The organism is Pedobacter caeni, assembly GCF_900129215.1.
Taxonomy (GTDB): Bacteria; Bacteroidota; Bacteroidia; order Sphingobacteriales; family Sphingobacteriaceae; genus Pedobacter; species Pedobacter caeni.
The window spans coordinates 57,672-171,486 of the sequence record NZ_FQUQ01000009.1; the positions used below are offsets into that span (position 1 = coordinate 57,672).

107 protein-coding genes (1 of these 107 running past the window's edge) are annotated in these 113,815 nt (G+C 41.0%); 76 read left to right on the forward strand and 31 right to left on the reverse strand.

The window, feature by feature from the left end:
• The 9 genes in view from BUC20_RS32200 to BUC20_RS32240 are tightly spaced (at most 35 nt apart) and all read left to right on the forward strand, a layout consistent with a single transcriptional unit that may run on beyond the window.
• Positions 1-815, forward strand: partial view of a DUF5007 domain-containing protein gene (locus BUC20_RS32200; RefSeq protein ID WP_073238588.1) — the 3' portion only. It extends 220 nt beyond the left edge of the window; only the last 815 of its 1,035 coding nucleotides appear in the window; its start codon lies beyond the left edge, outside the window; the stop codon is at positions 813-815.
• A 31-nt stretch (positions 816-846) separates the two neighbouring features.
• A complete protein-coding gene (locus BUC20_RS32205; RefSeq protein ID WP_073238591.1) occupies positions 847-3,993 on the forward strand; it encodes a SusC/RagA family TonB-linked outer membrane protein in 3,147 nt (1,048 codons plus the stop codon).
• 17 nt (positions 3,994-4,010) lie between these two features.
• Positions 4,011-5,522 (forward strand): RagB/SusD family nutrient uptake outer membrane protein, encoded by a 1,512-nt coding sequence (locus tag BUC20_RS32210; RefSeq protein WP_073238594.1) that lies wholly within the window; start codon positions 4,011-4,013, stop codon positions 5,520-5,522.
• A 35-nt stretch (positions 5,523-5,557) separates the two neighbouring features.
• On the forward strand, positions 5,558-6,343 hold the full coding sequence (locus tag BUC20_RS32215; RefSeq protein WP_073238879.1) for a hypothetical protein: 786 nt from the start codon (positions 5,558-5,560) through the stop codon (positions 6,341-6,343).
• Positions 6,344-6,378: 35 nt separating this feature from the next.
• Positions 6,379-7,992, forward strand: a complete 1,614-nt coding sequence (locus BUC20_RS32220) for a DUF5008 domain-containing protein (RefSeq protein ID WP_084529484.1) — start codon at positions 6,379-6,381, stop codon at positions 7,990-7,992.
• A gap of 28 nt (positions 7,993-8,020) precedes the next feature.
• A complete protein-coding gene (locus BUC20_RS32225) occupies positions 8,021-9,799 on the forward strand; it encodes a DUF4983 domain-containing protein (protein WP_073238597.1) in 1,779 nt (592 codons plus the stop codon).
• 7 nt (positions 9,800-9,806) lie between these two features.
• A complete protein-coding gene (locus tag BUC20_RS32230; RefSeq protein WP_159441184.1) occupies positions 9,807-11,708 on the forward strand; it encodes a M60 family metallopeptidase in 1,902 nt (633 codons plus the stop codon).
• Positions 11,709-11,732: 24 nt separating this feature from the next.
• A complete protein-coding gene (locus BUC20_RS32235) occupies positions 11,733-13,496 on the forward strand; it encodes an alkaline phosphatase family protein (RefSeq protein WP_159441185.1) in 1,764 nt (587 codons plus the stop codon).
• Between the two features lie 12 nt (positions 13,497-13,508).
• On the forward strand, positions 13,509-14,417 hold the full coding sequence (locus BUC20_RS32240; protein WP_073238605.1) for a discoidin domain-containing protein: 909 nt from the start codon (positions 13,509-13,511) through the stop codon (positions 14,415-14,417).
• Between the two features lie 197 nt (positions 14,418-14,614).
• Here the strand turns inward: BUC20_RS32240 and BUC20_RS32245 are convergent, their stop codons facing one another.
• Positions 14,615-14,962 (reverse strand): hypothetical protein, encoded by a 348-nt coding sequence (locus tag BUC20_RS32245; RefSeq protein ID WP_073238607.1) that lies wholly within the window; start codon positions 14,960-14,962, stop codon positions 14,615-14,617.
• Between the two features lie 101 nt (positions 14,963-15,063).
• Between BUC20_RS32245 and BUC20_RS32250 the strand changes: the two genes are divergently transcribed.
• Complete coding sequence (locus BUC20_RS32250) at positions 15,064-15,597, forward strand: ExbD/TolR family protein (protein WP_073238610.1); 534 nt, start codon at positions 15,064-15,066, stop codon at positions 15,595-15,597.
• Between the two features lie 92 nt (positions 15,598-15,689).
• On the opposite strand, the gene metK is transcribed toward BUC20_RS32250, so the two are convergent.
• Positions 15,690-16,940 carry a methionine adenosyltransferase gene (metK, locus tag BUC20_RS32255; RefSeq protein WP_073238613.1) on the reverse strand — a complete coding sequence of 417 codons (1,251 nt, stop codon included), beginning with the start codon at positions 16,938-16,940 and terminating at the stop codon, positions 15,690-15,692.
• 231 nt (positions 16,941-17,171) lie between these two features.
• On the opposite strand from metK, the gene BUC20_RS32260 reads away from it, so the two are divergent.
• The 30 genes from BUC20_RS32260 to BUC20_RS32405 all read left to right on the forward strand — a co-directional run bounded on the left by BUC20_RS32260 (position 17,172) and on the right by BUC20_RS32405 (position 43,737).
• On the forward strand, positions 17,172-18,062 hold the full coding sequence (locus tag BUC20_RS32260; protein ID WP_073238616.1) for a diacylglycerol/lipid kinase family protein: 891 nt from the start codon (positions 17,172-17,174) through the stop codon (positions 18,060-18,062).
• Positions 18,052-18,405: a translation initiation factor gene (locus tag BUC20_RS32265; protein WP_073238618.1), complete on the forward strand. Its 354-nt coding sequence runs from the start codon at positions 18,052-18,054 to the stop codon at positions 18,403-18,405. The genes BUC20_RS32260 and BUC20_RS32265 overlap by 11 nt, the downstream gene beginning before the upstream one ends.
• Positions 18,406-18,550: 145 nt before the next feature.
• Complete coding sequence (gene pckA / locus BUC20_RS32270) at positions 18,551-20,155, forward strand: phosphoenolpyruvate carboxykinase (ATP) (protein WP_073238885.1); 1,605 nt, start codon at positions 18,551-18,553, stop codon at positions 20,153-20,155.
• 281 nt (positions 20,156-20,436) lie between these two features.
• Positions 20,437-21,276, forward strand: a complete 840-nt coding sequence (locus BUC20_RS32275; protein WP_073238621.1) for a MotA/TolQ/ExbB proton channel family protein — start codon at positions 20,437-20,439, stop codon at positions 21,274-21,276.
• Positions 21,277-21,363: 87 nt separating this feature from the next.
• A complete protein-coding gene (locus tag BUC20_RS32280; protein WP_073238624.1) occupies positions 21,364-21,978 on the forward strand; it encodes an ExbD/TolR family protein in 615 nt (204 codons plus the stop codon).
• A gap of 9 nt (positions 21,979-21,987) precedes the next feature.
• Positions 21,988-22,524, forward strand: coding sequence for an ExbD/TolR family protein (locus BUC20_RS32285; RefSeq protein ID WP_073238627.1), 537 nt, complete (start codon positions 21,988-21,990; stop codon positions 22,522-22,524).
• 31 nt (positions 22,525-22,555) lie between these two features.
• Positions 22,556-23,377: an energy transducer TonB gene (locus BUC20_RS32290; protein WP_073238629.1), complete on the forward strand. Its 822-nt coding sequence runs from the start codon at positions 22,556-22,558 to the stop codon at positions 23,375-23,377.
• An 8-nt stretch (positions 23,378-23,385) separates the two neighbouring features.
• A complete protein-coding gene (locus BUC20_RS32295; RefSeq protein WP_073238632.1) occupies positions 23,386-23,610 on the forward strand; it encodes a hypothetical protein in 225 nt (74 codons plus the stop codon).
• Between the two features lie 41 nt (positions 23,611-23,651).
• The gene (locus BUC20_RS32300; RefSeq protein ID WP_073238635.1) at positions 23,652-24,560 is read left to right on the forward strand and encodes a PstS family phosphate ABC transporter substrate-binding protein; all 909 of its coding nucleotides are present in this window, start codon (positions 23,652-23,654) and stop codon (positions 24,558-24,560) included.
• A gap of 16 nt (positions 24,561-24,576) precedes the next feature.
• The gene (locus tag BUC20_RS32305) at positions 24,577-26,292 is read left to right on the forward strand and encodes a tetratricopeptide repeat protein (RefSeq protein WP_073238638.1); all 1,716 of its coding nucleotides are present in this window, start codon (positions 24,577-24,579) and stop codon (positions 26,290-26,292) included.
• 74 nt (positions 26,293-26,366) lie between these two features.
• Positions 26,367-26,738 (forward strand): NADH-quinone oxidoreductase subunit A, encoded by a 372-nt coding sequence (locus BUC20_RS32310; protein ID WP_073238641.1) that lies wholly within the window; start codon positions 26,367-26,369, stop codon positions 26,736-26,738.
• A 108-nt stretch (positions 26,739-26,846) separates the two neighbouring features.
• On the forward strand, positions 26,847-27,389 hold the full coding sequence (locus tag BUC20_RS32315) for an NADH-quinone oxidoreductase subunit B (protein ID WP_073238643.1): 543 nt from the start codon (positions 26,847-26,849) through the stop codon (positions 27,387-27,389).
• Positions 27,389-27,892: an NADH-quinone oxidoreductase subunit C gene (locus BUC20_RS32320; protein ID WP_073238645.1), complete on the forward strand. Its 504-nt coding sequence runs from the start codon at positions 27,389-27,391 to the stop codon at positions 27,890-27,892. The genes BUC20_RS32315 and BUC20_RS32320 overlap by 1 nt, the downstream gene beginning before the upstream one ends.
• Positions 27,893-27,896: 4 nt before the next feature.
• Positions 27,897-29,111, forward strand: coding sequence for an NADH-quinone oxidoreductase subunit D (locus BUC20_RS32325; protein ID WP_073238647.1), 1,215 nt, complete (start codon positions 27,897-27,899; stop codon positions 29,109-29,111).
• Positions 29,104-29,616 (forward strand): NADH-quinone oxidoreductase subunit NuoE family protein, encoded by a 513-nt coding sequence (locus tag BUC20_RS32330; protein ID WP_073238649.1) that lies wholly within the window; start codon positions 29,104-29,106, stop codon positions 29,614-29,616. The genes BUC20_RS32325 and BUC20_RS32330 overlap by 8 nt, the downstream gene beginning before the upstream one ends.
• The gene (gene nuoF / locus BUC20_RS32335) at positions 29,616-30,980 is read left to right on the forward strand and encodes an NADH-quinone oxidoreductase subunit NuoF (protein WP_073238651.1); all 1,365 of its coding nucleotides are present in this window, start codon (positions 29,616-29,618) and stop codon (positions 30,978-30,980) included. Before BUC20_RS32330 ends, nuoF begins: the two co-directional genes overlap by 1 nt.
• Positions 30,981-31,050: 70 nt before the next feature.
• Positions 31,051-32,055, forward strand: coding sequence for an NADH-quinone oxidoreductase subunit G (locus BUC20_RS32340; protein ID WP_073238887.1), 1,005 nt, complete (start codon positions 31,051-31,053; stop codon positions 32,053-32,055).
• Positions 32,055-33,092: an NADH-quinone oxidoreductase subunit NuoH gene (nuoH, locus tag BUC20_RS32345; RefSeq protein WP_073238654.1), complete on the forward strand. Its 1,038-nt coding sequence runs from the start codon at positions 32,055-32,057 to the stop codon at positions 33,090-33,092. Before BUC20_RS32340 ends, nuoH begins: the two co-directional genes overlap by 1 nt.
• A 34-nt stretch (positions 33,093-33,126) precedes the next feature.
• Positions 33,127-33,627, forward strand: coding sequence for a NuoI/complex I 23 kDa subunit family protein (locus BUC20_RS32350; RefSeq protein WP_073238657.1), 501 nt, complete (start codon positions 33,127-33,129; stop codon positions 33,625-33,627).
• 52 nt (positions 33,628-33,679) lie between these two features.
• On the forward strand, positions 33,680-34,177 hold the full coding sequence (locus tag BUC20_RS32355) for an NADH-quinone oxidoreductase subunit J family protein (RefSeq protein WP_069378518.1): 498 nt from the start codon (positions 33,680-33,682) through the stop codon (positions 34,175-34,177).
• Positions 34,177-34,506 (forward strand): NADH-quinone oxidoreductase subunit NuoK, encoded by a 330-nt coding sequence (gene nuoK, locus BUC20_RS32360; protein WP_073238660.1) that lies wholly within the window; start codon positions 34,177-34,179, stop codon positions 34,504-34,506. The genes BUC20_RS32355 and nuoK overlap by 1 nt, the downstream gene beginning before the upstream one ends.
• Positions 34,507-34,528: 22 nt before the next feature.
• Positions 34,529-36,421 (forward strand): NADH-quinone oxidoreductase subunit L, encoded by a 1,893-nt coding sequence (gene nuoL, locus BUC20_RS32365; RefSeq protein ID WP_073238663.1) that lies wholly within the window; start codon positions 34,529-34,531, stop codon positions 36,419-36,421.
• A 21-nt stretch (positions 36,422-36,442) separates the two neighbouring features.
• Positions 36,443-37,909, forward strand: coding sequence for a complex I subunit 4 family protein (locus tag BUC20_RS32370; RefSeq protein WP_073238666.1), 1,467 nt, complete (start codon positions 36,443-36,445; stop codon positions 37,907-37,909).
• A gap of 4 nt (positions 37,910-37,913) precedes the next feature.
• Positions 37,914-39,287, forward strand: coding sequence for an NADH-quinone oxidoreductase subunit N (locus BUC20_RS32375; protein ID WP_073238669.1), 1,374 nt, complete (start codon positions 37,914-37,916; stop codon positions 39,285-39,287).
• A 45-nt stretch (positions 39,288-39,332) separates the two neighbouring features.
• Positions 39,333-39,995 (forward strand): DedA family protein, encoded by a 663-nt coding sequence (locus BUC20_RS32380; RefSeq protein ID WP_073238672.1) that lies wholly within the window; start codon positions 39,333-39,335, stop codon positions 39,993-39,995.
• Positions 39,996-39,997: 2 nt separating this feature from the next.
• On the forward strand, positions 39,998-40,552 hold the full coding sequence (locus BUC20_RS32385; protein WP_069378524.1) for an inorganic diphosphatase: 555 nt from the start codon (positions 39,998-40,000) through the stop codon (positions 40,550-40,552).
• Positions 40,552-41,868, forward strand: coding sequence for a hemolysin family protein (locus BUC20_RS32390; RefSeq protein ID WP_073238675.1), 1,317 nt, complete (start codon positions 40,552-40,554; stop codon positions 41,866-41,868). Before BUC20_RS32385 ends, BUC20_RS32390 begins: the two co-directional genes overlap by 1 nt.
• A gap of 11 nt (positions 41,869-41,879) precedes the next feature.
• Complete coding sequence (locus BUC20_RS32395) at positions 41,880-42,584, forward strand: 16S rRNA (uracil(1498)-N(3))-methyltransferase (protein ID WP_073238678.1); 705 nt, start codon at positions 41,880-41,882, stop codon at positions 42,582-42,584.
• Positions 42,581-43,237 (forward strand): DUF4159 domain-containing protein, encoded by a 657-nt coding sequence (locus BUC20_RS32400; protein ID WP_073238680.1) that lies wholly within the window; start codon positions 42,581-42,583, stop codon positions 43,235-43,237. Before BUC20_RS32395 ends, BUC20_RS32400 begins: the two co-directional genes overlap by 4 nt.
• Before the next feature lie 2 nt (positions 43,238-43,239).
• Complete coding sequence (locus tag BUC20_RS32405) at positions 43,240-43,737, forward strand: biotin/lipoyl-containing protein (protein ID WP_073238683.1); 498 nt, start codon at positions 43,240-43,242, stop codon at positions 43,735-43,737.
• 46 nt (positions 43,738-43,783) lie between these two features.
• On the opposite strand, the gene BUC20_RS32410 is transcribed toward BUC20_RS32405, so the two are convergent.
• On the reverse strand, positions 43,784-45,373 hold the full coding sequence (locus tag BUC20_RS32410) for an SUMF1/EgtB/PvdO family nonheme iron enzyme (protein WP_073238686.1): 1,590 nt from the start codon (positions 45,371-45,373) through the stop codon (positions 43,784-43,786).
• 259 nt (positions 45,374-45,632) lie between these two features.
• Here BUC20_RS32410 and porV point away from each other — a divergent pair, with 259 nt between their 5' ends.
• Together porV and ispF are read left to right on the forward strand one after the other, a co-directional pair.
• Positions 45,633-46,808, forward strand: a complete 1,176-nt coding sequence (gene porV / locus BUC20_RS32415; RefSeq protein WP_073238689.1) for a type IX secretion system outer membrane channel protein PorV — start codon at positions 45,633-45,635, stop codon at positions 46,806-46,808.
• Positions 46,809-46,846: 38 nt separating this feature from the next.
• Positions 46,847-47,326, forward strand: coding sequence for a 2-C-methyl-D-erythritol 2,4-cyclodiphosphate synthase (gene ispF, locus BUC20_RS32420; RefSeq protein WP_073238692.1), 480 nt, complete (start codon positions 46,847-46,849; stop codon positions 47,324-47,326).
• Positions 47,327-47,396: 70 nt separating this feature from the next.
• On the opposite strand, the gene BUC20_RS32425 is transcribed toward ispF, so the two are convergent.
• The 9 genes from BUC20_RS32425 to BUC20_RS32465 form a co-directional block, all read right to left on the reverse strand.
• Positions 47,397-48,266: a pirin family protein gene (locus BUC20_RS32425; RefSeq protein ID WP_073238695.1), complete on the reverse strand. Its 870-nt coding sequence runs from the start codon at positions 48,264-48,266 to the stop codon at positions 47,397-47,399.
• A 42-nt stretch (positions 48,267-48,308) separates the two neighbouring features.
• Positions 48,309-48,839 (reverse strand): YceI family protein, encoded by a 531-nt coding sequence (locus BUC20_RS32430; protein WP_073238698.1) that lies wholly within the window; start codon positions 48,837-48,839, stop codon positions 48,309-48,311.
• Between the two features lie 88 nt (positions 48,840-48,927).
• Positions 48,928-49,515 (reverse strand): Crp/Fnr family transcriptional regulator, encoded by a 588-nt coding sequence (locus BUC20_RS32435; protein ID WP_073238701.1) that lies wholly within the window; start codon positions 49,513-49,515, stop codon positions 48,928-48,930.
• Positions 49,516-49,533: 18 nt separating this feature from the next.
• Positions 49,534-49,692, reverse strand: coding sequence for a FeoB-associated Cys-rich membrane protein (locus tag BUC20_RS32440; protein ID WP_073238704.1), 159 nt, complete (start codon positions 49,690-49,692; stop codon positions 49,534-49,536).
• 50 nt (positions 49,693-49,742) lie between these two features.
• Positions 49,743-50,930: a hypothetical protein gene (locus tag BUC20_RS32445; protein WP_073238708.1), complete on the reverse strand. Its 1,188-nt coding sequence runs from the start codon at positions 50,928-50,930 to the stop codon at positions 49,743-49,745.
• A gap of 2 nt (positions 50,931-50,932) precedes the next feature.
• On the reverse strand, positions 50,933-51,766 hold the full coding sequence (locus BUC20_RS32450) for a type 1 glutamine amidotransferase (RefSeq protein WP_073238710.1): 834 nt from the start codon (positions 51,764-51,766) through the stop codon (positions 50,933-50,935).
• Positions 51,767-51,768: 2 nt separating this feature from the next.
• Entirely contained in the window at positions 51,769-52,872 is a 1,104-nt protein-coding gene (locus tag BUC20_RS32455; protein ID WP_073238713.1) for a carboxylate-amine ligase, read from the reverse strand.
• A gap of 24 nt (positions 52,873-52,896) precedes the next feature.
• Positions 52,897-54,069, reverse strand: a complete 1,173-nt coding sequence (locus BUC20_RS32460) for an ATP-grasp domain-containing protein (protein ID WP_234994638.1) — start codon at positions 54,067-54,069, stop codon at positions 52,897-52,899.
• 101 nt (positions 54,070-54,170) lie between these two features.
• Entirely contained in the window at positions 54,171-54,875 is a 705-nt protein-coding gene (locus BUC20_RS32465) for an esterase family protein (RefSeq protein WP_073238893.1), read from the reverse strand.
• A gap of 175 nt (positions 54,876-55,050) precedes the next feature.
• On the opposite strand from BUC20_RS32465, the gene BUC20_RS32470 reads away from it, so the two are divergent.
• Complete coding sequence (locus BUC20_RS32470; RefSeq protein ID WP_073238716.1) at positions 55,051-55,872, forward strand: alpha/beta hydrolase; 822 nt, start codon at positions 55,051-55,053, stop codon at positions 55,870-55,872.
• Here the strand turns inward: BUC20_RS32470 and BUC20_RS32475 are convergent.
• Complete coding sequence (locus tag BUC20_RS32475) at positions 55,863-56,534, reverse strand: NAD(P)H-binding protein (RefSeq protein WP_073238718.1); 672 nt, start codon at positions 56,532-56,534, stop codon at positions 55,863-55,865. The genes BUC20_RS32470 and BUC20_RS32475 overlap by 10 nt on opposite strands.
• Positions 56,535-56,765: 231 nt before the next feature.
• On the opposite strand from BUC20_RS32475, the gene typA reads away from it, so the two are divergent.
• The 3 genes from typA (at position 56,766) to BUC20_RS32485 (ending at position 60,288) form a co-directional block, all read left to right on the forward strand.
• Positions 56,766-58,568: a translational GTPase TypA gene (gene typA / locus BUC20_RS32480; protein ID WP_073238721.1), complete on the forward strand. Its 1,803-nt coding sequence runs from the start codon at positions 56,766-56,768 to the stop codon at positions 58,566-58,568.
• Between the two features lie 618 nt (positions 58,569-59,186).
• Positions 59,187-59,399, forward strand: a complete 213-nt coding sequence (locus tag BUC20_RS33835; RefSeq protein WP_143166985.1) for a hypothetical protein — start codon at positions 59,187-59,189, stop codon at positions 59,397-59,399.
• Positions 59,400-59,571: 172 nt separating this feature from the next.
• The gene (locus tag BUC20_RS32485; RefSeq protein WP_073238723.1) at positions 59,572-60,288 is read left to right on the forward strand and encodes a 3-ketoacyl-ACP reductase; all 717 of its coding nucleotides are present in this window, start codon (positions 59,572-59,574) and stop codon (positions 60,286-60,288) included.
• A 66-nt stretch (positions 60,289-60,354) separates the two neighbouring features.
• Here the strand turns inward: BUC20_RS32485 and BUC20_RS32490 are convergent, their stop codons facing one another.
• The 5 genes from BUC20_RS32490 to BUC20_RS32510 form a co-directional block, all read right to left on the reverse strand.
• Positions 60,355-61,620: a M12 family metallopeptidase gene (locus BUC20_RS32490; RefSeq protein WP_073238726.1), complete on the reverse strand. Its 1,266-nt coding sequence runs from the start codon at positions 61,618-61,620 to the stop codon at positions 60,355-60,357.
• Between the two features lie 202 nt (positions 61,621-61,822).
• Positions 61,823-62,476: a phosphatase PAP2 family protein gene (locus BUC20_RS32495; protein WP_084529486.1), complete on the reverse strand. Its 654-nt coding sequence runs from the start codon at positions 62,474-62,476 to the stop codon at positions 61,823-61,825.
• A 91-nt stretch (positions 62,477-62,567) separates the two neighbouring features.
• Entirely contained in the window at positions 62,568-63,299 is a 732-nt protein-coding gene (locus tag BUC20_RS32500; RefSeq protein WP_073238733.1) for an AAA family ATPase, read from the reverse strand.
• Positions 63,300-63,301: 2 nt separating this feature from the next.
• A complete protein-coding gene (locus tag BUC20_RS32505; protein WP_073238735.1) occupies positions 63,302-64,051 on the reverse strand; it encodes a glycosyltransferase family 2 protein in 750 nt (249 codons plus the stop codon).
• Between the two features lie 19 nt (positions 64,052-64,070).
• Entirely contained in the window at positions 64,071-65,342 is a 1,272-nt protein-coding gene (locus BUC20_RS32510; protein ID WP_073238738.1) for a glycosyltransferase family 4 protein, read from the reverse strand.
• 228 nt (positions 65,343-65,570) lie between these two features.
• Here BUC20_RS32510 and BUC20_RS32515 point away from each other — a divergent pair, with 228 nt between their 5' ends.
• Genes BUC20_RS32515 through BUC20_RS32525 form a run of 3 tightly spaced genes read left to right on the forward strand, consistent with a single transcriptional unit; the run spans position 65,571 to position 71,029 of the window.
• Positions 65,571-68,747, forward strand: coding sequence for a S41 family peptidase (locus BUC20_RS32515; RefSeq protein WP_073238741.1), 3,177 nt, complete (start codon positions 65,571-65,573; stop codon positions 68,745-68,747).
• A 1-nt stretch (position 68,748) separates the two neighbouring features.
• The gene (locus BUC20_RS32520; protein WP_073238744.1) at positions 68,749-69,498 is read left to right on the forward strand and encodes a class I SAM-dependent methyltransferase; all 750 of its coding nucleotides are present in this window, start codon (positions 68,749-68,751) and stop codon (positions 69,496-69,498) included.
• A gap of 4 nt (positions 69,499-69,502) precedes the next feature.
• On the forward strand, positions 69,503-71,029 hold the full coding sequence (locus tag BUC20_RS32525) for a rhomboid family intramembrane serine protease (RefSeq protein WP_073238747.1): 1,527 nt from the start codon (positions 69,503-69,505) through the stop codon (positions 71,027-71,029).
• 14 nt (positions 71,030-71,043) lie between these two features.
• Here BUC20_RS32525 and BUC20_RS32530 read toward each other — a convergent pair whose 3' ends face one another.
• The 11 genes from BUC20_RS32530 to BUC20_RS32580 form a co-directional block, all read right to left on the reverse strand.
• Positions 71,044-71,943 carry a glycosyltransferase gene (locus BUC20_RS32530; RefSeq protein WP_073238750.1) on the reverse strand — a complete coding sequence of 300 codons (900 nt, stop codon included), beginning with the start codon at positions 71,941-71,943 and terminating at the stop codon, positions 71,044-71,046.
• Positions 71,944-71,945: 2 nt separating this feature from the next.
• Entirely contained in the window at positions 71,946-72,713 is a 768-nt protein-coding gene (locus BUC20_RS32535; protein ID WP_073238753.1) for a class I SAM-dependent methyltransferase, read from the reverse strand.
• 5 nt (positions 72,714-72,718) lie between these two features.
• Positions 72,719-73,294, reverse strand: coding sequence for a class I SAM-dependent methyltransferase (locus BUC20_RS32540; protein WP_073238756.1), 576 nt, complete (start codon positions 73,292-73,294; stop codon positions 72,719-72,721).
• A 194-nt stretch (positions 73,295-73,488) separates the two neighbouring features.
• The gene (locus BUC20_RS32545; protein WP_073238759.1) at positions 73,489-74,835 is read right to left on the reverse strand and encodes a flippase; all 1,347 of its coding nucleotides are present in this window, start codon (positions 74,833-74,835) and stop codon (positions 73,489-73,491) included.
• 22 nt (positions 74,836-74,857) lie between these two features.
• Positions 74,858-75,280 carry a hypothetical protein gene (locus BUC20_RS32550; RefSeq protein ID WP_073238762.1) on the reverse strand — a complete coding sequence of 141 codons (423 nt, stop codon included), beginning with the start codon at positions 75,278-75,280 and terminating at the stop codon, positions 74,858-74,860.
• Positions 75,281-75,344: 64 nt separating this feature from the next.
• Positions 75,345-75,860: a DinB family protein gene (locus tag BUC20_RS32555; RefSeq protein WP_073238765.1), complete on the reverse strand. Its 516-nt coding sequence runs from the start codon at positions 75,858-75,860 to the stop codon at positions 75,345-75,347.
• Between the two features lie 12 nt (positions 75,861-75,872).
• Complete coding sequence (locus BUC20_RS32560; RefSeq protein WP_159441186.1) at positions 75,873-76,556, reverse strand: proline and serine-rich protein 1 family protein; 684 nt, start codon at positions 76,554-76,556, stop codon at positions 75,873-75,875.
• A gap of 59 nt (positions 76,557-76,615) precedes the next feature.
• Positions 76,616-77,305 carry a YjjG family noncanonical pyrimidine nucleotidase gene (locus BUC20_RS32565; RefSeq protein ID WP_073238771.1) on the reverse strand — a complete coding sequence of 230 codons (690 nt, stop codon included), beginning with the start codon at positions 77,303-77,305 and terminating at the stop codon, positions 76,616-76,618.
• Positions 77,306-77,327: 22 nt separating this feature from the next.
• Positions 77,328-77,726 carry a DUF1648 domain-containing protein gene (locus tag BUC20_RS32570; protein ID WP_073238774.1) on the reverse strand — a complete coding sequence of 133 codons (399 nt, stop codon included), beginning with the start codon at positions 77,724-77,726 and terminating at the stop codon, positions 77,328-77,330.
• 9 nt (positions 77,727-77,735) lie between these two features.
• On the reverse strand, positions 77,736-78,380 hold the full coding sequence (gene upp / locus BUC20_RS32575) for a uracil phosphoribosyltransferase (RefSeq protein WP_073238777.1): 645 nt from the start codon (positions 78,378-78,380) through the stop codon (positions 77,736-77,738).
• A 35-nt stretch (positions 78,381-78,415) separates the two neighbouring features.
• Positions 78,416-79,456: a DUF7033 domain-containing protein gene (locus BUC20_RS32580; RefSeq protein ID WP_073238780.1), complete on the reverse strand. Its 1,041-nt coding sequence runs from the start codon at positions 79,454-79,456 to the stop codon at positions 78,416-78,418.
• Between the two features lie 139 nt (positions 79,457-79,595).
• Between BUC20_RS32580 and BUC20_RS32585 the strand changes: the two genes are divergently transcribed.
• From BUC20_RS32585 to BUC20_RS32620, 8 genes are all read left to right on the forward strand, one after another.
• Complete coding sequence (locus BUC20_RS32585) at positions 79,596-80,135, forward strand: RNA polymerase sigma factor (protein ID WP_262497456.1); 540 nt, start codon at positions 79,596-79,598, stop codon at positions 80,133-80,135.
• A gap of 131 nt (positions 80,136-80,266) precedes the next feature.
• Positions 80,267-81,436: a FecR family protein gene (locus BUC20_RS32590; RefSeq protein WP_073238786.1), complete on the forward strand. Its 1,170-nt coding sequence runs from the start codon at positions 80,267-80,269 to the stop codon at positions 81,434-81,436.
• 289 nt (positions 81,437-81,725) lie between these two features.
• Positions 81,726-85,172: a SusC/RagA family TonB-linked outer membrane protein gene (locus BUC20_RS32595; RefSeq protein WP_073238789.1), complete on the forward strand. Its 3,447-nt coding sequence runs from the start codon at positions 81,726-81,728 to the stop codon at positions 85,170-85,172.
• Positions 85,173-85,187: 15 nt separating this feature from the next.
• The gene (locus BUC20_RS32600) at positions 85,188-86,534 is read left to right on the forward strand and encodes a RagB/SusD family nutrient uptake outer membrane protein (RefSeq protein WP_084529494.1); all 1,347 of its coding nucleotides are present in this window, start codon (positions 85,188-85,190) and stop codon (positions 86,532-86,534) included.
• Positions 86,535-86,767: 233 nt separating this feature from the next.
• Complete coding sequence (gene uvrB, locus BUC20_RS32605) at positions 86,768-88,804, forward strand: excinuclease ABC subunit UvrB (protein ID WP_073238792.1); 2,037 nt, start codon at positions 86,768-86,770, stop codon at positions 88,802-88,804.
• A 1-nt stretch (position 88,805) separates the two neighbouring features.
• The gene (locus BUC20_RS32610; RefSeq protein ID WP_073238795.1) at positions 88,806-89,003 is read left to right on the forward strand and encodes a YwbE family protein; all 198 of its coding nucleotides are present in this window, start codon (positions 88,806-88,808) and stop codon (positions 89,001-89,003) included.
• A gap of 94 nt (positions 89,004-89,097) precedes the next feature.
• Positions 89,098-89,346: a DUF4834 family protein gene (locus BUC20_RS32615; RefSeq protein ID WP_073238798.1), complete on the forward strand. Its 249-nt coding sequence runs from the start codon at positions 89,098-89,100 to the stop codon at positions 89,344-89,346.
• Positions 89,347-89,433: 87 nt separating this feature from the next.
• Positions 89,434-91,917 carry a glycosyltransferase family protein gene (locus BUC20_RS32620; RefSeq protein ID WP_073238801.1) on the forward strand — a complete coding sequence of 828 codons (2,484 nt, stop codon included), beginning with the start codon at positions 89,434-89,436 and terminating at the stop codon, positions 91,915-91,917.
• Positions 91,918-92,155: 238 nt separating this feature from the next.
• On the opposite strand, the gene BUC20_RS32625 is transcribed toward BUC20_RS32620, so the two are convergent.
• The gene (locus BUC20_RS32625) at positions 92,156-92,842 is read right to left on the reverse strand and encodes a DUF2306 domain-containing protein (protein WP_073238804.1); all 687 of its coding nucleotides are present in this window, start codon (positions 92,840-92,842) and stop codon (positions 92,156-92,158) included.
• Positions 92,843-93,074: 232 nt separating this feature from the next.
• Between BUC20_RS32625 and BUC20_RS32630 the strand changes: the two genes are divergently transcribed.
• The 19 genes from BUC20_RS32630 to BUC20_RS32720 all read left to right on the forward strand — a co-directional run bounded on the left by BUC20_RS32630 (position 93,075) and on the right by BUC20_RS32720 (position 112,703).
• Positions 93,075-93,926, forward strand: coding sequence for a UDP-2,3-diacylglucosamine diphosphatase (locus BUC20_RS32630; protein WP_073238806.1), 852 nt, complete (start codon positions 93,075-93,077; stop codon positions 93,924-93,926).
• A 29-nt stretch (positions 93,927-93,955) separates the two neighbouring features.
• Positions 93,956-94,942: a glycosyltransferase family protein gene (locus tag BUC20_RS32635; protein ID WP_073238809.1), complete on the forward strand. Its 987-nt coding sequence runs from the start codon at positions 93,956-93,958 to the stop codon at positions 94,940-94,942.
• Between the two features lie 29 nt (positions 94,943-94,971).
• Positions 94,972-95,952: a DUF6427 family protein gene (locus BUC20_RS32640; RefSeq protein ID WP_073238811.1), complete on the forward strand. Its 981-nt coding sequence runs from the start codon at positions 94,972-94,974 to the stop codon at positions 95,950-95,952.
• Positions 95,953-96,041: 89 nt separating this feature from the next.
• Positions 96,042-96,797 (forward strand): type III pantothenate kinase, encoded by a 756-nt coding sequence (locus tag BUC20_RS32645; RefSeq protein WP_073238815.1) that lies wholly within the window; start codon positions 96,042-96,044, stop codon positions 96,795-96,797.
• Positions 96,781-98,070, forward strand: a complete 1,290-nt coding sequence (locus tag BUC20_RS32650; RefSeq protein ID WP_084529498.1) for a BamG family beta-barrel-assembly machinery protein — start codon at positions 96,781-96,783, stop codon at positions 98,068-98,070. The genes BUC20_RS32645 and BUC20_RS32650 overlap by 17 nt, the downstream gene beginning before the upstream one ends.
• 43 nt (positions 98,071-98,113) lie before the next feature.
• A complete protein-coding gene (gene lptC, locus BUC20_RS32655; RefSeq protein WP_073238899.1) occupies positions 98,114-98,689 on the forward strand; it encodes an LPS export ABC transporter periplasmic protein LptC in 576 nt (191 codons plus the stop codon).
• A gap of 128 nt (positions 98,690-98,817) precedes the next feature.
• Complete coding sequence (locus tag BUC20_RS32660) at positions 98,818-100,914, forward strand: peptidylprolyl isomerase (protein WP_073238823.1); 2,097 nt, start codon at positions 98,818-98,820, stop codon at positions 100,912-100,914.
• Between the two features lie 63 nt (positions 100,915-100,977).
• Entirely contained in the window at positions 100,978-101,493 is a 516-nt protein-coding gene (locus BUC20_RS32665) for a DUF2480 family protein (RefSeq protein WP_073238826.1), read from the forward strand.
• 30 nt (positions 101,494-101,523) lie between these two features.
• Positions 101,524-102,300 (forward strand): DUF3108 domain-containing protein, encoded by a 777-nt coding sequence (locus BUC20_RS32670; protein ID WP_073238828.1) that lies wholly within the window; start codon positions 101,524-101,526, stop codon positions 102,298-102,300.
• 4 nt (positions 102,301-102,304) lie between these two features.
• Positions 102,305-102,880 (forward strand): DUF3109 family protein, encoded by a 576-nt coding sequence (locus tag BUC20_RS32675; RefSeq protein WP_073238831.1) that lies wholly within the window; start codon positions 102,305-102,307, stop codon positions 102,878-102,880.
• A 26-nt stretch (positions 102,881-102,906) separates the two neighbouring features.
• Positions 102,907-103,767, forward strand: coding sequence for a glucose-1-phosphate thymidylyltransferase RfbA (gene rfbA / locus BUC20_RS32680; protein ID WP_073238834.1), 861 nt, complete (start codon positions 102,907-102,909; stop codon positions 103,765-103,767).
• Positions 103,768-103,969: 202 nt separating this feature from the next.
• Positions 103,970-106,114 (forward strand): alpha-L-fucosidase, encoded by a 2,145-nt coding sequence (locus BUC20_RS32685; RefSeq protein WP_073238836.1) that lies wholly within the window; start codon positions 103,970-103,972, stop codon positions 106,112-106,114.
• 84 nt (positions 106,115-106,198) lie between these two features.
• Positions 106,199-107,455: an L-fucose:H+ symporter permease gene (fucP, locus tag BUC20_RS32690; protein ID WP_073238839.1), complete on the forward strand. Its 1,257-nt coding sequence runs from the start codon at positions 106,199-106,201 to the stop codon at positions 107,453-107,455.
• Positions 107,448-107,780 carry an L-rhamnose mutarotase gene (locus tag BUC20_RS32695; protein ID WP_073238842.1) on the forward strand — a complete coding sequence of 111 codons (333 nt, stop codon included), beginning with the start codon at positions 107,448-107,450 and terminating at the stop codon, positions 107,778-107,780. The genes fucP and BUC20_RS32695 overlap by 8 nt, the downstream gene beginning before the upstream one ends.
• 6 nt (positions 107,781-107,786) lie before the next feature.
• Positions 107,787-109,445 carry a UxaA family hydrolase gene (locus BUC20_RS32700; RefSeq protein ID WP_073238846.1) on the forward strand — a complete coding sequence of 553 codons (1,659 nt, stop codon included), beginning with the start codon at positions 107,787-107,789 and terminating at the stop codon, positions 109,443-109,445.
• A 9-nt stretch (positions 109,446-109,454) separates the two neighbouring features.
• Positions 109,455-110,219 (forward strand): SDR family NAD(P)-dependent oxidoreductase, encoded by a 765-nt coding sequence (locus tag BUC20_RS32705; RefSeq protein ID WP_073238849.1) that lies wholly within the window; start codon positions 109,455-109,457, stop codon positions 110,217-110,219.
• Between the two features lie 10 nt (positions 110,220-110,229).
• Positions 110,230-111,087, forward strand: coding sequence for a fumarylacetoacetate hydrolase family protein (locus tag BUC20_RS32710; RefSeq protein WP_073238852.1), 858 nt, complete (start codon positions 110,230-110,232; stop codon positions 111,085-111,087).
• Positions 111,074-111,907, forward strand: coding sequence for an amidohydrolase family protein (locus BUC20_RS32715; RefSeq protein ID WP_073238855.1), 834 nt, complete (start codon positions 111,074-111,076; stop codon positions 111,905-111,907). Before BUC20_RS32710 ends, BUC20_RS32715 begins: the two co-directional genes overlap by 14 nt.
• 7 nt (positions 111,908-111,914) lie before the next feature.
• The gene (locus BUC20_RS32720) at positions 111,915-112,703 is read left to right on the forward strand and encodes an SDR family oxidoreductase (RefSeq protein ID WP_073238858.1); all 789 of its coding nucleotides are present in this window, start codon (positions 111,915-111,917) and stop codon (positions 112,701-112,703) included.
• 459 nt (positions 112,704-113,162) lie between these two features.
• On the opposite strand, the gene BUC20_RS32725 is transcribed toward BUC20_RS32720, so the two are convergent.
• Positions 113,163-113,815: PorP/SprF family type IX secretion system membrane protein (locus BUC20_RS32725; protein ID WP_073238861.1), on the reverse strand; the 653-nt coding region annotated here is incomplete at its 5' end.

Below are 113,815 nucleotides of genomic sequence, written 5' to 3' on the forward strand. Positions count from 1 at the left end.
AAATCATCAATTTGCGTAAAAGGGATGGTTCAGCCGCCCCTGAGCTGACAGAAAATTTCCCGGTTTCTGTATGGAGAAAACCTTATATGGGGGATGAAAAATCTCTGGAAGAGATTGAAGCAAAACGTGCCATTGAAAACCATCCATTGTTTGAGATCAGGGAACATTCAGGGCAATTTCTGATGTGGGCGAATTCCAGCTCTTCTTTTATCAAATCGAGACCTGATTCAGGTTATGTATTTGACGTGGAAGTCTCTAACTCCGGAGGAAGGAGATATTTCAGGGATTTTAAATTAATCCCATATAGGGAAAGGGCGTATGAACCCTCCAATCTTGATCCGATTACCGGCCAGGCTCAGTCTGTTGCAGTTCATCCTTCATTTACTCAGGGACTCAGTGGTGAGCGGACTTCCAGTTTTATCGGTCCTGGTGATATTGATGTTTATTTTAAAAAGATAAATACCAGCGGGAAGTCACTTTCCTTCAAATTCGTAGACTCACTATATAAACCTATCGATCCGAATAAATTCTCCAAAACGAAATGGGAGAGTCTGGTGCATGGCTTTAACATGGTCAAAACCAATGAGTCGGTGAAATATGATGTTCCCTATCCAATTCCGGCGATTGCTTTCCCTACCATCTATACCAACCCTGGTGGCACACAGGCAAGGGCTGTATTCAGATACGAAAGACAAGGTTTTGGAAATCAGTTGATCCAGGCTGCTATCGGGTTTGACTTCAACATTTATGAGAAGGGGGATTGGGAGGTCACCTTCAGGTTTACCCGCGAGTCTCCAAAATTCACCAATGACTAACAAAGTATATCGTTTTTAATTTATATCAGACATGAGGTATCTAATTATAGTATTTTCTTTACTCCTGCTATGCGGCTTTAATAAAGAGGTATTTGCGCAGCAGAAGAAAGTGGTCATTCAGGGAACTGTTCTTGACAAGGCCGATAAGGTGGGGATTCCAGGAGTTAATGTCCAGGCAGGAAGTCCTTTAACAAGTGTGGGAGTGACGAACGAAAAAGGCGAATTTTCTGTAAGTGTAGCAGAAAATTCGGAGTTGTTCTTTAAATATATCGGCTACACTACTGCGAGAAGGAAGGCAGATGGCAAATCAAAAATAACCGTTTATCTGGCAGAGGAACAAAATGCACTAAAGGAAACCGTTATTATTGGTTATCAGACCAAAACAAAGGAAACCAGTACCGGGTCAAGTGTAGTGATTACCGCTAAGATGATTCAGGATGTACCCGTAGCGAACCTTATGGAACTGATTCAGGGTAAAGTGCCGGGCTTGAATGTTCAGAATAACAATGGTTCACCCGGGATGCGTGGATCGATTAACCTGCGTGGATTATCCAGTATCAATATCTCAGAATCAGGAGGTAGTGCTTTTCTGACTCCGACCTCTCCTTTGTTTGTGGTGGATGGGGTGCCCATCGAAGATGCGAATAATTTTGATTATGGTTTTCAGCAGGGTGGGCCCGGAATAAGTCCATTGTCCCTTATCCCTGCAGAAGATGTAGAAAGGATCGAAATCCTGAAAGATGCCCAGGCTACTTCTCTTTATGGTTCCCGTGGTGCTTATGGAGTTATCCTCGTTACTACAAAAAGAGGAAATTCAAAAGTTCCGATCATTAAGTACACTTCGAATTACTTTATGAATGCCATTCCAAAATTGAGGGATGTGATCGGAGGTATGGATGAACGGAGGATGAGGATTAATCAAATCATGGGCAACGATACCAGTTATTACCATGGTATAGATATGATCAACAGAAACCCTTTTTTGTCAGACAGTTTAAATGCTTACTATAATAACTCGACCAACTGGCAATCCTATTTTTATCGCAGAACTTACAATCATTCTCAAAACGTAGATATCTCCGGGGGGGATAATACTTTCAACTATAAAGTGAATACAGGTTATTATGATGAGAAGGGAATTGTCGAAAACACCGGGCTCAGCCGGTTCAGTTTAAACATGAACATGCAGTATCAGCCAAGTCCCAAATTCAGGTTGTTTGCCAGTATTGCCAACGCATTGGCAAAAAACAGCAAGGGGAGTGGAAATAGTTTGCTACAGGGAGATGCAGCAAAAGGAGGGGCCCAAACCTCATTACTGCCGGCACCCTCCCAGTACACTGCAGTGAATTCTGTGCTCAGTGCGATGCAGACCCAAAATGATAATAAGACCGTCAAGATTGCGGCCAACGTAGATCTTCGTTATGAATTCTTAAAAGGCCTTGCTGCATCAACTAATTTTAGTTATACCTATAATTCCGGTACGGAAGATAATTTTATACCGGCAGCGATTAATAATAATGCGGGTGAACTTTACCTGTATAATGATAAGCAAATCGCTTTATATAGTAGAAGTACCCTTGCATATGTCCTCTCACTAGGGGAGAAACATAACTTTAGTGCCAACGTTTTCAACGAGCTAACCACTACCACCTTTAAAGCTGATGCCATGCTGAACAGGAATACCGTGAATGATTACATCCATGGCCCTACGATGGGATATGCTTATCCATTTTCACCGGGAGGGACTTTAGATAATTTTTCAGATCGGCGTTCACTTGCGTTTGCCGGTGCCTTCTCCTATAATTATATGCAGAAGTACGTCCTGGATTTAACTTACCGTCTGGATGGAACATCTACAAATGGTCCTGATGCAGGTTATTCAAAAAACCCCTCTGTAGGATTGAGGTGGAACTTTAACAAAGAAGATTTTCTATCTACCATCAGCTGGCTGGATTTCGGTTCCCTAAGAGGAAGTTATGGAAGAAACATTGTTCCTACAGGAACGATTTATGATGTGTATGGCCGTTATCTGTCCGGCGCCCGTTATAATAACAATCCAACTGTAAACCTGGATTTGAGGACCGTTCCCAATACAGCATTAAGTCCTAAAACAACAACGCAGTTAAACTTTGGATTTGACTTTGGAGTACTGCAAAATAAGGTTAACGTTACGTTTGATACCTATTGGAAGTATGTAGATAACGAGCTAAAAGCAAAAGATCTTCCAAACATCAACTCATTTGAGAAAATCTCTACGAATGAAATCAGCTTCATGACCAGGGGATACGAAATTGCCGTTTCATTCAAGCCTTTACCTGAAAAGAGCAAGTTGAACTGGACCCTGATGGTAAATGGAGATTACAGAAAGGAAGTCTTGACCCGTCTGCCGGATGGAGCAAGACAACTAATGTTTAAAGATGTCAATACCGGTCAGAATATCCTGTATCGCCTGGGCAGAAATACACTTTCTAATGTATTGCTGAATACCAATGGAATTTTTTCTACGAATGAAGACGTTCCTGTAGATCCTATGACTGGGTTAAGATATCGCACCGGAACAGGTGGTGATGTGACTTACTTTCAGGCAGGAGATCCAAGATGGACCGATCTGAATGGAGATTACATACTGGATGAAAGGGATTATGTCAGCGTGGGTAATGCTCAGCCGGCAATTACGGGAGGGATAAACTCTTCGATGATCTATAAACAGTTTAGCCTGAATTTCAATCTTTCCTTTACGATGAAAAGAGACATCCTTAACAATGCTGTTGCAGAACGCTTTCAGAATTTTGGAAGGCCAAATGTCCCTGGCTCATTAGTTCCTCTGGACCGCTATAAATTCTGGGAAACTTCCGGAGATGTTGCGCAGTATCCGAATCCGTATGATTTTACCCGCCAACGGGTGATCAAGCCTTTCCGCTTTGATCAGACACTCTTCCAGGAGGATGGTTCCTATTTGAAAATCAACGACGTTACCCTTGGTTATACCTTTGATCGTCAGCTCACAAAACGAATCGGAATCACCGGACTACGCATTTATCTGACAGGAAGAAACCTTTACACATTTACCAATTATACAGGACCAAACCCGGAAAGTGTAGATGCTTTAGGCAGAGATAAATCGGAAGGCTATCCAAATAGCCGCTCCTACACCTTTGGTTTAAATGTTCAGTTCTAAAATTAAATCGCATTAAGATGAAACGTTTAATATATATAATGACCATTCTTTGTTGCAGTTCAACCTTATTTTCGGGCTGTAAGAAATTTTTAAATGTTGTTCCGGTAGATAACCTTACCGGGAATAATTACTGGCAAAATAAAAAAGATGTAGAAGCTTATACATCGGGAATGTACAGACAGTTCCGGGAGAAAGTTGCCGGACCGGATGCCAGAGCATTTTACCTGACTTTCGACCTGCGTTCCAATGCCATTTCCAGCACAAAAACACACATTAGCCTGTTGGTCAATAATGACATCAAAGGTTTGCAGAAAACCACAGACTGGAACAATACCGGTTCTCAGGGTGAAGGTTACCGGTACTATAACCTCAGCGATTGGAAAGGTTTCTATGATATTATCCAGGCTGCAAATATTTTGTACGTACAGGTAGATAAGATCCCTGATCCCGCTTTTTCTCCTGAAGACAGAAAGCGTTACCGTGCGGAAGCTGTTTTTCTGAGAAACCTTGCTTACTTCTTTATGGTGAGGTTATATGGTGATGTGCCTTATTATACCAAAGCCTATAATACTGATCCATTGCCAAGAACGCCAATGCTGGAAGTGTTGAACAAGTGTATCGCAGATCTGAATGTTATTAAGGAAGATTTACCATGGAATTATGGTGATCCGTCTATTGTAGGCATCAGAGCTACGCGTGGAGGGACATTGGCGCTGTTGATGCACCTGAATATGTGGGTTGCAGGATTTGACCAGGGAAATTCTTCAAAATACTACACTACTGTGAAAACCCTGGGAGCCGAGTTGATGGATAATCAGGGCAATTATGGGTTGCTGCCTCTGGAAAGAACGAAAGAAATTTTTAAAGGGAGGACCAAAGAAGGGCTTTTTGAGGTTCTTCAAAATTCGAACTATGGGGAATTTTTTGATGTTCGCTCTAATCTTGCCAACCTTATGACCTATTATCCTTACCGTGGAAGAGCAACGACGACGACAAGTACTGCCTGGTATGAGACAAAATATATGCAAACATTATTCCCTCAGGGAGCCGCAGATAAAAGGTTAACCATCTGGTTTGATCAACCTTATGTTGGAGGGGCCAAGTTTCAGTTTTTGAAATTCATCAATGTATATGGGGGAGAAGGAGTAGACGTGAGAAATGATGACAACATCATCGTATTCCGTTATTCAGACGCCATCTTATTGGCAGCGGAAGCGTCAGCTGAGCTTGGAGAGGATGGAGAAGCCCAGCGTTTGGTAAATCTGATCAGGGAAAGAGCAGGTGCCTTACCTATTACTACAGTAGGCTCAGATTTGAAAGATGACATTTTTATGGAACGTTGTCGCGAGCTGATTGGGGAGGGCCATTTTTACAATGACCTGGTAAGGACTAAAAGAATCCTGAATGACAAATTCAATACTCACCCTATGTCTGTAGGAGACTTTAATCAACGTGCCTGGACATGGCCGATTTTTGCCGCCGCAATGACCAATAATCCTTATATGCAGTTAACTGACTTTTGGAAATAAGAAAATGGATGATTTCGCTAAATAACAGAAAAGACATGTTTAAAATATTAAAAACCCCCGTATTGCTTTTGTTGCCCATCTTGTTGATGCTGGCGGCCTGTAATAAAGACAAATATTTTTATGACACCGGTGTTCATAAAGCAGAATTCCGGGGATCAATCCTTGATTACCTGAAATCAAAACCCGGCCATTTCGATTCTTTGGTAAGAATCATCAACATTGCCGGAATGAATGAGGTCTATGCAAAAGAAAATCTGACTTTTTTTGCCCCACCAAGTTCTCTGGTTCATAAGTCTGTCCTGAAGTTGAATGACTATTTAAGAGATAATGGAAGGGATACCGTCTCTCAACTAGAGCAGGTTAAACCTGAAGTCTGGCGTGAAATGCTTGCGCTATATACTTTTAAAGGAACATATCGCTTAAAGGATTATCCGCAGATCGATACGACCTCGATCATTGCTTTTCCGGGACAGGGTTACAGAGGATATGGGAATCTGGAGGAGAGTCAGAACAGAACAATGAATATCGGTGTGGTCCATAATGACGCTGCCGGAGTAAAGTATGCCGGATACCGGCAATTGGTTTTGTCTTATATCCCGGATATGTCTAAGCCAAGTACGCGGTTGAATTACGCGCAGGTAGCCAGTTCAGACATTGCACCTACAAACGGTATCATCCATGCATTGAACATTAACTGTGTAGGACAAGTAAAACTAACAAGCGGGGATATTGCAAGTTTTTGGTATCCTCAATATTTTGGATTTGATGCTAATTCATTTGTGCTATTGGCAATTTCAAATGGAATTTCTCCAAAAAAATAAACGGGATTAATTAGAAAGGAATATTAAAAGAAATAATGATGATATCAATTCATAAAAAAAGATTTAGGTTGGTGCCTTTCAGCGTATTCATCCTGTTGGTTTCCTTAACTGTTTTTTCTTGTAAAAAGAGTACTGTTATCGGGGAGGATCCCTATGATGGAGGGAAACAGCCATTGGGAATAAAATTTGCCAACGAGGCTGCGGACCCTGAGGTAGGGATTCAGGGAGAAGAGGCTACTTTTAAAATCAGAGGGCTGAGACCTTTTGAAGGGAAGTTTAAAGTGCTGATTAATGAAACAGAAGCTGAAGTACTGACCTTAACGGATAGTACCGTAAAAGTAAAGATCCCACTTAATGCCAGTACCGGAGGAATCACGGTGATTGCTGAAGGACAAACTTTCTTTGGGCCATCCTTCGGTATAGAAGGAAAGGTAAGTCTGGATGCGTCATTTAAAGTGGTTAGTGGTTCCAATGGAAGTATTCTCGATATGATCCCGGCCAATAATGGTTACCTGATGGTTGGCGGATTTTCTGATTTTGATAGTAAAGCTGCATTAAAGCCGGTGAACGCCATTGCCATGATGAACAGTCAGGGGGAGTTTCAGTCTCTTAATTCCGGAAAAGGAGTTTCGGGAGTACTGTTTTCAGCAAATCAACTTTCAGGAGGTCAGTTCATCGTTGCCGGCCTGTTTAACAGCTATAACAGGAGGTTGGGAATCAGTAGCATTGCCAGGTTGAATAGTGATGGCTCCTTGGATTCAACAAGAGTTCAGCTCATTAACTTAACACCTGAGAAGCCTCAGATGGGATTCGATACTGTTTCTACATTTAACGGGGGCGTTAACGGACTGATCCGCAAAACTTTTGTAAGGGACAATAAGATCACTGTAGTTGGAAATTTCACCAGGTACTATCGTTATTTCTATGAACGTTCGACCCGTGATTCCAAAAGAATTGATATCACGACGATGAACCAGATTGTCCGGATGAAGGAAGACGGTTCGATGGATTCTACTTTTAATTTTAATCCGGCAACAAGACAGGGTTACGAAGGTCTTAATGGTTCTGTGGAAGGTGCTTTTATGCAACAGGATGGTAAAATCGTGATTACCGGAGATTTCACCTCTTTTAATGGTAAACCCGTTAATCGTATTGCAAGAATAAATCTGGATGGTAGCCGTGACGATACATTTAATACCGGCTCCGGGGCAGATAACATCGTTACCTCTGTTACTTACAATGAAACCAAACGTAAAATCATGCTGACCGGTCTGTTTAAGAACTTTAACGGGACTGCTGCCAATGGAGTAGTCATGCTAAATGAAGACGGGAGTACGGACAATTCATTTAAGCTGGGAACCATTTCGGGAGGGATTGTCACTTTTGCTCATCAGCTGAGCAGCGGTAAAATCATTCTTTCCGGAGGTTTTAGCAGGTACAATAATGTAGTCAGACAAGGCTTCATGATCCTGAATCAGAATGGTTCACTGGCACCGGGATATAACAATAGCGGAGCTTTTGAAGGGTATATCTCTAAGGTAATTGAAACCAGTTCTTCTCTGGGAAATCCCGCAGTAATCCTGAGTGGTTTCATCAGCAAGTTTGATAATAAAAGGGTTGGCAATGTCCTTCGTGTGGAAATAAAATAATAGCAGGATCTTATAAATTATAAATGATATGAACGGAATGGAAAAATATACTGTCGGAGGCTGGTGGAAAAGATGGCTCTCTTTTGTGGCGGGGATCGTCATTTTAATGGCAGGTTCTTCTTGTAATAAAGATTTCCCAAATACTTTACAGAAAGAGTTTAAAAATGATACACTTGGTGTTACTCCAAAAAAAGCGAAAGTATTGTACCTGATTTTAGATGGGGTAAGGGGAAAGGCATTGAAAGCACTTGAAGCGCCAAATCTGACGCAGATTTATAAAAAATCAATTTATGCATTTGACGGGCTTTCAGATTATGATGGAACAGGAATAACGAATGCGGGTGCCTGGGCAAATATGCTTACCGGAGTTACCCGGTCTAAACATGGGGTGGTTACCGAAGATTTCGCAGGAAATAAATTCAATCAATATCCAACTTTATTTTCCAGAATCAAGCAAGAGAGTAAGGGGAAAACAAGAACGGTAGCGATTAGTGCTTCGACTACCTTTTCGGTTAATCTGGCCGCAGACGCAACAGAAATTAAAACACTGGAAGGAAATGACCTGGGCGTCAAAGACGGTGTGATTAATGAATTGAAAAATCCGGATGCGACAGTTGTTGTGGGACAGTTTCATTCTGCAGAGGCAGCTGGTCAGCAGTCGGGGTATAGCGATATGACTCCTTCTTATGCCAATGCGATATTCAAGCTGGACACTTATGTAGGAGAGATTGTGAATGCGCTTTCCCAAAGAAAAACCTTTGCTGATGAGAATTGGCTGGTTGTTATCGCTTCTAATAAAGGTGGCATGATGCCTCCTGAACCTGGCAGTACAGATAAAACAATCTATGCAGATGCCAGCCGCAATAGTTTTGTGGTGTTTTATAACCCAAGGTATACCACGAGTTTTATCCCAAAGCCAGATTCGGATAAAATCCCTTTTACCGGGATCGGGCCGCGTTTGGCAGGAAGTGATGCCGCTGCGGGGAATGCCACAATGGGTAATGATGGCGGACTGTATAATATCGGAGCAAACGGAGACTATACCTTCGAGCTGAAAGTTAAAATAAACAGTGGTGCAAGTAACTACCCTACTATTGTTGGTAAAAGACAGAGTTTTACCAGCGGTGTTGTGGGCTGGGTGTTTTTTCTGGAGGGAGATGTGTGGCAGCTTAATCTTGGACGTGTAGGCGGAGGAAATACGCAAAGGAATGGTGGAAAGATCAGAGATGGATTATGGCATACACTAACTGCGAAATTCTATAAAGACGGATCCAGTCGCAGGGCTAAGATTTTTACGGATGGCGTATTGCAGGGAGCTCCTTTAGACATCACTGCGTTTGGAAATCAGGATTCTCCTGCGCCATTAACCCTTGGATATACTGCGGGTTCCGGTGGCACTATTGATGTACTGTATAGTGATGTACAGATGTACAATGTGGCCATTCCAGATGAAGTGATTACTGCATACGCCCGGAAAACAACCGTGGAGCCTAGTCACCCTTATTATAACAACCTGATTGGTTACTGGCCTTTAAATGAAGGTACAGGAACGCTGATGAAGAATAAAGCCCCATTAGGACAAGGTAAAGACTTTAGCATGAAAGGAAATGCAGTCTGGTCCAATTTTAATGATTTTAGCCCGTTTATAGACGCACCAATCTCTAATGCTTTCTTCCAGATTGTTCCAAATGGTGTAGATATTCCTTATCAGATTTATCAATGGATGGGTATTCCTACTCCGGCAAGCCTTGGTTTGGAAGGAAAACTATGGAAAACAACTTTTAACGATGTTAAACTTCCTTATTAACTTTAATATGAAAAGCTATAATTTATTGTTCAAAATCAGCTGTTTTGCTTTTTTACTGAGCTTTGTCTCCTGTAAAAAGTATGGCTATAATTTTGAAGATGGCACAAATAAGCCAAATGACAATCCGCCAACAGAAATCAAGATTGATACTGCTATGTCCAGAATTGACCGTAGTTTGTATTCCCGGGCAAGAATTTTTCCTGGAATGGCAGAAGCGCAGGAAGTTCGGTTAAAAGATGCAAAGCTGACGATGAACTTCAACTTCACTTTGGTGTCCGCGACGGATTTACGCATGTCTATTGTTCCTTTGCCACAGTTTAGCACTGGTTTTTGGGCACCTGCGGGAGAGCTGATTAAAATAGTGGTTCCTGAAGGAGCCTTGGGACTGAACGTTCAGGTAGGGGCACACACAGATGATTTGTCCTCTAAATCACCTTTAAAAAGAGATCCTTTAATCACGACCAAGAAGCAATTGTTTCCGGGAGTGAACTATGTCCGGAACCTTTATGGGGGAACGGTTTATATTAATGCGTCTGTAGCAATTGCCCAGCCAGTTGAATTGAGTTTTACCGGGGTTATTAAAGCTCCTGACTTTGTTTTAGGAGAAACCACAGATGCTCAGTTTATGGGGATGGTGAAGGCCTCTTCAGTTCCATGGCTGGAGTTGCGTGGTAAACATGTGATCTTTACTTTGCCAAGAGAGTCATTTCTACGCTTTCCGCTGCTGAACCCTACTGCATTAATGACAGAGTGGGATGTGGTTATGGAGAAAGATTATAACGAATGGATGGGTTTATCTGACAATAGTCCGAAGATGAAACACAGGAGTCCCCAGATGCCTTGGCGGGTGGTTCTTGACATTCAGCCTTCTTTAGGTTATGCACACTCTAATTATCCTGTAGTTGCGCAGCTTGATGACAACTGGTTTACGGAGTTTACCACCCTTGCGGAATTAAAAAACGGAGGTAACTGGGGTTATTATCATGAGATTGGACACAATTGCCAGCAAAATGCAATGTGGAGCTGGGGAGGTTTAGGAGAAACGACCAATAACCTGTTTGTATTCAAAGGCGCCAGGAGAAACGGAACTGTTGCAAAACATGATGCTTTAAAAACACAGTTTCCTCTTGCTTTAGCCTGGGCTGCGGTAAGCTCTACCCCTGATGCAGCAAAGAATTTTAATACCAATGCCGATCCTTTTTTCAAAATTCTACCTTTTGTTCAGGTATTTGAGAAGTTGGGGTATGGTGCAATGACCCGCCTGTATACCGAGGCAAGGGATGCAGAACGTTATTCTGTGAATGATCAGGACCGTCAGGATTTTGTGTATGAACAGTTTTCTGCGTTTGCTCAAAAAGACCTGCAGACTTTTTTCGATGCTTATAACATCAAAATCAGTATCCAGTCGAGAACGAAGATGGCTACGTTGTATCCCGAATTAACAACGCAGATCTGGACTTATAATCCTCTGACCCAGACCGGAGGAACAGCGGCTATTGTTCCAACTTATACCGCGAGTTCTACCCAAAGTAATGAAGGTTCTATAGCGGCGATGTTTGATGGAAATAACACAACTTACTGGCATTCTCAATATAGTCCTGCACCGGCTGCAGCACAACTGAAGCCATATACAGTGACTATTGATACCAAAAAACAGACGGCAGCAAAAGGGATGTACTTTTTTCCGAGAAATTCTACGGCTCAAAGGCCAAAAACAACAGATGTGTTTGTGAGCCAGGATAACATTACCTACACACTGGTGGGTACAACAGTGATTGCAAACGCTTTTGAAAGACATAATTTCAATTTTCCGGAGGCTCAGAAAGCACGGTTCTATCGCTTTGTGATTAAAGACATGTGGTCTACAGGAGCGAATGTCGCCATGTCAGAAGTAGGTTTTATTAATTAAGTGTTCATGATTGAAAATAAGATAATGAGGAGATATAAAAATACAAACAAGGTACTGGCTTTCTGTGGGATGGTGTTGCTTCTTGGTACCACTATCAGTGCCTGTAAGAAATATGCGAATCCGGCACCTTATTTTGAAGAATATGGTGAGGTGGTGGTAAAGCCGTCGAGGAGGGTTCTGATTGTTAGCATTGATGGGGCAGTTGGGGCAGAGGTTAAAAAAGTCAATCCCGTTACAATCGCTGCAATGCTTAAAACCAGTAAATATAGTTTTAGTGCAGTTAGCGAGGCGAAAACTAATGCCAGCGCAACATGGGTAAGTATGATGACGGGAGTTTCTATGTCCAAGCATGGTATAATAGACGATAGTTACAAGCCGGCTCCGGGACCGGATGAACATGCTGCGCCTAAATATTATCCAAGTTTTTTATCTAGAATTCTTGATATAAAACCGGAGTTTAAAACGGTTACCCTTACTTCTGATGCCGCATTAAATAAATACTTTATAGAGGCAGACCATAGGATTCTCAGTTCAAACGATGCGGCAACAAAAGACTCCACATTAAAGGTTTTGCAAGCCGAAGATCCCAGTGTTGTAATTGCAAATTTTAAAGAAGTGGAAATGGCAGGAACAGGATTTGGTTTTTCTGCTGATGTGCCGGAATATAAAGCTGCGATTGTAAAAACAGACGGATATCTCGGTGAGATCATGGAGTCTTTAAAAAAGCGTAAAAATTTCGGAAAAGAAGACTGGTTGGTTATTGTGACGTCCAATCACGGTGGTATAGGTAAATCATTTGGAGGAAACTCTTCAGTTGAGCGTAATATTTTTAGCATTTATTATAATCCTGCTTTCAAACCCTTTGAAATGAATGTTAAGCCATTTTACTCGGTGAGACTGTACGGAAAAGGAGATGATCCTGCTATTGTTGCTGCAGGTGGTGTGGTAAGGGCCACTGCGGATGACCCTGCTGGGATCTACAATCCGGGAAGTGGCTCAATGACAATCGAAGCTAAAGTATTGTTTAATAAAAATGCGAGTGGAAATTATTCTTATAACGTTCCTCCTTTCTTAAGTAAAACAAATGACCGTACCGGCAGTATTGCTGGTTGGTCCTTTTTTAGAAATAATAACGGGGTTACTTTTTATGTTGCAAATGGGGCCGCTAATCAACAAATAACTGCGCCGACAGTAGGTACAGATGGGAAATGGCATACCATTACAGGGACCATAGCCCGTGTTGGAGCTGATTATAAAGTCAATTTTTTCGTAGATGGAAGTAAAGCAGTGGCAGAAGGCATCATTAGCAATGCAGGTACCAACCTCGTGACCTCACCTTCGCCGGTGGTTATGGGGTACCAACCTAGTGTATTCTCAGGTGGTTATGTTGATATGCATATGGCTGATGTAAAAATATGGAACAAAGTTTTATCAGATGATGCCATAAAAAACAATGTAGCGGTTGCTGATGTCCCTGTTACAGATCCTAATTATAGTAATCTGATTGGCTATTGGCCTGCAAATGAAGGAGGGGGCAATATCTTTTTGAATAAGGCAACCGTGGCGAATGCGGCAAATTTCAAGGTCTCAGGTAATTATAACTGGGCGCTTTTAGGGGCGGCTGTGCCAGCAAGTTATGCCAACATAGATCCAAATGCGGTACTTTTTCAGAATATTGATGTTGCTTCGCAATTGCTGTATTGGTTAAAAATCCCAATAAAACCAGATTGGGGACTGGATGCAACGACCTGGTTGTCCAAATTTGAGATCGAATTCTTAAAACCATAAATAGGGGCAAAAATGATTCTTATAAACAATAACTTAAATACCATGAAAGGAAAATGCCTTTATTTATTTGTGATTTGTATTGCTATGGCGATGGTGTCATGCAAGAAAGATAAGGTTGCACCGATTGTTGAGGTGGAACCTCCTGCGCCTGTGGTGGTAGAAGACAGCAATTATGAGGCCGTTGCAAATACTTTTTCTGTTTCTGCAGTATTGGGAGGAGCAAAGTTTGATTGGCAGAACCCGGCAAAAAAGCCTGTTGCCATTAAGATTAAGTACGTGGAAGATGGCTTGTCAAAAGAAAAGCTAGTTGCGGAGAGCATTGATGCGATTGGAACGTTAACAATTCCAATCGGTGGCAGAACCTCTTTTTCTGTTTTTGTTTCTAATGTAGGCGGGAAATCCATTGCCAACAGACCAATGGCAATCTTCCCTGAGTTGTTGCCCGAAGTTAAGTTGGTAAAGACCGGATGGACTGCTTCTGCTTCCAGTGAGATTAACGATGCTGATAACGAATTTAACGGTGCTGAAAACATCGTAGATGATGTAAAAGCACCCAGTTTGTCTGCCGGAGCCGGTACACCCTCTTTTTGGCAAACAAACTATAATGCTGAGCCGATGCTGATTTACCCACACTGGCTGATTGTTGATATGAAAAAGGCTGAAAAGATCACTAAAATTGGATTGAATGCGCATATTGATGCGAATCAGGGTTTTACAGCTTTCAGGCTGGAAGGTAGTACTGATGGGGTTGACTTTAATGATATTGGTGGTGGTGGACAAAAGGTTTTTAGCCCGGGAACAAAGCAAGAACAGCTGTTTGGTGTAACCAGTCCTGTTGCCATCCGTTATGTTAAGATCACCCTGTTGGCTGGGTCACCTTACCCTTGTCTGGGGAATTTCGAGGCTTATGCAAGAAAATAGTCAAACCATATTTAGGAGGGCTTTTTTATATAGATTTTCTAATTAAAACTTAGACGTATGGAGTTACATGAATGGGTAATTGTAGTTTTAGCAGTTATAGACGGGGTGCTTGTTCTGGGGCTAAGCTTTATGGATAAAAAAATTTAACAGCAAAAAGGCCAATCACTGATTGGCCTTTTTGCTGTTCATAATGAGGGTTAGGTGAAGAGTTCCTGAAGATCCCTGTCTGCGGTAGGGATTTTTTTCAGGAAGTCGTCGAATCCAGCTCCTTCCTGAGAGCTGTACATGCCATAGGCATCTAAAATATATCCGATCTGTCCATCTTTATCTTCTAATATATATAGAATGGAATTGTCTCCCGGATCGGAAGCCCCTTCAAAGCGGTATGTTTTTATGACGGTTAAATCTTCAGGGTTATAAATCTTATTGAGACCAACACCTTGCATTTTACCATGATCTGTCATCTTAATTTCGTTGTCCAGGCCTTTAAGCCTTAACTTTTCTAAAATCTGGCTAAGCGTATTCATTTCTACCGGCTGTTCCATAATGTTTGATGTTTTATACTTAATTAAACAATGAGAAGTAAAAAAGGTTTTTTGTTTATGTAATCGGGACAGATTTGTCATCATGGTTAAAACGTAAAACTATGGCAACCTTAAGCATTCCTCAAAATGGCCAGGCCATGAAAGGAAAATCCAGAACCCGTAAACCAGTTCCTTCAGTAGACCTGACTGCAATGGTAGATTTAGCCTTCCTTTTAATCACCTTTTTTATGCTCACTACGTCATTGTCTAAGTCTCAGGCGATGGAGATTGCCAAACCGGTAATTGATGTGCCCAGTCAGCCTTATCCGGCCTCACGTACCGTTACCTTACTTTTGGGGAAAGCGAATCATATTGTTTGGTATAGAGGGGAACCAGGGAAGGCCGAGCCGCAGAAAACGACTTTTGCCACAATTCATGAAGTTCTGAGCGCAAATAAGTTGGCCATTGCCAAGCAACATGGTAACGATCCTTCGAAATTTATGGTGGTGATCATTAAACCGACTGAAAAATCTACCTATAAAAATTTTGTAGATGCTTTGGACGAAATGAAGATTTCGGATGTTAAATCTTACCTGATCGACGATGGACATTTATTGAAAGAGGATGCGGATTTATTGACCGGATTGGGTTTGTAAGCCCGGAAGATGTTGGAAAGGTTTTAAAACAAAAATGGCTGAATGCACACCTTAATGATGTTTATTCAGCCATTTTGCAATTTTAGTTTTGCTTATAGCGCAAATGCAGCTTTTACTTTATCTACGAAATCAAGTTTTTCCCAGGTAAATAGTTCTACAGTTACTACTTTTTCTTCTCCATTTGGTGTTCTGAAAGTTTTAGTAACGGTCTCAGGTTTACGCCCCATATGACCATAGGCAGCAGTTTCGCTGTAGATCGGGTTTCTTAACTTCAGGCGTTGTTCAATGAAATAAGGACGCATATCAAATAAGCCTTCTACGATTTTCGCGATCTCGCCATCTGTTTTGTTTACTTTAGACGTTCCGTAAGTGTTGATGTAAATTCCCATTGGTTTAGCTACACCGATCGCATAACTCACCTGAACAAGGATTTCTTCTGCAACACCGGCAGCTACCAGATTTTTAGCGATGTGACGTGTGGCATAAGCCGCGCTTCTATCTACTTTACTTGGGTCTTTACCAGAAAACGCGCCACCACCATGTGCACCTTTACCACCATAAGTATCCACGATGATTTTACGGCCGGTTAAGCCGGTATCACCATGTGGGCCACCGATCACAAATTTACCGGTTGGGTTGATGTGGTATTCAATGGCATCATTAAACAAATGTGCATATTGAGGATATTTAGCAATAATTCTTGGAATCAGGATCGCTACAAGGTCTGTCTTGATTTTTGCCAGCATGGTTGATTCTTCATCAAAATCATCATGTTGAGTAGAAATTACAATGGCATCAATGCGGACAGGCTTGTTGTTGTCGTCATATTCTAAGGTTACCTGAGATTTTGCATCAGGGCGTAAATAAGTGATTTCGTTATTTTCGCGTCTTAAAGCAGCAAGTTCCTGTAAAAGCTTATGAGAAAGGTCAAGGGCTAAAGGCATGTAATCTTCGGTTTCGTTGGTTGCATAACCAAACATCATTCCCTGATCACCTGCACCTTGTTCTTCTTTGCTGCTTCTGTCTACACCTTGATTGATGTCCTGAGATTGTTCATGTATTGCAGAAAGAATTCCGCAAGAGTTGGCCTCAAACATGTACTCACTTTTAGTATAGCCAATTTTTTTGATTACATCACGCGCAATCTGTTGCACATCAAGATAAGTTTTGGACTTTACTTCACCAGCTAAAATCACCTGGCCGGTAGTAACTAGTGTTTCACATGCAACCTTTGACTCAGCGTCAAAAGCAAGGAAATTATCAATTAATGCGTCTGAGATTTGATCTGCGATCTTATCTGGGTGACCTTCGGAAACAGATTCTGATGTAAATAAGTATGACATCTTAAATAATTAATTTTTTAATAAACAATTATATAAAATGGCCTCTGATCCTGCAATACAGGTCGTAAAATGAAGTGAATAATAGGTTAGCACTTTTTTTTACGTGGTTGCAATCCCGCTATTTTTGATGATAGCATCGCAAATCAGTCCACTTTAATGCTGCAAAATTACTATATATATTCAAATAGTCAAAAAATATCAATTATTTTGTACCGTATTTAAACCAGCGTTTTGTCAAAATCGAATATTTTATTTATTATCAATCCCATCTCAGGAGGAAAAGATAAACTGAAGATCCCGGCACTGATCGATGCAAATTTGGACCGTACCAAATTTAATGCGAACTATAGCTTCACGGAGTATATTGGTCATGCCTCAGAAATTGCGGAGGAAGCAGCGAATAAAAATTTCGACATTATCGTTGCCGTTGGAGGAGATGGAACGATTAATGAAATCGGAACAAAGGTGATGCAGCAAAATAAGATTCTCGGGATTCTTCCATTTGGTTCCGGAAATGGGTTATCGAGGTTTCTGAAGATTCCTATGAACACGACCCAGGCCATTAAAGTGATCAATGATTGTAAAGTAAGGGTAGTTGATACGGCAAAATTTAATGATAAGTGTTTCTTTAATATGGCAGGAATGGGATTTGATGCACACATCAGTTCTGTTTTTGCAGGGAATAAATCAAGGGGGCTTTCCGGTTACCTGAAGCTTGGATTTAAAGAAATGCTCAATTATAAGCCACAGACCTATCACATCACTATAGATGGGACAGAATATATCCGGAAAGCATTTGTAGTGAGTGTGGCCAATTCTTCTCAGTATGGAAATAACGCACATATCGCGCCCAATGCTTCTATTACTGATGGCTTACTCGATGTCTGTATCATTAAAGAGTTCCCGATATACAAAATTCCGGTATTGGCTTATCATATGCTGAATGCTTCGACAGATCAATCTAATATGGTCGAGATCATTCAGGGAAAAGATATCCGGATTAAAAGAATGTCTAATGATGCCATACATATTGATGGGGAGCCTTTTTTTATGGGTAAGGAAATAGATGTTTCTATTGTCCCGTTATCATTAAATATCATTACACCTGATTATGAAAGCTAAAAAGAAAATATTGAATGATTTTGGAGGGATTATGTTTTCTACAGACCCTTCTTTTGTATATGAATCAGAGACTGAAGAGGTAGCCGTACCTCTTCCTAATCAACAGCAGGACCTGAGGGTAATGCTGGATAGGAAGAACCGTGCTGGAAAAGGAGTAACGCTGGTGACCGGTTTTATTGGCAGTACGGAGGAATTAGAATCCCTTGCCAAGCTGTTAAAGTCTAAATGCGGAGTAGGTGGAGCTGCAAAAGATGGTGAGATTCTGATTCAGGGTGACTTTAGGGACAAGGTTTTACTTCTTCTTCAGAAAGAAGGTTATAAAGTCAAAAAATCCGGAGGTTAATAAAATGCCTGGATTATTTTGTAACTAACTGGTTTTTAGCTTGTTTTCTGTTAGTGTACGGGGAACAATAAGTAAAATTTTTCCTGCAAAAGCACTGCTTTTCCCTTTTTATCTGTATAACTTTGCCTCACTAACTTATTTATTTATGAGCAAAGCACTTACGCTTAAGCCGGATTTAAGCTATTTGAATCTAAATTCAGATCAATCCTTATACCAGCTTGATGTAGCACAATTGGTTGAAGAAGCCTTAAAGAATGGAGAAGGAACACTTGCCGACACCGGAGCATTGGCAATTGATACAGGTAAATTTACCGGTCGTTCTCCAAAAGACAGATTTATTGTTTGTGATGAACTGACTGAAGATTCCGTTTGGTGGGGAGATATAAATATTAAATTTAGCCCGGAGAATTTCGACGCCCTTCTGGAAAAGGTAACGACACACCTTAATCAAAAGAAATATTATGTAAGGGATGCTTATGCATGTGCGGATGAGAGTTATAAAACTACAATCAGAGTAGTCACAGAGACTGCTTACCAGAATTTATTTGCGAATAACCTGTTTTTAAGGTTTGGAAAAGAGGAAGTTGGAGAAACACCGGAATGGACCATCATTGCTGCACCAACATTTTTTGCTGATCCGGCTATTGATGGTACCCGTCAGGGAAATTTCTCCTTATTGAATTTTTCTAAGAAAATGATCCTTATCGGAGGATCAGGTTATACCGGGGAGATTAAAAAAGGAATCTTTTCTGTGCTTAATTTCATCTTGCCTGAGCAAAGGAATACCTTATCTATGCATTGTTCCGCAAATGTGGGAGAAGCTGGTGATACCGCAATCTTTTTTGGATTGTCAGGAACGGGGAAAACAACGCTTTCTGCTGATCCTGAAAGAGGGCTGATCGGAGATGATGAGCATGGTTGGGGAAAAGAAACGATTTTCAACTTTGAGGGTGGTTGCTATGCCAAGTGTGTAGACCTTACCGAAGAGAAGGAGCCTCAGATCTTTAGAGCGATCAAATTCGGATCGTTACTGGAGAATACCAATTATTTTCCGGGAACGCGGGAAGTAGATTTCACAAATATTGATAAAACAGAAAATACAAGGGTAGCCTATCCGATCAATTATATTGAGAATGCAGTGGCACCATCTATTGCCGGTGTTCCTAAAAATATATTTTTTCTGACTGCAGATGCTTTTGGGGTGTTGCCTCCGATTTCGAAATTGACCCCTGGTCAGGCGATGTTCCATTTTATTTCGGGATATACGGCGAAGGTTGCGGGAACGGAAGCTGGTGTAACTGAGCCACAAGTGACTTTCTCTGCCTGTTTTGGAAAGGCATTCCTGCCTTTACACCCGACAAAATATGCCTCGCTTCTTGGCGAAAAGATGCGTGCACACAATGTCAACGTATGGTTGGTGAACACTGGATGGAGTGGTGGTGCTTACGGCGTTGGAAAGCGGATGAAACTGGCTTATACAAGAGCGATGATTACCGCTGCCTTAAAAGGTGAATTGGAAAAAGAAAGCTTCAATGCGGATCCTGTCTTTGGTTTACATATTCCGGATGCATGTCCGGGTGTCCCATCAGAAATATTACATCCTAAAAATACCTGGGAAGACAAGAAAAAATACGACCAAAAAGCGAATGAACTTTCGCTGGCATTTGTGAACAATTTTAAACAGTTTGAGGCTTACGCGAGTGAAGAAATGCTTGCTTCATTCCCTAAAGTTGTCGAAAACGCGCCTTAAAGCATTTTTTTTGCTCAAAAATTTGCATTTCAATTTTTTTTTAGTTTTAATTGTGAAAGATTGTCTCCGCACCGAGACAATCTTTTTTAATATACGCCGATACGGACAGGGGGGAGAAGTCTCAAAGGGAAGGAACTAACGATTATTTAATTTGGAATTAAAATCAAAGTTATAAATTTGTTCTTACAACAATTGTTTGTAATGATCGTTGTGTGTATTACAGAATATTAATCTAAATTTAAAAAAAACACAAGTACTAAAAACTAAAAAACTAAAAAAAAATGGCAAACGCACCAAAACCAACAACAGTTAAAAAAGAAAGCTCATCTGCTTCAAATTTATTCGCTACGTTAACAATTCCTATTTGTATCATTATCGGGATACTAGTCTTCAAATTTATCCTGGGTGATAGAAATAACTTTATTGATGGTGCAGATCCGGATTTGCATGACACTATGCCAAAAGTAGGTAACTATATGGGTATGGCTTACAAAGGTGGTGTAATCGTACCGGTACTAATGGGTATGTTCTTAATGGTTATCGTGTTCTCTATTGAGCGTATGATCGTTATTAGTAAAGCAACAGGTAAAGGTAGTTTAGATGCTTTTGTTAAAAAAATCCAAGGACTTTTAAACTCAAATAACATCGAAGGTGCTATGGCTGAGTGTGATAAACAACAAGGTTCTGTAGCTAACGTAATCAAATCTGGTTTGAAAAAATACAGAGAAATGGAAGTTGAGCCGAACATGGATACAGATCAGAAATGTTTAGCTATCCAGAAAGATATCGAAGAAGCAACTACATTAGAAATGCCAATGTTAGAGCAAAACTTAACCGTTATTGCAACATTAGTATCAGTAGGTACATTAACAGGTCTATTAGGAACAGTAACAGGTATGATCAAGGCCTTCGGTGGTTTGGCTAACTCTGGTGCTCCGGATCAGGCTGCATTAGCAACTGGTATCTCTGAGGCTTTGATTAACACAGCAACTGGTATTGGTACTTCTACTTTCGCAATTATCATGTACAACATCTTGACTTCAAAAATTGATAAATTAACTTATGCAATTGATGAAGCAGGTTTCAGCATCATCCAAACTTACGCTTCTACGCATAAATAAAAAATAATGTATTTTTTTTTACCGGCTTTTATGGAAAACCGGAAGAATTAACATCATTAGTTAAATACATCAATAATTTTTAAAATTATGCCAAGAGCAAAGGTTCAAAGAAAGAGTACTTCGATAGATATGACCGCCATGTGCGACGTATCTTTCCTATTGCTTACTTTCTTTATTTTAACAGCAACAGCACGCCAGCCTGATCCTTTGGATGTCATTATCCCTTCATCGACTTATAAACTTAAAGTTCCTGATTTGGACATGGGTATATTGTCGATAGGTAAAGGCAAAGTGTTTTATGAGATCGTAGGGAAAGACATTAAGATGTCAACCCTGGATAAAATGGGTGAGAAATACAGCATTAAATTCACTCCTGAAGAGAGAGAGCGTTTTGGTGTTATTGGTGCTTTCGGTGTGCCTGTTCAGAGTTTAAAGCAATTTATAATGATGAGCAGCGATGAGAGGACTAAATCTAAAATGGATACTGGTATCCCAGCTGATTCAACAAACAATCAATTGGCGGAATGGATTTTACAATCCCGTACCGCTGTTGCAGAATTACATTCGACTTCAATGCGTGTGAGCATCAAAGGTGATGGACAGGAAGAGTATCCTACCGTTAAGAAAATCGTGGATATTCTGCAGAAACAAAAAATCAACAAGTTTAGTTTAATCACATCTGCCGAAGGCGATGCTAAATAGATAAATATTATGGCAGAATTAGATACCTCCGGCGGGGGGAAAAAAGGCAAAAAAGTAAGGAGTAAGAAAGCGAATACCAAAGTCGATCTAACGGCGATGGTGGATTTGGCCTTCTTATTGATTACCTTCTTTATGTTGACCACTTCCCTGTCGAAACCAATTGCAATGGATATTGCAAAGCCAGATAAAGACGATAAGTCTCAGGAGAAAAACGAATTACGTGCTTCTGAAACGATGACCATCTTATTGGGTAAAAACAACAAAGTAGCTTGGTATATGGGAGAGGCTGGGAAGTCAACTCCTAATGTGGAAGGTTTCAGCGATATCAGAAAATCAATATTAGATAATAAAAAGAAAGTTTCGGAAACCACTGGCGGAAGACAGATCATCATGGTGATCAAGCCTACCTCAGGAGCTACCTACAAGAACTTCGTTGATATTATGGATGAATTAGCGATCACTAAGATCACTACTGCTCCAGCTATCGATGATGAGAACATTACTGATGCTGAAAAAGATTTCATGAAAGGTGCTGGAATTTTATAATAAGAGAATTAATAATATTAAATAGTAAGCTATGTTAGGTTCTAAAATAGATTTATTGAAACGGGAATGGCTTGATGTAGTATTTGCAAACAAGAACAAAAGCTATGGAGCATATGAGCTTCGCAGCACAAGTGGCGCAAATACCACAAAGGCTTTACTGATTGCCTCTACAATCTTTGTAGTCGCATTTGTATCCCCTAAAATTTTTAGCTTGATCAAAGGCAGTCTTCCCGAAGACAAAGAGATTAAGCAAGTAGAGGTAGTGGTTGCACCACCGCCACCGGTGAATCCGGATACCCCTCCACCGCCACCGGTAGAGCCTCCGCCACCGAAACAGGATCAGGTGAAATTCCCTCCTCCGATTGTTAAACCGGATAATGAGGTAGTTGATAAGGAACCTGTTCAGATCGAAGATTTGAAAAAGGCAGATCCAGGTCAGAAAACTATCGCCGGAGATCCGGATGCTGATATTGTTATTGCCGGTCCGGTTGGAGATGGCCCTAAACAAGCAGCAGTGGTAGAAGATACTAAGGTTTATGACTTTGTAAGTATTGAAAAACAACCAGATTTCCCTGGAGGTATGGATAAATTCTACGCTTACCTGAAAAAAACAGTTAGATATCCTGCAATGGCTCAGGAGAATAACATTCAAGGTAAAGTATTCTTGTCTTTCGTAGTTGAGAAAAACGGAGAATTAACCGATATCAAAGTAGAAAGAAAACTTGGTGGTGGTACTGATGAGGAAGCAATCAGGGTATTGAAAATCAGTCCGCGTTGGACTCCTGGTATCCAGAACGGAAAACCTGTACGTGTGAAGTACAATATTCCAATCAGCTTTACCTTATCACAATAGAATAAAGAATGTTTAACTTGAAAACATTTAAACAGAAATCGCCTCAACAGCGATTTCTGTTCATTTTAGGGCTAGTGATGTTCAGCTTTTACCTGGTCCTTGGGTTACTGTTGATCTTCTGGAAGGACATTCCTTTTGAAATTGAAAAAACCTACCGGATCTTATTTGGTCTACTCTTAATTGCCTATGCTGCAATTAGATTTACCCGCCTGATCAATCCCAAAGAGGATTAATATATACAATAGGGTTATCACCATTAAATAGTTGAAATCAAATGAAACATCTAAGTCTGATATTATTGTTATTTGTGTTTGTGTCGTGTAAACGTAAAGCAAGCAAGGAAAATACTGTAGAGCAAACACGTACCTCTGGGAGCGTGAAAATTCTGGTAGATGAGTCCTTTTCACAGGTCTTAGCAGATCAGATCGCTGTATTTAAGACAGACTATCCTAATTCAACATTTAACCTTGTAGAAGGGAATGAAAACAAAATTGTTCCTACCTTTCTGAATGATAGCACAAGAGTGATTATATTGTCCCGAATGTTGAGACCAGATGAGGATAAAATGTACAGGAATAGAAGTATTGTACCTAAGACTTCCAGATTTGCAATCGATGGCATCGCTTTAGTCACGAATGCCGCTAACATTGATAGCAATATCACTGTACAGGAAGTTATTGACATTTTAAAAGGAACATCAACGACTGGGAAGCAATTGGTGTTTGACAATGCTTATTCCAGTACTTTACGATATTTTAAAGATCTGGCAGGGATTAAAGAGCTTCCTAAAAAAGGAGTTTATACGCTGGAGAACAATAATGATGTTATAAAATACGTTGCTGATAAGAAAGATTTTATTGGTGTAGTTGGTGTTAACTGGTTGATATCTAGTAAAAAAGGAATGACCGAGGCTGTTGCTAAAGTAAAAGTAATGGGCCTGAAAAATTTACCGGGAAAAAAAGGGGATGGCGCTTTTTATAAGCCTGATCAGAAGAATCTGATTACTGGGATTTACCCTTTTTTAAGAAATATTTATATCATCAATGCAGAAGGCCGTGAGGGTTTAGGCACAGGTTTTGCAAACTGGTTAGTAAGCCAGAGGGGGCAACTGATTGTACTCAAATCAGGACTGGGCCCACATAAGATGATGCCGAGAGAATTTAATTTTAAGAATACAAACTAAATTTTATATTTGAACCATGAAAATGACAAAGAAAGCAATAACCTTAGGTTTAGGTTTAGTAGTGATGGGTTCTGCCTCTTTTGCTCAAAGCTTAAATGATGCAAAAAAGGCGATAGATGCCGAACAGTACCAGAAAGCGACTACCATGCTTAAAGCATTGGTGAAATCACAAGCTAGTAAAGGAGAAAATTACTTTAATTTAGGTGATGTTTATCTAAGAATGGATTATGTGGATTCTGCAAGAGCAGTATTTACACAAGGCGTTACTGCTGATCCAAAAAACTCTTTAAACTATATTGGTTTAGGAGAAGCTGATTTGTTTTCAAACAATCCAACTTCAGCAAGCACTAATTTTGCAAAAGCAGTAGAGGTATCTTCTAAAAAAGATTATATCCCTCAATTGTATATCGGTAAAGCATACATAGCAACTGATAAACCGGATTTTACTGCTGCTCTGCCTTATCTTCAAAAAGCAGACGAACTTGATAAAGATGATAAAGACGCAGAGGTTTTTGTAGCGTTAGGTGATTATTATGCCTTACAAAAGAAAAATTCTGATGCTTTAGTGAATTATATGAGAGCTTTGAGCATGAACACAAATCTTTTAAGAGCTAAAGTTCAGATTGGAAGAATGTATACTGAATCAAGAGCATTCCCTGAAGCTGAAGACCAATTAAAAGAAGTGATCACTGCAGATGCAAACTATGGTCCTGCATACAGAGAAATTGCTGAGTTATATATGCAATGGGCAAACCAGGTTGCTGCTGAACAAGCAACTAAATCTGCTTTAGCATTAACAAACTATAAAAAATATCTAGATCTGACTGATCTGTCTTACGAATCAAAACTTCGTTATGCGATGTTCTTGTTCTATGCTAAGGATTTCCAGACTCTAGAGCAGGTAACCAGTGAATTGGCGACCATGAACCCTAATGATTCTAAAAATTTAGTGGTATCAAGACTACGCGGATATTCAGCTTATGAAAACAAGAACTATCCAAAAAGTTTAGAATACATGAATGATTTCTTTGCGAAAGTAAAAGATACAGCACGTATTATAGGTTCAGATTACCTTTACTTAGGTAAGGCACAACTTCAATCAGGAAATGATAGTTTAGCAGTAATTAACATCACTAAGGCTGTAGAGAAAGATTCAACAAATGTTGATGCACTTGCTGAGGTAGCTAAGTCTTACTTTGATGCTAAAAAATATGCTAAAGCAGCAGCGACTTACGCTAAAGTAATCAAAGCAGGTCCTAATGCAAAAGGAGTATTATACAGCTATTATTATAATGCGGTAGCAAATTATTTTGATTACGCGATTGCGAATGGTTCCAAATTAAATCCTTCAAAGGAAATCTTGAAAAATGCTGATGCTTCAATTGCAAAAGTTATAGAACTTGCTCCTGAGACAACAGAAGCCTATTTATACAGAAGCAGAATCAATAAGTTATTAGATGATGAAAACAATCCAAAAGGATTAATGGTTCCTCATTATGAGCTATTCATTAAAAAAGTAACGGTTGATAAACCTGAATTGGCTACTGCTAATGCAAAAAAATTAGCTGAAGCGTATGATGAGCTTGGTAGTTTCTATGCGCTGACTGATAAAGCTAAAGCACTGGATTATTTAAATAAAAGTATTGCTGCAAACCCTGCAGGTACTTTCGCTCCGGCTAAAATCAAAGAATTGACTGCACCGGCAGTTAAGACTCCGGTAAAGAAAAAGTAATAATTTCGAATAAAAGAAAAAGGCAGGGTTGTTATCCTGCCTTTTTCTTTTAATTTTGTCCCAAATTTAATATCATGGAAACCCAAAGTGTACCTGTAGATTTTTTACCTATTGTATTTCAAGTTATTGTTGCTTTAGGATTTGTTGTTGTGACTTTAATCGCGACACATTTTTTAGGTCCTAAAAGGAAAACTGCAGATAAATTGTCAACGTTTGAAGCGGGGATTAAAGTAGTTGGAAATGCACGTCAGCCCTTCTCTATTAAGTACTTCTTAGTAGCCATCCTGTTTGTTCTGTTTGATATTGAGGTCATCTTCATGTATCCATGGGCAGTTAACTTCAGGGAGCTTGGAATGACCGGTATGATTGAAATGTTTATCTTCATGGGCACCCTGCTACTCGGTTTTATCTACATTTTGAAAAAGAAAGCTTTAGACTGGAATTAACCTATTTAGATTGTTTCTAAATGATGTTAGTTTAGGTCATTTGCTTCCAAAATATTGTAAATTTGTGGTTCATTCTCTGTAAGGATGAACCTTTTTTCGTTTTGTATCATGAGTGACATCAATATAGTAGACGCGCCTCCAGGCATAGAAGGATCTGGTTTTTTTGCCACCTCTTTAGACAAAGTAATTGGTTTGGCACGTTCCCATTCATTATGGCCTCTGCCATTCGCTACTTCTTGTTGCGGTATCGAGTTTATGGCTACCATGGGTTCTCACTATGACTTCGGCCGTTTTGGTTCTGAACGTTTAAGTTTTTCTCCCCGTCAGGCGGATTTATTGATGGTGATGGGAACCATCGCTAAAAAAATGAGCCCTGTATTAAAGCAAGTGTACTTACAAATGGCAGAACCCCGCTGGGTGATTGCTGTAGGTGCCTGTGCATCAAGCGGAGGAATCTTCGATACCTACTCTGTACTTCAGGGAATTGACGAGATCATTCCTGTAGACGTTTACGTTCCAGGTTGTCCGCCAAGACCAGAAGCAATCCTAGATGGCTTTGGTAAGATCCAGGAGCTGGTTAGAAACGAGTCTTCCAGAAGAAGGGATTCAGATCAATACAAAGAAATGTTGGCTTCATACGGAATACTATAATGGCAGAAGTTACAAACAATGAAATCGTTCAGGCGCTGACAGAAAAGTTCGGCGGACAAATCATCGGGGTGAACGAGCCATATGGCTTGCTTACTTTTGAAACCACCAAAGATGTGATCATCGAGGTGTTGAGATTTCTGAAAGAAAATACCACCACTAATTTTAATTTCCTGACTGATATCACTGCGGTACATTATCCGGAGAAAAAACATGGCATTGCAGTGGTTTACCATTTGCACAGCATGGTACAGAAAATCAGGATCAGGGTAAAGGTGTTCATAGATGAGCATCATCCAACCATTCCTACTGCTACCGTTCTTTGGAATTCAGCAAACTGGATGGAAAGAGAGACATATGACTTCTTCGGGGTAAAATTTGAAGGTCATCCGGATCTGAGAAGAATATTGAACATGGACGAACTTGGTGTTCATCCGATGCTGAAGCAATATCCTTTGGAAGATCCAAACAGAGTAGATAAAAAAGACGAATACTTTGGTAGATAAGAACATGAATCACAATCAACCGGTATATACAGATAACGATCCTCAGAATGAGTTGGTAACCCTGAATTTAGGTCCTACTCACCCTGCAACCCATGGTGTTTTTCAAAATGTAATTCAATTAGACGGAGAGCGTATAGTAAGTGGTGTTTCTACCATTGGTTATATCCACCGTGCTTTTGAAAAAATTGCAGAACACCGTCCATTCTATCAGATCACCCCATTGACCGACAGGTTGAACTATTGCTCTTCGCCGATCAATAACATGGGATGGCACATGACCGTAGAAAAATTATTAAATATCCAGATGCCTAAAAGGGTAGATTACCTGAGGGTAATCATCATGGAGCTTTCACGTATCGCAGATCATATCATCTGTAATACGATCATTGCACAGGATACGGGAGCAACCACCACTTTCCTTTATTTGTTTCAGTTCAGAGAGCATATCTATGAGATATTTGAAGAAATCTGTGGTGCACGTTTAACGACAAACATTGGCAGGATTGGTGGTTTTGAAAGAGATTTCAATGACATCGCCTTTGCGAAAATCAATAAATTTTTAAAAGAGTTCCCGGTTGCATTAAAAGAATTTGAGAGTCTTTTAAACCGCAACAGAATTTTTATAGACCGTACTTCCGGTGTTGCTTGCGTAACTGCTGAGCAAGGTTTGGATTACGGATGGACAGGTCCTTTATTACGCTCTACAGGTGTAGATTATGATGTTCGTGTAAGTGAACCTTATGCTTCTTACCAGGATTTCGATTTTGAGATTCCTGTAGGTACAACTGGCGATATTTACGATCGCTATCGGGTACGTAATGAGGAAATGTGGCAAAGTCTTCGCCTGATTGAACAGGGAATGGAAAAACTGAAGAGCGAGCCTGCGGGGATTTTCCATGCAGATGTTCCTGAGTTTTATTTGCCGGCAAAAGAAGAAGTTTACAACAATATGGAAGCATTGATCTATCACTTTAAAATTGTGATGGGAGAAATCGATGCCCCTAAAGCTGAAGTTTACCATGCTGTTGAAGGTGGTAACGGAGAACTGGGTTTCTATCTGATTAATGATGGTGGAAGAACACCTTACCGTTTACACTTCAGAAGACCAAGCTTTATTAATTATCAAATGTTTGCGCCCATGAGTAAAGGTATGCTGTTGTCAGATGCCATTATTAACATGAGTAGTATGAATATTATTGCAGGAGAATTAGATGCTTAAAGTAGAAGAACAACAACCTGTGCAGTTCTCAGCAGCTTTAATTGAAAAGGCTGAAGAGATCGTTAAGAGATACCCGGAAGGAAAGCAAAAGTCTGCTTTATTGCCAATATTGCATGAAGTACAGGCAGAGCTGGGCTGGTTAAGCCCGAATGCCATGGATAAAATTGCGGAGTTTCTGAGTATCGAACCCATTGAAGTATATGAAGTAGCCTCGTTCTACAGCATGTACTTTTTAAAACCTCAGGGGAAATATGTTCTGGAAGTTTGCAGAACAGGGCCTTGCTGTTTAGTGGGTGCGGAAAAGCTGATGGATCACCTGGAAAAAAGCCTTGGTGTGAAAGAAAACGAAGTGACTTCCGATGGCTTATTCAGCTGGAGAGGTGTTGAGTGTTTAGCGGCATGTGGCTATGGCCCGGTTTTACAGATAGGTCCTGAATATACCTTCTATGAGAACCTTAATGAACAAAAGGTAGACGATTTGATACAAGACTTACGCAAAAAATAATGGCCCGTAAACTATTATTAGAACATATAAACGTACCGGACATTCATACATTTGATGTCTATCGCCAGAAAGGCGGGTACCGCGCTGTGGAAAAGGCTTTGAAAACTTTAACCCCTGATGAAGTGGTGGAAGAAGTGAAAAAGTCCGGATTACGCGGTCGTGGAGGTGCAGGATTTCCTACGGGAATGAAATGGAGCTTTTTGGCGAAACCGGAAGGTGTAGCCCGTTATCTGGTATGTAATGCCGATGAGTCGGAGCCGGGAACGTTCAAAGACCGTTATCTGATGACCCATATCCCTCATGCACTGATCGAAGGAATGATCGTATCCAGTTTTGCTTTGGGTGCACATACTTCTTATATCTATGTACGTGGAGAAATGATGCCTCAGATCCGTATTCTGGAAAAAGCAATTGCTGAAGCTAAGAATGCCGGATTTTTAGGTAAAAATATTTTGGGAACAGGTTACGACCTGGAACTATACGTTCAGCCGGGTGGTGGTGCTTATATCTGTGGTGAAGAAACCGCTTTATTAGAGTCGCTGGAAGGTAAACGTGGTAATCCGAGGATTAAACCTCCATTTCCTGCTATTGCAGGATTGTATGGCTGCCCAACGGTGGTTAACAATGTGGAATCTATTGCTGCTACTGTTCCGATCATTAATGACGGGGGAGATGAGTATGCAAAAATCGGAATCGGCCGTAGTACAGGAACTAAACTGATCTCCGCTTCGGGGAACCTGGTAAGACCAGGAGTTTATGAGATTGAACTGGGGCTGCCTGTTGAAGAGTTTATCTATTCTGATGAATGGTGTGGTGGTATTGCCAATGGCAAAAGATTGAAGGCAACAGTTGCCGGCGGGTCTTCTGTTCCGGTACTTCCTGCGAATCTTACTTTAAAGCTTGCTAACGGTGATCCCCGTCTGATGAGTTATGAGTCTTTATCTGAAGGTGGTTTTGCTACCGGAACGATGATGGGTTCGGGAGGTTTTATCGCTTTTGATGAAGATCAGTGTATCGTTAGAAATACCTGGAACTTCTCCCGTTTTTATCACCATGAAAGCTGTGGCCAATGTTCTCCTTGTCGAGAGGGAACAGGGTGGATGGAGAAAGTGCTCCACCGCCTGGAATATGGTCATGGAAAAATGAGCGATATTGACTTATTGGTAGACGTTTCCAAAAAGATTGAAGGAAATACCATTTGTCCTTTAGGTGATGCAGCAGCATGGCCGGTTGCAAGTGCCATCAGACATTTCAGAGATGAGTTCGAATGGCATGTTAAAGAACCGGTGAAAAGCCTGAATACAAATTATGGATTGGCAAATTATGCTGAGCCAATAGCTAAAGCAGTGAGTACAGAAAATTAACGATCAAACTGAAGTTTAAGTGGTTGCAAAACCAGGAAAGCAGAAGAATGATAAAAGAATATCTTTAACAATGAGTGATAAAGTTAAGGTAACCATAGACGGAATAACAGTAGAAGTAGCACCGGGAACCACCATCCTGAATGCTGCAAGACAAATCGGCGGCGATATTGTTCCTCCGGCGATGTGTTATTATTCCAAATTAGAAGGTAGTGGTGGTAAGTGTCGGACCTGCATCGTTAAGGTGAGCAAAGGTTCTGAAAAGGATCCCCGTCCGATGCCCAAACTGGTAGCTTCATGCCGGACCACCGTAATGGATGGAATGGAAGTGCAGAACATCACCTCTCCGGAAGTGATTGAAGCAAGGAGTGGTGTAGTGGAAATGTTGTTGATCAACCACCCGCTGGACTGTCCTGTTTGTGACCAGGCCGGTGAATGTGACCTTCAGAATCTGGGTTACGAGCATGGTTTGCAAAAAACAAGATATGAGTTTGAAAGAAGAACTTTCGAACGCATAGACATCGGCGATAAGATTCAGTTGCACATGAACAGGTGTATTCTTTGCTATCGTTGCGTATTTACCGCAGATCAGATTACCAATAAACGTGTTCACGGAATCTTAAACCGTGGGGATCATTCAGAGATCTCTACTTATATCCAAACGGCTGTCGACAATGATTTCTCCGGAAATGTGATCGATGTTTGTCCGGTTGGTGCGTTAACAGATAAAACTTTCAGGTTTAAAAACAGGGTTTGGTTTACTAAACCTATTGATGCACACAGAGATTGCCCTACCTGCAGCGGAAAAGTAACGCTATGGTATAAAGGCGAGGATGTATTGCGTGTAACTGCCCGTAAAGACATTTATGGTGAGGTAGAAGAGTTCATTTGTAATACTTGTCGTTTTGACAAAAAGAAAACTGCAGACTGGACGATTGAGCACCCTACACAGATCAGCGATACTTCTGTAATTGCTTCAAATCACTATGATACTTTAAAACCTTTGCCGGTAATTCAGGACAATGCCAGATTACAGGAAGCAAACAGGGTAGAACTAGAAAAAACCACTAAATTCTAATGGATATAGCTTTTGTAATAGAAAAATTTGTACTGGTAGCGATTATATTCGGTATAAGTTTAGTGATAGCCATGTATTCCACTTATGCAGAAAGGAAAGTGGCTGCGTTTTTACAGGACAGGTTAGGACCGGACAGAGCGGGTCCCTTCGGGATTCTTCAGCCTTTGGCGGATGGTGTAAAGATGTTCATGAAAGAAGAGATCATCCCTACAAATGCCAGTAAATGGTTATTTATGGTTGGTCCCGGTTTAGCGATGTTAACGGCATGTATTGGTACCGCTGTGATTCCGTGGGGTACGCCTATTACGATCGGTGATCGCGTAATTCCTTTACAGGTAACTGATATCAATGTCGGTGTCCTTTATATCTTCGGCGTCGTGTCTTTAGGTGTTTATGGTGTCATGATCGGTGGATGGGCTTCAAATAATAAATACTCTTTGTTAAGTGCGATCCGTGCGGCATCTCAAAACATCAGTTACGAGATTGCAATGGGTTTATCCATCATTGCGTTGTTATTAGTCACCAATTCCATGAGCGTTGGCGAAATCGTAGCCAATCAACATGGATGGAGATGGAATGTACTCTATCAACCAGTAGGCTTTTTACTGTTTATGATTTGTGCTTTTGCAGAAACAAACAGGGCACCATTCGATTTACCGGAGTGTGAGACTGAGCTGATTGGTGGTTACCACACCGAATATTCTTCTATGAAACTTGGTTTCTATTTGTTCGCAGAATACATCAATATGTTTGTTTCTGCAGCGGTAATGGCAAGTTTATATTTTGGAGGTTATAACTATCCCGGAATGGATTGGGTACTGGCACATACAGGTCAGGTAATTGGTCCGTTGATTGGAACTGCTGTCTTCTTTTTGAAGATCTTTGCTTTTATCTTTTTCTTCATGTGGGTGCGCTGGACAATTCCTCGTTTCCGTTATGATCAACTGATGCATTTAGGCTGGAAGGTCTTAATTCCTTTGGCCATTGCGAATATCATTGTCACAAGTATTGTGATTGCTGTAATTGAAAAATTTTAACTGTCCGCATTTAGCGGTATAATAAGGAGGTTTAATGGAACCATTAACCAGTAAAAAGAAAGTATTAGAGAAAATACCCCTTACGTTTGCAGAACGCATGTATTTGCCTGCAATCACCAAAGGGTTGTCTATTACCATCAGCCACTTCTTTAAGAAAGAGGCGACGATCAGATATCCGGAGGTACAAAGAGAATTCTCTACCAATTTCAGGGGGATGCACTCACTGAAAAGGGATGAAGAAGGTAAAGAGCGTTGTACTGCCTGCGGACTTTGTGCTTTGTCTTGCCCTGCTGAAGCGATCACAATGATTGCATCGGAGCGTAAGCCGGAAGAGAAAGACCTTTACCGTGAGGAGAAGTACGCCTCAGTATATGAGATCAACATGCTGCGTTGTATTTTCTGTGGATTGTGCGAAGAAGCATGTCCTAAAGAAGCCATCTACTTAGACGGACCAATTGTCCCTTCAGATTATCTGCGTAAAGATTTTATCTACGGCAAGGATAAACTGGTAGAACAACCATTGAATAAGAAATAATTAGCATACATAACCTCAGGGTTATTAATATAAACAGTTTAAACATAAATAAATGGGTACATCGGTATTCTATTTTGTAGCAACATTAAGCGTCATCTTTTCACTGATGGTTATCTTTTCCAAGAACCCGGTGCATAGTGTGCTTTACTTAATTGTTACTTTCTTTACATTAACAGTTCATTACATCCTGCTGAATGCACAATTTCTGGCGGTAGTAAACTTCATCGTTTACATGGGAGCCATTATGGTACTGTTCCTCTTTGTGCTGATGCTCCTCAACCTCAATAAGGACAATGAGCCGTTGAAATCAGGTCTGGTCAAGATCGTTGGGGTAATTGCCGGATGTTGTTTAGTGGTGACCATTATCGGTTCCTTAAAAGCAACTGCAATCTCTGATCCTGTTTTATTGAAGAATCCGAATCTGGGATTGGTAAAGAATTTAGGTAAGGAACTGTTTGGTCCTTACATGTTGCCTTTTGAACTGTCTTCTATCTTATTGCTAACCGCGATGGTAGGTGCAGTATTATTAACTAAAAAAGAAAAAGCATAGTGAATAATTTAACTCAAGGATTACAGGGCGTACCACTTAACCATTACATCTGGCTAAGTGCTATTATTTTCACCATCGGTGTGATTGGTGTATTGACCCGCAGAAATGCCATCGTCATCTTTATGTCGGTAGAATTGATGCTGAATGCAGTGAATCTGTTGCTTACTGCTTTTTCGGTACATAGCAATGATCCCTCAGGACAAGTGTTTGTGTTTTTTATCATGGTACTTGCCGCCGCTGAAGTTGCAATCGGCCTGAGTATTATTGTAATGGTGTACAGAAATACACAATCTATAGATGTAAATGTGTTGAATCGCCTTAAGTGGTAATTAATAAGAATAAAGTAATAACATGATAAATTTAGTTTGGCTGGTTCCCTTAATTCCTCTTTTAGGCTTTGTTATCAATGGGCTGGGAAGAAATACGCTTTCTAAAAACCTGATCGGTTTTATCGGAAGCAGCGTGATATTCATTTCCTTTGCCATTAGTTTAGGTATCTTCTTCGAATTGGGAGCAGATGCAAATAAGTCTCATGAGATCTTCTTGTTTGACTGGATCAGTGCTGGTAAGCTTAGTATTCCACTTTCCTTTCTGGTAGATCCCTTGAGCTCGATCATGCTGCTGATCATCACAGGAGTAGGTTTCCTGATTCATATTTACTCGATTGGCTACATGCACAGCGACGAGGCTTTTGGTAAGTTTTTCAGTTACCTGAACCTGTTTATCTTTTTCATGTTATTGCTGGTATTAGGTTCCAACTATATCGTGATGTTTATCGGATGGGAAGGGGTAGGTCTTTGTTCTTACCTGCTGATCGGATTCTGGTATACCAACAGTAGTTATGCTTCTGCTGCAAAGAAAGCCTTTATCATGAACCGTATTGGTGATCTTGGCTTCCTGTTAGGTGTGTTCTTCATTTTTACTACTTTCGGTAGTGTAGAGTTTTCTAAAATATTCCCTCAGGCAGCAAATATGCTTCCCGGAAACGGTACCATTGCTTTAATTGCCTTGTTATTGTTCATCGGTGCCTGCGGTAAATCGGCACAGTTGCCTTTGTTTACCTGGTTGCCTGATGCGATGGCTGGACCGACTCCTGTTTCTGCATTGATTCACGCAGCAACGATGGTAACGGCTGGTATTTATATGATTGCAAGATCAAACGTATTGTTTGATTTGGCCCCAATGGTACAACACATCATTGCCATCATTGGTCTGGCTACAGCAATTGTTGCAGCGATTATTGCTTTGACGCAAACAGATATTAAAAAGGTACTGGCTTATTCCACAGTTTCACAGCTGGGTTATATGTTCCTTGGTTTGGGCGTTGGTGCTTATAATGGTGCTTTCTTCCATGTAATTACACATGCTTTCTTTAAAGCTTTATTGTTCTTATGTGCAGGTTCTGTGATTCATGCTTTACACCATGAGCAGGACATGAGACATATGGGGGGCTTGCGTAAGAAATTGCCGGTAACATTCCTGACCATGCTGATTGGTACCATTGCCATTGCAGGTTTACCTCCATTCTCTGGTTTCTTCTCAAAAGATGAGATCCTGGCGCATGTATACATGCATGATAAAGTAATGTGGGCGATTGCAGTCTTCGGTGCTTTCTTAACGGCTTTTTATATGTTCAGAATGTTGTTCCTTACTTTCTACGGAAAATATCGTGGAACACACCATGCTGAAGAGAAAATCCATGAGTCACCAAAATCAATGACGATTCCTTTGATCGTTCTTGCGGTTCTTTCTGCCATTGGTGGAGCGATTGGCATTCCTGAGGCGTTGCATGGAAATCATTGGCTGTCGCATTGGTTGGCTCCGGTGATCAAACATACTGCTGAAGCTCCGGATCATGCTACTGAATATGCTTTAATGGCCGTCTCTGTAGTTGGTGTATTGGTTTCAATTGCTTTTGCTTATGTGAAGTATATCAAACAAAATCATGTTCCAATTCCTGATGAAGGAAAAAGATCGGCACTGGCCAACTTATCATACAACAAATTCTATTTTGATGAGATCTATGATTTGCTGATCAGAAAACCTTTGGATGCACTTTCTACTTTCTTCTACAAAATTATTGACAATAAAATTGTAGACGGTATAGTTAACGGTTTAGGATGGAGTACTTCGGAAGCAAGTAAAGGCTTAAGGTTGGTTCAGTCCGGAAACGTTGGTTTTTATATCTTTATGATGGTGGTAGGAATCATCTCATTGTTATTGTATACTTATTTATCTCTATAAAAGATCGTTCAACAAAAGATAATGGAACAACTTTTACTACTTCTTATATTTCTACCATTGGTTGGCGCCGTGGTTACTGCCTTCACAGGAAGTGCAGCAAAACATGTTGCTCTGGTTTCAGCAATCCTTTCTCTGGCATTGACTTTAATCACGGTATGTAATTTCACTCCGGATGCCAGTACGCAGTTTGCAGTGAATTATCCATGGATCCAGGATTTGGGAATCAATTTCCATGCAGGAATTGATGGCATCAGTATGATTACGGTCTTACTGACCAATGTATTGGTTCCGATCATTATCCTTTCCGCTTATCAGCATGACTATAAAAACAGCAATGCCTTTTTTGCATTGATCTTATTCATGCAGTTTGGTTTGCTATTGGTATTTACTGCAATGGATGCTTTCTTGTTCTATATCGGATGGGAAGCGGCGTTAATCCCAATCTATTTCATCTGTGCGATCTGGGGTGGTAAAGACAGAATTAAAGTAAACATGAAATTCTTTGTATACACGATAGCGGGATCTTTATTCATGCTGTTGGGTATCATCTATTTATACTTACAGAATCCTGCTCATAACTTCGATATCCAGGCTTTCTATAACTTAAACCTTGATTCTGTTCAGCAGAGCTGGATTTTCTGGGCTTTCTTTATTGCTTTTGCAATCAAAATGCCTGTTTTTCCTTTCCATACCTGGCAGCCGGATACGTATACTGAGGCACCAACTCCAGGAACGATGTTATTGTCGGGAATTATGTTGAAAATGGGTATTTATGGGGTAATCAGGTGGTTATTACCTGTTGCACCGGAAGGTGTTCAGCAATGGGGAAATGTAGCCATTATTCTTTCTATTATTGGAGTGGTTTATGCTTCGATCATTGCGTTTACCCAAAAGGATGCTAAAAGATTAGTTGCTTATTCTTCTATTGCCCACGTTGGTTTGATCTCTGCCGGTATCTTTGCGCTAAACACGCAGGGGATGCAGGGTGCAATGGTACAGATGTTAAGTCATGGTATCAATGTGGTTGGTTTGTTCTTTGTGCTGGACATCATTGCCCGCAGGATGAAAACAAATAAAATCGCTGAACTTGGCGGGATTGCGAAACAGGCACCGCAACTGGCCATCGTATTTTTGATCATTGTACTGGGAACAGTTGCACTTCCGGGAACGAATGGTTTTATTGGAGAGTTTTTATTGTTGATCGGAGTATATCAGTACAAAGTATGGGCTGGTGTTTTTGCCGGATTGTCGATCATCTTTGGCGCCGTTTATATGTTCAGGATGTATCAGAACATTATGCTTGGCAAAACCAACGACCTTACCATAGGATTTACAGACATTAAAGGATCTGAGAAAGTCGTATTGTATATCATTTGTGCCTTGATCATCGTTTTGGGAGTTTATCCTAAACCAATTCTGCATTTGTCAGAAGCTTCGGTACAACAATTAATAGAACAGGTAACACAAAAATTAACATCGGTAAACTAAGCAAATGAATATCATCATAACAATTACTGTTACAGCTTTAGTCGTGCTTTACGCAGGTTTGTTTAAAGCTAAAAAAGCGTTATTACCCCTTACCTTAATTGGTTTGCTTACTTCACTGGCTTTTGTCGTTACCTCCTGGAACACAAACCAAACCTATTATGGAATGATGCAAATGGATAATTTTGCATTGGCATTTGCCGGAATCACCATTTTAGGAACACTTTTCATTTTCCTGCTGACTCAGAACTATTTCGCAGAACACAGTGAAAATATTGCTGAATACTTTACCCTGATTCTCTTTTCCCTGGCAGGGATTGTAATCATGGTTTCTTATAAAAACATGTCGATGTTGTTCATCGGTGTGGAGATCATGTCTGTTGCACTTTATATTCTTGCGGGTATCCGGAAGAACAATTTTGCATCAAATGAAGCTTCCCTGAAGTATTTTCTGATGGGTGCATTCTCCACAGGTTTCCTATTGTTCGGTATTACCCTGATTTATGGCGCTACAGGATCTTTTGATCTTGGAGTGATCAATCAATACTTGGTGACTAATTACAAGAGCATCTCGCCTTTATTCTATCCTGGAGTGATTTTACTGATGGTAGGTCTGTGTTTTAAGATTGGTGCAGCACCATTCCACTTCTGGACACCTGATGTATACGAAGGCGCTCCGACATTGATTACCGCCTTTATGTCTACCGTTGTGAAGACTGCTGGTTTTGCAGCTTTCCTTCGTTTATTTGCAGATACGTTTGCGCCTTTACATGACTTCTGGTTACCTCCATTGATGGTGATCGTTTGTCTGACTTTATTCATTGGTAACGTTACGGCGCTGTTTCAGAAGAATTTCAAAAGAATGCTGGCCTATTCCAGTATTTCCCATGCAGGTTACCTGTTGTTCTCTTTAATTGCATTGACTGCAAACTCCGCGAACAATGTATTGGTTTACGCAGCTGCTTATACTTTTGCAAGTATCATCGCCTTTGGCGTATTGATCCTGGTGAAACAGAAAACAGGTAATGACAATTTTGAAAGTTTCAACGGTTTGGGAAAACGCAATCCTTTTGCCGCATTTGTGCTTACGGTAGCGATGTTGTCTTTAGCGGGTATTCCTTTAACTGCGGGATTCATGGGTAAATACCTGATGTTCCTGAATGTAATGCACGATTATCAGTTTTATCTTGTCGCATTTGCAATTTTAAATGCATTGGTAGGGTTTTACTATTACTTCAAGGTGATTGTGGCGATGTATTTCAAAGATGGAGCTGAGGTTGAGCTGGAAACCCCTGTGCAATATAAAGTTGTATTGGTCTTATCGCTGATCATCACTGTTTTCCTTGGGGTATATCCTTCAGTAATTTTAAATCTGATATAATCATTTCTGTAGATAATTATATGTAGTTTTACGAATAATTGAACTATGCACGATTTCTGGAACTCATTACAGCACTTCATTGATCCCGAAAAACTACTTAAAGAAGGTGGTTTCTATGTTGTAATGTTCGTCATCTTTGCTGAGACGGGTTTGTTCTTTGGGTTCTTTTTACCCGGAGACTATCTGTTGTTCCTCGCAGGTATGTTCGTCGCTACAGGCAAATTGGACGTGAACTTATATGTTTTGATTGCAGGGTTGATTGTTGCAGCGGTATCCGGGAATTTTACCGGTTATTGGTTTGGTCGAAAGACGGGCCCCGTACTGTACGATCGAAAGGACTCTTTTTTCTTTAAAAAACGCTATTTAAAGGCTGCCGAGGATTATTATAATAAACAGGGAGCCTTTGCGCTTATAATGGGGCGCTTTGTTCCGATTGTAAGAACTTTTGCACCGATTTTTGCTGGTGTAGTAAAATTAGACTTTAAAAGATTTGCATTATATAACTTTGCAGGTGCAATTATTTGGATTGCTTCCTTAACTTTGCTGGGTTATTTCCTTGGCAAGAGATTTGAAAAAGAAATTAACGACTATTTATTATATATAATTATAGGCTTCATTGTCATCACCACTATACCTCTTGTTTATACATTTGTAAAAAAGAAGGTTGTGAAAGATGATAATGACCATATATCAAACACTGAACAATAAAAATGATTAAAGACGAGCATCATCCGTGGCACTGTGTTTCTCCGGGTGCAAACCTACCAGAATCCGTAAATGCAATTATTGAAATTCCTAAAGGATCTAAAGCTAAATACGAAATTGATAAAGATTCCCACCTGATTAAATTAGACAGAGTACTTTTCTCTTCTGTAATGTATCCGGCAAATTATGGTTTTATCCCACAGACGTATTGTGATGATAATGACCCTTTAGATATCCTTGTACTATGTTCTGTAGACGTTTATCCGATGTCTATTGTTGAAGCGAAAGTAATAGGTGTAATGCACATGGTGGATAATGGTGAGCAGGACGATAAAATTATTGCAGTAGCAAAAAATGACATGTCTGTTAACTACATCAATGACTTAGCAGAATTGCCTCCTCATACGATGAAAGAAATTGTTAAATTCTTCCAGGACTATAAGGCATTAGAAGAAAAACAAGTAACTATTGAACATCTTTTGGGCGTTCGGTATGCACATAAAGTGATACAGGAAAGTATCATACTTTATGACCAAAAGTTTAGAAATAACAATTCTTAATGGAAGGTTTTAAGATATTTTTAACATTCTTCTTAGTAGCACTGAACGGCTTTTTCGTTGCAGCAGAGTTTGCAATTGTAAAAGTCAGGGCCTCTCAAATTGAAATTAAAGCAAAGTCAGGAAGCCGGGTCGCAAATATTGCAAAATATATTACCCAGCATCTTGATGGTTACCTGGCTGCAACGCAGCTGGGTATCACACTCGCTTCACTTGGACTAGGTTGGGTTGGTGAGTCTGTCATGCACAGCCTGATCCACGATTTCCTGGTAAGGTTTAACTTTTCTGAAGTATACATTACTTCCATCTCCACTGCCATCGCCTTTTTATTGATCACCGTAATGCACATTGTGTTTGGTGAGCTGGCGCCTAAATCAGTGGCGATACAGAGACCGGTAGCTACAACATTGTTTATTGCAGTACCTTTACAGGCATTTTACCTGATCTTCAGACCCTTTATATGGGTTTTGAACGGTTTTGCCAATGTGATCCTTAAATTGTTTGGAATCTCTAATGTTGGCGGACACGAATCCGTTCACAGTACAGAGGAACTTCATTATCTCCTGGATCAGGGTAAGGAAAGTGGTGCATTGGATACCAATGAGCATGAATTAATTAAAAATGTCTTTGACTTTAATGAAAGGGTTGTAAAGAACATTATGGTTCCCAGAACCAAAATATCAGGAATTGAATTGTCTGCTGCCCCTGCCGATGTGATTTCAAAAATCATTGGCGAAGGGTATTCCAGGTTACCGGTATATGATGAAATCATTGATAAGATCATTGGTATTATTCACGCTAAAGACATTTTGCCGCTGTTGGCAGATAAGAAGGACTGGGCGCTAAAAGACATCATCAGAAAGCCTTATTTCGTTCCTGAGACTAAAAAAATTAACGACCTGTTGAGTGAACTTCAGCAGAAGCGCATTCAGATCGCAATTGTTATCGATGAATTTGGTGGAACTGCAGGTATGGTTACACTGGAAGATATCGTAGAAGAGATTGTTGGAGAGATTCAGGATGAGTATGATGAGGAAAAACCAACAGTAGAAAAAATCTCTGAAACGGAATTCATCATCAACGCTTATGCTACTGTTTACGATGTGAATGAACATTTGCCTCATGATCTTCCTGAGGACGAAGATTTCGATACAGTAGGAGGGTTGGTGTCCCATGCTTTTGGTAAAATACCGGAAGTAGGAGACAGCGAAGAGTGTTACGGTTATTTATTCACGATCCTAAAGAAAACCGAGCAAAATATTGAAACCATAAAGCTTGAACTGGTTATTGCTAAAAGCGATATGGTGGACAACCACTAATCCTTTGAGCAATGCATGTTTTTTATACGCCCGATATTGATTCCAGTGAGTATAGCTTAAATGAAGAAGAAAGTAAGCATTGTCTGAAAGTTCTGAGGTTAGGACGGGGCGATGTGGTCAATCTGATTGACGGAAGAGGAGGCTTTTATGAAGCTGAGATCATTGGGGAAAGTAAGAGAAATGTTCAGCTTCGCATTACGCAATCCGTTCAGGAGTATCAGAAAAGAAACCATCACCTTCATATTGTAGTCGCACCTACAAAGAACATTGACAGGTTGGAATGGTTCCTTGAAAAGGCAACTGAAATTGGGATTGACGAAATCACCCCTGTCATTTGCGAAAGGTCGGAACGTAAAATTATTAAAGAAGACCGGTTAAACAAAGTGATCACCTCAGCGGTGAAACAGTCTTTGCAGGCTTATCATCCGGTATTAAATCCACAGGTTTCTTTAACTGACTTTCTGAAAATGGAGCACAACTCCGTTAAGATGATTGCACATTGTATTGATGGAGAACCCCGTCAGTATATCAGTCAGGTGCTGGAACCACATCAGCGTTATATCGTTCTTATCGGTCCTGAAGGCGATTTTAGTCCGAAGGAAATTGAACTTGCTTTGCAAAGCGGGTTTAAACCCCTAACTTTAGGTAATACACGTCTGAGAACAGAAACTGCTGCATTGGCTGCCTGTTTCGAGGTGAATTATTTAAACAGATGAGAATTAAGCTTTATTTAGTTGCCGGATTACTGGTCCTGTTGAGTGGTTTTAAACCACCAACGTATAAGATGGCAAAATTAAAATACAATGGTGGAGGAGACTGGTATGCCAATAGAACCGCGCTTCCAAACCTGATCGATTTTTGTAATAAAAACCTGAATACGAATTTTGCCCCGCAGGATGTAACTGTGGAAGTAGGGAGCGCGGAGCTTTTTAACTATCCCTTTATCTATCTTACCGGGCATGGGAATGTTGTTTTCAGTACCAATGAAGCCCAGAATCTACGGAAATACCTCATTGGTGGTGGTTTTCTTCATATCGATGATAACTACGGACTGGACAAGTTCATCAGAAAAGAAATGAAGAAAGTTTTTCCGGAGCTTTCTTTTGTAAATCTTCCGCCAAATCACCCGCTCTATCACCAAAAGTTTAAATTTCCGAATGGACTTCCAAAGATTCATGAACATGATGGTAAGGTTCCTCAGGGACTTGCATTGATCTGGGAAGGAAGAGTGGTTTGCTATTACACATTTGAATGCGATCTGGGGAATGGTTGGGAAGACTTTGGTACGTATCCTGAGGATTCACAAGATAAGCGTCTGAGCGCGCTAAAAATGGGCGCAAATTTAGTTCAATATGCATTAACACAATAACTATGAAGGTCAAAGTAAACGAGCAGTATAATTTTGAGGTAGAAGTAGCAGAAAACGCATTAAAAGTTAATGGAGCAGAACTACAAATCGATTCCAGAGATTTGTCTGCATCACAGAAACACATCATCTATCAGCATAAATCCTATAATGTGGAGGTTGTAGAACGTGAAGAAGATGGAAAAACGGTCACAGTAAAGGTAAATGGCCGTCTTTATCAGGTAGGAATCGAAGACCAGTATGATGAATTGCTCAAAAAACTGGGGTTAGATAACTCTTCCGCCAACAAGGTTCTGGAAATTAAGGCTCCTATGCCTGGATTGGTACTGAATGTGATTGTAGAAGAAGGACAGGAAGTCAATAAAGGAGACAGCTTGCTGGTATTGGAGGCGATGAAGATGGAAAACATCATTAAATCACCGACTGCCGGGATACTGAAAAAGATTCTGGTCCGGAAAGGGGACAAAGTAGAAAAGAACGAAATCCTACTGCAGTTTGCATAAAAAAAGGGAGCAATGATCATTGCTCCCTTTTTTTATGCTCCTAATTTTACCTTCCCGCTTTGAATGCTTTTGCGGCTCTGGGTTTGAATTGTGGTTTTCCTGTTGACCTGATTTCTGAAGCGCCTAACATGGTCATTGCACAGCGAAAACCAATGTCAGCGGTAGATTCATCCTGAGCAAGGAACCTTCTCGTTGCAGGATTCAGCCATAATGCCTGATCCTCCCATGAGCCTCCTTTATATACTCTGGATTTATCGGTTACCAGGGTAATCTCTCCATATAATTCATTTGCTTTGTCTCTATAACCCCTTTGATCAGCGTAAGTGTTGACTGCCGGAGGAGGCGTAGCTGCCTGTTTTTCTGCCCAGGTCTGTTTCTTGTAAGAAATGGCATCTGTCAGTACAGGCTTGTTGTATTTGTCTTTTTCAATCTTCCCGCTAACAGGATCTGCAATTTTTTTATCTTTATAATAGTTTCCTCTATATGGGTTAAAAGCGTCTGCCGCCTCGAATGTTTTGGCACGATAAACATCAGCAACCCATTCATTTACATTTCCAGCCATGTTGTATAAACCAAAATCATTTGGCATATATGACCTTACTGCAACGGTAAGTCCGCCTTTATCGTTCAATGATCCACCAACACCCATATAGTCTCCTTTGGTTCTCTTAAAGTTGGCAAGGATCAATCCTCTTGTCGTTCTTTTCGCAGAGCTCAGACCGAGGCCATTCCATGGATAGATTTTATTGGCTGTAATATTTTCATATTGTGTATTTCCGATTAAACCCAGAGCGGCATATTCCCATTCTGCTTCTGTTGGCAGACGATAAGGTTGTTTGATAATACCATCTTCCAATCTTACGTTTCTTGTGGCTGCGTTTTTACCAGTAGCAGCTCCATTTGTACCGGTAGCGTTAGATGGATTAAGGTCTTTCATCGCTTTTTTACCCTTATCATCAATCTGGCCATTGAGATACATTATGGTGTTAAAGGGTTCTGTTGATCTTGGAGTAGCAGTTGCATTAGCCGCAGATTTTGAGGTTCCACCATTAAGGTCCTTGAAACTCGTCATGTAACCTCTTTCACGAAGCAACAGCTCGTTCACTCTGTCTGTTCTCCAGGCACAATACCTTTCTGCCTGCTCCCAGCTTACGCCCACCACTGGATAATCCTGATAAGCCGGATGTCTTAGATAATTGTCTACATAGGGCTCATTATACGATAACGGCCTGCGCCAAACCAGTGTATCAGGAAGCTCGTTATAGTAATACTCATGATCTGTTGGGTAACTGGTGCGAATCCAATTCAGGTATTCCAGCCAGTTGGTGTTGGAAACCTCTGTTTCATCCATATAAAAGGAAGAAACTGTAGTTTCTCTCTTATGATTATAATTGCTGAGTTCTTCGCCGGGTACATTGATTGCACTTCCGCTCATGACAAAAACACCGCCTTCAATTTCCACTAATCCGGGACCCGGACCGCGTTTAAATTTTTTATTTACTTCAAAGCCTCCAAACTCCTGTTTGTTATATGCCATTCCTGTCTTCTCCGAGGTTCCTGATTTTGTCTTGCTACAGGAAGCTAAGGAAGCTATAATTGCAATAGCTGCAATTGGATATAAGTATGATTTTTTCATATAGATGGATATGATATATGCTTTAACTGTTAAAATTACATAAAAAAAGAGTTATAGAACAACAAAAGGGATGCTTTAAATGAAAATATTCTTTAATAAATGCTGTTTTGTATGCTTCTGAAGCATATTCAATGAAATATATTGGTGTGGTTTAATGGATTATGGAAGATATCTCAGAGCGTATAGAAAATTCATAATACTTTGATTTTATTAAACACTATGTTAACTTGCATACAATAGAGGTATAATTATTTGGCAAATGAGTAGTAGACTGGCAAAAACTGTTTTTAGTTTATTTTATTTATTAACAGTTGGAGCTGATTTATCTGCACAAAGTGTGCAGCCTGGAACCCAGACCAATGGAAGCCGCTCCAGCAATATCCTTACTGCCGTACCTTTTTTGCTCATTACACCAGATGCAAGGGCAGGAGGAATGGGCGAGGCCGGGGTCGCTGTTCAGCCGGATGCGAATGCCATGAGCATTAACCCTGCAAAGCTGGCTTTTTTAGACCGTAGTTATGGCTTTTCCGTTTCTTACAGCCCATGGTTAAAAAGTCTGATTCCTGATGTGAACCTGACTTACCTTAGTGGTTACTATAAACTGGACGACAGGAATACGATTTCGACTTCTCTCAGATATTTTAGTCTTGGAGAGATTCAGCTCACAGATATTAGTCAACAGGATCTTGGTGTTTACACCCCGAATGAGCTGGCTTTTGATTTCTCTTTTTCAAGGAAAATGGGAGAATCCTTTTCATTAGGAACAACTGCGAGATATGTCCGTTCCAATCTTTTCTCCGGACAGTTTTCTGCCGGGCAACAAACCCGGGCAGGCAATGCTGTAGCTGTTGATGTTTCTGCCTATTTCAAGAAACCAACCCGATTTTTGGGTAAAGATGCCATCCTTTCTGCCGGAATGAATATTTCCAATATTGGTACAAAAATGAGTTATGTAGACGGAGATAAAGGCTTCTTCCTGCCTACAAACTTAAAGATTGGCGGGGCGTCAACATTTATTATTGACGATTTTAATCAGTTTACTTTCGCACTTGATTTTAATAAATTACTGGTTCCAACTCAGCCGGTTTACAATACTGATGGAAAAATAATCAAGGGTGAAGATCCTGATAAATCGGTTCCGGCTGGTATTTTTGGCTCCTTTACAGATGCTCCGGGCGGCTTTAAAGAAGAAATGCAGGAAATTAATATTGCTGCAGGTATGGAATACTGGTACAATCAACAGTTTGCCCTTCGTGCCGGCTATTTTTATGAAAGCCCTAAAAAGGGCGACAGGCGTTACTTTACTTTGGGTGCAGGTTTAAAATACAATGTATTTAACATAGACTTTGCATATTTGCTGGCCAGTCCGCAAAAAAGTCCTTTGGCAAATACGCTGAGGTTCTCTTTGCTGTTCAATTTTGGCCAGGCCAAATAAGAAGACCGGAATACTAATAAAACAAAAAACATATAGACATGAAGATTAAGGTAGGGTTTGGCTTTGATGTACATCAGCTGAAGGAGAATCATCCTTTTGTTGTGGGAGGAGTAGATTTGGAACACCATAAAGGTGCTTTTGGCCATTCCGATGCAGACGTGTTGTTGCACGCCATTTGCGATGCGCTCCTTGGTGCGGCGAATTTACGGGATATTGGTTATCACTTTAAAAATACTGACCCGCGCTGGAAAGGCATCAGTAGCATTGTCCTGTTGCAGGAAAGTGTGAAACTGGTAAAAGAAAAAGGTTTTGAAATTGGGAACATTGATGCCATGCTTTGTCTGGAAGCCCCTAAGATCAATCCGCATATTCCGGCGATGCAGGCGCACATCGCAACCGCCATTGGTATCGATATAGAAGACATCTCGATAAAGGCGACTACGAACGAGCAAATGGGCTTTATCGGAAGAGAAGAAGGTGTTGTTGCTTATGCGGTTTGTCTGATTCAAAAAATCTAACGGAATTCCATCTCCGGGAAACCATAAAAATAAAAGATGCCGGTGATCCGAATCACCGGCATCTTAAACCTTATTCTTCTAAATAACCAAATTTCCCCTGGTTATAATCTGCTATTGCCTGTTGAATTTCTTCTGGTTTGTTCATTAAGAACGGACCATATTGTGCAATAGGCTCATTTATCGGTTCCCCACTCAAAATCAGGACTGTACTGTCTTCCAATGCTTCAATCTGAATCTGTTCGCCTTCATTTTTAAAGTGAACCAGCTGGTCAGTCTTTGCTTCTTCTTTATCGTTAACCCTGATCTTCCCTTCGATAACCACAAATGCCGTGTTGTATCCGGAGGGAAAACTAAAAGGTGCTTTTCCATTTTTATTCAGTCGCAGGTTGTAGACATGTATGGGGGTAAAAGTGCTCGCAGAGCCTTTTGTACCCAGATATTCTCCAGCGATTACCTCTACTGTTCCATGCTCCAGCTGGTGTCTGGCAATACTGCCATGACAGAGCGCCTGGTATTTAGGCTTGCTCATTTTATCTTTAGCAGGTAAGTTTACCCATAGCTGTACCATTTGGAAAGGTCCGCCTTTTTTGCTGAACATTTCCTCATGATGTTCCTTATGTAAGATTCCACTTGCAGCGGTCATCCATTGTACATCTCCGGGTTGGATAATTCCACTGTTTCCGGCGCTGTCATGATGGGCAACCGCCCCATGATAAGCTATCGTAACCGTCTCAAAACCCCGATGCGGGTGTACACCAACGCCTCTTGGTTCATTCCGTGCAGAAAATTCTATTTTAGAGTTATAGTCCAATAAGAAAAAAGGACTCATTTTAAGTTTATGCCCTTTTGGAAAAAAATTATGAACCCTAAAGCCATCTCCAACCATATGAGGTGCCGGCGGATTTAAAACAGCCGACACCTGTTTAATATTTGCTTCCATTTCGTCTTTGTTTTGTAATTTGACCTGGATGCATGAGTTATTTTAGGCTTGTTTTACGAATTGTAATTCTCCTAATATTTTTACTTCCTCACTCACCATTACACCGCCTGTTTCTAAAGCTGCATTCCAGGTTAACCCGAAGTCTGTTCTGTTGATTTTACCGTTCAATGTAAACCCAGCCTTAGTATTTCCCCATGGATCTGTTGCGATACCACCAAATTCAACATTTAATTTTACCGGTTTGCTGGTTCCTTTAACAATCAGGTTTCCATGTAAGGTATAATCATCACCATCTTTGCTCAAAGAGGTGGAATCAAAAGATATGTTTGGGAATTTTTCCGCGTCAAAGAAATCGCCACTTTTTAAATGGTTGTCTCTGTCCTTATTACCTGTATCGATTGAGTTAGTTTCTGCATTAAAGGAAACCTGAGCATTATGAAAATCATCTGCTTCAGAAGTTAAGGAAGCATTTAATGTTTTTAAGCTACCGGTTACAGTAGTGATCATTAAGTGTTTTACTTTAAACTGTAGTTCACTATGAGTTGGGTCTAATGCCCATTGTGTAGTTGCCATAATATTTTTTTTAAGTTGTTTTCTTTAGTTAACAACACAAAATTACGGCAAGGACATCAGCTGCACATTGATGTATGATAAGAAAAGATTATACTTTAAAATGCTTATGTGCCAGGTCTTTACGGACCCTGCTCAGCGATTCCGGCGTGATGCCAAGATAGGAAGCAATCATCCATTGCGGTACCCTTAGGGTAAGGTTAGGGTAAAGCTGAATGAAGTTCAGGTATCTTTCTTCGGCAGGTGCGCTCAACAGCATATTGATTCTTTTCTGCATAAAGCGGATCGAGTTATGCAACATGTTGTTGTTAAAATCATACATACAGGGAACATGTTTTGCTGCCTCATCAATGAAAGCTTTGGGCATGACGATGGCCTGTGTAGGTTCTATGGCGTCAATAAAAAACTCTGAGGCTTCATTGAACATTCCATTGCGGTCCGACATCCACCATTGTTCCGGTGCAAACTGAATGATGTGTGTTTTACCTTTGGCATCTATGGAATAACTGCGTAATAATCCATCCAATACGAAATAACCATGGGGAGAGACTTCTCCCTTCATCAGGATCATTTCATTCTTATCGAAATTCTTTACTTTAAGCTTGCTGGAGATCAGGTCGAACTGCTCATCTGTTATCGCTACCTTCCTTTGTAAATAGAGTTTGAACTGTTCAATCATAGGTGATATAGATGAAATCTATTTCTTATTAGGTTCGATATTGGAAAAATCTACACCGCATTTACAGTTAGAAGCGCAGCCTCCTGTTTTTGGAGATACTGATCTGTATATCATGCGGCCGATATAAAATATCGCGGCAATAAATAGAATGGCGATTAATATGGTTTGAATGTCCATGTTACAAAGCTAATTAAAGCCTGCTTTTGGCAGGTCTGTTAAATGTAATTTTACTTTTCCATCAGGCCTACGGTTCCACCTACCCAATCGAAATCTTTATTATAACGCACGCCGATCATTTTTCCTCTGCTCAGACGCGCCAGATTGATGCAAAGTACAGGTTCTTTTCCTTCCGGCCATAAATACATGAGCCTGATTTCTACTTTTACCCCTCCATCCGGGGCCTGAACCACCGGTTCATAGTTTACTTTTCTTTGTAGAATCCAGTTTTCAGGATCGGTAATCGCCTCAATATCTTCTTTTTTTACATCAATAATCACACCCATTCCTGCAAATGAGAATAAAGGTTTCAATACATAGTTTTCCAGATCTGTGGGAATAGCATTCAGCTCATGAAGGAAAAAGGTTTCCGGAGCAAACTCACTTTTCAGAAAAGGCATGGTGTATTTGCTGATCCTGTAAAACCAATTGGGGTGGGTAATCCATTCTATATCCAATTCCTCGCGGGGATCGAAGCTGTTTTTAAAGAGCCCGGTATTGTCGCCTATTTCATCAAAGATCAGACGGTTGTAGATCCTTTTTAACCTTACTTTTTGCCCATCCTGTATATAATAGAGTTGTTTACCCTCTTTTTTCAGATCTTCAAGGCTTAAAATTTTAATACCCAGATATTGTTCGGTGACCAGGAAATCAATGGCAGTTTTCTGGTTTGGTGCATCGATATCCATTAGGGCAACCTCATGCGGCTGATGGTCTCCGACAATCACTTCTTTTAGCAGGGCGATATATGCCGCCTGATCCATTCCGTTGAAATAAGGCGTAAGTCCCTCTGAAAGTGAGTAAGCTGTTTGATAGGTTTCCGCTAAATGAGATTGAAATCCATAAAGTGAGGGAAATCCCTGCATTTCTATCAGTTTGGGTGTTAATTCACCCTGCTCATCTTTGCAAATGCCAAAGTCGAAGGTCAAAAAATGAGGATGAGTATTTTCTGCGGGAACTTGCCATTGTTCCGGAATTGCCTTTTCCGTCAGTTGCTTAAAGTCTGGCTGTTGGATCAGGGTTACAATTTCAGCACCAGCTGCGATCAGTTTCTCTTTTAATGCTGCTGGAAGAAATATGGGTGTTTCAGCAACTCTAAAAGGGATTTTTGCAAAACCTTTTTCAAGATTCTCCAAAAATCCATTATATTTCTCTTCAGAAAAATGTTCATTAAATGATGCTCTGTAGCTGCTGATCATATTTATGCTTCCTGTAAGGTGTTTAAAGCCTCATTTAAAAAGTTCGGTAAAATTATACTTCTGGTGAGGGTAATTCTTCCCGGATCGTCCACACTTTCCAGCATGTCCAGGTATTTTTCTTCTCCATGGTTTTCAATAATTGCTTTTTTCTTGTCTTCCTGTAAGAGGTATTGTTTCATTCCTACCGGATCTGCTTCCGGATGAAATTGTGTTCCTATAATCTCTTTGGTAAACCTGATGGCCATCACACAACGTTCCAGGTCTACATGCGGACGTTCCTTTTCCAATGCCAGTACCTGTGCCTCCGTATTAGAAAAAAAGACATCTTCAGGGTTGATCACTTGCCAGTCCCGGCTGTCTACGGTATAGAAAGGGTTAGGGAGGCCGTTGAATACCAATTCATCTTCGCCTTCTTCTGTAAGGTAGATGGGGAAGATGCCAAACGCTGTGGAACGTCTTCTGATCACTTTTCCTACTCCAAACTTCCGGCAAGCCATCTGGAAAGAATGACAAATTAAAAAAGCATGTTTCTTTTCCTGTTCATTTGCCTGGTTAAAAGCTTCAATCTGATCCAGCAGGGCGAAAAAATCATTTTCCCATTGTTGTCCTTCTCCATCAAAAGGACTTCCCGGACCTCCGCTCGAAATATAGATGTCATATTCCATGCCTGGAATCTCTCCTTTTTGCCGCAGGTCAAATACATCATAAGCCAATTCAACTGACATTTCTTTCTGATAACGCAACAAGACTTCCTGTATCCCACGCATCCCCTGGTTGGTTACCCCATTGTTCATATCAATTACGGCAACCTTAATCTTATTTCTATCCCTTGTCATATTTATTTAGCACCTATTAACGTTTGTGTGGTTATGTAATCTACCACCGCCTCAAAGTTACCATTTTGTTCGTAAACAGCCAATTGCCTGTCTGCTCCGGTGCCATTTTCCAGAATTTTGTGCACATAATTGATGTCATCCCTGCAGCCCAGTTCGTCCACTACATCGTCTACAAAATCCAATAATTCTAAAACTAGATTTCTACAATTTACCTCCATTTCTTTTCCAAAATCGATCAAGTTTCCATCAATGCCATACCTTGCTGCACGCCATTTGTTTTCGTTGATCAAAGCCCTGGAATAGCTGATGAATTTCATGTTTTGCAGGCGGAGCTTATATAATTTGGCACATAGCGCCTGGAATAAGGCCACAAAAGCCATGGTTTCATCAATTAACATCGGACAATCGCAGATTCTGAACTCAATGGTTTCAAAAAATGGATGCACCCTGATGTCCCACCAGATCTTTTTCGCGTTGTCGATACTGTTCGTTTTGATCAATAGTTTCACATAGTTGTCGTAATCCTCGATGCTGTTGAAGATGTCAGGAATCCCTGTTCTTGGGAATTTGTCAAATATTTTTGTCCTGAAAGACTTGTATCCTGTGTTTCTGCTTTCCCAAAAAGGGGAGTTGGTAGACAATGCAAAAACGTGGGGCAGAAAATAGCGGACCTGATTGGCGATATGAATGGCCAATTCCCTGGATTGGAAGCCAACATGGACATGCAGGCCAAAAATAAGGTTAGACCTGGCTGCCTCCTGCAGTTCGTTTACAATCTCGCTATAACGAGGATGTTCAGTAATCAATTGTTTTTCCCAATGGGAAAAAGGATGTGTACCGGCAGCACCGATTCTTAAACCCTGTTCTCCTGCAAGTTGAGATACCGTATATCTCAATTGAGAAATCTCCGCACGGGCCTGCTCTGTATTTTTACAGATTCCCGTGCCTACCTCTACTACGGCCTGATGCATTTCTGCTTTTACCTGATCCTTATGTATTTTTTGTGCGGCCTCCACGATCTTTTGATCGTGTGAGGTCAGTTCGCGTGTTACGGGATCGACCACCATGTACTCTTCCTCTACACCAAGCGTAAAATCGTTCATCATATTATATATTGGTTTGATGCCTTGTTATTTCTTTGCTGTACTTGCTTTTTTTGCTTTTGCCGGCGCTTTTGCTGCTGCTTTTTTTACCGGTGTTTTTGCGGCTGCAGCGGGTTTTGCATCTGCTTTAACCTTTGCTGCCGGTTTAGCTTTTCCAATTAGTGGATTACCATTTGCTGCCGTTCTGACGTATTCGCCCCAGGTCAGGTTATCCTGTCCATCAACATGAGCTAATGCACGTTCTATTGCATATTTAGCAGAGGCTTCCACTACCCAGTCGAAATTTTCCTGACCCACACTGGTCACTTCCGCATCCGGTGCCGGGTTACAGAAGTCAATGGCATAAGGAATACCATCGCGCACGGCAAATTCTACTGTATTGAAATCATAACCCAGGTATTGATTGAGCAGGAGTACATAGTCGTGAATGGTTTGTAATAATTTTTCACTTGATGGTGCTTTATCTACCGCATAACGTAAATGAGCCGGGTTTCTTGGTTCATATTGCATAATTTTCACATACTTGCCACCAATACAATAACACCTGAAGTATTCATCAAAGATGATTTCTTCCTGAAGCATCATTACCGTTTGTTTCGTCTGACTGTGCTTATCGAAAAAGTCTTCCTTGTCATGCAGCTTATAAACCTCTTTCCAGCCTCCGCCATCAAAAGGTTTCATATAGGCCGGAAATCCTGTGTATTTAAAGATCCCATCCCAATCCATCGGAAAAGCAAGGTTGCTGAATGATTTATCGGTGGTATCATCAGGCTGATCATAAGAAGGGATCAATGCGGTTTTAGGGACAGGAACTCCTAGTTTTACCGCCAGTGCATTATTGAAAAATTTCTCATCTGCACTCCACCAGAATGGATTGTTGATCACCGCAGTGCCTGTCATGGCTGCATTTTTTAAGGCCGCACGGTAAAAGGGAACATCCTGAGAGATCCGGTCTATAATTACGGCATATCCCAGGGGTTCAGACTGGAATATTTTGTCGATGCTTACAAATTCTGCCCTGATGTCTTTTCCTGCCAGTTCATTTACTCGTTTTACAAAGGCTTCCGGAAATGACCTTTCCTGCCCAAATAAGATTCCAATTTTTTTCATATAATTAGCGTAGTTTTTATAGGTCGTGTTGGTTTTTACGTTATTTAAGCCCCCTTTGTTGGTTCTGTCCGACAAGGTTGCTGGTTTCATTGCTGTTTTGGTTTGTTTTTCGAATCCCCTATGATTCTATATTTTCTTATTGATGAAACAACAAAAGCAGGTTAATGTTCTGATAAATATCTCTTTATGGATTACAGTTGAGACAGGTATTCCGGAAACATTTGTCGCCAGGTGGGCCAGTCATGATCCGCATTCTGCCGGATGTCAAGCCAATGCCCGATGCCTTTTGCGTTTAAGATGCCGGAGAGCTTTTCATTATCTCCTTTACACATATCCCGGTCTGATGTTCCCAGAATGATCTTCATGTTCCACAGTTCCCGGTTCTGGTCGTGTGGCAAAAAGTCTACCGGATTATTGAAATATACATCATCATTGTAAAAACCATCCATTTGCCCGCGGATATCAAAAGCACCACTCATGCTAAACATATGGCTCACCAGCCATGGGTGTCTGAAAGCGAAGTTTGCGGCGTGATACCCTCCAAAACTACATCCCGCAGTGATGACCTTATCATGCCCTGTCTCATGTCTCGCCATGGAAGAGACTTCCTCCAGCAATAACTGATCATACCAGATGTGGTTCTTTACCCGGTCTGCAGGATGGATCTCCTTATTGTACCAGCTTAGTTTATCGATACTGTCTACACAGTAGATCTTAATTTTTCCTTCTTCAATAAAGTGCTGTACAGACTCAATTAATTTGAAATCTTTGTTCTCAAAATACCGCCCCATACTGGTGGGAAAGAGCAGGATCGGATAACCACTTTGTCCGAAGGTCAACAGCTCAAAATCCGCGCTTAGATTATGGCTATACCATTTTTTATACTCTTCAACCATGTTGCGAAAATTAGCTGCTTTAAGGTATAAAAAACTATTTTCAAAGCCAAAGGAATATTTACATTTCTTTCTATAAATCTGCACATTAGCTAAAAAACATTGGTATTTATGAAGATATTTTCTCAGGAATAGTACCTTTGCAAACTATTTGTGAGAAAGGGGAAATTGCCGCATTATGTATACTACCATGTTACTTCCGGAAGTGATCAGAACTAAAAACGTATTAAAGTCTGCCAGTTTAAAAAGAGAGGTCGAATTAGAAATCTTTATGCCAGACAATCTGCTGGGAAATGAAGTGTTGAATCTGCTGATCTTAAATGATGGGCAAGATGCTGATGGCCTGGATTTACAAAATACGTTGAACGGATTATACCAGACTTATAAAATAGAACCCCTGGTGGTGGTGGCTGTTAAAGCTTCCAAAGACCGGGTTCAGGAGTACGGTGTTGCCGGTGTTCCTGATTTCGTGGGGAGAGGCGCTTCAGCTCCTGCCTATACTGATTTTGTGATTAACGAGCTGCTTCCTTTTGTTCAGGGAGAGGTAGCGATGCCCATCAACGGAAAAAGAGCCTTTGCAGGATGCTCTCTTGGCGGTTTAACCGCATTTGATATTGCCTGGAATAACGACAATTACTTCGATGCTGTTGGTGTCTTTTCCGGATCTTTCTGGTGGAGGAAAAAAGACCTTAAAGACGGGTATACCGATGACGACCGTATTCTTCATCAGATGATCAGACAGACCGATGGTAAACCTGAGCTGAAATTCTGGCTGATGACAGGTACAGAAGACGAAACTGCCGACAGGAACCGGAATTTTATCATTGATTCTATTGATGATACCATTGATGTGATCAAAGCGTTGTTGGATAAAGGATACCAACGTCCTGAAGACATCGCTTATTATGAAATGGTAGGCGGGAAACATGAGGTTCCTAGCTGGGCTAAAGCGATGCCTGCATTTTTAACCTGGGCGTTTGGCAGAAAGACCTATTTATAGGCATTTCTACTGATTTCTTCAATTTTATCAGAAGGGTAAATAAAAGTTCCCGGAGCATCTTCCAGAGATTTCTTTAACATAGCCAGTGCTACTTTTTCTATTTTGATGCTCCTGTATTTCCGTAAACCGGAAATTAACAGTGGATTTAGGATTCGCATCACTACGGTCATCAGACTTTCCAGGTTACGGCTTTCTTTCCTGTCGCCATCCAATAGGGAAGGTTGATAAATGTGGATGCTTTTAAAGGGGATTTCTTTCAGGTCGCGTTCTACTTCTCCTTTTGTTTTCGTGTAAAAGATGCTGGAGGAAGGATTTGCACCCAAAGCGGATACCAGATGATACTGTTCTGCTCCGTTGTTTTCAGCAATGGTGGCCGCATCCAGCGGATACTGATAGTCTATCTTTTTGTATTGTACTAAGTCTGGTGTTTTACTTTTTGTGGTTCCCAGGCAACAGAAAACGACATCCCCCTGAATTTGTGGCGCATATTCCTGTAGCTTGTCAAAATTAACCACCAGCTGCTTTAGTTTGGGATGTTGCCGTTCCAGTTTTTTCCTTCCAACAATCAGCACTTCTTTATAACGACTGTTGCTGAGCAGCTGTTCCAGTAAACTTTCTCCAATTAATCCCGTTGCCCCAAGTAAAACTGCTTTCTTTTCCATCTTTTATTCTTGCCAGGGTTTTCTGATGTCAGTTTTTTCTGATGATCTGATCCTGATTTATGCTTCAACAAAGTAAACATTAACGGGGGGAACATCAATAGTGATCTTCAATAAAATGGTCATAACGATTATATTATAAAGCAGCTGTTATTTTTCATTATTTGCTCTTAACTAATTGATTGATATGTCGATAATAAAACGTATCTTTGCGCCAAAATTTACACGCATTTTATGCAAAAAATAAGAAATATAGCTATCATAGCCCACGTTGACCACGGTAAAACTACACTGGTTGATAAGATCTTACACTCTTGTTCAATCTTCCGTGATAACGAACAGTCGGGAGATTTAATACTTGACAATAACGATTTGGAACGTGAACGTGGTATTACCATCGTTTCCAAAAACGTATCTGTTATGTATAAGGATGTAAAAATCAACATTATTGATACCCCTGGTCACGCCGATTTTGGTGGTGAAGTAGAACGTGTATTGAAAATGGCTGATGGAGTATTGTTATTGTGTGATGCTTTTGAAGGTGCAATGCCTCAAACTCGTTTCGTTACACAAAAAGCTTTGGCTCTGGGTTTAAAACCAATCGTAGTCGTAAATAAAGTTGATAAAGAAAACTGTCGCCCTGAAGAGGTTTACGAACAGATTTTCGAATTGTTCTTTAACCTTGAAGCTACAGAAGATCAATTGGATTTCCCTGTAATTTATGGTTCATCGAAACAAGGATGGATGAGTACTGACTGGAAAGTGCCTACTACAGACATTTTCGCACTTTTAGACGCAGTTGTTGCCAATATCCCTCCTGCGCCTACCAACGATGGTACACTTCAAATGCAGATCACCTCTTTAGATTATTCTTCTTTCGTAGGTCGTATCGCGGTTGGACGTGTTCACCGTGGTTCAATTAAAGAAAACCAACCGGTTACTTTAATTAAACGTGATGGTAAGATTGTAAAATCAAGAGTAAAAGAATTATATACTTTCGAAGGTTTAGGAAAGATCCGTGCTACTGAAGTAAAATCAGGAGATATCTGCGCTGTTGTAGGTATCGAAGGTTTTGATATCGGTGATACTATCGCTGATTTTGATGCTCCGGAACAATTGCCGGTAATCAAAATTGATGAGCCAACAATGAACATGTTGTTCACCATCAATAACTCACCATTCTTCGGTAAAGAAGGTAAATTTGTTACATCTCAACGTATCAAAGAGCGTCTTTACAAAGAAATGGAGAAAAACTTAGCACTTAAAGTGGTAGAAACAGAGTCTCCTGATGCTTATTTAGTATACGGAAGGGGTATTCTCCATTTATCAGTATTGATCGAGACCATGCGTCGTGAAGGTTACGAGCTTCAGGTAGGTCAGCCACAGGTAATCATCAAAGAAATTGATGGTAAAAAATGTGAGCCGGTTGAAACCCTGATCGTTGATGTACCGGGTGAGGTTGCTGGTAAAGTAATTGAGCTGGTAACACAACGTAAAGGTGAATTGCTGATCATGGAGCCTAAAGGAGATTTACAACATTTAGAGTTTGAAATCCCTGCACGTGGTATCATCGGATTAAGAAATAACGTATTAACTGCTACTGGTGGTGAAGCGATTATGGCGCACCGTTTCAAAGCTTATGAGCCTTGGAAAGGAACTATTCCGGGAAGATTAAACGGAGTATTGGTTTCTATGGAAAAAGGTACAACTACCGCTTATTCTATTGACAAATTACAGGATCGTGGTCGTTTCTTCGTTGATCCGGGTGTTGATGTTTATGAAGGTCAGATTATGGGTGAGCACATCCGTGACAATGACCTGGTAGTAAATATTGTTAAAGGTAAAGCTTTAACCAACATGCGTGCTTCAGGTACTGATGACAATACACGTATTGCTCCTGCAATTAAATTCTCTTTAGAAGAGTGTATGGAATATATCCAGGCTGACGAGTACATCGAAGTTACCCCGGTAAGCATGCGTTTACGTAAAATCTACTTAACTGAAGGTGAACGTAAAATAAAAGGTAAAAACTTCTAGTCCTTCGGGATCAGAAAATACGAGCCCGCAGGTCAACACCTGCGGGCTTTTTTTGTATACCGGAATTTGGTCGTAATCGACTATTGCTGGCAGCTTCAGAGCGGCATCAAAATACTTATCTTTTTGTTCAGCTTAGGTTGAACCACCATCAGAAAACGAATAAATTTTTTCTTCGATAAAATAGCTGCCTGATGTTAGTTTTAATTTCAATAAGCTGTTTTTACGTGTATAAAAATTCTTTTTAGATAAAAATAATGTTTGATAATGCAATAATTATATTATAATTTAGTTTTTGTAATTTATTATTGATTATTGTGCGGTATGTTTTTTTTAAATCATGTGTTTATTTCCTCTTGAATTAATTAAGGTGATTTTAAGGCTGGGTTAAGGTGAAAGATGAAGTGCGAAAAGGATTTAAGAACAATCCGTAAGAGACTGTGTAATTTTTATTTTTCTGATAAAATCATCTATAAACGAGGTGTTATTATATTATAAGTGGGGGGCGATTGCGAATATACGAACGTGATAACCAGCATGAATGTTAAAAAAGAAATGCAGCTAACAATAGCTAGGCGTGAAAAAGCTATACAATCTAACCACTAAAATTTAAACAAAACAATGGAAAAATTAAATTTAACCCCATCAAGAGGTCTGAATGCTGAGATTTTAACAAGAACTCAATTAAAAAAAGTATTGGGCGGTAAAGTTGAGCCTGATTGCAGTGATGATTGTGATACAGACGATAAATGCCAGACTGGATATGTATGTAGATCTCAGCCATGTGGACAAACTACATACATGACCTGTGTACCTAAAGGTGGTGCGTCATAGTAAGGGTCCTTAATTATTATTAACGCGTTGGAATATGAATCAGCAAGCTGATTCATATTCCAACGCGTTTTTTATGAAATCCTTTTCTTTTGTCAATTTATATAGCATAAGTAGCCAATTCTTACTGGCTGCTCTTCTTTTTTCTTAATTTTGGCACCTAATACAAGACAATATGGAATCATTGAAGGGAAAAAATGCCATCATTACCGGTGCCGGAAAAGGAATCGGACGTGCCATGGCTATTGGCCTGGCACAGGAAGGTGTGAATATAGGTTTAGTGGCAAGAACAACATCTGACTTAGAAAAAGTAGCCGCAGAATTGGCGCAGTATGGGGTCAAAACTGCAATCGCAACAGCAGATGTAACTGATATTAACGCTGTCAATGTGGCCATTGCTTCGATAAAATCTTCATTGGGTGCAATAGATATTCTGATTAACAATGCAGGGATTGGTGCTTTTGGTTCTTTTATGGAGCTGGAGCCCGAAAAATGGGAAGAGATCGTTAAGGTCAACCTATTTGGCCCTTATCATGTCACCCGAGCAGTGCTTCCCGAGATGATCGAGAGAAAAGCAGGGGACATCATCAATGTTTCTTCCACTGCAGGTAAAAATGGTGCCGCAGTGACCAGTGCCTACAGCGCTTCTAAATTCGGCCTGATCGGAATGTCCGAATCATTGATGCAGGAAGTACGTAAACACAATATCCGTGTGAGCACTTTGGTTCCAAGTACCATTTCCACTGATATGGCAAAGGACCTCAAACTAACAGATGGAAATCCAGACCGTGTGATGCAACCGGAAGATTTTGCGGAACTGGTGGTTGCACAATTGAAGCTTAACCGCAGGGTATTCCTGAAAGAAGCCGGATTGTGGTCAACAAATCCTTAAATCGTAAAGAACAAAACATAAAAATCCCCTGAATCCCTAAGGATCTCAGGGGATCATATAATTGCGCTAGTTTATTTTCTTAAATTTCCAGAGTTGTGCCTTTGAAAGACTTAGATCTCCAATCTTTACGGCAGAATCATCAACAGTTGCAGTATCCTGCACATCTAAACTCACTTTTCTTGCACTTGCAGGAATAAGCCTGAAATAATCATTGGTATACGAAGGCACAATCTGCCACAATTGATTGTTGCCTGTTGAAGAAGTATATACAATGACATTCGTTCCGGATGCGGTTGAGCCTCCTTCCACATCAAGGGATTTTCCTGTGTTATTTTGAGGAACAAGCTTATAAAATCCATCTCTCACATGGCTGATCTGCCAACGTTGGTTCAGGCCATCATCATCCGTTTTAATAGTGATACTTTTGTTGTTGGCAGCTACCTGAAGATTTTTTCCTTCAGCATGCTGAGGTTCTATCTCATAAGTTCCTGCCTGTATATGTGTCCCCTGATTGTATTTGTAGTTGGTACTCAAACGGTCCCCTTCAGAAAGCTGTGTACGTTGCATATTCCATCCGGTCCCATCTTTTCTGCTCATTGAAGTTCCTGAGGGATAAATCATGATCGAAGTATAGTCAAATGGTCCAACCCCAAACGCGCTTGGTGCAGGGATATACTGAGAGTTAGTGGTATTTACATTGATGAACAAATCGCGGTCAGGCCGGCGTTGCTCATGGTGTAATCCTAAAGCATGACCAATTTCATGGGCGATGGATCCCACAGGATAAGAATCCGGATCCACGGAGATGATTTGGGGACCTCCTTTTCTTCCTATTGAGTTACTGAAAGCAGAATTGTCGCTGTTTTCATTGAGTTCAATATAATCTGAAGTATTGGCATCGGCTACTATAAATTCAAAATCAAGGCCTGGTACTGTCCAGAAAGCCGTGGCTCTGATCCAGCGGGCTTTTAGGGTGTCGGAGATGCCGGTCGCAAACTTATAATAGACTTTTCTGTTCGTCCATAATTTTCCCTCTACAGCGCCTTCCGTTGATGGTTTTCCAGCCAGAGATACATCAGCTGCGTTTAAGACAACGTCATTTGAAAACAGGTATTTTCCGTTTTCGATTTCCAGAAGGTCTACGAGTTCTCCCTGATAGTATCCTTTTATACTGGCTCCTGTAGTTTTGGGCTGATAGGTTTCTGCTTTAAGCCCCTTCGCAGAAATCGGATCTGAAAGGTTGTGCTCACCTTCGCTAGATTTTTTACACGCAGCAACACTGGTCGTGATTAAGACCGCTGCGAGTAATTTTTTTAAATGTGTTTGTTTCATTGGGATGATTGGTTTTTGGTGATTAGGAATAATTACATATCATTACAAAGTATAGCCATAGGATAAATTAGCTGATATTCGTAATGATACTTAATCTTGGATATTAACCCTACCAAAGCAGACACTTTGTAAGTTTCCTATACTCTTTTGTAATAAAAGTATATGTTTGGTATGCATTTTCTTGTGTAGGAGAGCAGCTGTTCTATGCTGCCCGGTATCGGTGTGCCAGGAGTCGGTTCTCTTTGAAAATTCTGGATTTATACATCCATTGATAGCTCAATAGTGCACAGCAAATTCCGACCAGGGCTCCAATAACCACATCCTGTAAGAAATGTTGAGCGAGGTAGATGCGGGAATATCCGCAAAGCACAGCAAAAGAAAGACAGTATAATGAAATCCGTTTTTTCTTGAAAACAAGTACCATTACTGTGGCAAGGGCGAAAGCTGAGGCAGTATGTCCGGAAGGGAAGGAATTAGAGCTGTGCAGGTTTAAGCCATTTACGAAATGAGGGTAATTGAAGCCAATCTGTTCAAAATATAAGCCAGGACGCGGCATATTAAACACCCTTTTCATCATTTGAACCATCAAGCCTGAACTGAGAAAAGCCATTAATAGAATTGTTGCCTTTTTTCTTTTTTTAAGGAAAATAAGAATAACGATGATCATCAGGGTAAAAAGACCATCTCCAAGGTTTGTGACCATTAGAAAAAACTGATCCAGCCATAAAGGATGGTAACTGTTAAGCATCAGGAAGCCATCAGCCTTCGAAAAACAACAATTAAAAAGGAGTGAGAAAGTCAGCAGGAGGATGACAAAACCGAAATAGCAGGGTAGTCTGAAAATTCGTTGTAACATTTGAGGCGCTGTATTGCTTTGCTTCAAATATAGCGCAGCACTATAAAGACGGAGTTAAGCTAATGTCATGATATTGTCATGTAGACGAGCCTTAGTCAAATAGAAAACGAAAATAAGCATCTGGATTATCTAAAAAGCTTTTGGTAATCTGGTAATGTTCGGTGTCTTTGTAGCCGATTTCTTCCAGTCCGGATTCTCCAAAGCTAAATATCGTGGACTCCGGATAACAAAGTAGCATAGGGGAATGCGTGGCAATGATAAATTGTGCCTTGCCCGATTGTTCCAGTTTATTGATCACAGACATAAAGGTCATCAGTCTGTTGGGAGAGAGTGCAGCTTCAGGCTCATCCAGAATATAAATACCCCTGTTGAATTGATTTTGGAAAAGCGAAAAAAAAGATTCTCCATGACTTTGTTCATGAAGAGATTTACCTCCATAGGCATCCAGAATGCTGGAATCCTCAATCGCCATTTCATCAATATAGTCTGCAAAATTGAAAAAGCTCTCCGCACGCATAAAAAAGCCATTGCTGATGCGCTTAGGAGTCCATCCAAGTGTAATTGATTTGCTGAGAGGGGTATTATAGCCCTCGTATTGGGCCTCTGCACCTGAATGATGATTGCGGTTTCCGCCACGCAGGCTAAATCCACACTGATCCGCAATTGCTTCTAATAGCGTTGACTTCCCGGAACCATTTTCCCCCACAAAGAAAGTTACATTATCGCGTAACCGGAGGGTTAGTCCCTCTTTAAACGCAGGGATAGAAAATGGATATTCTGCTATCGTCGTTTTAGGCAGGCTGATATGTGATAGAAAAGGCATAATTAATCATTGGTTCTGCGGTGGCGGATGTAGTATTGTGCCAGATTAATTGCAATGAAAATATGATTGATCAGATTTGGAACGAGTCCATAATACTTGGTAAATATGCGGAAACGTTCTTTCAGGCTTGCCAGATGCTTTTTCTTAGAGACCCCACCAACAAGGTATTTGGCCACGTAACTATGGGTGTTCACAATGCTGGATGCATTTTTTGCCGCCCTGATGATCCAGTCGATATCAGAACTGTACTTATACTGCAGATTGAACGGTTCTGCCAGGCTGCGTTTCACATAAATTGCCTGGTGACTAATGCTCATCCCATATTTAAAACTCTGCCAGTCGAAATTTTCAGGTGAGCAATGTCTTCTTTGTCCCAGACTTTCCCACTTTTCATTAAACATCTCTGTCTCTCCATAATAGATGTCTGCTGCGGCAGCGGTATCAAAAACTTCGGCAACAGTTACCGGTGCATAAATTTCATCTCCGGAATTCATAAACAGCACGTAATCCCCTGTTGCAAGGGTAAGTCCTTTGTTCATGGCATCGTAGATTCCTTTGTCCGGTTCTGAAATAAACTGAGTCAATCTCGACTTATATTTATAGATGATGTCCTTTGTGCCGTCATTAGAAGCCCCGTCGATCAGAATATATTCAATGTTCGGGTACGTTTGATTCAATACAGAAAGCATGGTGCGTTCAATATCCTTTACATTATTATAAACGATGGTGATGACACTTAGCTTTGGTTGCATGGAGATAAAATCTAAAAAATTAGCGCGGCTGTAAATTAATAAGGGATTGATACAATAATAAGTGTTTTTCTGCAATAACAGGCTCAGAGAACTGAGTTAAAATCGTTCTTCTTGCTTCTTTTTGAATATCAGGTGCATTTTCATCATGATATAACCATTCTATTCCTGTGGCCAGGTCTTCGGAAGATTCATATTCTGCGAGATAACCATTTTCTAAATGTCTTACCATATCAGGGATACCACCTGTTTTAAAGGCGACCACAGGTGTTGCGCATGCCAGACTTTCCATTACCGTGTTCGGAAGGTTATCTTCCAGTGAGGGCGTTATAAATACGTCTGCAGCGGAATAACACTTTGCCAGATGTTCGTCATTGTTGATGGTCCCCAGAAATGTGGTTTTAAAAGGAAATTCCGGCATATCAACATTGTCTTTATTCCCGAAAATGACCAGTTCTATATTTTCTTTGATGATCCCCGGTCTTTTGGCCAGGTCATTCAATGCATCGATGAGATAGGAGGTTCCCTTATGTTTATCGTTCTTTGAAGGCATAAAACCACTCATCAGGACAAATTTATCCGGATTGATCTTTAGCACTTTTTTAGCTTCAGATTTTACATAAGGTTTGAAAACGTTCGTCTCAATCGTATTTGGAATAACAGTGATGTTGCGGGTTCCCAGCAAACTGCTTAGTTTTACAGACTCGGCCATCCAGTTGCTTGGGGCTACAATATGGCAATTGAGCTCTGAATATGCCTTTTTCTTGCGCAACCATGTTTTATGAGAAAAATCGTCCTTCCCGCTAAACTTTAATAGCGGACAGGAGCCACATTCTTTGTGGTAATTTTCGCAGGAATAGCGCACATGACAGCCGCCGGTAAATGCATTGCTGTCATGAAAGGTCCATACTACCGGTTTCTCCAGTTCATCAATCTCAGCAAGGAACTTTGGAGATAAAAAACCATGGTTAATCCAATGCAGATGAATGATGTCTGCTTCCTTAACCTTTGGGTGTTTGATCACCGAACGGCCAAACCACTGCAAAGAAAAGGGGGTTTTTACCGCTTTCGAAAATGCCTTTGACAAATAGCGCTCAGCAAGGATGTTGAAAACAGCCGTCGCCTTCTGAAAAGGGCTTTTACTGAAAGTTTCCGTAAGCTTACTTTCTTTAAACTGAAAATAGACCAGCACACTTGAATCGACATCTTGTGCCTTCAATGCATCATTTAGTCGCAAACAGGCCCTTCCGGCACCTCCGTTCCCTTCATATGTATTTAGGTGTACTACTTTCAATTTATCAAAATTATCTATTATTGTGAACCATTGTTAAATTCTTATGTATTTTCGTTGGTTTCTACCAGTATTTATTAAAAAGATGTTCCCTTCAGGCCGAAACTGATGTTCAGCTTTCTACCTGATGCCTAACAGATATATCCTTTTTAAAACAGTATAATAGAAAAAACATTGTTTGTATGCCGATAAAAATAATTTAAAAAATCTAAATAGAACCAAATATATACAATGAAAAAAGTTTTTTACGCCCTTACTGCTGCCTTGTTGTTTTCCAATACGGTTACCCAGGCTCAGGATCAACCTTATTTTACCTCGAATCCTGCATTAACTCCGGATGCTCAGACTGTCGTATTTAGTTACGAAGGTGATCTTTGGAAAGTGTCGGCCACAGGGGGGGCTGCCAGCCGGCTTACTGCAATGACTGGCAATGAAATCAATCCGAAAGTTTCCCCAGACGGAAAATGGCTTGCTTTCTCGTCCAATCAGTTTGGAAATTATGATGTATACCTGATGCCAATGGCAGGGGGGACTGTAAAACAACTTACTTTTCATGATGCGGCAGACGAAGTGGAAAACTGGAGCTGGGACTCAAAAACCATTTATTTTACTTCAGGAAGGTATAATAACTACACAGCCTATAAAGTTGGAATTGAAGGGGGTACGGCAAGTCGTCTGTTTGATCATTATTTTAATACCATTCATAACGTGGCCGAAGCACCCAATGGAGAATTGTTTTTCAATGATACCTGGGAAAGCAAAAGTGCGGCTAACCGCAAGCGTTATAAAGGAGCTTATAATCCGGATATCCAATCCTGGAACCCTAAAACAAAAACTTACAAACAATATACCGATTATAAAGGCAAGGACCTATGGGCTACCCTGGATAAAAACGGCAATGTCTTCTTTGCTTCGGATGAATGGAACGATGAATACAACCTGTACACTTTTAAAGCAGGGAAAAAAACAAGGCTGACAGATTTTAAGACTGCTATAAAGCGTCCTGTGGCTGCTGCCAATGGAAATAAAATAGTCTTCGAGAGAGATTATCAACTTTATCTATATGATGTAGCCAGTCAGAAATCAGAGAAGATCAATATCAGTATTTCCAGAAATGACATCCTGAAAAAGGAGCAGGAGTTTGATGTCCGGGCTGCTATTACTTCATTTGACCTTTCCCCTGATGGTAAAAAAATCGCTTTCATCTCCAGAGGAGAGCTTTTTGTGTCTGATGCAGAGGGAAAATTTGTTAAAATGATTAATAGAGGAACAGCCGTAGCCGAACGCGCAATGGAAGTGAACTGGCTTTCTGATAACCGTACCCTGATTTTTAACCAGACCGATAAAGGATATCAGAACTGGTTTACCATTGCTGCAGATGGAAAAGGGACACTTAAACAGCTCACAAAAGACAGCAGAAATAACAGGGATATCGCCTTTAACAAAGCCCGCACCCAGGCTGTTTATCTTAGTGGCAGGGATGAGGTCCGCTTGCTTGACCTTAAATCCCTGGAAAGCAAAACCGTTGTAAAGGATGAAATCTGGGCCTTCGGGAACTCTTCACCTTCCTTTTCGCCTAACGGGGAATACCTGCTGTTCACCGCCTACCGTAATTTTGAACAAGATATTTTTGTCTACCAGATCAAGGAGAATAAAACGCTTAACTTAACCAATACAGGCGTTTCAGAAGCCTCTCCAAGGTGGTCTCCGGACGGAAAATACATTTACTTTAACAGTTCCAGAACCAAACCTTCCTATCCTACAGGAATGCAAAATGCGCATATCTACAGAATGGCTTTGGACGACTATGATGAACCTTACCGCATAGACAAGTTCGACGAACTGTTTACAGAGAAAAAAGAAGATAAGCCAGAAGTAAAAAACACTGCTAAAAAAGATACAACCAAAACAAAACCTGCAGAAAAGAAAGAAAAGACTCCGGCAGTAATTACCATCAATACTCAAAATATCATGGACCGGATCGACCTTCAGGGGCCAACTTTCGGAACACAGCAAGGGGTTGAAGTTCTTGCAAAAGGAGATAAAACATATGTGTTTTTCTCTTCTGATCATGAAGCCGGAGTTCCCGGAATTTACCGTACCGTTACAGAACCATTTGAAAACACTAAAACAGAAAAGGTGACTGAAGGGTATGGAGGAGGTCTTGTTGAAGCAGGAGGCAAATATTATATGGTGGTTCGTGGAGTGATCCATAAATACAATCTGGAGGCGAATAAATTAGACCGCCTGGATATTGGATTTAAATTCAACAGAAACCTCAATGAAGAATTTAATCAGATGTTCTACGAAACCTGGGCCGGGCTGGAAGAAAACTTCTATAACGAAACTTTCCATGGCATCGACTGGTTAAAAACACGCGAGCACTATGCCAGCTATCTTCCATACCTGAACAACCGGACCGACCTTCGGGTGCTGTTAAACGATATGCTGGGAGAATTGAACTCTTCACACCTGGGCTTCAATAGCTTTGGTAATGAAGAACGTAAAAACCTCAACTATGCAACCAACGAAACCGGAATCATTTTCTCTGATAAAGACCCTTTTAAAGTAGAAAGGATTGTGGCAAGAAGTAATGCCAGACACACTGGCGTTGACTTGAAGGCAGGAGATGTGATCACCATGGTAGATGGAACAAAGATTGATAAATCTGCAGACCGTGATGCTTACTTTACCAGCCCTTCCCTCGGACAGGAAATGAGCCTCACCGTGGAGCGTGGCGGAAAAGTGATCCAGACAAAAGTACACCCTCAAAGCTCTGGAGCCTTGCGTGGCAACCTTTATGATGAATGGATCACCAAAAACCGCGAGCGGGTAAAACAGCTGGGAAATAACCGGATCGCCTATACTTATATGAAAAATATGGGTGGCGGAGAATTGGAAAACTTTCTGCTGGATATGGTGGCACAGGAGAACAATAAAGAGGGGGTTATCCTCGACCTGCGTTACAATACCGGAGGAAACGTTCATGACGAAGTGTTGAAGTTTTTAGCACAGCGTCCCTACCTTCAATGGAAATACCGTGGCGGAAAAATGGCGCCTCAAAGTAATTTTGGCCCTGCCGCAAAACCAATCGTGCTCCTGATCAATGAACAATCCTTAAGTGATGCCGAAATGACTGCTGCGGGATTCAAAGAATTAAAATTAGGAAAGATAATTGGTACAGAAACCTATCGTTGGATTATCTTTACCTCTGCCAAAGGGCTGGTTGATGGTTCATCTTATCGCCTTCCTGCATGGGGCTGTTATACCCTTGATGGAAAAAATTTAGAAAGTGAAGGTGTATCTCCTGATATTTACGTCAAAAATACATTTCAGGACCGTTTGGAAGACAAAGATCCTCAACTGGAACGTGCAGTATCAGAAATACTAAAAGATTTAAAAAAATAATATGGAAAACCTGTTAACGGACAGACAGTTTTGGGTGAATTATTGGGAGAGCAAGACCGATTTGTCGGTTAACATTCCGTCGAACTACCTTTTTCATAAGGAACTTGGAGAGATCATCAATAAGCAAGGCGTAAAAACAGCAATTGAGCTCGGAGGATTTCCGGGCTATTATGCCGTGTTCCTGAAGAAATATTTCAAGCTGGATGTTACCCTGCTGGATTATTTTGTACATCAGCCGGTAACGAATGCTTTGCTGGAAGCCAATCAGCTTAAGGCATCAGACATTCACATCATTGAAACCGACTTGTTTAATTATCAGCCGGAACAACAGTTTGACCTCGTTTTATCTTGTGGTCTGATCGAACATTTTAATGATACCGCAGATATCATCAACAGGCACATTGCTTTTGTGAAACCGGGAGGGACCTTACTCATCACCCTTCCTAATTTTAAAGCATTAAACGGTTGGTTGCAAAAGACTTTCGATAAAGAGAACTACGATAAACACAATATCGACTGTATGGATCCCGCCTTATTGGCCAATATCTGTAAACAAGCAGGTCTGGAAGTAGTCCAGTCTAAATACTTCGGATATTTTAGCCTCTGGCTGGAAAATGAAAAACAGAAATCTGCAGGTGTTCGTCTGTTAAAGAAAACAATGTGGCTGACGGGTAAAGTATTCACTAAAATTTTCCCTTTTAATTCGAAACAATTGTCCCCTTATATTATCTTAGAAGCAAGAAAATCATAAACATATGTCTATCAGCTGGGGGTATTCACCTAAAGTCGAAAAATTTATTCCACTAGGGGAATACCCAGCCGATAAATACCTGATCATTGTCAGGCAGGTGGTAGAGAACCTTGGCTGGAAGCTGAGCCATGTGTCTGAATCTGGCTTAATCGCTTACACGGGCCTTTCTCTTCAATCCTATAGTGAAGAGATTTCCATTCGCATAAAATTGAACTTTGCTATTTTTAAAAGTGAATGTGTAGGCATACAGATGCTCTTTAACGACTATGGCAAAAATGAGCAGAACCTGCAAAAATTCTTTGATGAATTTGAGTATGTTCAATATCACCTGAAGGATACCTGGGAGGAGGAACTGATTAAATTTCATGAAGAGGTGGCACTTCAGGACGACCAGTATTTTGAAAAAGCACCTTTAGCAGCAAAAGATAAAATCAGGAATGTATTCTATTTGTTCATTCCCAGAAAAGGATACCTGGTTACACCAATTCTCCTTTACCTCAATATTGGCTATTATCTTGCAATTACGGTCCGTCTTTATTTCCTCTCTTTCTCCGTACAGCGCGGTGAAATAGCTCCGGAAAATATAATTGATTTAGCTAATCATATTTATTCCACATTTGGAGTGAATTCAAGAGATGCGATACTGAATGGGCAGTTCTGGAGGTTGATCAGTCATCAGTTTATTCATTTTAATCTCTCTCATTTGTTTTTCAATATGTATGCCTTGATCTACATCGGATTAATGGTCGAAAATAAACTGGGGGGCTGGAAAACCCTCGCTATATATCTTTCGGGTGGTATTTGTGGAGGGTTGATCAGTGTGATTGGTCATAGAACAGGAGTAATGGGGGGTGCCTCAGGTGCCATTACGAGCTTGTTTGGGGCCTTTCTTGCACTCTTACTATGTAAAGCATTTGAGAAGAACGCGAACAGGGCATTACTGATCAGCACGCTCATCGTCGTTGCTTTGATGTTGTTTAACGGATTGATGAAACGACAGGTAGATAATTCTGCCCATATTGGCGGACTTGTTTCCGGATTCCTGATTGGATATTTGCTGTACCAGCCTACGAGCCTTGGTTTTAAAACCAATATTTACCAAAGGGCTGTAGTGGCTGTGTTATTGGTGCTGACTCTTGCTGCCGTTATATTTCAGTTTACTCCCCGATATCAGAAGGAAGCATATGAAGAACTGGTAAAGCAATACCTGGAAAATAACAGCAGGTTTATGAAGATCTATACCATAAACAATAGTATGTCTAAAGAAGACAAGATCAGACTGGTCACCACAGATGGGGTGGAAGCCTGGAAGAAGAATCTGGATATTGTTAAAAAAATGGAGAAACTACTGCTTTTGGAGGAAGATAAAGCAGCTATCAAGTTTCGGGCTATTCAGGCACGAAGAGGGCATGCGGTATCTTTGCTTATGGTCAGAAATTATCAGGCAGACGATGCGCCATACCTAAACCAAATCAGGCGATTGCTCGCTGACATGAATAACATTGTCGTAAAAGATGGAGATAAAGAGTAGAAAGAAAAGGCAGCTTATCCTAAACGCTGCTTCACATACCTTTTAAGCCGCTCCCATAAATTCCCCTTCCTGGTAGACAAGAACTCCCTGATCGCCTCGTAGGCGTCTTTATTTTCCTTTATTTCCGAAGGATAATGGCCGATTGGCTTAGGGTTAATGATCACATTGTAAATGTCGTTGATGCCCGAATGAATTCCAGTCCCATCGTGCCCGATGTTGTTCACCAGGGATTGCGCAGGATTCAACGTTATTCCTCCTTTCAAGAAGATGGAAGCATACCAGCGGATGGCCCAGGAGTTGTTTTTCCCTTTTTTGAAGTCCTGCATCTGTTTCCAGAAATTCATTTTATGCTCAATAGAGAATTCTGATCTCTTTCTGGCATCAAACTGTCCCATCAGCGTATCAATATTGGGTTCAAAATGTTGCCATGCCCGATCCCATGTTGCCCAGCCCCAACTGGTCGCAGCGCGGTAAAAGAAAGATTCAGGGATATTGTTTTCTTTTAAAGGATACATATAAGCTCCGATGTGCATCACACGGTCTTCGTTACGGTAGCGGTTTAAGGCTTCATTAAAATAAGTCAGCGTATAAGGGGAGGTGATGAGGTCGTCCTCCATAACGATCACCTGTTTATAGTCTTTTACCAGGCGGCTTACTCCGGCAATCACCGAATTTGCCAGACCCATATTTTCTTTGCGTTCTATGACCTCAACAGATTTAAATCCATCAACGTTCCTGAGCAATTCACGTACTTCCAATACTTTAGCCTCATCCTCCGGAGATTTAAACCCATCAGAAAAGATAAATAACCTGCTTTCAGTTGCCAGTTGATTCTGTTTAAGGAATTTTATGGTGCGCTCTGTATGCTGCGGCCTGTTGTAAACGAATAACGCGATTGGTGCAAAGCTTTGCATAGTTAGAAGATCTCGAGGTTTTGGGTTGATTTCTTTGTAAGAACCGTATACGCATTTCCAAATTGCTCCCGCTTGTGCTTTCCTAAAATTGCACCTAATATATTTTTGATCCGGTATTCCAGTTCAATTCTTAAGGTCTTAGCCAGGGTTTTAGGTGTTTTCTTCACCTTAAATTCACAGAACTTGATGGTATCTATAGCTGTAAGTGAAGTTTTATCTGCTTCCACTGAAAGGCCTTCACTTTGCAATAGAAATCGGATCAGTGTAGGCGTATACATATTGATATGCCCATAGTTCAGAAAATGTTTCATGCGCTGGTCTACCCCGAAACGGTAATCCAAAGGAACTTCAATCACCAGGTATTTCGCTACCCTTTTCAGTTCCCGTAAAAGCATGCGTTCATGTTCTACATGTTCCAGAACATGGGCTAGGATCACGAGGTCAAAGCTGTCATCCGCATAAGGGATGGTATATCCATCAAAGCTGTTCACCTCTTTTAAGCGTTCCAGCTTTCTGTCTCTGATTAAAGAAACGCCGCTGTCTGCGATTTCAAGGGCATAAAGCTCCTCACCGAATTTCCATTCATTCAGATAATGCAGAATACTGCCATCTCCGGCACCTACTTCCAGTATCTTTTTAGGCTTAATCCCCTCACAAACTTCTATCAGGTTCTTTGCTTTGGCTTTTGCACCAAGCATGCGCCATTCTACATCACTATCCGTGTAGAAATCATTATAGGAGGCAACAATGTCTTCTGTGATTAGTGCCATCTCTATTAGTCTTTTATGCCATCAATGATGAGAGAAGAATAACCTAAAGGCTCATTAAACCTTTTGTCGAACCTTCTGGACCTCAGGATATGGCCATCTTCACTTTTCCAGTCTGTAAAATGAAACTGTTGTTGCTCATCATAGTATTCCAGAAGCTGAACTCTGAAACCGGCATCTTCCAGCACTTTCGATAACTGATGATAGTCGTATAGTAGTTTATGATCGTCGGCACCTTCACCATGTCCTCCGGGTTTTACCATATCGATATAATCCTTGTTGGGATGAAAACCATCGGGCACGGCAATTCTGATGCTACCCCCTTTTTCCATAAACTGGAAACAGTTTTTTAAAGCGATTAGTGCATTGGCATAGCTGATGTGCTCAAATACATGTTCTGCAAGGAATTTTGCCGCTTTCTTTTCGCCGAAAAGGTTTTGAAAAGAGCTTTTTTCCAACAAGTTTAAGCTTTCTATGTTTGTAGGCAGCCAGTTGGGATAAGCAGTTTTCTCAGAGCCAATGATGATGTTCAAAGGCGCAGATGAATTCTTTATTTTGGACTTTAACTGAATAAGGTCCAGCATGTTTATTGGTTTTAATACGATTGATCTTACTACCTTTCTTAAGGACATCTGTAATGGTTATATTGTTAATTTGTCAGCAATGGCCAGAAGCCTGCTGATATGGTGGTTGCCATGAGCTTTAATAGTCAAAGTTAAAATGTTAAACGCAAAAAGCTAATATATCAGTATAATTATTGATTGCAATGATGATCCCTTTAAGGTTTAGGGGAACCTGGCCTGTTTTTGATCTTCTGCACAAGGGTAATCAGGAATAAGGATTTGAGCATCATAATGCCTTGCGGCCGCGTTTTAGGGACGAGCAGAATCATAAAATTAGAGCACAAATAGGCGATCAGTGTGGCCACAGCAGCACCGGTGATGCCGTATGCGGGAATCCAGTATATGTTTAAAACGATATTGATCAGCGCACCGATTCCAGTCCGGACCATCGATAGTTTGGTATGACCTTCGGCGATGAGAAACTGTCCGCTTGCAGTGCCCAGAAAGGTAAATATACCTGCCCAGATGTGTATTGATAAAACATGCGAAGCTTTCCAGTATTCCGGAGTATAGAACTGGTGATAAATCAGGGGAGAGGCAAATGTCATGAAAATCGCAATGCTGAGACTGATCCAAACCATCAGGTCATACATGTTCTGCATTCTCTTTTGATATCTTTCCGGATCATCTCTTTTTGCATTCATGATGGCAGGGAAAACAGCGGTAACTATGGCTACAGGTATAAAATACCAGGACTCCGACAACTGTACGACACTCGAGTAAATCCCCTGTTCTTTAGAGCCCAGATAACTTTGAATCATCAATGCATCTATTTTCATGTAAATAGAAACCAGAATTGCAGAAAAGGCCATTGGCCAGGAGTTTTTCAATAAAAACTTAGCAATGCCACTTTCATATTTCCACTGAAAAATAGACGAACCGTTTTTTTGATAAACATATATATACCCAACAGCAAGTAAAATAACATCCAGGAGCAGCGCAAATATAAACCAGGTCAGGTTCATTCCGCATAACATGAGTGCCAGCTTAAAGGCGGCTGAAACTAAATTTCCCAGCACCTGAACGCTCATGATAAATTTACCCTGTGCCCTGGACTGAAAATAACTGTCAATAATGTTAAACGACTGGAATACCCCCGTAAAGCTGACAATCAGCACATAGGAAAAAGAAGCTTCTATCGGTTTTATCCCATTAAGAAGCTGATAAGCGAAGTAAATAAGTGGAAGGATGGCCAATCCCCCGATCAATTTGAGGACGAATGCTGTTCCCAGAAGCTGATTTTTTTTTTCAGGAAAGCGTAACAATTCTCTTGTCACAAAGCCATCCAGACCCAATGCTGCTGCGGCGATAAAAAAAGTCGCAAATGCCAATGGATAATTATATATACCGAATTGGGTTGCCCCCAGGTAATTGCTGACATAAATGCCAATCAGAATCTTTATTCCAAGACTGCCCACTCTGGCGATCATTAACCAGCCGGCATTTTTAGCATATTTCTCTAACGCCCCCTGATCAAAACCAGGAATACTTGGGATTTTCATTCTTGTTTAGCCTTACTTATTTTTAAGTTAAAGGTGCACCAACTGCAATCGCACAGCTATGTCCTGGTTGTCCATGTGCAGGGTTAAGCCTTACCTCTTTTTGATTTTTAGGAACTGAAGTCGGGGTTGTTGCGGGGCTGGTTGTTACTGAAACAGGTGTAGCCTGAGTTGCAACAGGGGTAGCCGGTACAGCAACTGGTGTACCCGGAGCTGCAGGTGTATTGTTTTTCGCATTCAAAGGAGCTCCTACCGGAAGCGCACAATCGTGATATGGTTGCCCATGAGCAGGATTATTAGCTGGTTTTTCTCCAGTGGCAGCCACCGGTGTCGAAGCCGAAGGAAGACCTGCAGGAGTTGGGGTAATTACCGATTGTGTTTGCTTTGGACTGGAATTACAAGCAGAAAGTGCCAGTACAACGCAACTGATATAAAGGATCCTTTTCATAAGCGTATATTTTTATTCTCTTTTTTAAAGATAACAGAAAGACAAAGATGTAAAATTTGTTGGGTTATCTTCTGTAGCTCCGTTCAATCCTACGTAATTGTTGCAAATGGTGGTTCAAATGGATTTCAATAAATCTTAACCACTGAAAAGCATTTAAATAACCGAGTTTAGGATGAGGCGTTTTAAGTGCTTTATCTGCATTTTCGATCTGTTTACAGGCAATGTCCAGTTGCAAAAGAAACTCATCCATTAATTCCAAAGCTTCTGTCTTACTGATTTTCTTCAACCGGACGGCCAGCTTTTTAGGCGCTTTATATTTTCCGGGTGGCAGGCTGCCAAAGAATAAAATCAGTTTTACGGTAAAGGCAGTTGGCTTTCTTTCTCCTTTTCCGGAAATGGTATTGGTCATTTCAGTGAGGGAAAGAATGCTTGCATCGAAGATGTGAAAGTAAACTTCACTGTACGACCAACCTCCCATAGGAGGACTCAGTAAGAAAGTCCCTTCATCGGTTTGGGCCAGACGGCTTCGATAGCTGCCTGTAATATCCTGAATCTTTTTATAGTCTTTGGCAGCGCTCATCGATGATAAATATTATTGTTTATTGATCCAGTTGATCATGTCTTCCTGGGCAAATAGCGACATCAGTGCCTTAGGAACCTTGATATAGTTTTTACGATCTACTACATAAGGATATGCAAAATGTGCCAGATCTATTTTCTCTTCGTCAAAGGGAAAGACTTTCAATAAAGTGAGCAGCTGATTGGTGGTGATCCTTGAGTTTTTTAAGGTCGTTTTTGCCAGTGCCAGCTTGTTCTTTGGAAACGCTTCATTTTTAATAATTCCGATTGCATCGTTAAACTCCTCATCGGTCATGGCCTCATTGTATTCATAGTCGGGCCCCTGGTTATTGTTTGCAAAACTTCTGTCCCAGTTGTCCAGTGCATACTGTCCACGGTCAAATATCGGAAGGGTAAGCACATTGCGCAATCCTGATCTTCTGGAATAGCTGAGGATCATACGGGTATTTGGAGCAACATTAACCCGTTTGCGGAATACTTCCATGCTATCTTTCATCACTACCAGTGTAGGAGAATTCCTGTATACATCATAAAACCGGAAGCGGCCTTTAGCTGATCCGGCAAAATCGTCGTCCAGATAAACCACATAATTCCCCCGGTCCGGAATTTCGACAAATACTTCAGAGGTACTCCGGCTCTGCCCGAAGATGAAGGATGTCTGCAGCAAAACGGCAAACAGTAAAACTAATTTTTTCATAAGGTTTTTTATTTGTGTGTCTTTCAGGAATGCGAATCCCATACCAAAATATATCGCCTTTAGAAATGATTCAGCAATTCTTCCAGATGTGTGATTTGCCATAACACATCTTCCGGTTTTTCTTTGTTCAGCGGGTTGAAATAAATCGCCTTCATCCCATAATCCTGAGCACCGCGGATGTCGGCTTCCAGGCTATCCCCAATCATAATGCTTTCTTTTTTTAGCGCGGAAGCCTTTTGCAATGCATACTCAAAAATGGCTTTGTCGGGCTTATTAACGCCTACATCTTCCGAAATGATCACATTTGAAAAAAAGGGATTCAAGCCTGATTTATCCATTTTTGTAAGTGTACTTTCTTTGAATCCGTTGGAAATGATATGCAAAGTATATTTTTTTTGCAGGTAAGTCAATACTTTTTCTGAACCTTCAAATAAATTGGTTCTTGTGGGGGTGATGCGCACATAATCGTCTTCAAATTGAGACGGAACATGAGCCGGGTGTATGCCTAACTGGATAAAAGTTTTACTAAAACGTTCAGATCTTAACGTTTCTTTCGTAATTTTTCCTAAATGATATTCTGCCCAGAGGATCTGGTTGTTTTCTGTATAGGTATCAATAAACTCACGTGATGAACGTAGTCCAAGTGATTCCAGCTGATATTGATGGTATAATTCTGTCAGGGTTTCTTCTGCATTTCTGTCAAAATCCCAGATGGTATGGTCTAAATCAAAAAAGATATGTTTAATCATTATTCAGGGGGTTATGCTGGTGTCAATACCTTGTGGTAATGAACACGAATGCCGCAAAGATAAGAACAATCAATACTTTCAGGTACCGAAGTATCCTAGTGGCAAGGGTATATTGCTTTTTCGCACTTTCAGGTGTAACCGGTTTCAGGTAACTGAAGTATTGTGGAAACCGGGCTGCTATGCTCAGCAAAATATAAAGAGAAGTCAATACGGTCAATAGTTGATAAAGATCAGACTTATGTCCGAAGGCATTGGGTTTTCCATTAATACTGAAATGGGTAGGAATGGAATCAGGGAGTCTGGAATAGAGTATAAATACATAAATCCAGGTGGCCAATAGCAATAAAAGGGTAAAAGCTTCGATTATCTTGTCGAAAAAGGAAAGTTGGAGCTTGATAACGGGTCTCTTCTCTGTAGTCATTTTTTAATATTATTGTTTTACCCCATATGCAAGATCCCCAGCGTCACCCAGACCGGGAACAATGTAAGATTTGCTGGTCATCTCCTCATCGATTGCCCCAAGCCATAATTTTGCTTTAGGTAAATTAGCCCGCACATGATTTACCCCTTCGGTACTGGCAATTGCCGCAACAATGTGCAATTCCTTGATCTGATAACGGTTTAAAAGTTCTTTACAACATAGCACCATGCTCATTCCGGTGGCCAGCATGGGATCGGCCATGATCACAATTTTATCTGTCAGGTCGGGAGTAGAGATATACTCCACCTGAATTACAAAATTCCCGTTTTTATGGTTTTTTCTGTAGGCGGTAATGAAGGTAGATTCTGCCTGATCAAAAACATTTAACAATCCCTGATGTAACGGAATTCCTGCCCTTAATATTGTTGCCAGCACGGGTTGCTGTGTTAAAAAAGCAGTCTTTGCTACGCCTAAAGGGGTTTGTGTCTCTTTTCGTTCGAACTCAAGCGTCTTGCTGATCTCGTAAGCGAAGAATTCGCCCAGGCGTTCCATATTTTTTCGGAAGCGCATGGCGTCTTTCTGGATGTGCTCATCGCGGAGTTCGGCAAGAAAAACATTGGCAATGGAAGTCGTTTTGTCAAGGTTAAATATCATCGTGTAAAGGTCTAGAAGGGTGTAAAGATAAAAGATTAGGCAAGAGCAATGGCCTGATCATGCCAAAGACTGTAAAAACTTCCATTCACCAGTTTCACATGGTCCATTAGCTCATTCAATTGTAACAGCAGGTCTTTTGAACGTTTATCAGATCGTAATGACTTATCTGTCAGTGCGATTGGGTAAATTTTTAATTGCGACTGTGCCTCGATCTGCAGGTCATACCAATAAAACGGACTGCAGGTACCTGCCCTGAAACCCGGAGTATCGGGATAATACATGCTGTAATCCTGATTGATATTTTTTGTGGTTAGGCGGAGATAGCTTTTCGGAATCCTGAGGCGTTCCTCCCAATTGCTACTCCGCTGCGGGTCTGGAAGCAAAAATTCAGGCTTATCAGAGATGCCCTTTTTATTCATCTCCAGCATCAGGCTATGAATTCCCTTGATTTGCTGCTCATAATGTTTTCCCTGGAGCTTTGCTTTTAATAAAGCGTTCATGAAATGTAAAGCTTTCTTTAGCTTGCTATCCTCCGACCTGGACTTAGGTCTGGGAGAGTAGGCTGGCCGAAAGCTGAAATCTTTCTTTCCAAAGAGGAGGGAAGGAAAGTTTTTGAGTAGGATGTTCTTCAAAATCAACGCCCATTCATCAATCACCGGAACCTGAAGCAGCCCCAGTTTATGTTGCAGGCTTAACGAAGCATGGTAATTAGGGCCTTTCCGATCGTCAAAAGGAAGGTATTCTTCATATCTGGTCAGAAAATAGAAAGATGCGGCGAAGATATCAAAAGGCAAAAGGCTTCCCGTTACCGGAAAAGGGACTTTCTGATCGCCAAAGGTGGTAATTCCAATGCGTTGGGGGCTGATCTTCTGATCTGTCAGTAAACCACTGCCTTTGAAAAATAAAGCCCCGGATATCGCTTGTTTTCCATAACAAAGCTTCGGCCGGTCTGCAGTGATAAATTCGGATAAGTTCTGGCTAAAGTCCAGATCTACCCTCAATATATCCTTAAAGATGAAATTAAAGATATATTTAATGCGCGGAGTGATCAGGGGGCTATAAACCAGAAGCTTCATAGTATATAATTTAGTATATAAAATTTATCTTTGGATCTCACAGTAAATATACATATGAAATTTCAAATTGTTTTAGCAGGGAGGATAATTTCTGTCAATTAAGCCGATATACGAAGAGCCGGAACTGTGGAAAGAAATTATCAGTGGGAACCGACACGCTTTTAGCCAGGTATTTGAAGCCAGGTATCCCGTGTTGTATGCTTTTGCCCTGAAGCTTACCCGGTCTCAGGTATTGGCAGAAGAGATCATTCAGGATGTTTTTCTCAACCTATGGCTCAACAGGGCTAACCTTGATAAAGTTGAAAATTATCAGGCTTACCTCAATAGAATGACCAGGAACCTGTCTTTAAATGCCTTGCGGAACATTGCCAAACATAAAGTTCTGGTTACTGATTTCGGAGCAGATGAAAACTTTCCCGACCATTCTACCGAACATGCCCTGGAGTATAAAGATACAGTGTCTTTAGTACAGAAAGCCATAGAAAGACTCCCCGCCCAGCAACAAGAGGTATATAGATTGTGCCATAAAGAAGGGCTTACTTACGAACAGGCTGCCCTGCGATTAAATATTGCGCCCTCTACCGTGCATTCCCATATGAAAGGAGCCCTCCGCGGGATCCGTGTTTACTTTAAGAAGATGGGAATCCCAATGGTGATTATAGCCCTGATCTTGCCTTAAGGCTCTTTTTCGAATGTTTTTAAAAATATTTTCTGTTTGACTCCCCCGACCTCTTGTTTTAGGTGTCTATGTATATAGGAAACGGTTGCTAAAGAAGGTGAAGAGATGAATAAACCGTTTCCATAAAATATATGAATCAGAAACTTCCTTATTTGCTAAACCAGTATTTAAATGATAAATGCTCTGATCGGGAGCTGGCAGAATTTTATGTACTGGTAGATGATCCTGCAAATAATATGGAATTGAGTGACCTGCTCGACGACGCTATAAGTACATCTACCGATGAAAAACAGCTGAGCGCAAACCAGGAATCTGAACTGCTTCAGTATATCTTCGAATACAAAGAGCTAGCCGCCCCCGGGTATAAACCTGTCAGGGGATGGGACTACCGCAGTTGGTCTGCCGCTGCGGTGCTCTTTCTTACCCTCTGTACCGGCCTTTATTATTTCAAATCTAAAGGGCCGGAACAACAGAGGGAACAAGCTGCTGCAGAAATCTCTGTGGGTGGTAATAAAGCCATTTTAACCCTGGCAGATGGAAGTGTGATCGACTTGCATAGTGCTCATCGGGGTAAGCTCACAGAAGTATCAGGGGTAAAGATCTCTAAGACCGCAGAAGGACAGCTGCTCTACCAGATCAGTGATGCCAGCCTTGTAAAAAGCAGTCTGAATACCATGAGTACACCCCGGGGCGGGCAATATATGCTGAGCCTGCCGGACGGGACTAAAGTATGGCTTAACTCGGCCTCATCTTTAAAATTCCCTACCACTTTTTCCGGACTAAATGAGCGTAATGTACAACTGAGCGGTGAGGCCTATTTTGAAGTAGCTAAACTCAAGACCCCTTTTGTGGTGACCACAGATAAACAGCGGGTGGAGGTCCTTGGTACACATTTTAATATCAATGCCTATCTGGATGAAGGCTATACCAAAACTACCCTCCTGGAAGGATCGATAAGCGTCTCTTCTTTAAAAACCGGAGCGGTGATGATGCTGCACCCGGGACAGGAATCGCTATTGAAACCAACAGGGCTGAGTGTGCAAAATGCGGATATAGACAAAAATACAGACTGGAAGAACGGCATTTTTATGTTTAAAAATGAAAGTCTGGAAGAGATCATGCGGAGAGTTTCCCGCTGGTATGATGTCACGGTTGTATACGAACAAGCCGCCCCAAGACAAGAAACTTTCAGTGGAATTGTATCCCGGTACGACAATGTAAACAAGGTGTTGCGCAGACTGGAACTCACCGGAGAAGTAAGCTTTAAGATCCAGGGAAAAAAGATCATCGTCTCGAAATAAAACAATCATATAAACCAACCAACTCAAGAATGAATAGACATTTACGTTAACATCCACCACTCCTAAGGTGACTCCAATAAAAAAGCCGGATAATGCTACGAACACTATCCGGCTAAAAGATTGAGTTAACCCCTTCCGGTTTTTATACCGGGAGAAATAAGATCGCACCCATTCCGGGCATTAACCCAACTAAACCAAAACTATGAAATTAAAAGCTTTTAACCTAGGCATGCTATGCTCCTGGCTGCCACCCAAATTCCTATTAATTGTGAAATTAATTGTAATTATAATGACCTTCAGCTTGTTACAGGTAAGTGCTGCTGGTTTTGCACAGAAATTAACGCTGAGCAAAAAACAGATTAGCCTGGAACAAATTTTTAGAGAAATCTCGAAACAGACCGGCTATCAGGTGTTTTATGCAGATAAAGGCATGGACGCTGCAAAACGTATAGATGTTAACTTTAAGAATTCCACCTTGGCTGAGGTCATGGAATTATGCCTGCAAAAGCAAAATTTATCTTATGCAATAGAAGATAAAAGCATTGTGATCCGCATTAAGGAGAAATCCATTGTGGATAAAGTGTTGGCTTACATCAATGCTGTGGATGTCAAAGGCCGGGTTCTTGATGAAACAGGACAGGGCCTTCCTAAAGCCACTGTCAGGATCAAAGGAAGCGAGCATATGGTATTAACCAACGAAAAAGGAGCGTTTCAGCTGAGCAATATAGCCGAAAATGCCATTTTACAGGTGTTTTATATCGGATATCAAACCAGAGAAATCAGTGTTGCCGAACTGAAATCAAATCCTTCCATCCAGCTTCAGGTTCGGGCCGGAGAATTGGAAGAGGTTAGTGTGATGGTCAACACAGGTTATCAGCAAATTCCCAAAGAAAGAGCAACAGGTTCTTTTACACTGGTGGATAATGCAATGCTGAATAAACAGGTAGGAGGGAATATCCTGAACCGTTTAGATGGAGTTACAAACAGTGTCTCTTTTGATAAAAAGGAGAACAGGGCCAAACTGACTGTCCGTGGCTTAAGTACAATCAACGGCTTAATGGCGCCATTGATTGTGATGGATAATTTCCCCTTTGAGGGAGATATTGATAACATCAATCCTAATGATATCGAAAGTGTAAGTGTGCTGAAAGATGCTGCGGCCTCGTCTATCTGGGGAGCCAGAGCTGCTAACGGAGTGATCGTCATTGTAACGAAAAAAGGAAGGTTCAATCAACCGCTCAAAATTCAGTTCAACTCTAACGTAACGATTACAGGGAAACCTAATCTGTTTGATTTGAAGCAGATGAGTACCAGTGATTTTATTGATGTGGAACAAAAGCTGTTCGCCGCAGGGGCCTATAAAGTGCGGGAGGGTGATAAGAGAAAACCCGAGCTATCGGAAGTTTTGGAATTGCTCATCGCAGCAAGAGATAAAAAGATCAGCAATGCAGAGGCGAAGGCCGGAATTGATGCTTTAAGAGGGATTGATGTTAGAAATGAAATTTCTAAATACCTATACAATACGGAGGTAAACCAGCAATATGCGCTGAATTTTCAAGGCGGAGCAGAAAAGATGACCTATATGATCTCCGGAGGTTACGACAGAAACCTTTCGGTACGTTCAGAAAAATACAACCGCATTAACCTCCGCGCAGTGAATACTTTCAGGCCGATCGATAAATTACAGATCAGCACCTCACTTTATTATACAAACAGCCAGACCACTTCAGGGAGGCCTGGATATAACATGAATTCCCTTGATGGAAGAAAAATCTATCCTTATACCCGTCTGGCAGATGATCAGGGCAATGCGGTTCCATTTAATGTGTATAGAAAAACGTATACAGATACTGCCGGAATGGGAAAACTGCTGGACTGGAAATATTATCCGCTCGACAATGATCAGCATAAAGTAACCAAAGTAAACCTCCAGAGTATCATGGCAAACGTAGGCCTGAACTATGAGGTCACTAAAGACTTAAATGTGGATCTGAAGTATCAATATGAGAATCAACAAAGGAAAACAAACCTGTTACAGGCCCTCAATAGTTTTGAGACCCGTGACCTGATCAATAGCTATTCAAAACTGAACCGCAAGACAGGCACGCTGAGCTATAATATTCCTTATGGGGCTGTCAGAAATAATGAAGTAAACAGCATGATTTCTCAGAACGGCCGTTTGCAGTTAAATTATAACAAAACAATTGGCGACCATCAGATTGCCGCATTGGCAGGAACAGAAGTAAGGCAGATTTCTACCACATTGGACGGCCGCCTTACATATGGCTATGACGAAGAAACGCTGAGAGCCGGAAAAGTTGATTATGTGAGTCCCTTTCCGAATTTTATTTCCGGAGATGCAGACTTTATAAAAGAAGGACTGAGGGCGGATGGACTGCTAAACAATTATGTTTCTTTATTTGGAAATGCTTCCTATACCTATAAAAATAAATATACCCTTTCGGGTAGTTTACGTAAGGATATGTCTAACCTCTTTGGTGTGAAAATCAACGAGAAAGGCGTTCCACTCTGGTCTGCAGGGGCTTCCTGGAACATCTCTGAAGAGTCATTTTACAACCTGGAATTTTTGCCTTATTTAAAACTGAGGACCACCTATGGTGCCAGTGGAAATCTGGACAGTAGAAGAACAGCTGTTCTTACTCTACAAAGCGCAGGTGCGGCTTTTTATACGGGTTATCCACAGTCTGTGATCAGTCAGCTTCCCAATCAGGAACTTCGCTGGGAAAGAGTAAAAATGTTCAATATCGGTGCTGACTTTGGATTGATTAACAATGTGCTTTCCGGAAGCATTGAGTATTACCATAAAAAAGGATTGGATCTTTTTGGTCTGGACGATATGGATTATACCACTACAGGAGTACCCAGAATTCTTAGAAATGTAGCTAATATGGAAGGGAATGGGGTTGATCTGGATTTGAACGCCAAGCTGATTGACCGGAAATTTAAATGGTCACAACATCTTAATTTCAGCTATAATACGAGTAAGGTCACTAAATACTTATTGAGAAGTACCAGTGGAACTGACTATATCAGCGATGGTCTGCAACTCGCTCCTCTGCCTTTGGTTGGGCAGCCTGTTTTTGCACTTGTATCTTATAAATGGGCCGGACTGGATCCGCTTACCGGTGATCCGCAAGGGTATTTGAATGGCCAGCCCTCAAAAAATTATAAGGAATTTACAGGAGTAAACAGCAAGATCTCTGATATGGTATTTTCGGGTTCTGCAGTACCTACAGTTTTCGGTAATTTCATGAATACCCTAAGCTGGAAAGAACTGTCAGTAACGGTAAACATCACCTATAAAATGGGTCATTATTTTAGAAGAGGATCAGTAGACTATAATAGATTGGTTGCCTTTGAGGCTAAAGGGGGGCATTCAGATTATGCCAATCGCTGGCAACAGCCGGGTGATGAAAAACATACTGATGTTCCCTCATTTGTGTATCCAAATAATATCGATAGAAATAGATTTTACAATAGCTCGGAAGTGCTGATCAGCAAAGCGGATCACATCCGCCTGCAGTTTGTGAATCTTGCTTATAATTTGAAAAAGAGCGAATGGTCAAAATTACCTGTTCAGCAGGTTCAGTTTTTTGCCAATGCAAATAACCTTGGGATTTTATGGAGAGCAAACAAGTTCGGTATTGATCCTGAGTATAACAATGAGTTCAACCCGAAGGCGAGTTTCTCCTTTGGACTAAAAGCAGATTTCTAATTCTTAATAAAGAACATGATGAAAAAAAATATTAATTTATATATCCTCTTACTGTTTGCCTTTAGTACTCTTGCTTCCTGTAAGAAATTTCTGGATGAGAAGCCGGATCAAAAACTAATGGTGCCAAAAACACTGGAAGATTTTCAAAGCCTTTTGGACGGTAATTTTGAAATGAACCTCGCCTCAACTTCTGCCGGATTGATCAGCTCGGATGATTATTCACTTGGTAATGATGCTTACAACAAACTTGATGTTGATCAGCGTAATATGTATACCTGGCAAGATAAGAGCTTCTCAGAAGTGAGGGTTAACGACTGGGGTTCTGTTTATACCCAAGTTTATAATGCCAACGTTGCTCTGGAGGGAGTAGAGAAAATCACTAAGGCCTCCTTTAATGAATCAAAATGGAATAATGTTAAAGGTTCAGCGCTGTTGTTCCGTGGAAGGGCCTTTTTCGAGGCTGCTTTAATCTGGGCTAAGGCCTATGATGCGGCTTCTGCAAATACTGATCCCGGTATCCCGTTAAGGATGACTTCGGATTTTAATGCGAAAACAACAAGACCGAATGTTCAGGAAACCTATGCACAGGTTCTGAATGATCTGAAACAGGCCGCAGATTTATTACCAGCGCATCCGGATCACCCGATCCGCCCTTCAAAAGGAGCAGCTTATGCCTATTTATCCAGGGTGTATCTGGCCATGCGGGATTACCCGAATGCAGGCAAATATGCCGATGCTGCGCTGCAGCTGAATGATAAACTGATTGATTATGCAGCCCTGGACGATACTGATTTTTATCCTTTGCCTGGAATCACGAATCCGGAACTCATCATGTTCTTTACCATGGAGACTTCTTTTACTCCTGTGATTGATCAGTCTCTATACGATCTGTATGCTGATAATGATTACAGAAAGACCGTTTTCTTTGAAGAAAACAGAGATGGATCAATGGGTTTTAAAGGAAGCTATGATGGGAGCTATGCCTACTTCACGGGAGTGGCGACTGACGAAATGTACCTGAATCGGGCAGAATGTGCTGCAAGAGGAAACAAGGTAAGCGATGCAATGAAGGACCTGAATACACTGCTGGGAAAACGAATCAATGGTTTTGTTCCGCTAACAGCTACTGATCCGGCTGATGCGCTGCGGTTAATCCTTCAGGAAAGAAGAAAAGAACTGGTATTGAGAGGAACGCGTTGGATGGATTTAAAACGACTGAATAAAGAATCTGAATTTCAGGTCACCTTAAAACGGACTGCAGGAGGTAAGGAATATGTTTTACTACCAAATGATCCGAAATATGCATTGCCTATTCCTGATCAGATCATTATGAAATCGGGAATCCCACAAAATATAAGATAATGATCTTTCTGTCCCGATTGGGGACAGAAGACATAAAAAAGAGTTTTCAGCAGAAATTGCTGCAAAAAGATCATAATACCCCCCCTAATGCCCTCCTCTGGACACTCCCCGTTCAGGGGAGTTTTTTATTGTGGAGAAAGACAAGCTATACATTGAAAGAATAATCCGCATAAATAATTGCTTATCTTTGATCTTTACGAACCGAGCGTGAGCGATAAATAGAAAATCTACAGATGAAATTTCAACTTGTATCAGACTATAAGCCAACAGGAGACCAGCCCAGTGCCATCAAGCAACTGGTAGATGGGGTAAACAACGAAGAGAATTATCAGACATTGCTCGGGGTAACCGGTTCCGGTAAAACTTTTACCATAGCCAATGTGATTCAGCAAACTCAGAAGCCTACGTTAATTCTGAGTCATAATAAAACACTAGCTGCGCAGCTTTACGGAGAGTTTAAACAGTTTTTTCCTGAAAATGCGATCAATTATTTCGTTTCCTATTATGATTATTATCAGCCTGAGGCATTTATGCCCAGCACCAATACCTATATAGAAAAAGACCTGAGCATCAACGAGGAAATCGAGAAGCTGAGGCTGCGGACTACTTCTGCTTTGATGTCCGGACGCAGGGATGTGATCGTCGTTTCTTCTATTTCCTGTATCTATGGTATGGGAAACCCGGAGGATTTTTCCAGATCAGTTTTCCGTTTTGCAGTAGGAACGAGAATTTCAAGAAATAGCTTTTTACATAGCCTGGTAGAGATTTTATATGCCCGGACTACGAATGAATTTAAGCGTGGAACATTCCGCGTAAAAGGAGATACTGTAGATATTTTTCCTGCTTACCTGGACAATGCCTACCGCATTTCCTTCTTTGGCGATGACATCGAAGAATTGAGTGTAATTGATCCTGTTACAGGGAAAACACTGGAAAAACTGGAAGATATGGCCATTTATCCGGCCAACCTGTTTGTGACGCCAAAAGACCGTTTTACCTCTTCCATCTGGGGAATTCAGGAAGAGCTGGAGATCCGCAAAAATCAATTGATTGGTGATCGCCATGTATTGGAGGCCAAAAGACTGGAAGAAAGGGTCAACTTTGATATCGAAATGATGAAAGAGCTAGGCTATTGCTCAGGAATTGAGAATTATTCCCGCTTCTTTGATGGCCGTTCACCAGGAATGCGTCCTTTCTGTTTGCTGGATTATTTCCCGGATGATTACCTGATGGTGATTGATGAGAGCCACGTAACTGTACCTCAGATCCGTGCGATGTATGGAGGAGACAGGTCCCGTAAAATGTCATTGGTAGAATATGGTTTCCGATTGCCTTCGGCATTGGACAACCGCCCTTTAAACTTCGACGAATTTGAAAGCCTTGCTCCACAAACGATTTATGTAAGTGCGACTCCGGCGGATTACGAATTGCAGAAAACCGAAGGTGTGGTGATTGAACAGGTGATCCGTCCGACAGGGCTACTTGATCCGCTGATTGAAATCAGACCCGCAGTTAATCAGGTGGATGATTTGCTGGAGCAGATCGATAAAACCATTAAAATGGGCGACCGCGTCCTGGTCACTACCCTGACCAAAAGAATGGCGGAGGAACTGGCCAAGTACATGGACCGCCTAAATATAAAATGTCGTTACATTCACTCAGAGGTGAAGACCCTGGAGCGGGTAGAAATCTTACGCGGACTCCGTCTGGGAGAATTTGATGTGCTGATCGGGATCAACTTGTTAAGAGAAGGACTGGATTTACCGGAAGTTTCACTTGTGGCAATCCTGGATGCAGATAAAGAAGGTTTCCTTCGTTCAGACCGTGCCCTGATCCAGACCATCGGAAGGGCAGCGCGTAACGACAGGGGAAGAGTGATCATGTATGCAGACAACATTACGGATTCTATGGCCCGGACCATTTCCGAAACGAACAGGCGCAGGGAGAAACAGATCGAATATAACCTGGAACATGGCATTACGCCTAAAACCGTGGGTAAAAGCAGAGAGGCGATATTGGAGCAAACCTCCGTATTGGATTTCTCAGGAAACGCTGCAAGGGCTAAGGCTTATGTTGAGGTAGATGAAATCAGTATGGCTGCTGATCCGATCGTTCAGTTTATGACCAAACCGGAAATGCAGAAATCAATTGACAAAACCCGCAAAGACATGGCAAAAGCGGCAAAAGAAATGGATTTCCTCATGGCCGCCAGGTTGCGTGATGAGATGTTTGCCATGGAAAAAGTATTTGAAGAAAGATTTAGTAAATAAGATGGACGGAAAGAATAGAAAAGACATTTACCCGGGATTGGAAGTAGACATCATCCTGAAAAAAGACCAGAGAAGTGGTCAGCTAACACGAGGCATTGTAGCCAATTTGCTCACTTCTTCTGCATACCATTCCAGAGGAATTAAAGTGCGTCTGGAAGATGGACAGGTAGGTCGTGTGGCCGAAATTGTAGAAGATTAATACGAGGTATGTAATCAAAATGCAATAATCAGAAGGGGTTTGTAATAATGAAAATCTAATTCCGTCTATATTTGTAAACATTAAATTAACAAAAATGGGATTTTTAAAATTTCTTTTTATCGCTTTTTTAGTACTCTATATCATCCGGATTATTTTCCGTCTGGTATTTCCGATGGTACTGAAAAACATGTTTAGCAAGGTTCAGCAACAGGCTGAAAACCAGGCGAGACAACGCAATAGCAGACCGGAAGGTGCTATTTCTATCGATTATATGCCTCCACAACCTAAGGGTGGGAGAACGGATAAACTGGGTGATTTCGTAGACTATGAGGAGGTAAAATAAAGGTATTTTATTCTTATCGATAAATTTACTTCCTAATCTGTATCAATTTTATATTTTTGGGGTTAGTTTAATCTTAAACAAACCTTAATGAATAATTGGTTAAAAGCGAATGGCATACACCTGGCCATCATTGGATTTTTTGTTATCATCTGTTTTGTCTATTTCAGTCCCGTATTGCAAGGAAAAGCACCTTCGCAAAGTGACGTTATCCAGGCAAAGGCCACAGCCAAAGAAATTATGGATTACAAGGCTAAAGATGGCAAAGGGCCTCTTTGGACTAACCAGATGTTTGGAGGTATGCCCGCTTATCAGATTTGGGTTCAACACCCGCTTAATGGAGCAACGTATGTCATCTCTTTCGTAAAAGCGATCTTTCCGGATCCTGTAGATGCAGTTCTTTTGTACCTTGTTGGAGCTTACCTGCTCTTTTGTGTACTCCGGGTTAATCCCTGGCTGGCAGCGGCAGGAGCAATAGCTTTCGCTTTTACTTCCTATAACTTTATCATCATTGCCGCAGGGCATAGCAATAAGGCGCTGGCCATTGCTTTCTGTGCGCCGATCATTGCAGGGGTAATCCTCACCCTCAGGGGTAAATACTGGTTGGGAGGAAGTTTAACGGCTTTATTCCTGGCTTTAGAGATCAGGGCGAACCACATTCAGATGACCTATTATCTGATGATTGCCCTCCTGATTTTTATCGGGATCGAAGTATATCATGCAGTAAAAGAAAAGAAAACAGCCTCATTTGGGAAAGCAATCAGCTTCCTGGCAGTCGCTTTGGTCCTGGCTTTTATGGTGAACGCCGGAAAACTATGGACAACTTACGAATATGGTAAGGAGTCTAACCGCGGTAAATCAAACTTAACAACAGATAAAGCCGAAGAGAAAAACGGTTTGTCAAAAGAATATGCTTATGGCTGGAGCCAGGGGGTAGGCGAAAGTTTCACTTTCCTTATTCCAAACCTTTATGGAGGCCCTACAAGCATTGACGAAATGGTGAAACCAGAAAGTCATACTTTTAAAGCATTACAGAGTGTAACAGGTGGTGATCCAACTCAGGCCATTCAACAGTTGGCTGGTCAGATTGGTTTCCAACAGTACTGGGGCGAGAAACCGGGTACCTCAGGACCATACTACTTCGGAGCGATTATCTGCTTCCTTTTCGTATTTGGTCTCTTAATCGTAAGAAGCAGGTTCAAATGGTGGATCTTAAGTACAACCATTTTGTTTATGCTGCTGTCTTTCGGTAGAAACTTCCCTTTGATTTCGGATCTTTTCTTCGAATACTTCCCAATGTACAATAAGTTCAGGGCGGTAGAATCGATCCTTGCCTTAGTTGGACTGATGGTTCCGGTTCTTGCGATCCTTGCCATTAAAGAAGCTCAGGAAGGAACTTATGATCAAAAGACGCTAGTTAAAAAATTAACAATCGCGGGTGGAATTACCGGTGGTTTCTGTTTATTGGTAGCCATCATGCCTACCTTATTCTTTAGCTTCAGGGCTGAAAATCACCCTCAAATGCTTCAGGCCTTGACTCAGATGTTGCAAAACAACGCCGGAGTGGCACAGAACATCATCAATGGATTGATTGAAGACCGTGTAAGCATTGCCCGTGCAGATGCGTTGCGCTCTTTATTGTTCGTTGCAATTGGTTATGGCCTGGTTTGGGCTTTCTTAACTAAAAAATTAAACGTTCAGACTGCAGTAATTCTGCTTGGACTTGCGGTTATGGTTGATATGTGGCAGGTAGATCGCCGTTATCTAAACAACAGCAATTTTGCCAGCAAAAGTGATCTGAAAAACCATTTCCAGCCACGTGATGTGGATACCTTTATCCTTGCTGATAAAGACCCTGATTTCAGAGTGCTGGATTTAAGTATCTCTACTTTCCAGGATGCGAGCGCTTCTCAGTTCCATAAAACAGTAGGTGGTTACCATGCTGCTAAGTTGAAACGTTATCAGGAACTGATCGATAACCAATTCTCGAAAAGCATCAATCAGGATGTATTGGATATGTTGAATACCAAATACCTGATCACACAGGATCCGCAAAATGGTTCTTATAAAATGCAGCGTAACCAAACTGCAGCAGGACATGCATGGATCGTTCAGAATGTACAATTCGCAAAAGATGCGGATGAGGAAATGAAAGCGATCAGCAGTTTTGATCCTAAAAAAGAAGCAATCGTAGACATCCGCTATAAATCTTTAATTGATACCAAACGCGTAGGTGCAGATCCATCAGCAACGATTAAACTGGATAGCTATCACCCGGATCACCTGGTGTACTCTTACAGCGCTCCAAGAGACATCATTGCGGTGTTCTCTGAGATCTATTACGACAAAGGTTGGAACATGTATGTAGATGGTGTTCAAAAACCTTATTTCAGAGCGGATTACGTATTGCGTGCAGCTCAGTTGGAAGCAGGAAACCATAAAGTAGAGTTTAAATTCGAACCGGTATCCTACTATATGGGTGAGAAAATCTCCCTTGCAGGTTCAATCTTGTTGCTTGCAGGTTTAGGATTTGCATTTTACTCAGAAAATAAATCAAAGAAAAAAGCAGCTTAAGCTTGTTCTTTTAAATTCTAAGGCCCGATACTGCGAAGTGTCGGGCTTTTTTTATTTTCAAAATAACTACCTTACCACATCTAATCACAAAAAAATGGATCTTCTGTTTGTAATCCCTATTCTTATCTCGGGAGTTGTTGCCCTGCTCATTTCTTTTTTTACAAAGAAAAAGTTGGATAAATCCGGGAATAAATATGCCATATGGATCAGTATAGCTACTTTTATCGTCAGTTTCTTATCAATCCTCTTTGCGATTTTTCTTCTGATTATTTCCAATATCACTATTGAAAGATAACCGCTTCCTGTTTCTTTTGATTAACCATTCTGCAAACAATAAGTTGGGAATAAAACCCAGCCAGGCATTGATCATATAGAGGTGCAAGAGGTCAATCTCTGCAAATCCCATCAACACCATTTTCCATACACGTAAAGTAACGGCCGAAAGGGTCAGGGCGTAGCTTCTGATCATGTATTCCCGGTGTTGCCGAATGTTTCCTTTTTTGATTTCAAGAACTGCTTTTAATGTAAACAAGAACCATAAACAATCGAGTGTGAGGAAAGCCAATTTGCCTGGAAGCAGACTGTTTGCGTAGACCGCCATAATCAAGGCAGCCGGGAAATTGATTAGTAGTATATCGTATACGTATATCTTTCCCATGATTTTGTGGATGCTTCTATACTCTTTTAGTAAGGAAGTGGAGAACTGCGTGAAGCCTGCCAGTAAGGCAAATATGATCGTGAAGACATGAATGTAAAATGCAATTTTCCAGTGTGTAATATGGATGAAATCTTGTTTAAACTGCAGAAATCCAATATGATCATCCAATGGATAGTAACGTATAATGCCCTTCAGCATGAGAAAAGTTGCCGCAGACAATAACAAATAGATGCAGATGATTTTGACGATATATTTGACTGTACCCAAAGGAATTCATTTTAGATGTTGCTTAAAGGTATAAAAATTGGATATGGTAGAAGAATTCATGAGTGATAGGTAACAGATAATATTTCCTTAACAGCCTGTTAATCCTTGAGTTGCACCTTTGCATCATAAACTTAAACTGTTATCCCTATGCAGGAGTTGTTTTTACTGGTATGCTTAATTGTATTGGTTGCATTCTTTTTCAGTCCTTACGAACTGATGATGGAGGAAGATGATGTCTAAAAGAGAAGTGGATATTGCTGTAATTTCAGATGTTCATCTTGGAACTTATGGCTGCCACGCAAAAGAATTACTGAAATATCTTAAGAGCATCAAACCAAAGATGCTCGTGCTGAATGGCGATATCATCGATATCTGGCAGTTTAGCAAGCGGTACTGGCCGGAAACCCACATGAAAGTGGTTCGCAAACTCATGAAATTTGTAGTAGAAGGAGTTCCGGTGTATTACCTGACAGGGAACCACGATGAGCTGCTGCGGAAATTCGCAGATATGCACATGGGTGCTTTTCACCTTCAAAATAAGCTGGTCATTGAACTGGATGGCAAAAAAGCCTGGTTTTTCCACGGAGATATCTTTGATGTAACCATGCAACATTCCAAGTGGCTGGCCAAATTAGGCGCAGTAGGTTATGATACCCTGATCCTGATCAACAGCTTTGTAAACTGGTTCCTGGAACTGGTAGGCAGGGATAAAATGAGTTTTTCCAAAAAAATAAAAGCAGCATTTAAAGATGCCGTTAAGTTTATCAATAAGTTTGAGTCCACAGCGGCAGAGCTGGCCGTTCAGAACGGTTATCAATATGTGATCTGCGGCCATATCCATCAACCGGAAATGAGAACTGTTACCACAGAGGAAGGATCGGTAATGTATTTAAACAGTGGGGATTGGGTGGAAAACCTGACCGCCCTGGAATACAGCGATAAAGCATGGAAAATTTTCAAATACGACCATAAGGATTTTGAAAAGGATGAAGTGGAAGAAGGAGAGTTGTCTGACAGTGAAGACCTTCACAGCAAGCTCGATATCAATACCTTGCTTCAAAAGATTAAATTAGAAATTGTCTAAAGCGTAAAAATTGTAGATATTCGGTGCGAATGAAAATACTATACGCTATTCAGGGTACAGGGAACGGACATATCAGCAGGGCAAGGGAAATCGTTCCTTTATTGCAGCAGTATGGTGAGGTTGATTTATTGGTCAGCGGTACGCAGGCTGATGTGAAGCTGGTTCAGGAAGTAAAATATCAACTCCATGGTTTCAGCTTCATCTTTGGAAAAAAAGGTGGGGTTAATCATTATGAAACCTGGAAAACAATGAATCTTCCGCGTTTTGTCAAAGACATGAAGACCATTCCGCTGAAAGATTATAACCTGATTTTAAATGATTTTGAACCCGTAACGGCCTGGGCTTGCAGAACGCAGGGCGTAGAAAGTGTGGGTTTGAGCCACCAGGCCTCTTTTCAATCGCGAAAAGTACCTAAACCTAAAAGTATCGACTGGGCACAGCTCGTGATGAAATATTATGCTCCGGCAAGTCATTACGTAGGGTTTCATTTTGAGCGTTATGATGATTTCATCTATACGCCTGTCATCCGTGCAGAAATCAGAAATATGGTGGTCAGCAATCTGGGCCATTATGCGGTATACCTTCCTGCAATAGACGATAAATTCTTAGTCCCCATTCTGAAACAGATCCCACAGGTAAAGTGGGAGGTGTTTTCCAAGCATACCAAAATCAGTTATACCGATGGAAATGTAGAGGTGAGTCCGGTAAATAATGAATTGTTTAACAAAAGCCTGGCTTCCTGCGCAGGTTTGTTTACGGGCGGAGGTTTTGAAGGCCCGGCAGAAGCGTTATTCCTGGGGAAAAAGCTGCTTGTTGCACCGATGAAATTTCAATATGAACAGCAATGTAATGCTTTTGCGCTCAAGAAATTCGGCTTGCCGGTGATCTGGGGAAGCAACAGGAATTGGCTGCCCATCATAAAAAACTGGGTAAACAATCCTCAGGAGCACCAGTTCCATTTTCCGGATGAAACCGCTGCCGTAATTGATAAAGTAGTAAAGGATTTTGCCAGATAATTTGCTTTACTTTGCCTTAATATACAGGCATGATCAATCAATTTAGAAATTTAAACCCTATAAACCTGCTCCTGTTATTCGCATATACTTTTTTTATGCGCATGGCTATATTTGCAGATCCTCCGGCACAGCTGAACTTTGAGTTTCTGGAACCTTATACCAAGTTTTTTATTCAGATTCCTGTTCAAAATACGTTTTCTCCTATTGCGAATGCCTTTTTTGCTGCAATTATCATTTATGTTCAGGCGATTTTGTTCAATAGGGTCGTTAACAATCACGGCTTGTTAAACAAGCCCGGTTTCCTGCCTGCACTGTTATATGTTACTGCTGCTGGTTTATTTATGCCTTTCCTGGTATTGAGCCCTACGCTGATCTGTAACTTCCTGCTGATCTGGATCATGGATAAGTTGCTGAAAGTCGGGAAATCACCGAATGCGCTGATGATCATGTTTGATATCGGAATGATCATTGCCCTGGGAACCCTGATTTATTTCCCTTTTATTGTGATGCTGGTGATGATCTGGTTTACGCTCCTGTTGTACCGTTCATTTAATGGCAGAGAGTGGATTGCAGGTCTGGTTGGCTTTTTAACTATCTTTTTCTTTGTCTGGGTTTTTTATTACTGGAACGACAGCCTTTCCATGTTCTACAAAATCTGGTTGCCATTGGGCAATAAGTTCCCTTCGGTCTTTAAAATCAATTACAATGATTACCTGGTACTGGTTCCGGTTTTGGTGATGATGGTGCTGGCAATGATTCAGCTGCGCGAGAATTTTTTCCGGAGTTTTATCAGTACAAGAAAGGCTTTTCAGATGTTGTTTATCATGTTTCTGGTTGCCATTGTCAGTGTGTATACCAAGCCCGATTTCAGGCTTTACCACTTCCTGTTGTGTGTGCCTCCGGGATCGGTTTTACTGGCATATTACTTCTCAAACGCAAAAAAGAGGTGGTTTTACGAAAGCTTGTTCCTCATTTTGGTTTTCGCTATTCAATACTTTTTGTTTGTTTAACTTTTTTTAACAATTTGAAACCCTATTCTTTGCTAAAGATTAATAGCTTTGTGACATGAAGTTTGTTTATGTATTAGAACACGTCCTGAGTGCATAATCTGGTTATAGATATTGGAAATACGAACCCTAAAGTCGGGGTGTTTAAAGACAGGACAATGGTTCATGCTCAGGTTCTGAAGCAAATTACACCAGATGTAATCCTGGATTTTATTAAACAATACGAAATAGCCGGCTCCACCATATCCAGTGTAGGCCCTGAATTAGAAGAGGTAATAGGTGTTTTAAAAGCAAATACGACTTACATCCCTTTTTCAACGGGAATTAACATAGGAATAAAAAATAATTATAAAACACCTTCCACATTAGGCTTAGACCGTTGGGCAAAAGTAATTGCTGCACATCGTTATTACCAGGGTAAGAACTGTTTTATCGTCGATGCCGGAACCTGCATCGTTTACGATTTACTGAATGCCCAAAGTGAATATTTTGGAGGAAGCATAAGTTTAGGGATAGACATGCGTTTTAAAGCATTAAATCATTATACAGGCCGGCTGCCATTGGTAGATTGGGACAGGGAAGAAGGAGAGGTGCCAGAGGGAACGGATACAATTACCGCCATTCAAAGTGGTGTTTTACAAGGAGTAATTAATGAAGTTGAAGGGTTTATCACCCAACAAAATAATAAAAATAACGACCTGACGGTGTTGATAACGGGGGGTAGCGCTACATTTTTGCTGAAACAATTAAAAAACAGCATCTTTGCGCCTCAAATTACTCACGAACCGTATTTGGTATTAAGAGGATTAAATGAAGTCATTGCATTTGAATATGTACAAAAAAATTAATTATATAGCAGCCGTATTGGTATTGTTTACAGGCATTACTGCTCAGGCACAGGTGAATTCCCAGTCAACTTATTCCGAGTATGGACTTGGAAATATCAAACCATTGGCGCTTCCGCAATTGAGGGCTATGGGAGGAATTGCCAGTGGTGTTTTCAAACCAAGTGGATATAACAATATCAATATGCAAAACCCGGCTTCTTACTCCGGAATCAGCATGGCAACGGTTGATATAGGGATGTCTGGCTCTTTTACTACCTTAAAACAGGGAAGTCTTTCGGAAAAAAGCTTCAATGGTGCATTAAGCCATATTGCCCTTGCTTTTCCAATCGTAAACGGTAAATCAGGCATTAGCTTTGGTTTATTGCCTTACAGTCAGGTAGGATACGAGTATACCAAACAGTCATCTGTTGGTGGCACCAATTATACGAGCATTTACTCCGGAGAAGGTGGTTTATCGAAAGCCTATCTGGGTTTTGGTCAGCAAATTGGTAGTCATTTCAGAGTGGGTGGAAATGTGGAATATCTTTTTGGAAACCTGGTAAAAAGCAGCTCTATTGAAATGGATCTGGTAGGAGCCAAGTATACGAGGATACAGGATAAAAACAGTGTTGGTGGTGTGGCTTTCTCTTATGGTGCTCAATATGAGATCCCTTTGGGAACTAAAAAGAGAATTACGCTTGGATATTCAGGCTCTTCTTCTTCAACAGTTAATTCTACAAGAACTTACCTTGCCAGTCAATACCTTAAAAATAGTACGGGTGATGAGGATGCCTTCATAGATACGCTTACTTCTATCAAAGGAAAAGAAACGAAATTGAAACTTCCATTGACACATAGTTTTGGATTTACCATTCAAAGAGATAACAAATGGATGTTTGGGGCCGACTATAGAATGGGTGGATGGAAAAAGCTAGCCATTGATGGTGAAAATCAGGGATTACAGGACAGCTGGGGTGTTTCTGCCGGCGGACAATATACTCCGGATGTGACCTCAATCGGCAGTTATTTTAAACGAATAGACTATCGTCTGGGCTTTATGTACGACAAGACTTATATCCAGAGATCTGGTCAGGATATCAAGCAACAAGCAATCACACTTGGATTTGGTTTGCCTTTAGCGCCATCCAGATATTCATTTTACAAGTTGAACTTTACCACCGAAATCGGACAAAGAGGAACCCTGTCTAATGGCCTGGTTAAAGAGAATTACATCAACTTTCATGTAGGCTTTACCCTTAACGATACCTGGTTCATTAAGAACAAACTTTATTAGTGAGTTCCGGGTTTAAGCCCGGAACCTTTAACATACAATGATCATGAGATCTCCGGCATTCCTATCTGGTATAGTGGTACTTTGCTTATTCCAGCTCTGTTTAAGCTCCTGTGGAGAGGATGACCTGAAAAAAGCGGCTGCTCTTTCTGCGAAGGATAAACTGATCCTGAACAGAGACCGGACCATAGGGGTCGAAATCATCTATAGCGATTCGGCCGTGGTGAAGGCAAAAGGCACCGCACCCATCATGGATAAGATTACTCCTAAAAACGGAGCAATCTATCAGGAGATGCCTAAGGGCGTAAAAATCAATTTTCTGAATGAACAACAAGGCAATAAAGGATCTATAACTTCCGATTATGCCATTCAGCGGGAAAGCGAAAAACTGGTTATTTTTAAGCGGAATGTAGTGGTCGTGAACGAAGAGATGGTCTTCAATACCGAAGAGCTGACCTGGGATCAGAATAAACAGATGTTTTTCTCTCCCCAGGGCGTGGTAACCAAACCAGATGGTACAGTGATGAATGCGCTAAACTTCAGCGCAACGCAGGATTTCAGCATTTTTAAGTTCAATAATGCCTCCGGAGAGACTTATCTGGACAAAAAATTCGGGGAATAATCAGGAGATTCAAAAGCCCATATTTCCTTAATTTTTAAATACTTAATCAAAAACAATTTAATATTTTCTTTTTTTCGCAAAAGTTGTATCTTGCGCCCTCTTAAAAAAGATTTATAAATAAGAATATTATGGGATTAATGACATTTTTGCGGAATCGCGCAGGGTACATTCTGATCGGTGCCATCGGTTTTGCAATTGTTGCATTTTTGGTTGGTGATGCAATTCAAGTAGGTAAGCCTTTCTGGGCGGAATCTCAAAAGGTTGTCGGATCGATTGATGGTGAAGAAATTAACATCGATACTTTTGGTCCTAAAGTAGACCAGAGTTTAGCACAGTTTAAACAGCAATATGGTGGCTCAGGAAATGCCCAGATGCAAGCCATGGCTGTAGACAACGTTTGGAACGGTGAAATTGCTACAGTGCTTCTTGGTAAAGAATACAGCCGCTTAGGCTTAAACGTTTCCAGTGATGAATTGTTTGATTTAATGCAGGGTCAGAATCCTAGCCCGCTTATCGTTCAGTATTTTGGTAACCCTCAGACTGGTCAGCTGAACCGTGCTGATGTGATCGCTTCCCTTAAACAAAGGGCAAAAAATCCTCAGTTAAACCAACAGTGGGCTTTATTGGAAACCGAAATCACTAAACAGGCTTTACAACAAAAATATGCCAACCTGGTTCGTAACTCATTATACGTAACTACGCTGGAAGCAAACGATGAATATCAGAACCGTAACAAACTGGCGAACTTCAAATATGTAAGCCTTGATTATGCTTCGATTCCTGATGCGAGCGTAAAACCAACGGAATCGGATTACTCTGATTATTACAATGCCAACAAAAAACGTTTTGAGAACCCTGCAGAAACACGTTCATTCGAATATGTATCTTTCAGTGTTAGCCCTACGAAAGAAGATTCTGCTGCAGTGAAAACTCAGGTAGAAAAGTTAGCTGCTGATTTCAGAACTGCACCAAATGATTCTTTATTCGCTGCATTAAACTCTGATGTTAAAGTTCCTTATACTTATCTGAGCAAAGGTAAATTAGATCCGGCTGTTGACTCTGTAGTTTTCAATCTTCCTGCAGGTAGCTTCTACGGTCCTAAATTCTCTGGTAACTCTTATAAATTAGTTAAAGTAATTGATACCCGCTTTTCTCCTGACTCTGTTAAAGCGAGTCATATCCTGATCAACCCTACTAAATTAGGCGGTGCGGATAAGGCAAGAAAGCTGGCTGATTCCTTAAAAACATTGGTACAGGGTGGTGCGAGCTTCGCAACATTGGCTAAACAATATAGCGAAGACGGTTCTAAAGATAAAGGTGGTGACCTTGGTACTTTTAGCCGTGGACAAATGGTTCCTGAATTTGAAAATGCTGCGTTCGACGGTAAAGCCGGAGATCTTAAAGTGGTTACTTCTCAATTCGGTGTTCACTTAATCAAAATTGAAAAACAAATCGGTTCTTCGAAAGTAGCTAAACTGGCTTACGTAGAGAAAAGCCTTGCTGCAAGTAATAAAACTAAAGATGCTGCTTATAAAAAAGCAAGTAACTTCTTAGCTGAAGTGAAAGACAACAACTTTAGCGAACTTGCTCAGAAAAATAAATATACAGTAGGTGTAGCTGATAAAGTAACAGGATCGCAAGGTTTTGCTCCAGGATTAGATAACCCTCGCCAGCTGATCCGTGATGCTTATGCAGCAGACAAAGGTGACGTGCTTAAAGAGATCTATCAGATGGACAACTCATTCGTAGTTGCCCGCGTAACTGGTATCAATCCTAAAGGCCCTTTATCATTGGAAGCAGTGAAAAAAGACATCGAACCAATGGTTCGTAATGCCGTAAAAGCAAAACAACTGACAGAAAAAATTAATGCTGCTTTACAAGGTGCAGGAAATATCGACCAGGTAGCCGCGAAATTAGGCAAACCGGTAGCTCCGGTTCAGAACATGGTATTCGCTAACCCGATTATCCCAGGTGCAGCACAGGAAAATAAACTGGTAGGAACTGTTTTCGGTTCTCAGCCAGGTAAACTGTCTAAACCTGTAGATGGCGAACGTGGTGTGTATGTGTTTACTGTTGATGGATTTGGTAACCCGGCTCCTCTGGCAAACACTTACAAACAAAAAGAAGCAATGATGCAGGTAGCTGCTCAGCGCTCTTTAGGATCGGCATTCCAGGCTTTACAGGATAAAGCCAAGATAAAAGACAATAGGGTGAAATTCTATTAATCTTATTTTACGTAATTTTGTAACCGGAAGTAGTTTTGCTTCCGGTTTTTTATTTTAATTACCATGGACATTCAGGAGAACTTCGTAAATAAAGTAGCTGCAAGTGGCTTGATCACGTTAAATCTGGAAGAATACTATCATACCGGAGAAAGGGTTGTTTATGACATTAAGGATAACCTTTTTCATGGATTGATGCTGAGGGAGAAAGATTTCAGGGAGTTTATAAAAGCACACGACTGGGCCGGATATACCGGTAAAAATATAGCCATTATCTGTAGTGCAGATGCCATTGTACCGACATGGGCTTATATGCTGCTGGCCAATAAATTAAAACCTTATGCAAATGAGGTAGTTTTTGGTAGCTTAGAGACACTGGAATCAGTGCTTTTCGCGAAAGCATTGGCTAAGATAGACCTGGCTGCATTTGAAGGAGAAAGGGTAGTGGTAAAAGGATGTGCTGATATTGAAGTACCCATTTCTGCTTATGTGGAAATTACCAGCCTGCTCACACCTGTAGTAAAGAGCATCATGTATGGTGAGCCTTGCTCTACGGTGCCGATTTATAAGCGAAAGGATTAAGTTTGGATTGTTTTTTGTTTTAACCCTGATATGAAGAAATCATTATTGATCATCACTATTGCATTACTAAGTTTCAGGGGAATGGCCCAGGAGCTCCCTTTTGTTAAAGAACCCGTTTTTCAGGCAGGAGAAGTACTTAAATATAAATTAAGATATGGCTTCATCACCGCGGCAGAAGGAACATTAAAGGTGACGGAGTCTGACCTTAAATTTGACGGCAAGCCTACTTTTAAGTTATCCGTTGATGCGGCAACTTCAGGAACATTTGATATTTTTTATAAAATCAGAGATCATTACGATTCTTATATTGATAAAGTAAATCTTAAGCCTTATTTCTATCAGGAGAACATCCGCGAAGGAAGTTACCGCAGGGAAGATAAAGCAAGGTTTTCTCAGGCAGAGCAAAAAGTAGTGGCCACAAAAGGTACTTTTAAAACACCAAACAGCCAGACCTTTGATCTGGTATCTACTTATTATTTTGCCAGAAGCCTGGATATTTCTAAGATGAATATCGGGGACGAGGTAAAAGTGAATTATTTTCTGGGTGATGAGATCAATCAGCTGGAAATACAGTTTGTAGGACGCGAAACGGTAAAAACTAAATTAGGAAAAATCAGATGCCTGAAATTTAGCCCTTCTATTAAGCCTGGGCGAATTTTTAGAAAAGATAGTAAATTATACCTCTGGATTACCGATGATGGTAACAGGGTGCCTGTAAAGGCTCAGGTGGAAATCCTGGTAGGAGCAGTGACGATGGAAATTAAATCGGCCGATGGATTAAAGTATCCTCTGGCTATAGTAAAATAAAAAAATGATAGAAGTACAGAATACACTCGTACATGAGGACCTGATCAGCGAAAGCTTTGTCTGTAACCTGAACAAGTGTAAAGGCATTTGCTGTGTGGAAGGGGATGCAGGAGCACCATTGGATGTTGCAGAAACGGCGATACTAAGGGATATTTACCCAAAGATCCAACACTTGCTGGAAGAGAAAGGAATCAAAGCAATCGAAGAACAGGGCACTTCGGTAGTAGATGCAGATGGAGATCTGACTACCCCTTGTGTGGATGGGAATAAGGAATGTGCCTATGTGACCTTCGAAAATGGAATTACCAAATGTGGAATTGAGAAAGGATATGAGCTAGGCTTGGTGGATTGGCAAAAACCAATCTCCTGTCATCTTTATCCGATCAGAGTTACACAGTACCCGGAGTTTGAAGTTTTAAATTACGACAGGTGGCATATCTGTCATGATGCCTGTACTTTTGGAAGAGAGTTAAAAGTACCCGTTTATCAGTTTTTGAAAGGACCACTTATTAGAAAGTATGGTGCAGAATGGTATGCCGAACTGGAAAATAGCGTGTCCTTAAAAAAGGATGAAGAGTAGATCGTTACAAACCAAACCGATATAAATTGAAAGGAATAATTTTAGCAGGGGGAAGCGGTACTAGATTGCACCCATTAACCCTAGTGATGAGCAAGCAAATGATGCCTGTGTACGATAAGCCGATGATTTATTATCCGCTGTCGACCTTAATGCTGGCAGGAATCAGGGAAATCCTGATCATTTCTACCCCGCATGACCTTCCGAATTTTAAAAAACTTTTAGGAGATGGAAAGGCTTTGGGCTGTGAGTTTTCTTATGCAGAACAGGCAAACCCGAATGGATTAGCCCAGGCTTTTGTAATCGGAGCTGATTTCATCGGTAAAGATAAAGTAGCCCTGGTTTTGGGTGATAATATCTTCTATGGAGACGGAATGGCGAAACTGTTACAGGCAAGTTCTGATCCGGAAGGTGGTGTTGTATTCGCATACCGCGTTTCTGATCCTGAACGTTACGGCGTGGTGGAATTTGATGAAAATAACAAAGCGGTATCCATAGAGGAAAAACCGGTTGAACCTAAGTCAGATTATGCAGTTCCAGGACTTTATTTTTATGACAATAGTGTTGTAGAGATTGCTAAAAATATCAAACCTTCTCCACGTGGAGAGTATGAGATTACAGATGTGAACAAGGTTTACCTGGAACAAGGGAAACTGAAAGTTGGCGTATTGAGCAGGGGAACAGCCTGGTTGGATACCGGAACTTTTGCTTCATTGATGCAGGCAGGTCAGTTTGTGCAGGTAATCGAAGAACGTCAGGGGTTGAAAATCGGATGTATTGAAGAAGTTGCTTACCGGATGGGCTTTATTGATAAAGAACAGCTTAAAGCAGTGGCAACGCCACTGGTAAAGAGTGGGTATGGGGCTTATCTGTTGAAGATAGTGAAGTAATCACAAACAAAGAATAACAAAAGGCCTTGGTAATTACCAGGGCCTTTTGCATTTGGGTAACAATCTTATGCCTGCCAAAATCGCTTAATCATTTGACAAATTCAGAAAACTTTGGACCCCTCAATTTCCTTTCTTTGAATTAACCGCATTTAACTAAATTGAATACGGTTTAATTACCCCCTAAACCCAAATAGAATTGAAGATGAAACATAAATCAGGTATCCTGCTGCTGATGCTCCTGCTTTGGAGTGGTATTAGTTTTTCTCAACATGATCCTAAAGCCCTAAAAGCATGGCAGGATCAGAAATATACCATGTTTATCCATTATGGTATTTATTCTGTATTGGGAGGAGTATGGGAAGGAAAACCGGTAACTAAAGGATTGAGCGAACAGATTCAGGCTCATGCAGGAATCTATAGCGATACTTATGCTAAAGTCGCTAAAAGGTTTAATCCCGAAAAATGGAGTGCTGATTCTATTGTTTCACTGGCAAAAAAGGCCGGTATGCGTTCTATCGTGATCACTTCCAAACACCATGATGGTTTTTGCATGTTTAAAACCAATACAACTGATTTCAATGTCGTAGATGCGACTCCCTATAAAAGAGATGTCTTAAAAGAACTTTCTGAAGCCTGTAAACGTGGTGGATTGCGTTTCGGTCTATATTTTTCCCTGATCGACTGGCACTATCCTCAGGCTTCGCCAATTTCCAGCAGCAATTCGGATTACATTACTCCCGAGCATGTGGAATACAACAAAAAACAGATTACAGAATTGCTGAGCAATTACGGCCCTGTATCGGAATTATGGTTCGATATGGGCTCTCAGAGTGCTACAGAAAGTAAAGAATTGAGAGATTTGGTTCACCGCCTTCAGCCTGATTGTATGATCGGAAGCAGGATTGGGAATGATATGGGAGATTTCAATGTGATGGGTGATAATCAGGAGCCGGATTATACGATCGGTGTACCTTGGCAATCCCCTGCCTCTTTCTTTGACGAAACCTGGAGCTATCGTTCCTGGCAGAACCGCGGAAGCGAAGATGAAAAAATAAAGGAAAAGCTAACCAGTCTGATCCGTGTAGTGAGCAGAGGTGGGAACTTCCTGTTAAATATCGGCCCTAAGGGAGACGGTAGCGTGGTAGATTTTGAAAAAGATGTGCTATTGAAAATCGGAAAATGGCTGAACAAAAACGGAGAAGCAATTTATGGGGCTGATCCGGATCCTTTCCATATTTCCTTTAAATGGGGTAGCTTAACAAGCAAAACCAATAAAATCTATTTACATCTGCTTGACCATCCTGAAAACGGACAAATCATCTTACCCGGACTTCAGGGAAAGATTAAAAGCGTAGCAGTTCTTGGAGAAGCAAAACAAAAAATAGCTTTCTCGCAGGACCAGTCGGGTGTAAAGATCAATATTCCCGCAGGACTGGACATCAGTAAAGAATTTAAAGTCATAACAATCACTTTCGTAAACGGGTATCAGGTTCCACCGGCAAATATTATCGAACTAAATAAGGCAGAGCTTGTATTGAACTCCCATAATGCTTTTAAACATTACAGCAATTCAGGAATTGATTACAATACCAGATACCAGAGTACAGTTAAAGAATCCTGGACCTTACAATCCGTTCAAACTGCGAAGTATATTCCAAAAATGTATTATTCTGATCAGGAAAAAGGGAAAACGATAGACCTGGAGCTGAATGGGAAAATTTCAACAGTTTCTTTAGCTGATGGAATAGCTGAGCAGCTCCCACAGTCTGGGTCATTAAACTGGGGGCCAATCTATTTGTCCGGTCCTTCAGGATCTGGTATTGATGGATTTCCGGGGGATATCCGCTCCCTGAATCCTGAAAGCCAATGGGGGAAAAATGCAGCTCAAAGCTGGACAAAGAAAACGGAATGGAAAAATAATCAGGAGTATACTTTACCTGCAGAATCAGAGACAGCCGTTTACCTGTTACAGGAAATCAATTCCGAAGCGGATCAGTCTTACCTTGCCGGAATAACCAGTACTGATGGTGTAATCGTTACCCTGAACGGAGAAATCCTGGCGAAACACAACAACCCTTTTAAAGAGGCAAAATTGAATGATGTGATCCTGTTGCCTTTAAAAATGGGAAAGAATCAGCTGCTGGTTAAATATTTCAATGGATACAAAAAAGACATCATCTTCGGAATCAGCAATAATTTGAAACAGCAGGTATATTACAAAGACCTGCCGGAATTAAATGTGCAAAAGGGAAAATACTATCCTTTTAGCTGGCAGCTGCACCGCCCCTTATCTCCTCATACTACGCTTGGATTGTCAAATGTTGCCCTTAAATTCCATATAAAGTAGCCAAAATCATTTAATGATATGATAAAATCATAAAATAAAATGTAACAATATTCGCGTCCTTTGAGTAACCAAAAAATTAAACCGATGACTAAAAATAAATACCTTTTTCCATTCATCATGATTACGTCCCTGTTCTTTATGTGGGGTTTCGTGCACAATCTTGATCCGATCCTTATTCCCCACCTGAAGAAGTCGTTCAGCCTTTCTACTTTACAGGCTTCGCTCGTGGACTCTGCGGTATTTATTGCTTACTTTTTAATGGCATTACCTGCGGGCTTTATCATGAAGAAATATGGCTATAAAACAGGGATTATCATCGGCTTAATCTTATTTGCAATCGGGTCTTTTTTATTCATTCCCGCTGCGAATACACAGTTGTATTTTTTCTTTCTGATTGCCCTTTTTATCATTGCCTGTGGACTCACGATCCTGGAAACCGCGGCAAACCCATATGCCTCTTTGCTGGGACCGCCGGAAACATCAACCTTCCGCCTGAATTTTGCACAGTCATTTAATGGCCTTGCGGCAACACTTGCGCCAATTATCGGTGCGAAGATCATCCTTACAAAAGGATATTCCGATACGGAACTGAGTGCAATGACGGAATCTGCAAAACAGGTTGCCCTTGCGGCTGAAGCTTCCAGTGTGAAAATGCCTTACCTGGTACTGGGCAGTATTATTTTGGTAATTGCCGTCATCTTCTTCTTCTTAAAACTTCCTGAAATTAAAGAAACAGAGCAAAAAGAAGGAGAGAAAACAGGGATCTTTCATGCACTGGCACACCGTCACCTGAGCTGGGCTGTTGCAGCACAGTTTTTTTATGTGGGTGCACAGGTTTGTGTGTTCAGTTTCTTCATCCTTTATGCGACAAAAGCCGCAGGGATAGATGAACAACAGGCGGCAAAATATGCAGGTTATGGAATGGGAATGGCATTTATGATCGGACGATTCTTCGGAACCTTCCTGATGAAATTCATCAGCGCAGGGAAGCTCCTGTCTATCTATGCTTTTATTAATGTCATTTTATGTATCGTAGCCATAACATCGACTGGAACTATTGCGTTGTATGCAGTAATAGGAATTGCCTTTTTTATGTCGATCATGTTCCCGACCATCTTTTCTTTGGGAATCAAAGACCTGGGTAAGGATACTAAATTTGGAAGTAGTTTAATCATTATGTCCATCGTTGGTGGCGCCATATTACCTCCGGTAATGGGTTATATCAGCGACCTGACACACAATATTCAAGTGGGATATATCGTCCCTTTAATCTGTTTTGTAGTGGTATTCCTCTTTGGCATAAAAGGCCATAAGGTGATTGAAATTAAAAGTTATGAGTAAGCAATATTATTTAACGCTGGATTTGAAAGCGGATGACCAGCTGATCGCAGAATATGAGGAAATGCATAAGGCCGTTTGGCCGGAAATTATAGAGAGCATCAAATCCTCAGGAATCCTGAATATGGAGATCTACAGAACAGGTAACCGCCTGTTCATGATCATGGAGGTGACTGAGAACTTTAGTTTCGAGCAAAAAGCAGCAATGGATGCCGGAAATGAAAAAGTACAGGAATGGGAAACATTAATGTGGAAATATCAGCAAGCGGTACCGGGAGCTAAACCCGGAGAGAAATGGATGATGATGGATAAAATATTTCAATTATAAACGGTAATGTCAGCAAGCACTAAAAGTAGTTTTTTACAAATTCATCCGGATGATAATGTTCTGGTAGCCTTACAGGATTTGCCTAAAGGACAGGTTATCGAATGGAACAATTCACAGATCATCTTACAGGATGATATCCGTGCAAAACATAAATTCTTTATCACAGACCTGAACATAGACGACGAGGTATTGATGTATGGCGTATTGGTTGGAAAAGCCACTACTCCGATCCTTAAAGGTGGTTTGATGACCACCGATAACATTCACCATGCTTCTCAGGACTATAGTTTCAGAGATGTACATTACCAATGGCAAAAGCCTGATGTTTCTACCTGGACAAACCGCACTTTCAATGGCTATCACCGTAAAGACGGAAGGGTAGGAACGGCCAATTACTGGTTGTTTGTTCCTACTGTGTTTTGTGAAAACAGAAACCTGGATGTGATCAAAGAATCCTTGTACCATACCCTGGGTTATGCGGTAACGGATAAATACAGATCGTTTACTGATCAATTGCTAACGGCTTTTAACGAGGGAGAAAGCATTGGATCTTTTCAACTTGATAGCCTCTCAGCAGTACAGCCTGCAAAAAAGAGGGTGTTTAAAAATGTAGACGGGATTAAATTCCTGAACCATCAGGGAGGTTGCGGAGGTACAAGACAGGATTCAGCTTTGCTGAGTAACCTGCTTGCAGCTTATGCAGATCATCCGAATGTTGCAGGGATTACAGTACTGAGCCTGGGTTGTCAGCATTTGCAGACACAGGATTTGTTGAATGATGTAAAGAAAAGAAACCCTGCATTCGATAAAAATATCTTAATTTTTGAACAGCAGCAGAGTCAGAGTGAAGAACAACTGATCAAGGAAGCAATTCTGAAAACCTTTGTGGGGCTGACAGAAATTAACAAGATAGAACGTGCTCCGGCACCATTGAGCGCATTATGCGTAGGCGTAAAATGTGGCGGTAGTGATGGATTTAGTGGCATCTCTGCCAATCCATCGGTAGGTTATACTTCTGATCTGTTGGTTGCCTTAGGCGCTAAAGTGTTGCTGGCTGAGTTTCCGGAATTATGCGGTGCAGAACAGAACATCATCGACAGGTGTGTGGATAAACCCACTGCCGATAAATTTATCCGCCTGATGCAGGAATATGATGCACAGGCACATGCGGTAGGCTCCGGTTTCCACATGAACCCTTCGCCGGGAAACATTAAGGACGGCCTGATCACAGATGCGATCAAAAGTACGGGAGCAGCAAAAAAAGCAGGAACTTCGCCGGTGGTAGATGTACTGGACTATACTGAGCCGGTTACAAAACCAGGTTTAAGCCTGGTATGTACTCCAGGAAATGATGTGGAAGCAACAACAGGGAAAGCAGCAAGTGGTGCAACCCTGATCTTGTTTACAACAGGCCTGGGAACACCAACAGGAAATCCGGTATGTCCGGTGATCAAAGTGGCAACCAACACCGAATTGGCCACAAGGATGGGCGACATCATCGATATCGATACGGGTGCCATCATCCGCGGAGAAAAAACAATTGAAGAGATGGGCATAGAAATCCTGGAATATTGTATCAAAGCTGCAAGTGGGGAAATTACGCCAAAAGCAGTACTGCTCAATCAGGATGATTTTATCCCATGGAAAAGAGGCGTTTCATTATAGCAAAAACATATGTTCAGTTTAAAAGGAAAATCAGCGATTATTACAGGTGGAGGCAGTGGAATAGGTAAAGCCATTTCCGTGCTTTTCGCGAAACAAGGCGCAAAAGTGCACATCATTGAATTGAATGCCGATGCAGCACAACAAACGGTAACAGAGATCGAAGCCGAAGGTGGAGCCGCAACGGCCTATGGTTGCGATGTGAGCAACCAGGAGGCAGTAGTGAATACGTTCAACCAAATCGGGGAAATTGATATCTTAGTAAACAATGCGGGTATTGCCCATATCGGTAAAGCAGACACCACGAGCGAAGAAGACTTTACCAAAGTATTCAACGTGAATGTAAAGGGTGCTTATAACTGTTTATATGCAGCAATCCCTGCTTTAAAGAAAAGCAGATCAGGAGTGATCTTAAACATGGCCTCTATTGCTGCGGTAGTAGGGATCACAGACCGTTTTGCCTATTCAATGAGCAAAGGGGCGATCTTTGCAATGACACTCTCTGTGGCAAGGGATTATATGGCTGATGGCATCCGTTGCAACAGCATCTCCCCGGCAAGGGTACATACGCCTTTTGTAGATGGGTTTATTGCCAAAAATTACGCCGGACAGGAAGCAGAGGTCTTTGAGAAATTATCGAAAAGTCAGCCTGTAGGCCGTATGGGGAAACCCGAAGAAGTGGCCTCACTGGCCCTTTACCTGTGTTCTGAAGAAGCAGGATTTATTACCGGAAATGATTATCCCCTTGATGGAGGATTTATTAAATTAAATAATTAAAAATACAGCAATGAAATTAATCAGATGGGGAGCGGCCGATCAGGAAAAGACCGGTGTAATTATAAACGATATTTGGTACGATACTTCCGCCCTTGGCGAAGATTATAATGAGCAGTTTTTTCAAAACAACGGACTGGAAAGGTTGTCTGCTTTTGTAAAAGAGAATGAAGCAAAATTGCCGGTAGTCCCTGCAGATACCCGTCTGGGTTCTCCGGTGGCACGCCCTTCAAAAATTGTATGTATTGGTCTTAATTATGCTGACCATGCAAAAGAAACCAATGCCCCACTTCCACCAGAACCGGTCATCTTCATGAAATCGACCACCGCTTTAGTAGGTCCTTTTGATGACATCATCATCCCTAAAAATTCTGTAAAAACAGATTGGGAAGTAGAACTTGCCGTAGTAATCGGTAAAAAAGCTTCCTATGTGGAAGAAGCAGATGCCCTGGATTATGTAGCAGGTTATGTGCTGCACAACGATGTTTCAGAAAGAGAATTCCAGATCGAACGAAATGGCACCTGGGACAAAGGAAAAGGTTGCGATACTTTTGCTCCTTTAGGCCCCTTCATGGCAACAGCAGATGAGCTTGCTGATGTAAACAACCTTCGTCTTTGGCTAACGGTAAATGGTCAGAAAATGCAGGATGGCAATACTTCCAACTTCATCTTTAACGTCCCTTTCGTAGTGGCTTATGTAAGTCAGTTTATGACTTTATTACCTGGCGACGTGATCTCTACAGGAACCCCGGCAGGTGTAGGCTTAGGGTTTAAACCTCCGGTATACCTTAAAGAAGGTGATGTAGTGGAGCTTGGTATTGATGGCCTTGGTACTTCCAGACAGCAGGTAAAGAACTATGTTAAAAATTGATTCCCACCAGCACTTCTGGAACTATGATGAGGTAAGAGACAGCTGGATCACAGACGATATGGATGTGCTCCGTGATGATTTCTTACCCCAGCACCTGAAGCCCATCCTGGACCATTATCAGTTTGATGGGTGTGTGGTGGTGCAATCAGATCAGAGTCAGAAGGAAAATGAATTCCAGCTGAAGCATGCAGCAGCACATTCTTTTATTAAAGGAGTAGTGGGATGGGTGGACCTTCAGGCAAGCGACATCAGTGATCAGCTGGCGGAACTCCACAAGTATGAAAAGCTAAGAGGCTTCAGGGAGATTCTTCAGGGAAATCCCGATCCTGCCTTAATGTTGAAGCCGGAATTTACAAACGGAATCAGTAAGCTGCGGGAGTATGGATTTACTTACGATATCCTGATCTTCCCGCATCAATTGAAATATGCGGAAGAACTGGCTGCCAGATTTCCTGACCAGCCTTTCGTCCTGGACCATATCGCTAAACCCGAGATCAAAGATGGCAACATCAGCCCCTGGAAAGAGGACCTCAAACGATTGGCGAAACATGAAAATGTAAGCTGTAAAGTATCGGGAATGGTCACCGAAGCAGATTGGAAACGATGGAAGCTAAAAGACTTTGATCCTTATCTGGACCTGGTGTTCGAAACTTTTGGCACTAAAAGGCTGATGTACGGTTCAGACTGGCCGGTATGCCTGCTGGCAGGTGATTATGGAAGAGTATTGAACGTGGTAGAAAATTATACTGCAAAGCTTTCTGAACATGAACAAAACCTGTTCTGGGGAGGAAATGCAAGTCAGTTTTATAACTTAAAATAAGCAATCAATGGATCTGCAATTAAAAGATAAAGTAGTCATCGTAACAGGCGGAGCCAAAGGTATTGGAGAAGCTATCGTAAGGTTACTGGCAAAAGAAGGGGCTACACCTGTAATCGTAGGAAGAAATGAAGCCGATAACAAAAGGCTTGCGGACGATATTACTGCTGAGGGTGGAAAGGTTTTTCAGTTGGTCGCCGAATTAACTAAGCCCTCAGCTAGTGAAGAAGCCATTAAAACCGTTCTGGAAAAATTTGGAAGAATCGACGGACTGGTAAATAATGCGGGTGTAAATGATGGCGTCGGACTGGAAAGCGGCAACTATGAAAGCTTTCTCGAAAGTCTGCACAAAAATGTGATCCATTATTACCTGATGGCTCACCATGCTTTACCTGCATTGAAAGCATCTAAAGGTGCAATTGTAAATATCGGCTCTAAAGTAGCAGATACCGGACAGGGAGGAACTTCAGCGTATGCAGCTTCTAATGGTGGCAGAAACGCGCTAACCAGAGAATGGGCGGTAGAATTGCTGCCTTATGGTATCCGTGTAAACTCGGTTATCGTTGCAGAATGTTATACGCCATTGTATCAGACCTGGATCAATTCTATTCCTAACTCTGAAGAGAAACTGGCTTCCATAAAAGCGAAAATTCCTTTTGGTAACAGAATGACAACGGCAGAGGAAATTGCAAATACAACAGTGTTTTTGCTTTCTGAAGCTTCGAGCCATACCACCGGACAACTGGTATACGTTGATGGTGGTTATGTGCATCTCGACCGCTCTATCAGCCCGCTTTAAATTAAAAAAATCAAACGTCCTTCTTCTCCTCAAATGTTTTGCTGAAGGGCAAACATTTGGATGTCGTCGAAGCACATTTGATTTTTTTTGCAAAACGCAGAACCTGTATTGCGGCCTTCGTAATGGTGGGGGAAGGGGGATAGTGTATATTGGTGGGAGCAAGCCTGGTAATGACTGGCTTCTGTATGGGCATTAGTTTTCCACATGAATTGTGAATAACTTTATGTTTTATGCTTGCAAGTATCATGTATTCAGCTGTATGTGAATATGTTTTTTTGTGGATAACGATGCTGAGAGTTGGTTTTATGAAACGTAGATATGAACTCCGGAACCTGAAATAGAATTCAAAAGGTGTAGACGAGAAGGGGTAAGAAATCACTTTGTCTCTAAATAAAAAGAGGGCGGATTCTTGCTGAATCCGCCCTCATAAAATGCTGTTTTCCTAAAAAGGAAAAGCGATTATTTAGGTAAACTTAATCTTAGGTTAAGTTCAAAACTACCATTTGTATATCCGCTCAATGCAGAAGTTTGTGTGGTATACATTCCACTGACCATGTATTTTTTTCTGAAATCCATCCCCAGACCAAACGTGGCGCTTTCAGTGCTGTGGTACAATCCCATAATGAATACCTGTTTATTGGCAATTTCCAGTTGAGCACCTGCATCCCAGATGTTGTCAAAACCTTTCACCCCTCTGTAAGCAACCTTAGGCTCCAGGTCGAGCCCATTCAAGCCCTCGCTGATGTTCAGCTTATAGCTAGCTGCTGCATAGAATGTGGTGACATCTGCGAGCTTGATGACATCCTTTTTAAGGACGCTTTTCAGGTTTGGGATGGATGCCTGCAGATTCAGTCCATTGGAGGTATAGGCCACACCAAAATCACCATCGAGATAGGTCTTTCTGTCATTGTACTGACCTACCATGGGATCATTGGGATTGCCATACATGTCACTGGTTTCCAGCCGCTGGTTCATAAAACCCAGGGATATGCCAAAATGCAACTGATCATTTTTTTCATTGAGCTTGAGGTGGTAGGCATAACTTCCCACCACTCTGATCTGTCTTTGCAGACCAGCACTTTCGTGATAGACGTTTAATCCTACACCAACTT

Excerpts from the sequence above, each read along its gene's own strand:
- BUC20_RS32220 (WP_084529484.1), top strand. The coding sequence starts at position 6,379 with ATGATGATATCAATTCATAAAAAAAGATTTAGGTTGGTGCCTTTCAGC.
- metK (WP_073238613.1), bottom strand. The coding sequence starts at position 16,940 with ATGTCATACTTATTTACATCAGAATCTGTTTCCGAAGGTCACCCAGAT.
- BUC20_RS32720 (WP_073238858.1), top strand. The coding sequence starts at position 111,915 with ATGGATCTGCAATTAAAAGATAAAGTAGTCATCGTAACAGGCGGAGCC.
- BUC20_RS32275 (WP_073238621.1), top strand. The coding sequence starts at position 20,437 with ATGGCAAACGCACCAAAACCAACAACAGTTAAAAAAGAAAGCTCATCT.
- BUC20_RS32570 (WP_073238774.1), bottom strand. The coding sequence starts at position 77,726 with ATGACTACAGAGAAGAGACCCGTTATCAAGCTCCAACTTTCCTTTTTC.
- BUC20_RS32595 (WP_073238789.1), top strand. The coding sequence starts at position 81,726 with ATGACCTTCAGCTTGTTACAGGTAAGTGCTGCTGGTTTTGCACAGAAA.
- BUC20_RS32280 (WP_073238624.1), top strand. The coding sequence starts at position 21,364 with ATGCCAAGAGCAAAGGTTCAAAGAAAGAGTACTTCGATAGATATGACC.
- typA (WP_073238721.1), top strand. The coding sequence starts at position 56,766 with ATGCAAAAAATAAGAAATATAGCTATCATAGCCCACGTTGACCACGGT.
- BUC20_RS32555 (WP_073238765.1), bottom strand. The coding sequence starts at position 75,860 with ATGAGCGCTGCCAAAGACTATAAAAAGATTCAGGATATTACAGGCAGC.
- BUC20_RS32685 (WP_073238836.1), top strand. The coding sequence starts at position 103,970 with ATGAAACATAAATCAGGTATCCTGCTGCTGATGCTCCTGCTTTGGAGT.
- BUC20_RS32565 (WP_073238771.1), bottom strand. The coding sequence starts at position 77,305 with ATGATTAAACATATCTTTTTTGATTTAGACCATACCATCTGGGATTTT.
- BUC20_RS32395 (WP_073238678.1), top strand. The coding sequence starts at position 41,880 with ATGCATGTTTTTTATACGCCCGATATTGATTCCAGTGAGTATAGCTTA.
- BUC20_RS32615 (WP_073238798.1), top strand. The coding sequence starts at position 89,098 with ATGGGATTTTTAAAATTTCTTTTTATCGCTTTTTTAGTACTCTATATC.
- ispF (WP_073238692.1), top strand. The coding sequence starts at position 46,847 with ATGAAGATTAAGGTAGGGTTTGGCTTTGATGTACATCAGCTGAAGGAG.
- BUC20_RS32495 (WP_084529486.1), bottom strand. The coding sequence starts at position 62,476 with ATGTTACAACGAATTTTCAGACTACCCTGCTATTTCGGTTTTGTCATC.
- BUC20_RS32600 (WP_084529494.1), top strand. The coding sequence starts at position 85,188 with ATGATGAAAAAAAATATTAATTTATATATCCTCTTACTGTTTGCCTTT.
- BUC20_RS32515 (WP_073238741.1), top strand. The coding sequence starts at position 65,571 with ATGAAAAAAGTTTTTTACGCCCTTACTGCTGCCTTGTTGTTTTCCAAT.
- BUC20_RS32620 (WP_073238801.1), top strand. The coding sequence starts at position 89,434 with ATGAATAATTGGTTAAAAGCGAATGGCATACACCTGGCCATCATTGGA.
- BUC20_RS32320 (WP_073238645.1), top strand. The coding sequence starts at position 27,389 with ATGGCAGAAGTTACAAACAATGAAATCGTTCAGGCGCTGACAGAAAAG.
- BUC20_RS32460 (WP_234994638.1), bottom strand. The coding sequence starts at position 54,069 with ATGAAACCAGCAACCTTGTCGGACAGAACCAACAAAGGGGGCTTAAAT.
- BUC20_RS32305 (WP_073238638.1), top strand. The coding sequence starts at position 24,577 with ATGAAAATGACAAAGAAAGCAATAACCTTAGGTTTAGGTTTAGTAGTG.
- BUC20_RS32310 (WP_073238641.1), top strand. The coding sequence starts at position 26,367 with ATGGAAACCCAAAGTGTACCTGTAGATTTTTTACCTATTGTATTTCAA.
- BUC20_RS32465 (WP_073238893.1), bottom strand. The coding sequence starts at position 54,875 with ATGGTTGAAGAGTATAAAAAATGGTATAGCCATAATCTAAGCGCGGAT.
- BUC20_RS32525 (WP_073238747.1), top strand. The coding sequence starts at position 69,503 with ATGTCTATCAGCTGGGGGTATTCACCTAAAGTCGAAAAATTTATTCCA.
- BUC20_RS32500 (WP_073238733.1), bottom strand. The coding sequence starts at position 63,299 with ATGCCTTTTCTATCACATATCAGCCTGCCTAAAACGACGATAGCAGAA.
- BUC20_RS32435 (WP_073238701.1), bottom strand. The coding sequence starts at position 49,515 with ATGATTGAACAGTTCAAACTCTATTTACAAAGGAAGGTAGCGATAACA.
- BUC20_RS32300 (WP_073238635.1), top strand. The coding sequence starts at position 23,652 with ATGAAACATCTAAGTCTGATATTATTGTTATTTGTGTTTGTGTCGTGT.
- BUC20_RS32450 (WP_073238710.1), bottom strand. The coding sequence starts at position 51,766 with ATGACAAGGGATAGAAATAAGATTAAGGTTGCCGTAATTGATATGAAC.
- BUC20_RS32475 (WP_073238718.1), bottom strand. The coding sequence starts at position 56,534 with ATGGAAAAGAAAGCAGTTTTACTTGGGGCAACGGGATTAATTGGAGAA.
- BUC20_RS32315 (WP_073238643.1), top strand. The coding sequence starts at position 26,847 with ATGAGTGACATCAATATAGTAGACGCGCCTCCAGGCATAGAAGGATCT.
- BUC20_RS32245 (WP_073238607.1), bottom strand. The coding sequence starts at position 14,962 with ATGGAACAGCCGGTAGAAATGAATACGCTTAGCCAGATTTTAGAAAAG.
- BUC20_RS32590 (WP_073238786.1), top strand. The coding sequence starts at position 80,267 with ATGAATCAGAAACTTCCTTATTTGCTAAACCAGTATTTAAATGATAAA.
- BUC20_RS32285 (WP_073238627.1), top strand. The coding sequence starts at position 21,988 with ATGGCAGAATTAGATACCTCCGGCGGGGGGAAAAAAGGCAAAAAAGTA.
- BUC20_RS32535 (WP_073238753.1), bottom strand. The coding sequence starts at position 72,713 with ATGGCACTAATCACAGAAGACATTGTTGCCTCCTATAATGATTTCTAC.
- uvrB (WP_073238792.1), top strand. The coding sequence starts at position 86,768 with ATGAAATTTCAACTTGTATCAGACTATAAGCCAACAGGAGACCAGCCC.
- BUC20_RS32640 (WP_073238811.1), top strand. The coding sequence starts at position 94,972 with ATGATCAATCAATTTAGAAATTTAAACCCTATAAACCTGCTCCTGTTA.
- BUC20_RS32540 (WP_073238756.1), bottom strand. The coding sequence starts at position 73,294 with ATGCTGGACCTTATTCAGTTAAAGTCCAAAATAAAGAATTCATCTGCG.
- BUC20_RS32635 (WP_073238809.1), top strand. The coding sequence starts at position 93,956 with ATGAAAATACTATACGCTATTCAGGGTACAGGGAACGGACATATCAGC.
- BUC20_RS32630 (WP_073238806.1), top strand. The coding sequence starts at position 93,075 with ATGTCTAAAAGAGAAGTGGATATTGCTGTAATTTCAGATGTTCATCTT.
- BUC20_RS32650 (WP_084529498.1), top strand. The coding sequence starts at position 96,781 with ATGTACAAAAAAATTAATTATATAGCAGCCGTATTGGTATTGTTTACA.
- fucP (WP_073238839.1), top strand. The coding sequence starts at position 106,199 with ATGACTAAAAATAAATACCTTTTTCCATTCATCATGATTACGTCCCTG.
- BUC20_RS33835 (WP_143166985.1), top strand. The coding sequence starts at position 59,187 with ATGGAAAAATTAAATTTAACCCCATCAAGAGGTCTGAATGCTGAGATT.
- BUC20_RS32295 (WP_073238632.1), top strand. The coding sequence starts at position 23,386 with ATGTTTAACTTGAAAACATTTAAACAGAAATCGCCTCAACAGCGATTT.
- BUC20_RS32700 (WP_073238846.1), top strand. The coding sequence starts at position 107,787 with ATGTCAGCAAGCACTAAAAGTAGTTTTTTACAAATTCATCCGGATGAT.
- BUC20_RS32375 (WP_073238669.1), top strand. The coding sequence starts at position 37,914 with ATGAATATCATCATAACAATTACTGTTACAGCTTTAGTCGTGCTTTAC.
- BUC20_RS32710 (WP_073238852.1), top strand. The coding sequence starts at position 110,230 with ATGAAATTAATCAGATGGGGAGCGGCCGATCAGGAAAAGACCGGTGTA.
- BUC20_RS32290 (WP_073238629.1), top strand. The coding sequence starts at position 22,556 with ATGTTAGGTTCTAAAATAGATTTATTGAAACGGGAATGGCTTGATGTA.
- BUC20_RS32370 (WP_073238666.1), top strand. The coding sequence starts at position 36,443 with ATGGAACAACTTTTACTACTTCTTATATTTCTACCATTGGTTGGCGCC.
- BUC20_RS32380 (WP_073238672.1), top strand. The coding sequence starts at position 39,333 with ATGCACGATTTCTGGAACTCATTACAGCACTTCATTGATCCCGAAAAA.
- BUC20_RS32660 (WP_073238823.1), top strand. The coding sequence starts at position 98,818 with ATGGGATTAATGACATTTTTGCGGAATCGCGCAGGGTACATTCTGATC.
- lptC (WP_073238899.1), top strand. The coding sequence starts at position 98,114 with ATGAGATCTCCGGCATTCCTATCTGGTATAGTGGTACTTTGCTTATTC.
- nuoF (WP_073238651.1), top strand. The coding sequence starts at position 29,616 with ATGGCCCGTAAACTATTATTAGAACATATAAACGTACCGGACATTCAT.
- BUC20_RS32445 (WP_073238708.1), bottom strand. The coding sequence starts at position 50,930 with ATGATCAGCAGCTACAGAGCATCATTTAATGAACATTTTTCTGAAGAG.
- BUC20_RS32695 (WP_073238842.1), top strand. The coding sequence starts at position 107,448 with ATGAGTAAGCAATATTATTTAACGCTGGATTTGAAAGCGGATGACCAG.
- BUC20_RS32225 (WP_073238597.1), top strand. The coding sequence starts at position 8,021 with ATGAACGGAATGGAAAAATATACTGTCGGAGGCTGGTGGAAAAGATGG.
- BUC20_RS32705 (WP_073238849.1), top strand. The coding sequence starts at position 109,455 with ATGTTCAGTTTAAAAGGAAAATCAGCGATTATTACAGGTGGAGGCAGT.
- BUC20_RS32205 (WP_073238591.1), top strand. The coding sequence starts at position 847 with ATGAGGTATCTAATTATAGTATTTTCTTTACTCCTGCTATGCGGCTTT.
- BUC20_RS32330 (WP_073238649.1), top strand. The coding sequence starts at position 29,104 with ATGCTTAAAGTAGAAGAACAACAACCTGTGCAGTTCTCAGCAGCTTTA.
- BUC20_RS32485 (WP_073238723.1), top strand. The coding sequence starts at position 59,572 with ATGGAATCATTGAAGGGAAAAAATGCCATCATTACCGGTGCCGGAAAA.
- pckA (WP_073238885.1), top strand. The coding sequence starts at position 18,551 with ATGAGCAAAGCACTTACGCTTAAGCCGGATTTAAGCTATTTGAATCTA.
- BUC20_RS32470 (WP_073238716.1), top strand. The coding sequence starts at position 55,051 with ATGTATACTACCATGTTACTTCCGGAAGTGATCAGAACTAAAAACGTA.
- BUC20_RS32455 (WP_073238713.1), bottom strand. The coding sequence starts at position 52,872 with ATGATGAACGATTTTACGCTTGGTGTAGAGGAAGAGTACATGGTGGTC.
- BUC20_RS32405 (WP_073238683.1), top strand. The coding sequence starts at position 43,240 with ATGAAGGTCAAAGTAAACGAGCAGTATAATTTTGAGGTAGAAGTAGCA.
- BUC20_RS32325 (WP_073238647.1), top strand. The coding sequence starts at position 27,897 with ATGAATCACAATCAACCGGTATATACAGATAACGATCCTCAGAATGAG.
- BUC20_RS32430 (WP_073238698.1), bottom strand. The coding sequence starts at position 48,839 with ATGGCAACTACACAATGGGCATTAGACCCAACTCATAGTGAACTACAG.
- BUC20_RS32210 (WP_073238594.1), top strand. The coding sequence starts at position 4,011 with ATGAAACGTTTAATATATATAATGACCATTCTTTGTTGCAGTTCAACC.
- BUC20_RS32520 (WP_073238744.1), top strand. The coding sequence starts at position 68,749 with ATGGAAAACCTGTTAACGGACAGACAGTTTTGGGTGAATTATTGGGAG.
- BUC20_RS32490 (WP_073238726.1), bottom strand. The coding sequence starts at position 61,620 with ATGAAACAAACACATTTAAAAAAATTACTCGCAGCGGTCTTAATCACG.
- BUC20_RS32265 (WP_073238618.1), top strand. The coding sequence starts at position 18,052 with ATGAAAGCTAAAAAGAAAATATTGAATGATTTTGGAGGGATTATGTTT.
- porV (WP_073238689.1), top strand. The coding sequence starts at position 45,633 with ATGAGTAGTAGACTGGCAAAAACTGTTTTTAGTTTATTTTATTTATTA.
- nuoH (WP_073238654.1), top strand. The coding sequence starts at position 32,055 with ATGGATATAGCTTTTGTAATAGAAAAATTTGTACTGGTAGCGATTATA.
- BUC20_RS32250 (WP_073238610.1), top strand. The coding sequence starts at position 15,064 with ATGGCAACCTTAAGCATTCCTCAAAATGGCCAGGCCATGAAAGGAAAA.
- BUC20_RS32235 (WP_159441185.1), top strand. The coding sequence starts at position 11,733 with ATGAGGAGATATAAAAATACAAACAAGGTACTGGCTTTCTGTGGGATG.
- BUC20_RS32340 (WP_073238887.1), top strand. The coding sequence starts at position 31,051 with ATGAGTGATAAAGTTAAGGTAACCATAGACGGAATAACAGTAGAAGTA.
- BUC20_RS32215 (WP_073238879.1), top strand. The coding sequence starts at position 5,558 with ATGTTTAAAATATTAAAAACCCCCGTATTGCTTTTGTTGCCCATCTTG.
- BUC20_RS32350 (WP_073238657.1), top strand. The coding sequence starts at position 33,127 with ATGGAACCATTAACCAGTAAAAAGAAAGTATTAGAGAAAATACCCCTT.
- BUC20_RS32545 (WP_073238759.1), bottom strand. The coding sequence starts at position 74,835 with ATGAAAATCCCAAGTATTCCTGGTTTTGATCAGGGGGCGTTAGAGAAA.
- BUC20_RS32240 (WP_073238605.1), top strand. The coding sequence starts at position 13,509 with ATGATTCTTATAAACAATAACTTAAATACCATGAAAGGAAAATGCCTT.
- BUC20_RS32505 (WP_073238735.1), bottom strand. The coding sequence starts at position 64,051 with ATGCAACCAAAGCTAAGTGTCATCACCATCGTTTATAATAATGTAAAG.
- BUC20_RS32440 (WP_073238704.1), bottom strand. The coding sequence starts at position 49,692 with ATGGACATTCAAACCATATTAATCGCCATTCTATTTATTGCCGCGATA.
- BUC20_RS32670 (WP_073238828.1), top strand. The coding sequence starts at position 101,524 with ATGAAGAAATCATTATTGATCATCACTATTGCATTACTAAGTTTCAGG.
- BUC20_RS32425 (WP_073238695.1), bottom strand. The coding sequence starts at position 48,266 with ATGGAAGCAAATATTAAACAGGTGTCGGCTGTTTTAAATCCGCCGGCA.
- BUC20_RS32550 (WP_073238762.1), bottom strand. The coding sequence starts at position 75,280 with ATGAAAAGGATCCTTTATATCAGTTGCGTTGTACTGGCACTTTCTGCT.
- BUC20_RS32400 (WP_073238680.1), top strand. The coding sequence starts at position 42,581 with ATGAGAATTAAGCTTTATTTAGTTGCCGGATTACTGGTCCTGTTGAGT.
- nuoL (WP_073238663.1), top strand. The coding sequence starts at position 34,529 with ATGATAAATTTAGTTTGGCTGGTTCCCTTAATTCCTCTTTTAGGCTTT.
- BUC20_RS32385 (WP_069378524.1), top strand. The coding sequence starts at position 39,998 with ATGATTAAAGACGAGCATCATCCGTGGCACTGTGTTTCTCCGGGTGCA.
- BUC20_RS32715 (WP_073238855.1), top strand. The coding sequence starts at position 111,074 with ATGTTAAAAATTGATTCCCACCAGCACTTCTGGAACTATGATGAGGTA.
- BUC20_RS32390 (WP_073238675.1), top strand. The coding sequence starts at position 40,552 with ATGGAAGGTTTTAAGATATTTTTAACATTCTTCTTAGTAGCACTGAAC.
- BUC20_RS32580 (WP_073238780.1), bottom strand. The coding sequence starts at position 79,456 with ATGAAGCTTCTGGTTTATAGCCCCCTGATCACTCCGCGCATTAAATAT.
- BUC20_RS32610 (WP_073238795.1), top strand. The coding sequence starts at position 88,806 with ATGGACGGAAAGAATAGAAAAGACATTTACCCGGGATTGGAAGTAGAC.
- BUC20_RS32665 (WP_073238826.1), top strand. The coding sequence starts at position 100,978 with ATGGACATTCAGGAGAACTTCGTAAATAAAGTAGCTGCAAGTGGCTTG.
- upp (WP_073238777.1), bottom strand. The coding sequence starts at position 78,380 with ATGATATTTAACCTTGACAAAACGACTTCCATTGCCAATGTTTTTCTT.
- BUC20_RS32410 (WP_073238686.1), bottom strand. The coding sequence starts at position 45,373 with ATGAAAAAATCATACTTATATCCAATTGCAGCTATTGCAATTATAGCT.
- BUC20_RS32230 (WP_159441184.1), top strand. The coding sequence starts at position 9,807 with ATGAAAAGCTATAATTTATTGTTCAAAATCAGCTGTTTTGCTTTTTTA.
- BUC20_RS32560 (WP_159441186.1), bottom strand. The coding sequence starts at position 76,556 with ATGAAAAAATTAGTTTTACTGTTTGCCGTTTTGCTGCAGACATCCTTC.
- BUC20_RS32530 (WP_073238750.1), bottom strand. The coding sequence starts at position 71,943 with ATGCAAAGCTTTGCACCAATCGCGTTATTCGTTTACAACAGGCCGCAG.
- BUC20_RS32355 (WP_069378518.1), top strand. The coding sequence starts at position 33,680 with ATGGGTACATCGGTATTCTATTTTGTAGCAACATTAAGCGTCATCTTT.
- BUC20_RS32675 (WP_073238831.1), top strand. The coding sequence starts at position 102,305 with ATGATAGAAGTACAGAATACACTCGTACATGAGGACCTGATCAGCGAA.